Source organism: Pedobacter sp. 05L430, assembly GCF_056397585.1.
In genome coordinates, this window is record NZ_JBFTNT010000002.1 from 1 (window position 1) to 115,343 (window position 115,343).

99 protein-coding genes, 1 tRNA gene and 1 pseudogene (1 of these 101 running past the window's edge) are annotated in these 115,343 nt (G+C 39.0%); 24 read left to right on the forward strand and 77 right to left on the reverse strand.

Annotated features, from left to right (window positions below; genetic code table 11):
• Positions 1–320, reverse strand: a pseudogene (locus AC1DG9_RS00890) (type IX secretion system outer membrane channel protein PorV); the annotation flags it as partial.
• Between the two features lie 212 nt (positions 321–532).
• On the opposite strand from AC1DG9_RS00890, the gene AC1DG9_RS00895 reads away from it, so the two are divergent.
• Positions 533–2,119, forward strand: coding sequence for an SUMF1/EgtB/PvdO family nonheme iron enzyme (locus AC1DG9_RS00895; RefSeq protein ID WP_288883470.1), 1,587 nt, complete (start codon positions 533–535; stop codon positions 2,117–2,119).
• A 55-nt stretch (positions 2,120–2,174) separates the two neighbouring features.
• On the opposite strand, the gene AC1DG9_RS00900 is transcribed toward AC1DG9_RS00895, so the two are convergent.
• From AC1DG9_RS00900 to AC1DG9_RS01045, 30 genes are all read right to left on the reverse strand, one after another.
• Positions 2,175–2,672, reverse strand: coding sequence for an acyl-CoA carboxylase biotin carboxyl carrier protein subunit (locus AC1DG9_RS00900; RefSeq protein ID WP_337716950.1), 498 nt, complete (start codon positions 2,670–2,672; stop codon positions 2,175–2,177).
• Positions 2,673–2,674: 2 nt separating this feature from the next.
• On the reverse strand, positions 2,675–3,331 hold the full coding sequence (locus AC1DG9_RS00905) for a DUF4159 domain-containing protein (RefSeq protein ID WP_337716952.1): 657 nt from the start codon (positions 3,329–3,331) through the stop codon (positions 2,675–2,677).
• Positions 3,328–4,032, reverse strand: coding sequence for a 16S rRNA (uracil(1498)-N(3))-methyltransferase (locus tag AC1DG9_RS00910; RefSeq protein ID WP_337716954.1), 705 nt, complete (start codon positions 4,030–4,032; stop codon positions 3,328–3,330). Before AC1DG9_RS00910 ends, AC1DG9_RS00905 begins: the two co-directional genes overlap by 4 nt.
• Before the next feature lie 11 nt (positions 4,033–4,043).
• Entirely contained in the window at positions 4,044–5,360 is a 1,317-nt protein-coding gene (locus AC1DG9_RS00915) for a hemolysin family protein (RefSeq protein WP_337716956.1), read from the reverse strand.
• On the reverse strand, positions 5,360–5,914 hold the full coding sequence (locus AC1DG9_RS00920; protein WP_048903407.1) for an inorganic diphosphatase: 555 nt from the start codon (positions 5,912–5,914) through the stop codon (positions 5,360–5,362). Before AC1DG9_RS00920 ends, AC1DG9_RS00915 begins: the two co-directional genes overlap by 1 nt.
• Before the next feature lie 8 nt (positions 5,915–5,922).
• Positions 5,923–6,585, reverse strand: a complete 663-nt coding sequence (locus tag AC1DG9_RS00925) for a DedA family protein (RefSeq protein ID WP_172662135.1) — start codon at positions 6,583–6,585, stop codon at positions 5,923–5,925.
• A gap of 45 nt (positions 6,586–6,630) precedes the next feature.
• The gene (locus AC1DG9_RS00930; protein WP_172662136.1) at positions 6,631–8,004 is read right to left on the reverse strand and encodes an NADH-quinone oxidoreductase subunit N; all 1,374 of its coding nucleotides are present in this window, start codon (positions 8,002–8,004) and stop codon (positions 6,631–6,633) included.
• Positions 8,005–8,008: 4 nt separating this feature from the next.
• A complete protein-coding gene (locus AC1DG9_RS00935; RefSeq protein WP_172662137.1) occupies positions 8,009–9,475 on the reverse strand; it encodes a complex I subunit 4 family protein in 1,467 nt (488 codons plus the stop codon).
• A gap of 21 nt (positions 9,476–9,496) precedes the next feature.
• Entirely contained in the window at positions 9,497–11,389 is a 1,893-nt protein-coding gene (gene nuoL, locus AC1DG9_RS00940) for an NADH-quinone oxidoreductase subunit L (RefSeq protein WP_477634241.1), read from the reverse strand.
• A 22-nt stretch (positions 11,390–11,411) separates the two neighbouring features.
• Positions 11,412–11,741, reverse strand: coding sequence for an NADH-quinone oxidoreductase subunit NuoK (nuoK, locus tag AC1DG9_RS00945; protein WP_477634221.1), 330 nt, complete (start codon positions 11,739–11,741; stop codon positions 11,412–11,414).
• Complete coding sequence (locus AC1DG9_RS00950; RefSeq protein ID WP_048903402.1) at positions 11,741–12,238, reverse strand: NADH-quinone oxidoreductase subunit J family protein; 498 nt, start codon at positions 12,236–12,238, stop codon at positions 11,741–11,743. Before AC1DG9_RS00950 ends, nuoK begins: the two co-directional genes overlap by 1 nt.
• Positions 12,239–12,297: 59 nt before the next feature.
• Entirely contained in the window at positions 12,298–12,795 is a 498-nt protein-coding gene (locus AC1DG9_RS00955; RefSeq protein WP_048903401.1) for a NuoI/complex I 23 kDa subunit family protein, read from the reverse strand.
• A 36-nt stretch (positions 12,796–12,831) separates the two neighbouring features.
• On the reverse strand, positions 12,832–13,869 hold the full coding sequence (nuoH, locus tag AC1DG9_RS00960) for an NADH-quinone oxidoreductase subunit NuoH (RefSeq protein ID WP_172662138.1): 1,038 nt from the start codon (positions 13,867–13,869) through the stop codon (positions 12,832–12,834).
• Positions 13,869–14,873 (reverse strand): NADH-quinone oxidoreductase subunit G, encoded by a 1,005-nt coding sequence (locus AC1DG9_RS00965; RefSeq protein ID WP_048903399.1) that lies wholly within the window; start codon positions 14,871–14,873, stop codon positions 13,869–13,871. The genes nuoH and AC1DG9_RS00965 overlap by 1 nt, the downstream gene beginning before the upstream one ends.
• A gap of 5 nt (positions 14,874–14,878) precedes the next feature.
• The gene (nuoF, locus tag AC1DG9_RS00970; RefSeq protein ID WP_172662139.1) at positions 14,879–16,246 is read right to left on the reverse strand and encodes an NADH-quinone oxidoreductase subunit NuoF; all 1,368 of its coding nucleotides are present in this window, start codon (positions 16,244–16,246) and stop codon (positions 14,879–14,881) included.
• Positions 16,246–16,758 carry an NADH-quinone oxidoreductase subunit NuoE family protein gene (locus tag AC1DG9_RS00975; RefSeq protein ID WP_172662140.1) on the reverse strand — a complete coding sequence of 171 codons (513 nt, stop codon included), beginning with the start codon at positions 16,756–16,758 and terminating at the stop codon, positions 16,246–16,248. Before AC1DG9_RS00975 ends, nuoF begins: the two co-directional genes overlap by 1 nt.
• On the reverse strand, positions 16,751–17,959 hold the full coding sequence (locus AC1DG9_RS00980; RefSeq protein ID WP_048903397.1) for an NADH-quinone oxidoreductase subunit D: 1,209 nt from the start codon (positions 17,957–17,959) through the stop codon (positions 16,751–16,753). The genes AC1DG9_RS00975 and AC1DG9_RS00980 overlap by 8 nt, the downstream gene beginning before the upstream one ends.
• A gap of 6 nt (positions 17,960–17,965) precedes the next feature.
• Complete coding sequence (locus tag AC1DG9_RS00985) at positions 17,966–18,469, reverse strand: NADH-quinone oxidoreductase subunit C (protein WP_477634222.1); 504 nt, start codon at positions 18,467–18,469, stop codon at positions 17,966–17,968.
• A complete protein-coding gene (locus tag AC1DG9_RS00990) occupies positions 18,469–19,011 on the reverse strand; it encodes an NADH-quinone oxidoreductase subunit B (RefSeq protein ID WP_172662142.1) in 543 nt (180 codons plus the stop codon). The genes AC1DG9_RS00985 and AC1DG9_RS00990 overlap by 1 nt, the downstream gene beginning before the upstream one ends.
• Positions 19,012–19,118: 107 nt before the next feature.
• Entirely contained in the window at positions 19,119–19,490 is a 372-nt protein-coding gene (locus tag AC1DG9_RS00995; RefSeq protein ID WP_048903394.1) for an NADH-quinone oxidoreductase subunit A, read from the reverse strand.
• 78 nt (positions 19,491–19,568) lie between these two features.
• Positions 19,569–21,305, reverse strand: coding sequence for a tetratricopeptide repeat protein (locus AC1DG9_RS01000; RefSeq protein WP_337716958.1), 1,737 nt, complete (start codon positions 21,303–21,305; stop codon positions 19,569–19,571).
• Between the two features lie 150 nt (positions 21,306–21,455).
• Positions 21,456–22,361, reverse strand: coding sequence for a substrate-binding domain-containing protein (locus tag AC1DG9_RS01005; protein WP_477634223.1), 906 nt, complete (start codon positions 22,359–22,361; stop codon positions 21,456–21,458).
• Between the two features lie 3 nt (positions 22,362–22,364).
• Positions 22,365–22,568, reverse strand: a complete 204-nt coding sequence (locus AC1DG9_RS01010; RefSeq protein WP_235206961.1) for a hypothetical protein — start codon at positions 22,566–22,568, stop codon at positions 22,365–22,367.
• Between the two features lie 27 nt (positions 22,569–22,595).
• Positions 22,596–23,417: an energy transducer TonB gene (locus AC1DG9_RS01015; protein ID WP_048903390.1), complete on the reverse strand. Its 822-nt coding sequence runs from the start codon at positions 23,415–23,417 to the stop codon at positions 22,596–22,598.
• A gap of 28 nt (positions 23,418–23,445) precedes the next feature.
• Complete coding sequence (locus tag AC1DG9_RS01020) at positions 23,446–23,979, reverse strand: ExbD/TolR family protein (protein ID WP_172662146.1); 534 nt, start codon at positions 23,977–23,979, stop codon at positions 23,446–23,448.
• Positions 23,980–23,988: 9 nt separating this feature from the next.
• Positions 23,989–24,606: a biopolymer transporter ExbD gene (locus AC1DG9_RS01025; RefSeq protein ID WP_477634224.1), complete on the reverse strand. Its 618-nt coding sequence runs from the start codon at positions 24,604–24,606 to the stop codon at positions 23,989–23,991.
• Between the two features lie 87 nt (positions 24,607–24,693).
• Entirely contained in the window at positions 24,694–25,536 is an 843-nt protein-coding gene (locus AC1DG9_RS01030) for a MotA/TolQ/ExbB proton channel family protein (RefSeq protein WP_172662148.1), read from the reverse strand.
• A 306-nt stretch (positions 25,537–25,842) separates the two neighbouring features.
• Positions 25,843–27,447 carry a phosphoenolpyruvate carboxykinase (ATP) gene (pckA, locus tag AC1DG9_RS01035; RefSeq protein WP_172662149.1) on the reverse strand — a complete coding sequence of 535 codons (1,605 nt, stop codon included), beginning with the start codon at positions 27,445–27,447 and terminating at the stop codon, positions 25,843–25,845.
• A gap of 134 nt (positions 27,448–27,581) precedes the next feature.
• A complete protein-coding gene (locus AC1DG9_RS01040) occupies positions 27,582–27,935 on the reverse strand; it encodes a translation initiation factor (RefSeq protein ID WP_172662150.1) in 354 nt (117 codons plus the stop codon).
• A complete protein-coding gene (locus tag AC1DG9_RS01045) occupies positions 27,925–28,815 on the reverse strand; it encodes a diacylglycerol/lipid kinase family protein (RefSeq protein ID WP_172662151.1) in 891 nt (296 codons plus the stop codon). Before AC1DG9_RS01045 ends, AC1DG9_RS01040 begins: the two co-directional genes overlap by 11 nt.
• A 233-nt stretch (positions 28,816–29,048) precedes the next feature.
• Here AC1DG9_RS01045 and metK point away from each other — a divergent pair, with 233 nt between their 5' ends.
• The 5 genes from metK to AC1DG9_RS01070 all read left to right on the forward strand — a co-directional run bounded on the left by metK (position 29,049) and on the right by AC1DG9_RS01070 (position 39,227).
• Positions 29,049–30,299 carry a methionine adenosyltransferase gene (gene metK / locus AC1DG9_RS01050; RefSeq protein WP_172662152.1) on the forward strand — a complete coding sequence of 417 codons (1,251 nt, stop codon included), beginning with the start codon at positions 29,049–29,051 and terminating at the stop codon, positions 30,297–30,299.
• Positions 30,300–30,446: 147 nt separating this feature from the next.
• Positions 30,447–30,794 carry a hypothetical protein gene (locus AC1DG9_RS01055; RefSeq protein WP_172662153.1) on the forward strand — a complete coding sequence of 116 codons (348 nt, stop codon included), beginning with the start codon at positions 30,447–30,449 and terminating at the stop codon, positions 30,792–30,794.
• Between the two features lie 184 nt (positions 30,795–30,978).
• Positions 30,979–34,320 (forward strand): VCBS repeat-containing protein, encoded by a 3,342-nt coding sequence (locus AC1DG9_RS01060; RefSeq protein WP_477634225.1) that lies wholly within the window; start codon positions 30,979–30,981, stop codon positions 34,318–34,320.
• Positions 34,321–34,554: 234 nt separating this feature from the next.
• Positions 34,555–37,695, forward strand: a complete 3,141-nt coding sequence (locus AC1DG9_RS01065) for a SusC/RagA family TonB-linked outer membrane protein (RefSeq protein WP_337716964.1) — start codon at positions 34,555–34,557, stop codon at positions 37,693–37,695.
• A gap of 29 nt (positions 37,696–37,724) precedes the next feature.
• Positions 37,725–39,227, forward strand: coding sequence for a RagB/SusD family nutrient uptake outer membrane protein (locus tag AC1DG9_RS01070; protein ID WP_337716966.1), 1,503 nt, complete (start codon positions 37,725–37,727; stop codon positions 39,225–39,227).
• Positions 39,228–39,274: 47 nt separating this feature from the next.
• On the opposite strand, the gene AC1DG9_RS01075 is transcribed toward AC1DG9_RS01070, so the two are convergent.
• The 7 genes from AC1DG9_RS01075 to AC1DG9_RS01105 all read right to left on the reverse strand — a co-directional run bounded on the left by AC1DG9_RS01075 (position 39,275) and on the right by AC1DG9_RS01105 (position 51,604).
• Positions 39,275–40,123 (reverse strand): sugar phosphate isomerase/epimerase family protein, encoded by an 849-nt coding sequence (locus AC1DG9_RS01075; RefSeq protein ID WP_172662157.1) that lies wholly within the window; start codon positions 40,121–40,123, stop codon positions 39,275–39,277.
• A gap of 22 nt (positions 40,124–40,145) precedes the next feature.
• On the reverse strand, positions 40,146–41,264 hold the full coding sequence (locus AC1DG9_RS01080; RefSeq protein ID WP_172662158.1) for a Gfo/Idh/MocA family protein: 1,119 nt from the start codon (positions 41,262–41,264) through the stop codon (positions 40,146–40,148).
• A gap of 48 nt (positions 41,265–41,312) precedes the next feature.
• Positions 41,313–42,053, reverse strand: coding sequence for a ThuA domain-containing protein (locus AC1DG9_RS01085; RefSeq protein ID WP_337716968.1), 741 nt, complete (start codon positions 42,051–42,053; stop codon positions 41,313–41,315).
• 20 nt (positions 42,054–42,073) lie between these two features.
• The gene (locus AC1DG9_RS01090) at positions 42,074–45,631 is read right to left on the reverse strand and encodes a PVC-type heme-binding CxxCH protein (protein ID WP_337716970.1); all 3,558 of its coding nucleotides are present in this window, start codon (positions 45,629–45,631) and stop codon (positions 42,074–42,076) included.
• A 112-nt stretch (positions 45,632–45,743) separates the two neighbouring features.
• Entirely contained in the window at positions 45,744–46,442 is a 699-nt protein-coding gene (locus AC1DG9_RS01095) for a DUF3823 domain-containing protein (RefSeq protein WP_337716972.1), read from the reverse strand.
• 24 nt (positions 46,443–46,466) lie between these two features.
• Entirely contained in the window at positions 46,467–48,398 is a 1,932-nt protein-coding gene (locus AC1DG9_RS01100) for a RagB/SusD family nutrient uptake outer membrane protein (RefSeq protein WP_337716974.1), read from the reverse strand.
• A gap of 20 nt (positions 48,399–48,418) precedes the next feature.
• Positions 48,419–51,604, reverse strand: a complete 3,186-nt coding sequence (locus AC1DG9_RS01105; protein ID WP_337716976.1) for a SusC/RagA family TonB-linked outer membrane protein — start codon at positions 51,602–51,604, stop codon at positions 48,419–48,421.
• A gap of 329 nt (positions 51,605–51,933) precedes the next feature.
• Here AC1DG9_RS01105 and AC1DG9_RS01110 point away from each other — a divergent pair, with 329 nt between their 5' ends.
• Positions 51,934–52,827 (forward strand): AraC family transcriptional regulator, encoded by an 894-nt coding sequence (locus AC1DG9_RS01110; protein WP_172662164.1) that lies wholly within the window; start codon positions 51,934–51,936, stop codon positions 52,825–52,827.
• Between the two features lie 11 nt (positions 52,828–52,838).
• Here the strand turns inward: AC1DG9_RS01110 and AC1DG9_RS01115 are convergent, their stop codons facing one another.
• From AC1DG9_RS01115 to AC1DG9_RS01125, 3 genes are all read right to left on the reverse strand, one after another.
• Entirely contained in the window at positions 52,839–53,363 is a 525-nt protein-coding gene (locus AC1DG9_RS01115) for an ExbD/TolR family protein (RefSeq protein ID WP_337716978.1), read from the reverse strand.
• A gap of 428 nt (positions 53,364–53,791) precedes the next feature.
• A complete protein-coding gene (locus tag AC1DG9_RS01120) occupies positions 53,792–54,919 on the reverse strand; it encodes a FecR family protein (protein WP_477634226.1) in 1,128 nt (375 codons plus the stop codon).
• Positions 54,920–55,002: 83 nt separating this feature from the next.
• Positions 55,003–55,590, reverse strand: coding sequence for an RNA polymerase sigma factor (locus AC1DG9_RS01125; protein ID WP_172662167.1), 588 nt, complete (start codon positions 55,588–55,590; stop codon positions 55,003–55,005).
• Positions 55,591–56,258: 668 nt separating this feature from the next.
• Here AC1DG9_RS01125 and AC1DG9_RS01130 point away from each other — a divergent pair.
• The 3 genes from AC1DG9_RS01130 to AC1DG9_RS01140 are packed head-to-tail and all read left to right on the forward strand — an operon-like array spanning position 56,259 to position 59,880.
• A complete protein-coding gene (locus AC1DG9_RS01130) occupies positions 56,259–57,431 on the forward strand; it encodes a GAF domain-containing sensor histidine kinase (protein ID WP_477634227.1) in 1,173 nt (390 codons plus the stop codon).
• Between the two features lie 38 nt (positions 57,432–57,469).
• On the forward strand, positions 57,470–58,717 hold the full coding sequence (locus tag AC1DG9_RS01135; protein ID WP_477634228.1) for a YaiO family outer membrane beta-barrel protein: 1,248 nt from the start codon (positions 57,470–57,472) through the stop codon (positions 58,715–58,717).
• A gap of 20 nt (positions 58,718–58,737) precedes the next feature.
• Positions 58,738–59,880 (forward strand): hypothetical protein, encoded by a 1,143-nt coding sequence (locus tag AC1DG9_RS01140; RefSeq protein WP_337716983.1) that lies wholly within the window; start codon positions 58,738–58,740, stop codon positions 59,878–59,880.
• On the opposite strand, the gene AC1DG9_RS01145 is transcribed toward AC1DG9_RS01140, so the two are convergent.
• The 8 genes from AC1DG9_RS01145 to AC1DG9_RS01180 all read right to left on the reverse strand — a co-directional run bounded on the left by AC1DG9_RS01145 (position 59,881) and on the right by AC1DG9_RS01180 (position 68,432).
• The gene (locus tag AC1DG9_RS01145; RefSeq protein WP_337716984.1) at positions 59,881–61,902 is read right to left on the reverse strand and encodes an LTA synthase family protein; all 2,022 of its coding nucleotides are present in this window, start codon (positions 61,900–61,902) and stop codon (positions 59,881–59,883) included. It abuts the gene before it with no gap.
• A 3-nt stretch (positions 61,903–61,905) separates the two neighbouring features.
• Complete coding sequence (locus AC1DG9_RS01150) at positions 61,906–63,330, reverse strand: glycosyltransferase family 2 protein (RefSeq protein WP_172662172.1); 1,425 nt, start codon at positions 63,328–63,330, stop codon at positions 61,906–61,908.
• Positions 63,327–64,391 (reverse strand): HEAT repeat domain-containing protein, encoded by a 1,065-nt coding sequence (locus AC1DG9_RS01155; protein WP_337716986.1) that lies wholly within the window; start codon positions 64,389–64,391, stop codon positions 63,327–63,329. The genes AC1DG9_RS01150 and AC1DG9_RS01155 overlap by 4 nt, the downstream gene beginning before the upstream one ends.
• Complete coding sequence (locus tag AC1DG9_RS01160; protein ID WP_172662174.1) at positions 64,388–64,750, reverse strand: response regulator transcription factor; 363 nt, start codon at positions 64,748–64,750, stop codon at positions 64,388–64,390. The genes AC1DG9_RS01155 and AC1DG9_RS01160 overlap by 4 nt, the downstream gene beginning before the upstream one ends.
• Positions 64,751–65,341: 591 nt before the next feature.
• The gene (locus tag AC1DG9_RS01165; protein WP_337716988.1) at positions 65,342–66,151 is read right to left on the reverse strand and encodes a Fic family protein; all 810 of its coding nucleotides are present in this window, start codon (positions 66,149–66,151) and stop codon (positions 65,342–65,344) included.
• Positions 66,152–66,278: 127 nt separating this feature from the next.
• A tRNA-Asp gene (locus tag AC1DG9_RS01170) sits at positions 66,279–66,352 on the reverse strand.
• 119 nt (positions 66,353–66,471) lie between these two features.
• Positions 66,472–67,545: a peptide chain release factor 1 gene (prfA, locus tag AC1DG9_RS01175; RefSeq protein ID WP_337716991.1), complete on the reverse strand. Its 1,074-nt coding sequence runs from the start codon at positions 67,543–67,545 to the stop codon at positions 66,472–66,474.
• Positions 67,546–67,679: 134 nt separating this feature from the next.
• Entirely contained in the window at positions 67,680–68,432 is a 753-nt protein-coding gene (locus AC1DG9_RS01180) for a UDP-2,3-diacylglucosamine diphosphatase (protein WP_477634229.1), read from the reverse strand.
• A gap of 128 nt (positions 68,433–68,560) precedes the next feature.
• Between AC1DG9_RS01180 and AC1DG9_RS01185 the strand changes: the two genes are divergently transcribed.
• Together AC1DG9_RS01185 and AC1DG9_RS01190 are read left to right on the forward strand one after the other, a co-directional pair.
• Positions 68,561–69,571 (forward strand): NAD(P)/FAD-dependent oxidoreductase, encoded by a 1,011-nt coding sequence (locus AC1DG9_RS01185; protein ID WP_172662178.1) that lies wholly within the window; start codon positions 68,561–68,563, stop codon positions 69,569–69,571.
• A gap of 2 nt (positions 69,572–69,573) precedes the next feature.
• Positions 69,574–69,903 carry a 2Fe-2S iron-sulfur cluster-binding protein gene (locus AC1DG9_RS01190; RefSeq protein WP_068889978.1) on the forward strand — a complete coding sequence of 110 codons (330 nt, stop codon included), beginning with the start codon at positions 69,574–69,576 and terminating at the stop codon, positions 69,901–69,903.
• A gap of 9 nt (positions 69,904–69,912) precedes the next feature.
• Here AC1DG9_RS01190 and AC1DG9_RS01195 read toward each other — a convergent pair whose 3' ends face one another.
• The 5 genes from AC1DG9_RS01195 to AC1DG9_RS01215 all read right to left on the reverse strand — a co-directional run bounded on the left by AC1DG9_RS01195 (position 69,913) and on the right by AC1DG9_RS01215 (position 76,963).
• On the reverse strand, positions 69,913–71,616 hold the full coding sequence (locus AC1DG9_RS01195; protein ID WP_172662179.1) for a S41 family peptidase: 1,704 nt from the start codon (positions 71,614–71,616) through the stop codon (positions 69,913–69,915).
• A 61-nt stretch (positions 71,617–71,677) separates the two neighbouring features.
• Positions 71,678–71,893 (reverse strand): hypothetical protein, encoded by a 216-nt coding sequence (locus tag AC1DG9_RS01200; RefSeq protein ID WP_048908302.1) that lies wholly within the window; start codon positions 71,891–71,893, stop codon positions 71,678–71,680.
• Between the two features lie 94 nt (positions 71,894–71,987).
• Positions 71,988–72,437 carry a hypothetical protein gene (locus tag AC1DG9_RS01205; RefSeq protein WP_172662180.1) on the reverse strand — a complete coding sequence of 150 codons (450 nt, stop codon included), beginning with the start codon at positions 72,435–72,437 and terminating at the stop codon, positions 71,988–71,990.
• A gap of 11 nt (positions 72,438–72,448) precedes the next feature.
• On the reverse strand, positions 72,449–73,906 hold the full coding sequence (locus tag AC1DG9_RS01210) for a SusD/RagB family nutrient-binding outer membrane lipoprotein (protein WP_337716995.1): 1,458 nt from the start codon (positions 73,904–73,906) through the stop codon (positions 72,449–72,451).
• A 9-nt stretch (positions 73,907–73,915) separates the two neighbouring features.
• On the reverse strand, positions 73,916–76,963 hold the full coding sequence (locus AC1DG9_RS01215) for a SusC/RagA family TonB-linked outer membrane protein (RefSeq protein WP_477634230.1): 3,048 nt from the start codon (positions 76,961–76,963) through the stop codon (positions 73,916–73,918).
• 245 nt (positions 76,964–77,208) lie between these two features.
• Between AC1DG9_RS01215 and AC1DG9_RS01220 the strand changes: the two genes are divergently transcribed.
• Positions 77,209–77,955, forward strand: a complete 747-nt coding sequence (locus tag AC1DG9_RS01220; protein ID WP_048908297.1) for a DeoR/GlpR family DNA-binding transcription regulator — start codon at positions 77,209–77,211, stop codon at positions 77,953–77,955.
• Here AC1DG9_RS01220 and AC1DG9_RS01225 read toward each other — a convergent pair.
• Entirely contained in the window at positions 77,952–79,151 is a 1,200-nt protein-coding gene (locus tag AC1DG9_RS01225; protein WP_288883350.1) for an anhydro-N-acetylmuramic acid kinase, read from the reverse strand. The genes AC1DG9_RS01220 and AC1DG9_RS01225 overlap by 4 nt on opposite strands.
• 333 nt (positions 79,152–79,484) lie before the next feature.
• On the opposite strand from AC1DG9_RS01225, the gene nagB reads away from it, so the two are divergent.
• The 3 genes from nagB to AC1DG9_RS01240 all read left to right on the forward strand — a co-directional run bounded on the left by nagB (position 79,485) and on the right by AC1DG9_RS01240 (position 85,516).
• Positions 79,485–81,404, forward strand: coding sequence for a glucosamine-6-phosphate deaminase (nagB, locus tag AC1DG9_RS01230; protein WP_172662184.1), 1,920 nt, complete (start codon positions 79,485–79,487; stop codon positions 81,402–81,404).
• Between the two features lie 63 nt (positions 81,405–81,467).
• Positions 81,468–82,625 carry an acyltransferase family protein gene (locus tag AC1DG9_RS01235; protein ID WP_288883351.1) on the forward strand — a complete coding sequence of 386 codons (1,158 nt, stop codon included), beginning with the start codon at positions 81,468–81,470 and terminating at the stop codon, positions 82,623–82,625.
• 23 nt (positions 82,626–82,648) lie between these two features.
• Complete coding sequence (locus AC1DG9_RS01240; protein ID WP_337716998.1) at positions 82,649–85,516, forward strand: M16 family metallopeptidase; 2,868 nt, start codon at positions 82,649–82,651, stop codon at positions 85,514–85,516.
• An 89-nt stretch (positions 85,517–85,605) separates the two neighbouring features.
• On the opposite strand, the gene AC1DG9_RS01245 is transcribed toward AC1DG9_RS01240, so the two are convergent.
• Complete coding sequence (locus AC1DG9_RS01245) at positions 85,606–87,156, reverse strand: glycoside hydrolase family 10-like protein (protein ID WP_337717000.1); 1,551 nt, start codon at positions 87,154–87,156, stop codon at positions 85,606–85,608.
• Positions 87,157–87,343: 187 nt separating this feature from the next.
• On the opposite strand from AC1DG9_RS01245, the gene AC1DG9_RS01250 reads away from it, so the two are divergent.
• Positions 87,344–88,252: a hypothetical protein gene (locus AC1DG9_RS01250; protein WP_477634231.1), complete on the forward strand. Its 909-nt coding sequence runs from the start codon at positions 87,344–87,346 to the stop codon at positions 88,250–88,252.
• Here the strand turns inward: AC1DG9_RS01250 and AC1DG9_RS01255 are convergent.
• The 5 genes from AC1DG9_RS01255 to AC1DG9_RS01275 all read right to left on the reverse strand — a co-directional run bounded on the left by AC1DG9_RS01255 (position 88,244) and on the right by AC1DG9_RS01275 (position 93,878).
• Positions 88,244–91,537, reverse strand: coding sequence for a sensor histidine kinase (locus AC1DG9_RS01255; protein WP_477634232.1), 3,294 nt, complete (start codon positions 91,535–91,537; stop codon positions 88,244–88,246). The genes AC1DG9_RS01250 and AC1DG9_RS01255 overlap by 9 nt on opposite strands.
• An 82-nt stretch (positions 91,538–91,619) precedes the next feature.
• Complete coding sequence (locus AC1DG9_RS01260; RefSeq protein ID WP_477634233.1) at positions 91,620–91,886, reverse strand: hypothetical protein; 267 nt, start codon at positions 91,884–91,886, stop codon at positions 91,620–91,622.
• Positions 91,887–91,924: 38 nt separating this feature from the next.
• Entirely contained in the window at positions 91,925–92,806 is an 882-nt protein-coding gene (fabD, locus tag AC1DG9_RS01265) for an ACP S-malonyltransferase (RefSeq protein WP_288883358.1), read from the reverse strand.
• Between the two features lie 20 nt (positions 92,807–92,826).
• On the reverse strand, positions 92,827–93,456 hold the full coding sequence (gene folE / locus AC1DG9_RS01270; protein WP_172662190.1) for a GTP cyclohydrolase I FolE: 630 nt from the start codon (positions 93,454–93,456) through the stop codon (positions 92,827–92,829).
• 11 nt (positions 93,457–93,467) lie between these two features.
• The gene (locus AC1DG9_RS01275; protein WP_048908287.1) at positions 93,468–93,878 is read right to left on the reverse strand and encodes a 6-pyruvoyl trahydropterin synthase family protein; all 411 of its coding nucleotides are present in this window, start codon (positions 93,876–93,878) and stop codon (positions 93,468–93,470) included.
• An 84-nt stretch (positions 93,879–93,962) separates the two neighbouring features.
• Between AC1DG9_RS01275 and mqnB the strand changes: the two genes are divergently transcribed.
• Both mqnB and AC1DG9_RS01285 read left to right on the forward strand, forming a co-directional pair.
• Positions 93,963–94,595: a futalosine hydrolase gene (gene mqnB, locus AC1DG9_RS01280; protein ID WP_337717003.1), complete on the forward strand. Its 633-nt coding sequence runs from the start codon at positions 93,963–93,965 to the stop codon at positions 94,593–94,595.
• A gap of 34 nt (positions 94,596–94,629) precedes the next feature.
• On the forward strand, positions 94,630–95,475 hold the full coding sequence (locus tag AC1DG9_RS01285) for a menaquinone biosynthesis family protein (protein ID WP_288883362.1): 846 nt from the start codon (positions 94,630–94,632) through the stop codon (positions 95,473–95,475).
• 8 nt (positions 95,476–95,483) lie between these two features.
• Here AC1DG9_RS01285 and AC1DG9_RS01290 read toward each other — a convergent pair whose 3' ends face one another.
• From AC1DG9_RS01290 to AC1DG9_RS01320, 7 genes are all read right to left on the reverse strand, one after another.
• On the reverse strand, positions 95,484–95,864 hold the full coding sequence (locus AC1DG9_RS01290; protein ID WP_048908284.1) for a hypothetical protein: 381 nt from the start codon (positions 95,862–95,864) through the stop codon (positions 95,484–95,486).
• 3 nt (positions 95,865–95,867) lie between these two features.
• Positions 95,868–97,100 (reverse strand): ABC transporter permease, encoded by a 1,233-nt coding sequence (locus AC1DG9_RS01295; RefSeq protein WP_337717005.1) that lies wholly within the window; start codon positions 97,098–97,100, stop codon positions 95,868–95,870.
• A gap of 17 nt (positions 97,101–97,117) precedes the next feature.
• A complete protein-coding gene (locus AC1DG9_RS01300; protein WP_288883364.1) occupies positions 97,118–97,756 on the reverse strand; it encodes an MBL fold metallo-hydrolase in 639 nt (212 codons plus the stop codon).
• A 19-nt stretch (positions 97,757–97,775) separates the two neighbouring features.
• Entirely contained in the window at positions 97,776–98,360 is a 585-nt protein-coding gene (gene gldD, locus AC1DG9_RS01305) for a gliding motility lipoprotein GldD (RefSeq protein ID WP_172662196.1), read from the reverse strand.
• Positions 98,361–99,104 carry a shikimate dehydrogenase family protein gene (locus AC1DG9_RS01310; RefSeq protein WP_172662197.1) on the reverse strand — a complete coding sequence of 248 codons (744 nt, stop codon included), beginning with the start codon at positions 99,102–99,104 and terminating at the stop codon, positions 98,361–98,363.
• A 42-nt stretch (positions 99,105–99,146) separates the two neighbouring features.
• Positions 99,147–99,917: a phosphosulfolactate synthase gene (locus AC1DG9_RS01315; protein WP_048908386.1), complete on the reverse strand. Its 771-nt coding sequence runs from the start codon at positions 99,915–99,917 to the stop codon at positions 99,147–99,149.
• Between the two features lie 69 nt (positions 99,918–99,986).
• Complete coding sequence (locus tag AC1DG9_RS01320; protein WP_172662198.1) at positions 99,987–101,390, reverse strand: tetratricopeptide repeat protein; 1,404 nt, start codon at positions 101,388–101,390, stop codon at positions 99,987–99,989.
• A 287-nt stretch (positions 101,391–101,677) separates the two neighbouring features.
• Here AC1DG9_RS01320 and AC1DG9_RS01325 point away from each other — a divergent pair, with 287 nt between their 5' ends.
• Entirely contained in the window at positions 101,678–102,142 is a 465-nt protein-coding gene (locus AC1DG9_RS01325; protein ID WP_477634234.1) for a hypothetical protein, read from the forward strand.
• 11 nt (positions 102,143–102,153) lie between these two features.
• Positions 102,154–103,695 (forward strand): L-piperidine-6-carboxylate dehydrogenase, encoded by a 1,542-nt coding sequence (amaB, locus tag AC1DG9_RS01330; protein ID WP_288883369.1) that lies wholly within the window; start codon positions 102,154–102,156, stop codon positions 103,693–103,695.
• Positions 103,696–103,763: 68 nt separating this feature from the next.
• On the opposite strand, the gene AC1DG9_RS01335 is transcribed toward amaB, so the two are convergent.
• Positions 103,764–104,366 (reverse strand): GIN domain-containing protein, encoded by a 603-nt coding sequence (locus AC1DG9_RS01335; RefSeq protein WP_477634235.1) that lies wholly within the window; start codon positions 104,364–104,366, stop codon positions 103,764–103,766.
• A 188-nt stretch (positions 104,367–104,554) separates the two neighbouring features.
• Positions 104,555–105,706 (reverse strand): RNA-guided endonuclease TnpB family protein, encoded by a 1,152-nt coding sequence (locus AC1DG9_RS01340; protein WP_337717011.1) that lies wholly within the window; start codon positions 105,704–105,706, stop codon positions 104,555–104,557.
• Positions 105,707–106,246: 540 nt separating this feature from the next.
• Between AC1DG9_RS01340 and AC1DG9_RS01345 the strand changes: the two genes are divergently transcribed.
• Complete coding sequence (locus tag AC1DG9_RS01345) at positions 106,247–109,141, forward strand: DEAD/DEAH box helicase (RefSeq protein ID WP_337717014.1); 2,895 nt, start codon at positions 106,247–106,249, stop codon at positions 109,139–109,141.
• Here AC1DG9_RS01345 and aat read toward each other — a convergent pair.
• Entirely contained in the window at positions 109,138–109,770 is a 633-nt protein-coding gene (aat, locus tag AC1DG9_RS01350; protein WP_337717015.1) for a leucyl/phenylalanyl-tRNA--protein transferase, read from the reverse strand. The two genes, AC1DG9_RS01345 and aat, sit on opposite strands and share 4 nt — an antisense overlap.
• A gap of 69 nt (positions 109,771–109,839) precedes the next feature.
• Here aat and AC1DG9_RS01355 point away from each other — a divergent pair, with 69 nt between their 5' ends.
• The gene (locus AC1DG9_RS01355; RefSeq protein ID WP_172662203.1) at positions 109,840–110,208 is read left to right on the forward strand and encodes a YccF domain-containing protein; all 369 of its coding nucleotides are present in this window, start codon (positions 109,840–109,842) and stop codon (positions 110,206–110,208) included.
• Here AC1DG9_RS01355 and AC1DG9_RS01360 read toward each other — a convergent pair.
• Positions 110,205–111,182: an App1 family protein gene (locus tag AC1DG9_RS01360; RefSeq protein WP_337717018.1), complete on the reverse strand. Its 978-nt coding sequence runs from the start codon at positions 111,180–111,182 to the stop codon at positions 110,205–110,207. The two genes, AC1DG9_RS01355 and AC1DG9_RS01360, sit on opposite strands and share 4 nt — an antisense overlap.
• 54 nt (positions 111,183–111,236) lie before the next feature.
• Between AC1DG9_RS01360 and AC1DG9_RS01365 the strand changes: the two genes are divergently transcribed.
• Positions 111,237–112,112, forward strand: a complete 876-nt coding sequence (locus AC1DG9_RS01365) for a diacylglycerol/lipid kinase family protein (RefSeq protein ID WP_172662205.1) — start codon at positions 111,237–111,239, stop codon at positions 112,110–112,112.
• Here the strand turns inward: AC1DG9_RS01365 and AC1DG9_RS01370 are convergent.
• The 5 genes in view from AC1DG9_RS01370 to trpC are tightly spaced (at most 32 nt apart) and all read right to left on the reverse strand, a layout consistent with a single transcriptional unit that may run on beyond the window.
• Positions 112,109–112,759 carry a TonB family protein gene (locus tag AC1DG9_RS01370; RefSeq protein ID WP_172662206.1) on the reverse strand — a complete coding sequence of 217 codons (651 nt, stop codon included), beginning with the start codon at positions 112,757–112,759 and terminating at the stop codon, positions 112,109–112,111. The genes AC1DG9_RS01365 and AC1DG9_RS01370 overlap by 4 nt on opposite strands.
• 32 nt (positions 112,760–112,791) lie before the next feature.
• On the reverse strand, positions 112,792–113,484 hold the full coding sequence (locus AC1DG9_RS01375) for a peptidoglycan DD-metalloendopeptidase family protein (protein WP_337717020.1): 693 nt from the start codon (positions 113,482–113,484) through the stop codon (positions 112,792–112,794).
• The gene (gene rbfA, locus AC1DG9_RS01380) at positions 113,468–113,845 is read right to left on the reverse strand and encodes a 30S ribosome-binding factor RbfA (RefSeq protein ID WP_048908269.1); all 378 of its coding nucleotides are present in this window, start codon (positions 113,843–113,845) and stop codon (positions 113,468–113,470) included. The genes AC1DG9_RS01375 and rbfA overlap by 17 nt, the downstream gene beginning before the upstream one ends.
• 31 nt (positions 113,846–113,876) lie before the next feature.
• Positions 113,877–115,067, reverse strand: coding sequence for a GTPase HflX (gene hflX / locus AC1DG9_RS01385; RefSeq protein WP_172662208.1), 1,191 nt, complete (start codon positions 115,065–115,067; stop codon positions 113,877–113,879).
• A 22-nt stretch (positions 115,068–115,089) separates the two neighbouring features.
• A protein-coding gene (gene trpC / locus AC1DG9_RS01390; protein WP_337717022.1) for an indole-3-glycerol phosphate synthase TrpC crosses the window boundary here: on the reverse strand, positions 115,090–115,343 show its final stretch. Its footprint extends 538 nt past the window's final position; only the last 254 of its 792 coding nucleotides appear in the window; its start codon lies beyond the right edge, outside the window; the stop codon is at positions 115,090–115,092.

Sequence of the window (115,343 nt, forward strand, 5' to 3'; positions counted from 1 at the left end):
AGATTAATATCAGGAACCAGGCTTTTTAACCAAGGACTATAAGAAGCGGAAAATCCATATGGTTTATCTAAAAAAGCTAGTTTAGAAGGGTTTATACTCATTGAGTTTGCATCCGGAGCAATTGCCACTCCAGCATCTCCCATGCCTCCGATCCGGGCATCAGGAGTAATCAACAAAAAAGGGACCGCTGTAATGATATTATTTGGAACACTTCCATTTGTTTGGGTACCTGGCTGTACTTCTTGGGCAAACAGTCCTGTAGCAACTGTTGCCAGCGAAAAAATGCTTAATGCAGTTTTTACAGTGTACCTTAAATTCATGCGTCCCGTATAATTAATACTATTGCACGCAAGTTAACATAGTGCTGCTAAATTTCAAAGTATTCCCCCGGTTTACAAAGCATTTGAATAATATCCTACCTGAAAACTCTGTTCGGAGATAATTTGTTTCAATTTTATAAAAAAAGTTTTTTTGGAGCGAACACCTTTTTTTGTGTAGTTTTAACCTTTAGAGTAACTATTTGCGCAATCCAATGAAAAAATCATACCTATACTCGCTTGCATATCTCGCACTTGTAGCCTCCCTTGTCTCCTGTAAATCTAAATCAGGAACTTCGGACAAGACAGGATTAGCCTATAATAAAAAGGAATATGGAGGATTTCAGGTCAACAATAAATTCAAAAGAGGACCCGGTCCCGGCCTGGTCGAAATTGAAGGCGGTGTTTTTGTAATGAGTGGTAGCGCAATAAATGTTGCAGGACAAGAACTAAGCGATTACAACCATAAAAGAGAAACTACTGTTTCTTCTTTTTATATGGATGAAACGGAAGTTTCGAACACGAACTGGCTGGAATACCTAAATTGGATAAGAACCAATTATCCAACTGATTACGAATATTATTATAACGAAATACCCGACACCTTGGTTTGGCGAAGACCGTTATCATACAATGAACCTTATGTGGACAATTATTTAAGGCACCCTGCCTACCAGGATTATCCGGTAGTTGGGGTTACCTGGGAACAGGCGTCAAGGTATTGTGACTGGAGAACTGATCGGGTGAACGAATTGCTCCTCAGGGATCAGGGTTATATGACGAGCTTTAAAGACATAAACGGGGATACCAGAAGCGGTGTTGCCGAGGCAAGCGAAAGACCGACAGCACCTTTTAATACGGAAACCTACCTAAGTGGCCAGCATAATGATAAAGGTAAAAAGGCGATGAAAGATCTAAGCCCTACCAGTGCTAAAGCTGCCGATGCCGGCGCGAATGGGAAAGGTGCAACCAGAACGGTAAGACTGGAAGACGGGATTTTAAAACAACCGTATCGCCTGCCAACTGAAGCCGAATGGGAATATGCTGCACTTGGATTAATTGGCAATACGGAGTACGAAAACATTCATGAAAACAAAATTTATCCATGGAATGGGCTGGGGTTAAGCTCTGCAAAGAAAAAAACCCGTGGTTTGATATTAGCCAACTTCAAAAGAACAAAAGGTGACTATATGGGTGTTGGAGGTTCTTTAAATGACAAAGGCGGGCTAACCGTTCCGGTAAGATCTTACACGCCAAATGATTTCGGCTTGTACAATATGGCTGGAAATGTAAATGAATGGGTTGCGGATGTTTATCGCTCCAAAACTTTTGAGGCTGCCGATGCGTTTAACCCTTACAGAGGAAACTTTTATGAGGATAAAAAAATAGCCGATCCCAGTACCGGAAGGATAGAAATAGACAAACACAACCGTCCTGTGATGACTGCAGCTGTATCGGCAAGAAAACAAACATGGGCGGAAAAACAAGCCGCTGCGAGTAAACCTGCAGATTCTGTGAATACTTACGCCGATCAAAGAGGGTACCGTGACAAGGCAAATGACCTGTATGGTGAAATTACACTTATTACGGATAAATCCAGGGTATATAAGGGTGGATCATGGGATGACCAGGCCATGTGGTTAAATCCTGCAACCAGAAGATTCCTTCAACAGGATGAATCAACAGCCGACATTGGCTTCAGGTGTGCAATGACAATGCTTGGTGCCTCTGAAATTAGATCTATGGGAAAACCGCAATTCAAGACTAAACCGCAAAAGGCCTTTAAAGCTGGCAAGAGATAAACATATTTTTATTTTGATATAACAAAAACGGGGGTCATGTGGCCCCCGTTTTTGTTTATTGAAATTGTATCAATATTTCATTTTTCTCTACCTTGTCTGCCTTATTGATGAGGATCTTCTTAATCATTCCCGAAGCTGGAGATTTAATAACATTTTCCATTTTCATGGCCTCCAGCACCAGTAAGCTATCTCCTTTGCTCACCTGTTGCCCCTCAGTAACCAAAACACTCAAAACCAGGCCTGGCATAGGGGCTTTAATTTCACTAACCTTATTGGCCAAAGCACTATCCATGCCCAATTGCTTAAGTAACTGATCATATTGATCTTCCATTGCGATGGTATAGGTAGTTCCATTTACCTTGATGACACTTGTTTTATCAGCTTTACTTTCGGAGACGACCTCTATGTTGTAGGATTTATTATTGTAGATCACGTGAGTATGGTTATTCCCCAAACTTCTTGGATCTAAAGTTACTTCCAAACCATTAACACTCATTGAATTATTGTTTATTTCGACATTGAAATTGTAGTGTTCGTTGACTTTTACCTTCATAACTATTGTGTTAATGCGTATTGAATTAAATTTGCGCCCATTTTAAGCGCGCTGGAGCGCTTATCCTGAGTATCTCCAGGGTAAGTTCCATAATCCTCCCATCCATTCCCCAAATCGCATTCATAAGTGTAATAACAAACGATGCGTCCTTCCCAGATTAATGCAAAACCCTGAGGTCTTTTATTGTCGTGTTCATGGATCTTGGGCAGGCCATTGGGAAACTTAAATTTTTGATTGTATATCTGATGATTGGCTGGTAATTCTGTGAATGTTAATTCAGGGAATACTTTCTTCATTTCTTTACGGATAAACTTATCCAGTCCGTAGTTATCATCAATGTGTAAGAAGCCGCCACCGATTAAGTATTTACGGAGGTTACTGGCTTCAGCACCACTAAAAACGACATTCCCATGTCCTGTAAGGTATACGAATGGGTAATTAAATATTTCTGCACTTCCAACCTCAACAATTTCCTCCTGCGGGGCAAAGTTTGTTTGCAGGTTCTTGTTACAAAAGTCGATAAGGTTGGGAAGTGCGGTTCTATTGGCATACCAATCGCCACCACCATTATATTTTAGTTTTGCTAATTTATAAGTAGGGGAATAAAAGCTTGAGCATATCAAAATTATTCCGGCGAAAAAAAGGGGTTTAAACTTCATCGATTTAAATAATTCACCTCAAAACAGGCCGCTAAAGCAGCGGTTTCTGTTCTCAGCCGTGTATTACCTAAAGTTAAGGGTTTATAGCCATTCTGCAAAGCCAAATCAATTTCCATCGGTGTAAAATCACCTTCTGGTCCGATCAGGATGGTATAATGCTGATGAGGTTCAGCAATTTGACTGATGTACTGCCTGGAAGACTCATCAATGCAATGCGCTATCATCCTATTAGTGGTATTTTCTATTTTTAAGAAATCGGAAAAGTTTATCTGAGGATTAACTATAGGATGATAGGCTTGAAGGGATTGCTTCACAGCAGAAGTAACGACCTTAACCAACCGGTCTTCTTTAACTACACGACGCTCAGAACGATCACAAATTATTGGCGTGATCTCTTCTATCCCTATTTCAGTCGCTTTTTCCAGAAACCATTCTAATCGATCTATGTTTTTAGTTGGTGCAATAGCAATATGCAGCCGATGATTCCGCTTGTTGTAGTTATGGGTTGCTTCCAGAACTTTTAGTTCAACGTTTCTCTTTGTCTGGCCTACAATTGCAGCCTTGTAAAGTCCTCCAACGCCATCAATAAGGTAAACTTCGGCACCAATATTTAATCTTAAAACCTTTATGCAATGCCTGCTTTCATCCTCATTTAAGACATAATCATCAGAAATGATGTCTGGTGTATAAAAAACATGCATTACAAAGTAGATTAATGGTTGTCGACCATATCACTCTTGCTAATCACGAGCTCCAGTTTTATGGTTTCTATATTCTGTTCTGTTTTCTTTAAGATCGTAAATAAATACCCATAACATTCTTCGCTATCACCTACTTCAGGGATCTTTCCAAATGCATGAGACACAAGCCCTCCTACTGTATCAAAATCCTCATCTTCGGGCAGATCATGAGGTAAATGCTCATTTACATCATAAACAGTTGCATAAGCATTAATGATAAATTCTGTATCAGATATTTTTTCAACAGTTGGTTTTTCCTCATCATACTCGTCCTGTATCTCACCAACAATCTCCTCTACGATATCTTCCAGCGTTACCATTCCGGCTGTACCGCCGAATTCGTCAATGACAATAGCAATTTGAATGCGCTTCTGTTGAAGTTCACTTAGCAGGTCATTTATTTTCTTTGTTTCAGGTACAAAATATGGCTTCCTGATAATATCACTTAAAGACCATTCTTTATTACCCGCCAATAATGGGAGAATATCCTTTGCGTGAACAATTCCGATAATCTTATCGATAATGTCATCATAAACAGGCATCCTTGAATATCCTTCGCCAATTATTGTTTCTACAACTTCCTGTTTAGGTGTAGATAATTCAATTCCAGAAATTTTGGTTCTTGGAACCATGATATTTTTAACAACTCGCTCATTAAAATCAAAAACGTTTTTAATCAGTTCGTGTTCATTGGTATCCAGCGCGCCACTTTCTTTACCCTGATCCAATAAATAATACAACTCTTCTGTACTGTGTACTGATTCATGTCCACCTACATTGGAAATACCAAACAGCTTAAGGATTATATTAGCCAGGCCGTTTAAAACCCATATAAAAGGTCTGAATAGCCAATAGAATGCCTGAAGGGGAACAGCAATGAATAATGTTGTAGCCACAGGTCTTTGTATTGCTACCGACTTTGGTGCCAATTCTCCAAATACGATGTGCATTACCGTAATAAATAGAAATGCAATAAACGTAGATATAGAGGTAATGTAAACCTCTGATAAATTAAAGTTAATCAGCGCATCGTGAACAATGTTATGCATCACAGATTCACCGACCCAACCCAAACCAAGAGAGGCAAGCGTAATACCCAGCTGTGTTGCGGCTAAATAGCCATCAAGATGCTGGGTAATGTATTTTGCGATATTTGCAACCCTACTTCCGGATTTCGCTTTAATTTCAATTTGCGAGGCCCTAACCTTTACAATTGCAAATTCTGCTGCAACGAAAAATCCGTTCAGCGCTACTAAGAAGAATGTTAAAAATATCTTGAGACCTTCCATTAAGAATTCTTATTTCTAAACTTTTCGTCATAGAGAGCAATGCTTTCCTGTATGACTTTATGTGCATATCTTACACCCAACAGATGTTCGATAGTTACTTTCTTTTCTTCCAGTGCTTTATAATCCTGGAAGAACTTAACGATTTCTTTCATTGTATGCGGAGGCAGATCAGCCAAATCATTAATGTAATTAACCGACATATCGTTTTTAGCTACCGCAATGATTTTATCATCTTGTTCGCCGTTATCTACCATATGCATTACGCCGATAACTTTCGCCTCGATAATTGACAATGGATAAACATCCACTGAGCATAACACCAAAATATCAAGAGGGTCATTATCATCGCAATAGGTTTGTGGAATAAACCCATAATTAGCGGGGTACATCACTGAAGAGAATAATACTCTATCTAATTTAATCAGATTAGACTCTTTATCAATTTCATATTTCGCTTTTGAACCTTTTGGAATTTCTATAATGGCATTAACAATTTCAGGTAAATTATCGCCTGGAGAAACGCTGTGCCATGGATGATGATCGTAATTATTCATTTTTTATTTTATTGTTCTGTATTTGTTGTTTCTTTATCTGTGTTATTTACCACCTTCTTTTTCACGAACGTGATGATAAGCGGAATGGTCGTAACAATAATAAAGCCTATAATTATGTATAATAAATAATCGGTTATTTCTTTTTCAAATCTTTTACCTAAGAAATAACCAAGCAAAGTTAAGGAAGCTATCCATAATATTGCACCTGCAATGTTATATAATGCAAATCTCTTAAAATCTAGTTTAACTACGCCAGCAAAAATCGGGGCAAAAGTCCTGACGATCGGAACAAATCTTCCCATTATTAAAGCAAAAGCTCCCTGTTTGTTGTAATATTCCTCGGCAGCTTTCAAATAACGCTTTTTAAAGAAGAAAGTGTCCTTCCTATGATAGAGTACAGGGCCCGTCTTTCGACCAAACCAATACCCGGTAAAATTACCTGAAATGGCAGAAAGGCATAAACCCAGGATAAGCACGTAGATATTTACATCCAACTTTCCTGTTGCTACAAACATGCCCGCAAGAAATAAAAGGTAATCGCCTGGTAGGAAGAACCCAAAAAATAAACCAGTTTCAGCAAAAATAACGAACATTACAACATAAAAACCACCTTCTTTAAGTAATTTTTCAGGGTCGATAAAATGCTGTAATGAGGTCCAGAAATCTTGCATAGTTCAATTACTCGTAAAACTACAAATAATTATCTAGAGAAATGGTTATATCAAATTTAAAATTACCGCAGGGTATACCCCTAAAAATAATGTAATTACAACTGAAAAAATCAATACTGCTTTGTATTGAAGCGGTACTTCCAGCTCAATTTCATTACCCTCTTTAAAGTACATGGCCACGATTACTTTAAAATAATAGTAAAAGCCAACCAAGGCATTTAAAATAGCGAATGCAACAAGAAGGATCTGATACTCTCCCATTACATTCAGAAACATTAAATACTTCCCGATAAATCCTGCTGTTAGCGGTATACCGGCCAGCGATAACATCGCTATTGTGAGCACCAAAGCAGTTAGTGGATTGCGTTTAGCCAGTCCGTTAAAGCTGTCAAAATGATCATTACCTGTTTTCTGTTTAACCATAATTAGCACCGCAAACGCAATGATACTGGCAAAAGTATAAGCTGCTGCATAAACCAATACATTATTTGATGAGTTTGCAGACAAGGTTACTAACGAAAACAATAAGTAACCTGCATGAGATATACTCGAATAGGCAAGCATTCTTTTAAAGTTCTTTTGAAATAAGGCAGTAACATTTCCAATAAACAATGTAATACAAACAATTGCAACTAGTGGTGGTAGCCAGAAATCATGAAGCGGAGCAAAAGTATCAGCAAACAGGCGTAAAAAGGCAGCAAAACCTGCAGTTTTCACTACTGTGGACATAAAAGTTGTAATCAAAGTCGGCGCACCCTCATATACGTCCGGTGTCCAAAAGTGAAACGGTGCAGCTCCTACTTTAAAGCTCAATCCTATTAACATCAGAATTACACCCGGATAAAACATCGGGGAGATGGATTTGTAATTGCCCACTAAATACTGATTAATGGTCTCCAAATCGAACGAGCCTGTCGCACCATAAATCAAGGTAATGCCAAATAGTAAGAATCCTGTTGAGAATGCTCCCATTAAAAAGTACTTCAATGAAGCCTCATTAGATGCAAAGTTACTTTTCCGAATACCCGCAAGTATATATAAACAAACAGACATAATCTCAATGCCAATAAACAACATGGACATGTTCTTGTAAGAAACCATGATGATGATACCTGCCAGTGCAAATAATATTAGTGTGAAATATTCAGCAATATTTTCACTATCCGCTGCAAAATAATTTTGTGTAAGTAGAAATACAAACAATGTACCCAGGATGGTTATACCTGAAAAAGCCAATGCAAAATTATCCATCTGCATCATGCCAAAATAGGTCTGATTAGTGTTCCATGAAGTAGCAACAAAAGCCAGTGAAATAAGCAATCCAATAAGAGTAATGGGTAATAATGCTTTTTTAGCCTTAAACAAACCTGCGTAAAGCACTACTAAAGCTGTAACAGTAATTGTTATTATGATATTCATTTGCTTAGTTTACCGATGTTAATTTTTGTGTTACTTGTTCTATTAAATGCTGCACTGATGCTTCAGACAATTGCAGAATTGGTTTTGGATAAACGCCTAATACAATAATTAGTGCGCAAATGATATATAGTACTATCCTTTCCGAACCTTTAACGTCTGTAAAGGTAATTGTTAAATCATTCGTTTTGCCCAGCATAATGTTCTGGTACATCCTGAACATATAAACTGCCCCGAATATAATTGTTAATCCTGCAAAAACAGCTAACCAGATATTGTACTGATACACGCCTATCAGCAACAGGAATTCTCCTATAAAGCCGTTGGTTCCAGGTAATGCAACCGTTCCAAGAACGATGATCAAAGCCGTAATTGCCAATACTGGTGCCTGTTTGGCGATTCCACCCAATTCACTTATTCTATTTGTTTTCAAACGGCTTGAAACAATGTCAAGCACAAAAAACAAACCTACCACATTGATACCGTGACTAAGCATCTGAATCATTGCACCCTGCATGCCCTGTGTATTCAACGCAAAAATACCTGCACTGATTAGGCCAACGTGGGCAATTGAAGAATAAGCCACCAAACGCTTTGCGTCTTTTTGTGTAAATGCGATAATTGATGCATATACGATTCCTATAACAGACAGTATAATTGCAACATGACCCCAATCCTGAACTCCGGAAGGAACTATAGGCAACAACCAGCGGATAACCCCGTAAATACCCATTTTAAGCATGATACCCGCCAATAACATAGTACCGGCAGCAGGAGCTTCGGTATATGTATTTGGCTGCCAGGTATGGAAGGGGAATACAGGCATCTTAATTGCAAAAGCAATAAAGAAAGCCCAAAATATCCAGCCCTGTTGTGTTGCATCCAAATTAAGATTATAGAACGCCTGGATATCAAAATTATGCGCAGGGTTCTGTAAGTACAGGTAAATCAATCCCAGGAGCATAAATAACGAACCCGCTATGGTATAAACAAAGAATTTCATGTTTACCTTAATACGATCTTTTCCGCCCCAAACTGCACAGATAAAGTAAATCGGAATTAATGCTGCTTCCCAGCCAATATAGAACAAGAAAGCATCAAGAGCGGTAAATACGATTAACAATCCGCTTTGCATGAAAAGAATTAAAGCAAAGAATGCATTTGAACTTTTGTAGCTATGCTGGTAACTTGCCAATATGATTAATGGTATTAACACGTTGGTCAATAGTATTGTAATCATACTTATTCCGTCGACACCAGCGTGGAAATTTATCCCAAGATCATGAATCCAGGAGTAGTTTACCACAAATTGGGTGCTGGCATCAGGTGTAAAATTACATACCATCGCCAATGCAAAACCTAAAGAGACAATTGCCGAAACCAATGCCACATGCTTTGCTGCATTTCCGGAAAGAGCGGTAACCAAGGCACCTAGCAATGGTAAGAATATAAGAAGTAGTAAAAGTTGTTCCATTATGTTTTCTTGAACGATCTTTTATAGAGATAAATAAGTATACAATAACAATGAGATGATTCCTACCACCATCATAAAAATATAAAACCCAACATTGCCGGATTGTATTAAACGCAAACCTTTACTGGCTTCGGTAGTTCCCCAGCCTAAGCTGTTCACAATACCATCAACGATCTTATTATCTACGATTTTGTAGAAGAATACTGAAATTGCATCCAAAGGTTTTCTAATTAATGCATCATATATCTCATCAAAATAAAATTTATGGTAAGACAGGTTTGCCAGCACAGAACGTTTAGCTTCATCTGAAGCCGGTATGTGATTTTGTTTGATGTATTTGCCATATGCTATTGCAATAGAGATTAAAACACCAACCACAGAAACTGCCATAAGGATATATTCAGTAGCGTGATCCGGTGATTCCCCGGTATGCTTAATTACCGGAGAAAGCCAATGTGATAACCAATGATTTCCGCCCAAAGCCTCAGGCACACCAATGATACCACCAAGGGCTGACAATACCGCCAACACGATCAAAGGAATTGTCATTGATTTAGGTGATTCATGAATTTTTTCTTCGGCATGATGCGTTCCGCGATATTTACCGTAAAAAGTAAGGAACAACATCCTGAACATATAAAATGCAGTAAGAAACGCGCCAAACACTGCAATTCCCCACATTACTTTATCGTGCAGGTACACATGTGCCAAAATCTCGTCTTTAGAGAAGAATCCAGAAAAAGGAGGAAGCCCTGCTATAGCAATGGTACCAATAAGCATTGTGATAAAAGTTACAGGTAGTTTTTTACGTAAACCGCCCATATGTCTCATATCTTGTTCGTGATGTAAGGCATGAATAACAGATCCTGCACACAAGAATAATAATGCTTTGAAGAATGCGTGAGTAATCACATGGAAGAAAGCTCCATTATATGCGCCAACACCTAAACCTAAAAACATGTATCCCAATTGTGATACAGTAGAATAAGCAAGTACTTTTTTGATATCTGTTTGCGTGAGTGCAATAATTGCCGCTACAATAGCGGTAGCAAGGCCAACGATGGCAATTACGTGTTGAATTAAAGGGGCCAAATCAAAGATCAGGTTAGATCTGGCGATCATATAGATACCGGCAGTAACCATGGTTGCGGCATGTATTAAGGCTGAAACAGGTGTTGGTCCAGCCATCGCATCAGGTAACCAGGTAAAAAGAGGTAGCTKAGCAGATTTACCGCAGGCTCCGATAAATAACAACAATGCGATAAGCGCTATGGTTGTGTTTCCAGGGAGCATATTAGCTGCCTGAGGAAATATTTTAGAAAACTCTACACTTCCGAAAGTAGTGAAGATAAAGAATACACCCAGCAAAAAGCCCAGATCACCGATACGGTTCATCACAAAAGCCTTTTTAGCTGCAGAAGCATAGCTACTATTTGTATACCAAAACCCGATCAGAAGGTAAGAGCATAACCCAACCCCTTCCCATCCAATGAACATTACGATGTAGTTTGATCCCAATACCAGTAAAAGCATAAAAAAGATAAACAGGTTCAGGTAGCTAAAAAACTTACCGAATCCTTCATCGCTATGCATATATCCGATTGAGTAGATATGGATCAGAAACCCTACTCCGGTAACAATAAGTAGCATTATAGCACTTAACGGGTCTACCAGAAAAGATACCGGAATATGTAACGCACCGGCATTTATCCAATCAAAAAGAAAAATTTCATGAGATTTATTTGCGTCTGCACCTAAGGCCAGAAATATACCAACACTGATCGCAAAAGAAACAAAAATAACACTGCTTCCTATAAAACCAATAAGGCTTTTAGATAATGTGTTTCTTCCCAAGCCATTGATTATAAAACCAATCAGAGGAATCAACGGAACCAGCCAAACTAAATCTATTATCATTTTTTATCTATACTTAATATTACCACTTAAGGCKATTCAACACATTAATATCTACTGACTGTGTATTTCTATACACCATCACAATAATACTTAAGCCCACCGCAACCTCTGCAGCAGCTAAAGCCATTATGAAAAACACAAAAACCTGTCCGGATGGATCATTGTTATGCACTGAAAAAGCTGTTAGCAGCAAATTAACTGCATTCAGCATCAATTCAACCGACATAAATATAACTATAGCGTTTCTGCGGGTTAATACTCCAATAACGCCAATGGTGAAAATAATAGCACTTAGCCAGATGTAGTGGTTAAGTGGTACGCCCTGCAATTGTTGAGTCATGTTCTCCACTATACTTTTTCTTTTTTAGTTAACAATACTGCACCAACCATCGCAGAAAGCAATAAGATTGATGAAAGTTCAAAGGGCAACATAAAAGGGCCGAACAATTCCTTGCCCAGATTTTTCAGTAAGCCCAAATTAGGATTTCTTAAAATCACCGGATCAGACACTGCAGTAGCCTTTAGGGATCCAACCAAAGTAACCACAAGACAGCATCCTGCGATCACACCGACAACTTTTACTGCTCCTGATTTTAACGGCTCGTTATCCTTATTGAGGTTCAGTAACATCAGCACAAAAAGGAATAGAACCATAATTGCACCCATGTAAACAATGAAATTTACCACAGCCAAAAACTGTGCGTTTAACAGAATGTAGTGAACCGTAAATGTGAAGAATGTAACAATCAGATAAAGCACACTATGCACCGGGTTTTTTGAAAAAATAACCATCAGTGAAAAGATCACGCTTAATGTTGCTACGAAATAGAATACTGAAGTACCCATTATCTATGTTTAAACTGTTTATATTAAAAGGCCCTTAACAGGCATTGTATACTAAATTACTATTTATTCAATGGTTGCTCTACCAATTTATCCTTCCCGTAAATAAAATCTTTACGAAGATAATCGGCAGGTACGATTGGGCCATCCAGGTAGATTGCTTCTTTTGGACAGGCTTCTTCACATAAACCACAGAAAATGCAGCGCAACATATTAATTTCATATACTGCAGCATACTTCTCTTCCCTATAGAGTTCCTTTTCTTCAGGCTTGCGTTCTGCAGCAATCATAGTGATCGCTTCAGCCGGGCAGGACAGCGCACACAACCCACAAGCAGTACAACGCTCTCTTCCCTGCTCATCTCTTTTCAAAGAATGCATCCCTCTAAAGTTGGTTGAGAATTCTCTTTCAACTTCAGGGTATCTTATGGTAGCCTCTTTTTTAAATAGGTGGCTAATTGTAACAGACAAACCTTTGGCTATTGCAGGCAGATACATTCGTTCTGCAAACGTTAATGGTTTTTGTTCTAATACTTTCTTTTTACTGGTTAATGGTTCCATTAAACCTCCTTATTATTTATCCGCTAGTGCGGGTAGTTAAAACTTTTCAATTATTGCAATCACAATTCCTGTGATAATGATGTTAGCGATAGCCAAAGGAATTAAACCCTTCCAGCCAAGGTGCATCAATTGATCATAGCGGAAACGAGGGATTGTCCAGCGTACCCACATAAAGAAAAATATGAATGCGAATATTTTTATAAAAAATACAAACGTTCCAATCAGAGGACCAATAACCGGTCCTGTATGTAACAATACCCAATCCATACCCGGATAGTTATATCCTCCAAAATAAAGCGTAGCCATAACTGCTGATGACACAAACATATTGATGTATTCAGCAAATAGATAGAAGCCCAGTTTCATTGAAGAATACTCCGTATGATAACCACCAATCAGCTCGGTTTCACACTCCGGCAAATCAAAAGGAGCCCTATTGGTTTCTGCAAAGGCACAAACCATAAAAATGACAAACCCTAAGGGCTGGTAAAGTATATTCCAGTGCCAGCCATGTTGTTGTTCCACAATCTCTTTAAGACTCATTGTTCCTGTAACGAGCAACAAAGCAATAATAGATAAGCCCATAGCGATCTCATAGCTGATATTTTGCGATGCCGCACGAATGGCACTTAGCAATGAGTATTTATTATTTGATGCCCAGCCACCGATCATTACTCCGTAAACACCTAGTGAAACCACACCAAAGATGTATAAAATACCTACATTGATATCCGTTACCTGCAATGGAATAACACGATCTCCGATGGTTATATTGCTGCCCCATGGGATAACTGCTGTTCCAATACAAGCGGTAAGCATGGCCAATCCCGGTCCTACCATAAATAACCACTTACTGGCGTTTGAAGGAATAATCTCTTCCTTCATGAACATTTTAACCCCATCAGCCAATGGCTGAAGTATCCCAAAAGGCCCTGCTCTGTCTGGTCCAAGCCTGTCCTGTAAAAAGGCAGCAACTTTCCGCTCAGCATAAGTAGAGTACATAGCAATCAATAAACTGATACCAAATATGATGGCAACCAGTACAAATTTTTCTATTACAAAAGCTATATCCATTAGAATTTGGTTGTTTTTTCTAGTTCTACTTTATTTGCCTGTTGTAATTGAGGATTGTTTTGAATAACAGGCAAAGGCTTTAAGGTTTCATAATGGTTAGAAGCAATAACGGAAGTATCGCTAATATGAGTGGGATGCTCAATTACCCAATCAGCCGTTTTCTTTTTATCGAAGCGGCAGGTATTGCAGATAAATTCTTCCACCTCACCATAAATATCTTTACGTGCTGTAACCCTTAGCACATCTTCTCCCTTATACCATAAAGTAACTTTACCACTGCATGTAGGACAATCTCTGTGTGCGTCAATTGGCTTGGTAAACCAAACACGATTTTTAAATCTGAATGTTTTATCGGTTAATGCTCCAACAGGGCATACGTCAATCACGTTTCCGGAAAAATCATTATCTACAGCTGTTTGTATATAGGTAGAAATTTCTGAGTGATCACCTCTATTTAAAATACCATGTACACGTTTGTTTGTAATCTGGTCGGCAGTAAATACGCAACGATAGCATAAAATACATCTGTTCATATGTAACTGGATCTTATCTCCAATATCGATACGTTCAAAAGTTCTGCGCTCAAATTCATATCTGGTTTTCTGCAAACCGTGCTCATATCCAAGATTCTGAAGGTCACATTCTCCTGCCTGATCACAAACAGGGCAGTCTAAAGGATGGTTGATCAGTAGCATTTCTACTACACCGCTTCGCGCTTCAATAACTTCCGGAGAAGTGATATTTTGAACCTCCATGCCATCCATAACTGTTGTACGGCATGATGCTACCAACTTTGGCATTGGCCTGGGATCTTTCTCAGACCCCTTGCTAACTTTAACAATACAAGTACGGCATTTTCCTCCGCTACCTTCTAATTTGGAATAATAGCACATTGCAGGAGGCACTATATCACCACCTATTTGCCTTGCAGCATTTAGAATAGTTGTGCCGGGTGCTACTTCTACTGTTATCCCGTCTATGGTTACCTTAACTTTGTCACTCATGATTGTTAATTTCCTGTCGTAACTTCTGCTTTCGCAATAGGCTCAGCATAATTTGCCAAACCATAATTAGTATCTAAACATTTGATTGGCTCTTTAACATGCCATTCAAACTCATCTCTGAAATGTCTGATTGCACTTGCAACCGGCCATGCTGCCGCATCGCCTAAAGGACAGATTGTGTTTCCTTCAATCTTTTTAGAAACATCAACCAATAGGTCAATATCGCTCATTTTACCATGGCCATACTCTATTCTGTGCAGCACTTTTTCCATCCATCCTGTTCCCTCTCTACAAGGAGAGCATTGTCCACAGCTTTCATGATGATAAAAACGAGCGAAGTTCCAGGTGTTTCTAACAATACACTGATCTTCATCAAATGCGATAAAACCGCCAGAACCCATCATTGATCCAGTAGCAAAACCACCTTCTGACAACGATTCATAGCTCATTAATCTTGGTTCGCCATTCGCTAACTTCAGGGTTAGATTTGCGGGTAAGATAGGAACAGATGATCCCCCGGCTACAGTAGCCTTTAATCTTTTACCGTTTGCGATACCTCCGCAATATTCATCAGAATAAATAAACTCTTCTACAGGCAATCCCAGATCTATTTCATATACACCTGGTCTCACTAAGTTACCAGAAGCTGAAATCAGTTTAGTACCTGTACTTCTGCCGATTCCTATTTTGGCATACTCATCACCACCATCGTTAATGATAGGCACAGTCGCCGCAATAGACTCCACATTGTTTACTACAGTTGGACATCCGTAAAGCCCTGCAATTGCAGGAAAAGGAGGTTTAATCCTGGGATTTCCTCTTTTACCTTCTAAAGACTCCAATAATGCGGTTTCTTCTCCACAAATATATGCACCGCCACCTGGTTGAACATATAGTTCCAAATCATAGCCGGTTCCTAAAATATTCTTTCCTAAAAACCCAGCATGCTTTGCTTCTGCAATTGCTTTTTCCAGTATTCTAATCTGGGGCATCATCTCACCTCTTACATAAATGTAAGAGGTATTAGCACCCAGCGCAAAACTTGAAACGATCATTCCCTCAATAAGTGCATGAGGGATATGGGTCATCAGATAACGATCTTTAAAAGTTCCTGGCTCAGACTCGTCTGCATTACAAACTAAATATCTTGCTACGCCTTCAGGTTTCGCCAAAAAACTCCATTTCATTCCCGTAGGGAATCCTGCACCGCCACGTCCACGTAATCCAGACTTCTTAACTTCTTCCACTACTTCATCAGGAGTCAAAGTTTTTAAGGCCTTTTCTACGGCACGATAACCGCCTTTTTGGCGATAAACATCAAATGTATTGATGCCTGGTACGTTTATGTGTTCTAATAATAGTTTACGGGCCATTATTTCTTGCGTAAATCTTGTATCAACTCGTCAACCTTTTGTTCATTAAGGTTTTCGTAAAATGTATATTCCGGACCGATCTGTAATACCGGGCCATATCCACAGGCAGCTAAACACTCTACACCTCTCCAGCTAAACAAGCCATCAGGTGTAACCTCCCCTTCTTTAACGCCTAGATTTTGTTCTATATGGTTCATCAGCTTCTCAGCACCCACTAAACAACAAGGGCCGGTTCTGCATACTTCCAGAACATACTTACCCTGAGGTTTTAAAAAATACATGCTGTAAAACGAAGCTACTTCATATACCTCAATGTTCTGGATATCCAGATAAGCAGCAACTTTATCCATTGCATCCGGGCTTAACCAGCCTAATTCAGCCTGAACCTCATGAAGCATCGGCAATAAAGCAGATTTATGTTTACCCTTCGGGTATCTGCTAATTATCTCATCAAACTTCTCTTTTAAAGCTGATGAAAACTCTACAGGTTGTTGTTGTTCTACTTTAAGCATCTAATTCTCCTGCAATAATGTTCATACTACTCATGTTGATAATGGCATCTGACAGCAGCATGCCTTTACTCATTGGTGCAAACATTTGGTAATTAATAAAACTAGGTCTTCTGAAGTGTAAACGATATGGCGTTCTTCCTCCATCATTGATTAAATAGAAGCCCAACTCACCATTACCACCTTCAACTGAATGATATACTTCAGCTTTAGGAGCATCAATTTCGCCCATCACGATTTTAAAATGATAGATTAAAGCTTCCATGTTATTATAAACTTCTTCCTTAGCAGGCAAATAGAATTCAGGTACATCCGCATGGAAAATACCTGCCGGTTCGTGCTTTAATTTTTCTAAAGCCTGTTCGATTAACCTAACACTTTGCCACATTTCTTCATTCCGAACAAGATAACGGTCATAAATATCACCACTTGTTCCTACCGGAACTTCAAAATCAAAATCTTCATATGACGAATATGGATCACTCACGCGAACGTCATAGTCAACTCCAGCTGAACGCAACAGCGGTCCGGTCCATCCATAATCCAGTGCCTGTTCCGCTGATACCGCTGCAACTTTCGCTGTACGGTCAATAAAAATACGGTTACGGTTAAGCAAGCTTTCAAATTCTCTTAGTGCTACGGGGAACTCTTTCAAAAACTTATTGATTTTGGCAAAGGCAATTTCATTAAAGTCTCTTTCGAAGCCTCCAATACGACCAATATTGGTCGTTAATCTTGCACCACAAATCTCTTCATAGATCTCATAAATATGTTCTCTGAATTGAAATAAATATAAGAATGTGGTTGTTGCGCCTGTATCCTGAGCAATAATGGTATTACAGATAATGTGATCTGAAATACGTGCCAGTTCCATAATAATTACCCTTAAGTAATCCACACGCTTTGGCATTTTAATATTCAATAACTTCTCTACAGTCATGTGCCATCCCATATTATTTATGGGAGAAGAGCAGTAGTTTAACCGATCTGTTAAAGGAGTAATTTGATAGAATGGGCGATGTTCCGCAATTTTTTCAAAAGCACGGTGAATGTACCCAATAGTAGATACACCACTAACGATGCGCTCACCATCCAATTGAATTACATTCTGAAAAACACCATGTGTTGCAGGGTGAGTTGGACCTAAATTTAAGGTTACCAATTCATTCTGTGGGTCGTTATCTGTATATACCGGTTGATTCATTTTTTCTTATCTACCAAAGTATTCGTCTTTTTTATCTACTCTGTTCGGATCTTCCAAAGGATATTGTTTTAACATGGGATGCACACCTAGCTCGTCCATATTCAATATTCTTCTCAAATCCGGATGGCCTTCAAACTTTACTCCAAACAAGTCATAAGTTTCTCTTTCCATCCAATTAGCTRCATTCCATAAGGTTGTAGCGGTTGGGATTTCAGGATGATGCTCATCAATGAAAACCTTAACCCTAATCCTGATTTTGTTCACCATACTGTGTAAATGGTAAACTACAGCAATGCCATGCTTTTTCTCAGGATAATGTACTGCAGTAATATCGGTAAGAAAGTTAAAGCTAGCTAGCGTATTTTGTTTAAGAAATGCCAGAACATTAATAATAACATCCTTTGTGGTTTCAAAAGTAAGCAAGCCATAAGGCTCATTAATTCCAACTATTTTTTCACCGAACTTTTCAGTCAGTTGTTGTATTAATTCCTGATTAGTAACCTCTGCCATTAGTCAATTCCGTATGAAGCCAACATTTCTCTATATTGATCTGAATTTCTTCTTCTTGAAGATTCATTCCTAACCAATTCCTGAATTTTACCAAAACCATCCAATATAGCTTCTGGTCTTGGTGGACATCCTGGCACATATACATCGACCGGAATAATTTCATCTATTCCCTGTAAAACAGAATAAGTATCGAATATACCTCCACTGGATGCACAAGCGCCAACAGCCATCACCCAACGGGGTTCAGCCATCTGCAAATATACCTGTTTAAGAACCGGGCTCATTTTCTTAGCTATGGTTCCCATTACCATTAATAAATCTGCCTGACGGGGAGAAAAGCTTAAACGCTCAGATCCGAATCGGCCAAAGTCATAATGAGATCCCATGGTGGCCATAAACTCAATACCACAGCAAGAAGTGGCAAATGGTAAGGGCCATAATGAATGGGAACGGGCCAGGCCGATAACCTTGTCTAAGGAGGTAGCAAAAAAACCAGATCCTTCTATGCCTGGAGGCGCGTCTACTATATTGATGTTACTCATGATACAAAACGAAAAAGGTTCATTCCTTTAAAGAATGAACCACAAATCTACAATTTTTTAAAAGCAAATGAATTAAGTTGAGGGCATTTAGAAACAATCTAAATAACCTAATTCCAATCCAATGCTTTCTTTTTTATCACATAAATAAAGCCTAATAATAAGGTTCCCATAAAGATGAACATCTCTATCATTCCAGACATTCCAAGTGCTCTAAAATTAACTGCCCAAGGGTACATGAATATCACCTCCACATCAAACAGGACAAACAGTATAGCCACTAGAAAATACTTGATGGAAAATGGCTGACGCGCATTACCGACAACTTTTACACCTGCTTCAAATGTTGCCAGCTTATCAGCTGTTTTTCTTTTTGGACCTAAAAAGTGTGTCGCGATTAAAGTAACCACCACAAATCCTAAGGCAACAACTACTTGAAATATAATTGGTAAAAAATCTACGGGTACGCTTTGAGTTTCCATTTAAATATAAATTATGAGGCAAAAATAAAAGAAAAAGGCGGGATAACAACCCCGCCTTTTTCTTTTATTATAAAATTATTACTTTTTCTTTGGCTTAGCTGCAGCTTTTGGTGCTGGAGCTGTTAATGATTTAATGCCTTCTAATGCAGTGGTATTTGCAGGATCAATAGCTAAACTTTTGTCCCAGAATAATTTTGCTTTTACTTTATCTTCTTTGTATGAAGCAAAACCCGCTATTTGATTATAGGCTTCCACCATATTCTTTTTTACTGCCGGAGTTTGTTTATCAACATGAGCCTCGACAGAATCTAAATACTGTTGGTAGAAAGGTATTTTTAACCCCGTTGGATTTGCTTCATCATCCATGAAGTCATTGATTCTAGCTCTATACAAAATCGCATCATAAGTCGATGGAGCTAACTTCAGCAATTTCGCTAACGAAGAATCTCCTTTCACTAAGATTTGTTTAGATGGATTGGTCTTTGCAGTATAAGCCTTATAATAAGACACATAAGAGGCAATAGCATGGTAAAAATAGTTATACAATGAACCTTTACCTTCTGGGTTCAAACGGTTAACCACATCATATGTTGCAATTGCTTTAGGATAGTTTTTAGCATCATAATATGATTTTGCAAGTTCTGCTAAAGCCTCAACTTTAGTAGAGTCCATATTAACCGCTTTAATCACATTTACTAAACCTAAACTGTCGTTAGCCTTATCTGTAGAATCCTTCATTAAGGCTTTACCAAGGTACATATAGTCATCAGAGATAATACGTGAAGTATCTTTTACCTTCGCAAAAAAGTCTTTCATGTACTGTAAACTCTGAGGATAATTTTTGTTTTCATATGCAGAGTATCCTCTCAACCTTGAAACGATCAAGCTTTTAGGATCGTTGGGATTTACTGAGGCCAGTTCTGAAGTTTCTTGTTCCAGCGTTTTAAAGTCTTTCGCGTAAAACAAGAAAGTTGCATAACGTAATCTTGAATCATATGATTTATCAGTCAAATCAAGATATTTCTTGTAGTTTGTTAATGCCTCAGCCGCCTTAGCATCAAAATTTGCAGGCTCCTGATTTCCCCATTGCATATACAGCTCAGCTAACTCACGATAAGCAGGGCCATAATTTGGATCAGCAGCGATTACATTTTTCAATTCAACTTCCGCATCACTGAATGCTCTTGACTCTTTATACATTCTTCCAATCTGAACGGTAGATCTGTAAAGGGCCGGATTAATACTCAAAGCCCTCATGTAGTTTTGAAGCGCCTCTGAGTTCTTTCTTTGTGCTGCATAGTAATCTCCTAAAGCAACAAATGTTTCTGCCTCTTTATCTTTATCATCAAGCTCTTCCGCTTTTTGCAAGTTAGGTAGTGCTGCAGCAAAATCTGGTTTCTCACCTTCCAAATAAGCCTTTCCTATATACAAATATGGAGTAAAGTCTTTTTTTGAAGAAACTTCAATTGCTTTATCAAAATTTGTTTTAGCTGACGCGGCATTATTTGAAGCAAGATCAGCCTGGCCTAAACCTATATAATTTAAAGGATTTTTTGGATCAGCTGTCACACCTTGAGTAAAGGCAGCTCTAGCAGAATCAATATAATCCCTTCTTAAATAAACATCACCTAAACTAAAGTAATTCTCCCCTTTGCCTTTTTGTGACGACACCAACGCTTTAAGCATTGAAGTCGCTTTTTGGTACTGTTCGGCATCTATCGCCTTCTTTGCATCGGTAATGCTCTGAGCAAAAGAGGCAGAACCCATCACTACTAAACCTAAACCTAAGGTTATTGCTTTCTTTGTCATTTTCATAGTTCCTCTATTTTCAATTAATTGTTATGAAGCCGGCTTTGCAGCTTTCATGGTTCGCTATTTTGTTTTTAGTTTCAAATATTTAAAAGGCATTTCTAAAATCAAACTCATCTTACCCTGCCCATTACTTTCGTTTTCCAAATATAAAATTTACTTTGTATTCTTCAAGTTAAAATCCCGTGACATCATCTTATGCGGACCAAGTCCAGATTTCAGTACGATCAACTGACCTCTCGGGCTTAATAACCAGTTTGCAAAACCTGTGCCTAAACCATCCCGTCCCTCACAATTTATGATGTAAACATTTCTTAAAAACGGATAAATACCACTAATTAGATTTGCCTGATCGGGACGATAGTATGCATTATCCCCCTTTTTCCCCTTAATATTCTTCACCCCCATCGTTTTCACCTTTGCAATATAAGGAGTCATATCGGAATTATTAGCTATTAACCAATTTACACCGACTACTCCTATAAAATTCTTATTTTCAGCAACGTACTTTATAACGTCATTATTGTTMTTCAAAGTATAAACTCCCTTTTTTGGAAGTTCCGTGATTTGAGCCAGCTCCTTGAAATACCGGAGCGTGCTGGAATAGGCATTGTCAAAAACAAGCTGTTTTCCACTGTTTGAAGTTCCTTTTAATATCGCTATCACCTCCTCAACAGTGATATTTGAGTCAAGATCGTCCTTCTGGGTAAGCAATGAAATTCCGTCTATGGCAAACCTGGATGTCTTTGGAACGATGCTTCTGTTTCTGTATATTTTATCTTCCTGGGGTGTTAGCATCCGGGATAATATGATTACTCTAATGCTGTCATTTAAAAAAGCAGGCACTATTTTATTCTCGTTACCGGCAGTGACTGCAAACTCCGCATGCTTATAATCAGATTTAAATACCATGATCTGATCAGCGATAATCGAAGAAAAAGATTCGTCAACAAGAATTTTAACCGATCCTGATGTCCGTGTTTGTTCAACAACCTCAGTCTGCTTTTTATTTTTGCAAGACAGCAGCACCAGAAAAATGAACGCAAAGCTTAGATTCTTCATTCTTTAATTATCTTTTTGATTAATTACCCGGGTAAATCTTATTGCTGCATAAACGATAAGCAACACACCAAGGAGCACTCTGTAAGTCCGTTCGATGGTTACCGGCATGTCTTTCCAAACGATTAATGTAAGGCCCAGAACCAGGTAAAAGGCAAACATAACTAGCCCTAAAATAAACAGAAATCGCTGTTGAGGCGATTTCTGCATAAATGTTTTCAAATTAAACATTGTATTCTATTGTGATAAGGTAAAACTGATTGGGATGTTATATTTCACACGCACCTTTTTACCATTTTGAACTCCTGGGATCCATCTCGGACTTGCTTTTAGCACCCTAACAGCTTCCTCATCTGTACCACCACCAAGTTTTCTATCAACTTTAATATCGGTTAAGCTACCATCCTTTTCAACAACGAACGATAAAAACACTTTACCTTGAATGTTGTTCTCCTGAGCCATAGGAGGATATCTTACCGCTTTTTTCAAATAAGCGTAGAATTTCTCCATACCACCAGGGAAAGATGGCTGCGTTTCAAGACTCACAAAGTCATAAACTTTGGTATCCTCTACTACCGCTGCTTGTTTAGGGCCATCACCTGCCGGACCTGCAATAACGATATCCGCATCAGGGTCGCCGGCAATGGTTTTCTGACCTGGGTCAGCCTTTTTCAAATCTTCAATTTCAACCGGTTCCTCGTCACGTACCAACTCATCCGGTTTTACAATTGGAGGAGGGAACTTAACCTGATCCTGTTTTGGCGGCGGTGGCTCAACCGGTGGCGGTGGAGGTGTTTCCGGGTTTACAGGAGGAGGTGGCTGCACCACTACTTCCGTTTGCTTAACAATTTCCTCTTCTGGAGCTTTTCCTTTGAATAACTCCATAATTTTAGGGGATAAGAACAACAACACAAATGCTGTTGATGCTATTAGCAATGATTTCGTTGTATTCGCAGAACTTCTCTGACGAAGCTCGTAAGCTCCGTAGCTTTTGTTCTTATTGGCAAACACAACATCAAGCCAATCCCTTTTTAATAAATCTATTTTAGAACCAAACATAGCCTAATATTTTTATGTTTATAATTATTTATAATATCCCAGCTTGTTTCATCGCATCTTTCTCACTATCGATAATGTTTACATCATCAATAGCCGGAGCAGTTTTAATTTTAGCGATATTCAACTCGTCCATTATATCAACAAAATTCTTATAAGTAGCTCCTTCTGTTGGTTTCACTACTATCACTATTTGTCGGCCGGTAGTTTTACTTACCTCGTCTTTATTTTTTAATATTGATTTTCTAACCTCAGCAAAGCTTTCAATATTTGGTGGAGTCTTTCCTGCTTCTCCCATGTACCAGGCAACCTTATTGTTTTTACCCAATAGAATTGTCATGGTCTGAGATGCACGAAGCTCGTTTTTCACATCATTGTCCTCTTGATCAGGTTTTGCAATGTCCATTGCAATCGGCTTTGACAACGAGGTGGTTAACATGAAGAAGGTGATCAGCAGGAAGGCTAAATCTACCATGGCAGTTAAATCTACTTTGGTATTTGCTTTCTTACTTCTTACTTTGCCGCCTTTTTTCCCACCCCCGCCGGAGGTATCTAATTCTGCCATAGTATGATTTTATTTAGCATCGCCCTCGGCCGATGTAATTAAACTAAATTTGTTAATTTTTTGCTTCTGAAGAATATCAACAATCTTTTTGATGTTTGGATATTTTTCTTCAGCGTCTCCCTTGATACTTATCCTCATTGAAGTCTGGTGTAACTCTGCAACCGCCTTACGGGATTGCAATAACCATTCAGACAATTCATTGTTTGTTGAATCAGCCGGGATACCCAAGTTGGCCTTAGCAAACTTATCTCTCTCGTCACCGTTCATCATGATAAACTTTTTCAAGCTGCTTACAGGAACTCCGAATGATCCAAGAACACCGAAACGTTCTCTCTCTTCAGGAGTAAACTGAATTTTGTATTGCTCTCCAATTTTATCAAGCGTTGCCATTTTTACGTCCTTTCMTACGATTTCGTAGAACACCTTACCCTGACCAATAGATAAAATCCCCATATCCAAATCTGGAACTTTAATCTTGTAGGTAGAACTTGGAATTGTTACTTCCAAAGGATCCGGCTGGCGCGCTGTTGCTGTTAATATAAAGAAAGTAAGCAGCAGGAAAGACACATCGCACATGGCGGTCATATCTATCGAAGTACTCTTTCTTTGAACCTTTGCTCTTGCCATAATATTTAATAAATAAACTTACTTTTTACTAATGATGTTAATTCTTCCGGTTTTCCATAAAGCCGGTAAAAAAAAATACATTATTTTTTATTTATGTGTACTGGCGTAAGTTTGAATGATGCTGAAACCTGCTTCATCAATTGCATAAGTTAATTTATCAATTTTAGAAGTAAGGATGTTATACATGATAATCGCAAAAGTAGAAGTACCGATACCAGTAGCTGTGTTAATTAGGGCCTCAGAAATACCAGTTGCCAATGCAGCCTGATCCGGAGCACCAGAGTTAGCCAAACCACCGAAGGCCTTGATCATACCTGTTACTGTACCTAATAGTCCTGTTAATGTACCTACTGATACCAAAGTAGCAATTACAGTTAAGTTTTGCTCTAACATTGGCATTTCCAAAGTAGTAGCTTCTTCGATATCTTTCTGGATAGCTAAACACTTTTGATCTGTATCCATGTTTGCTTCAACTTCCATCTCACGATATTTTTTCAATCCTGATTTGATTACGTTAGCAACTGAACCTTGTTGTTTATCACACTCAGTTAAGGCTGCTTCGATGTTGTTTGAATTTAAAAATCCTTGGATTTTTTTAACGAATGAATCCAGGCTAGATTTTCCAGTTGCTTTACCAATTACAATAAGACGCTCGATAGAGAATACAATTACCATAAGAAACATACCCAATAGAACAGGTACGATAACTCCGCCTTTGTAAGCCATACCCATGTAGTTACCTACTTTTGGAAGTGTATCGTGAAGATCTGGATCAGCCCCATCGATGAAATTCCCTCTATCTCCGAAAATAAATTTGTAAACACATATACCAATAATGATACAAATTGGAATAGTAAGAGTTGCGAATAAATTTGAAGCTGTAGAAGAGCCTTCTTTTTTAACTGTTGTTGGTTTTGGTGCGTTTGCCATTTTTTTTTAGTTTTTTAGTTTTTAGTACTTTGTTTTTTAAAATTAGATTAAATATTCCGTAATACACACAACGACTATTACAAACAATTGTTGCCGTAACAAATTTATAACTTTGATTTTAATTCCAAATTAAATAATCGTTAGCTTGCTAATTCGTTTTGTCCCGTCAATTTTACCCGTTTGCACTCCCGTTATATCTAACGTATTACTGTATAATTAAAAAAGATTGTCTCGTTGCGGAGACAATCTTTCGCAATTAAAACTAAAAAAAAACTGAAATGCAAATTTTTAGGCAAAAAAAATGCTTTAAACTGTGTTTTCGGTTATTTTTGGTAGTGAACTAATCATTTCTTCGCTTGCGAAGGCTTCAAATTGCTTGAAATTATTTATGAAGGCCAAAGAAAGTTCATTGGCTTTATGATCATACTTTTGCTTGCTTGCCCAAGTATTTCTTGGATTCAAAATTTCTGATGGAACATTTGGGCAGGTCAAAGGAGTCCGTAACCCAAAAACAGGATCAGTGGTAAATTCAACATCTTCAAGCGCTCCATTCAACGCTGCAGAAATCATCGCACGGGTATATGCTAACTTCATCCGCTTACCTTCTCCGTAAGCTCCTCCGCTCCAGCCAGTATTAACCAGCCATACATTTACATTATTCTTTTCCATCTTTTCTCCAAGGAGTTCTGCATATCTTGTTGGATGAAGTGGCAGAAATGCCTTACCAAAACAAGCAGAGAAGGTTAGCTGGGGCTCAGTAACACCTGCTTCTGTGCCGGCAACTTTCGCGGTGTATCCGGATATAAAATGGAACATCGCTTGTCCGATATTTAATTTGGCAATTGGTGGTAAAACGCCAAAAGCATCAGCTGTAAGAAAGAAAATGTTTTTCGGTTCAGGAGCAATTGAAGGGACTATGGCATGATCAATGTAATTTATCGGATAGGCGACCCTGGTATTCTCCGTTTTATCAATGTTGGAAAAGTCAACAGTTCGGGTGCCCTCAAAGTAATTGGTATTCTCCAACAAGGCACCGAATTTTATGGCATTAAAAATCTGTGGTTCTTTTTCAATAGTCAAATCCACACATTTAGCATAACAGCCCCCTTCAAAATTAAATACAGATTCACTTCCCCAGCCATGTTCATCATCTCCGATCAGTCCACGTTCGGGATCGGCAGAAAGAGTGGTTTTACCTGTTCCTGATAAGCCAAAAAATATGGCTGTATCTCCTTTTTTCCCAACATTTGCTGAACAATGCATTGATAATGTACGTCTCTGCTCTGGAAGAATAAAGTTTAACACTGAAAAAATCCCTTTTTTAATTTCTCCTGTATATCCCGATCCTCCTATAAGGATTATTTTTTTTGAAAAATTAAGGATCGTAAAATTAGGCTGTCTCGTTCCATCTACAGCTGGGTCCGCCAAAAAAGAAGGGCAGGCAATAATGGTCCATTCCGGTCGCTCTTGAATATCTCCGTCTTCCGGTCTTAAGAATAGATTATGAGAAAACAGATTTTGATATGCTGTCTCACTTACTACCCTAATGGTCGTTTTGTAAGCCTCATCTGCACAGGCAAACGAATCTCTTACATAATATTTTTTTTTGCTAAGATGAGCTGTTACTTTTTTATATAACGCATCAAATTTCTCCGGCTCGAATTTGAAATTTATATCACCCCACCAGACCGAATCGCGGGTTAGCTCGTCACAAACGATAAATCTGTCTTTTGGAGAACGGCCCGTAAATTTCCCTGTATCTACTGCCAATGCACCTGTATCAGCCAGTGAACCTTCTCCATTTTTTATGGCCTCCTCAACCAATTGTGCTACGTTAAGCTGATATAAAGCCATATCCGAATCCAGATCCAGATAGCTCAAATCAGGCCTAAGCATAAATGCTTTGCTCATAAGAATAATAAGTTAGTCAGGCAAAGTTATACAGATAAAAAGGTAAAAACACCTTTTTTAAAGAAAATTTTAACTTATTGTTGCTTATACACTTACAATTAAAATATTGAAAATCAATAAATTAAGTCAACGATTTATCCTCCAGATTTCTTTACTTTATAACCCTCCTTTTGCAAGAGTGAAAGCACTTTATCTCTAAAATCTCCCTGGATGATGATCTCGCCATCTTTTGCTCCCCCTCCTACGCCACATTTCGTTTTCAGCATTTTGGCCAAATTTTCCAGTTCTTCATCACTTTCTCTAAATCCTGTGACTAAGGTAACTGCTTTTCCACCTCTGTTCTTTCGATCCAATGTAACTCTTAGGTCCTGTTGGTTTTTAGGTACTGATTCATTGGAACCGTCGCTTTCTTCCTGATAAACAAAGGAAGGGTCTGTGGAATACATTATTCCTCCAAGATCACTTAGCGTTTTCTTTTTAGACTTCATAACTAGGAGTAATTATATTTAACGATAACGGCACAATAGACACTTCTATTTCCTTTCCCATGAAAAAGGGTTCTCCATCAATATGTATTGCATCGTCCTGACTGCGGCTGATCTTTATATTTTTACCTTTTATAATTTCAACAATTTTGGAGCGATCAGTTCTTGCACTTAACATTTCATATGCCAGTAGCGGTAATTTGTACATTGGAAATTCTTTAACCACACAAACATCAAGAAGTCCGTCTACTACCGATGCCTTGGGGGCGATGTGTGCATTGTTGCCATATTGAGAAGAATTGGCTATGCTGATCACAAATGCCTTACGCTCATAATCTACTCCATCTATATTCAGCCGATAGATTTGAGGCTTATAGTTTAACACTTCTGTTAATCCTAATTTGAGGTAGCCCGTTAATCCCCTTGATTTATTTCCGGCAAAAACAGAGCTGATATGTGCATCAAAGCCCATCCCCGCCATATTGAAAAAGGATTTATCATTAAATCTGGCAGTATCGATGAGTTCAACGTTAAGCTTATTAATCACCTTGATTGCAGCAACAGTATTCATGGGTATTTTCAAGAACCTTGCCAGCCCGTTTCCAGAGCCAAAAGGAATAATACCCAGCACTTTATTCTGTTGCATGACCTTAGTTGCAATTTCATTTATGGTACCATCGCCTCCAACGGCCACAATTACATCAAAATTCTTATTTGCAGCTTCCTCAGCTATTTCCGAGGCATGGCCAACATATTCCGTAAAGCTAAAATTCGGGCTAAACTTAGAGCGGTCCAGGTGTGCATCTATCAATGCAGGTATCTTTAACTTATCCTTCCCTCCTGATATGGGATTAATAATAAATAGAATGTTTGATTTCGACAAAACCTTTTGATTAATGATAGTACAAAATAATTGATATTTTTTGACTATTTAAATATATATGCTAATTTTGCAGCATTAAAGTGGACTGATTTGCGATGCTATTTAAGAATAGCGGGATTGCAACCACGTAAAAAAAAGTGCTAACCTTATCATACACTTCATTTTACTGCCTGCTACGCAGGGTCTGATTCCATTTTATATAATTGTTTAAATTAAATTTTTAATTATTTAAAATGTCGTATTTATTTACATCCGAATCAGTTTCTGAAGGTCATCCGGATAAAGTAGCAGATCAAATCTCAGACGCACTTATTGATAATTTTTTGGCATTCGATTCAGAGTCAAAAGTTGCTTGTGAAACTTTGGTTACCACAGGTCAGGTTATTTTAGCTGGCGAGGTAAAATCACAAACTTACCTGGATGTGCAGCAAATTGCTCGTGATGTAATCAGAAAAATTGGTTATACAAAAAGTGAGTACATGTTTGAAGCCAACTCATGTGGCATTCTTTCCGCAATCCACGAACAGTCCCAAGATATAAACCAAGGTGTAGACAGAGCCAGTAAAGAGGAACAAGGCGCCGGTGATCAGGGAATGATGTTTGGCTATGCAACCAACGAAACTGAAAACTACATGCCTTTGGCATTAGATCTTTCACATACACTTTTACAGGAATTAGCGCTCTTAAGAAGAGAAAACAATGAAATTACTTATTTGCGTCCTGATGCTAAATCACAAGTAACGCTGGAATATTCAGACAACAACAAACCAGTTCGTATTGATGCTATTGTAATATCCACCCAGCATGATGATTTTGATGAAGAGGCTACTATGTTAGCCAAAATCAAAAAGGACCTTGTGGACATTCTTATTCCAAGAATTATTGCAAAATACCCGCAATATGCTCATCTGTTTAACGATAAGATAGAGTATCACATCAATCCTACAGGAAAATTTGTTATCGGAGGTCCTCATGGCGATACGGGTTTAACAGGCCGTAAAATCATTGTGGATACCTATGGAGGAAAAGGAGCTCATGGTGGTGGTGCATTCTCAGGAAAAGATCCAAGCAAAGTAGATAGAAGTGCGGCATATGCAACTCGTCATATTGCGAAAAACCTTGTTGCTGCTGGTGTAGCTGAAGAAATTTTAGTTCAGGTAAGTTATGCTATTGGGGTTGCAAAACCAATGGGCATTTATATTAACACTTACGGAACAAGCAAAGTAAATAAAACAGATGGCGAAATTGCCAGGATTGTTGAAGACCTATTTGATATGCGCCCGTACTTTATTGAGCAGCGCTTAAAGCTAAGGAATCCAATTTATAGTGAAACTGCAGCATATGGTCATATGGGTCGTAAACCTGAAACAGTGACCAAAACTTTCAAAAGCCCCGGAGGCGAAGAAAAAACAGTTACAGTTGAATTGTTTACCTGGGAGAAACTGGACTTTGTAGATAAAGTAAAAGCTGCTTTTTCATTATAAGCTTAAGGAATATTTAAAATTCAAAAAGGCTGACCATGAATTATGGTTAGCCTTTTTACATTATAGCACATCGAATAATACCCTTTCAACAAAAAAGAAAACCATTTCTAAAAGCTGTTGTTTTACTTACAAAAAACAAGACCTATTATGGAACATCCAATAGAAATGAATACACTTAGTCAGGTTTTAGAAAAATTAAGACTTAAAGGCCTGGATAACGAAATAAAGATGACAGATCATGGTAAAATGCAAGGAGTGGGCATTAATAAAATTTATAACCCCGAAGACCTTACCATAATTAAAACCTATCGCTTTGAAGGAGATTCTGACCCTGCTGACAACTCCATACTTTATTTGTTAGAAGACAAAGACAAACAGATAGGCTATATTCTTGATGCTTATGGAATGTATAGCTCTCAGGAAAATGCCGGGTTCGATGACTTTCTAAAAAAAATACCTACCGCAGATAGGGATATGCAAGAGTTATTTAGTTAACCAAAATTATATCTACAGCTTGTTTAGCTAAAAAAAACAGATACAAAAAAAGCATTTTTAATCGAATGCTTTTTTTGTATAAGAAGTTGGGGATGGTGCATCTTTAATGCTTTCCGTAAAAAAGATGATACATTGAAATAAAGTTGTTATCTTCAAGAAGAATTAAACCAAACTTCTTAACCAAATGTCTTCTTTAACCTCTAAACTGCACCTGAGCATAGCGCTTCTCAGCCTATTTTCATTTACATCCTGTGTAAATAATGATAAAAAAACGAGCATTGAGGYTGACACAAATAAACTCTTTTCTCTACTTTCCTCAGATCAAACACATATCGATTTCAATAATACAATCATTGAGAACGAGAGAGCAAACATTATATCTTATCAGTACTTCTATAATGGTGGAGGTGTTGCAATCGGCGATTTAAATAATGATGGTCTCGATGACATTTATTTCTCGGGGAACATGACAAAAGCCAAACTATATCTTAATAAAGGGAACATGCAGTTTGAGGATATTACCGATAAAGCCGGCATAACTGAAGTGGGCCTTTCCTGGAAAACAGGAGTTACCATGGCAGATGTTAATGGTGATGGAAGATTAGACATTTATCAGTGTTACTCCGGGGCGTTACCAGCAAAAAACAGATCCAATAGCTTGCTGATCAATCAGGGAATCAACGATCAGGGAATCCCGATATTCAAGAACGAGGCTGCAGCGTATGGACTTGCAGATACCGCATATAGTACCCAGGCCGTTTTTTTTGATTATGACAAAGATAACGATCTTGATATGCTCCTGTTAAACCATAATCCGAAAGTTTTTACTACCCTTGATGAAATATCTGCCCCTCTAATCTTAAAAGAGCCTGCACCAACCATTAGGATTAAACTATATAAAAATGAAAATAAAAAATTCAAGGACGTTTCTGATCAGGCTGGCATATATAATTCCTCTTTTACCTATGGTTTAGGTGCCGGAGTAAGTGACCTGAACAATGATGGTTATCCCGACATTTACATTTCAAATGACTATTCGGCTCCCGATTATTTGTACATGAATAACGGGAATGGCACTTTCACAAATCAAATTCAATCCCAAATCGGTCACACCTCTTTATATTCGATGGGTAATGATATTGCAGACATTAACAATGATGGCCTTTCTGATATTTTTACCTTAGATATGCTTCCGGAAGACAATCGCAGGCAGAAGTTGCTTTTTTCTCCTGACAATTATGAATATTATGATTTACGCCTGCGTCTTGGCTTCCACTACCAGGATATGCGCAATATGCTTCAATTAAATAATGGGAACGGCACATTTAGTGAAATGGGCCAGCTGTCGGGCATTTCAAATACAGATTGGAGTTGGGCACCATTGTTTGCAGATTACGACAATGACGGCTGGAAAGACCTTTTTATATCTAATGGCTATATGAGGGACTATACCAACATGGACTTTCTGAAGTTCAAAGGAGATTTCTTGCGTAGCACCGATCCAAGTCAAATAAAAGCGAGTCTGTTAGATCTGATTCACGCGATGCCGGCATCCAATGTTAACAACTACATTTACAAGAATAATGGAAACCTCTCATTTACCAATAAAGTGATGGAATGGGGATTAAACATTCCTTCGAATAGCAATGGGGCAGCATATGCTGATTTGGATAACGATGGGGATTTGGATCTGGTAGTTAACAACATCAACCTGGCGGCGTTTGTTTATGAAAACAAATCAGACAAAAAAGCGAAAAATCAATTTCTCAAAGTAAAACTGCAAGGATCCGGACAAAATACTCAGGGTATTGGGGCAAAGATATGGATCTATAACAAAAACAAACAACAGTATCTTGAACAAATGCCATCTCGCGGCTATCAATCAAGTGTTTCCCCGATTTTGCATTTTGGCTTAGGGGATGCTAATTCCATTGACTCTCTTCGAATAGTTTGGACAAGTGGAAAACAAGAGGTGATCTCAGGTATAAAAGCAAACCAGCAAATACCCTTGTTAGAAACAAACGCAAAACTAATATATAAAGCTCCGCAGCTTGTTCCTTCTATATTTAAAGAGGTTAAATCGCCTATAGCATTCCAACAGCAAAAAAAATCAACCAACGATTTTAAGCGACAACCATTATTAATAAATCCTATGTCATTTTCCGGGCCGTGTATAGCCAAAGCAGATATAAACGGCGACGGTTTAGAAGATATTTATATCGGCGGAACTCAGGGGCAAACCGCTGTGCTTTTTATTCAAAAAAAGAATGGCGAATTTGTAAAAAAACCTCAGGCAGCTTTTGCTTCCAGCATAAAAAGTGAGGATGCAGATGCAGTTTTTTTTGATGCCAACAAAGATGGTTTTATCGATCTTTATGTATGCAGCGGGGGCTATGACAGTTATACTGCAGCAGACCCATCACTGCAAGACCGGCTATACTTAAATGATGGCAAAGGTAATTTTAGGCAAGCAGTTAATGCGCTACCTAAAATGCTAAGTAGCAAGAGTTGTGTCCGCGTCACAGATTTTAATCAAGATGGTCATCCAGATTTATTTATAGGAGGAAGAGTAGTCCCAGGTCGTTATCCAGAAACACCAGCGAGCTATTTACTGATTAACGATGGGAAGGGAAATTTCAAAGATCAAGTTGAAACCATAGCGCCGCAATTACAAAAAGCAGGAATGATCACAGATGCAGCATGGGTGGATTTGAATGGCGATAAAAAACAGGATTTAATTATTGTAGGAGAGTGGATGCCTGTTACCGTATTAATTAGTAATAATGGAAAATTGATTGATAAAACCACTGATTATTTTGATAAACCCTTTTCAGGATGGTGGAATAAATTACTGGTTGATGATCTAAACAATGATGGCTTGCCGGATATAGTGATTGGAAATACCGGCTTGAATACACAATGCAAGGCAACAGAACAGGAACCCGCAGAAATGTATTACAAAGATTTTGACGACAATGGATCAGTTGACCCTATATTATGCTTTTACATTCAGGGAAAAAGCTACCCCTACGTAACCAGGGATGAAATGCTTGACCAGATGAGCATCATGCGCACCCGTTTTCCGGATTATAAAAGTTATGCTGATGCATCAATGAAAGACATATTCACGAAAGAGGAATTAAACGGTGTATCAAGGCTAAAAGCCAATCATTTAAAAACCACAGCCTTTATTAATAATGGGAAAGGCAAATTCAAAGAATTGGACTTGCCCATCGAGGCTCAATTTTCGCMTGTGTTTACCGTTACCGCCATTGATTACGATAAGGATGGCAATAAAGATTTGTTGTTATGTGGTAACATTAGCCGTGCACGACTCAGATTCGGAAAATACGACGCCAATTATGGCTTGCTTCTTAAAGGCAACGGTAAAGGCGGTTTTACCTACATCTCTCAGCAAAAATCCGGTTTTAATATAAAAGGAGATGTGAGAAGCGTAGTACAAACCAATAACAAACTGATATTCGGCATTAGCCAACAGGGCCTGAAGGCATATACATTAAGGTAATCGGGAAAGGCAATTGCCAGATAAATTACATGGCAAAATAGCTTAATGATTTGCAAAAATAAGTTAACAATCCAACTGAACTTTACTATACTTTCATAGTAATAGCATCATATCTTTTATTAAAATCTATTTCTTTTAAAAATCTGGATGCGTATCAAGCAGCTCAGATCGGAGAAGAAACAGGTACAAAAATAACTTAAAAGGTATCTGCTAGTTAACTAAATCATCCCAAATATGAACCAGTTTTTAACTTTGACACCCAAGGGTGTGGCTTTGCGCCAAAAAATTATTTGCCTGTTAACAGTTCTGTTCCTGGCGACAACGATGCAACTACATGCAAACTATCTAAAAAAAAATCCTGCTTACCTACGCATCCCCCCCATCGATGCAAAAGGAAAAATCCTGGATGAAAAGGGTGTTGGAATTCCCGGAGTCAGCATTAAAGTAAAAAGTACAGGACAAACTACAACAACTGATAATGACGGCAATTTCAGCATAAAGGGTTTAACCGACGAGGCGATTTTGATTGTTTCCTATGTCGGCTATACCACTCAAGAGGTAAAGGTTACTTCCGGAAACATGTCAATTAAGTTAGTGCCACAATTGCAAGGTTTAGATGAGGTTGTTGTTGTAGGGTACGGAACCGCAAAAAAATCGGATCTAACCGGAGCAGTAGGTACAGTAAAAGCAGAAACGCTTCAGGAGCGTCCGGCCTCGTCTCTTAATCAAAGCTTATCGGGTCGCGTGTCAGGCGTAAATGTATCCTCCAATTCCGGCAGACCAGGCGGCCGGGCCAGCATCCGCATTCGGGGCGCAAGTTCATTAAGTGTGTCTAATAATCCTTTATATGTGATTGATGGAGTTATACTCAATGCTGTAGATCTGAAAAACGGGAGTTCCCCGATCGATTACATAAACCCTAGCGATATCGCCTCTATCGAAGTATTAAAAGATGCCTCATCAACAGCAATTTACGGAGCACGTGGAGCCAATGGTGTAATCATGGTTACCACTAAACGTGGATCTTCCAATGGAGGGAATGTAACCTATGAATCAGACTTTAGTTTAGGTGTACTACCTAAAAAACTTGAAGTGCTCAATTCGAAAGAATTTTTAGCAGTAGAGGATTTAGCCTATGCAAACGCCAAAAAATATGATCCCGTAGGGTGGGCAACAGGAACAAAATACACAGACCCTAAGACCAAGCGTAACAATCCAAAATTGTTTGATTCACAAGGCAACCCATTATATGATACAGATTGGCAGGATGAAGCATTCCAAAAAGCGTTTACACAAAATCATCAGCTTGGCTTTGCCGATGGTAATGAAAGAAGCAGCTTTGGCGCTTTTTTAAACTATCGCAATCAGGAGGGGCTCGCACGTGGCTCATGGCAAAAAAGATATGCCGGCCGCTTTGTATTTGATAGCCAGATAAAGAGTTGGCTAAAAGTAGGTGGAACAATGGGTTATACAGATCAAAATGACAAACAAGTTGATCAGCTCGATGGAGGAGGAATAACCATGATGCGCCAGGTATTAGAGGCCTTACCGATTATTCCTGTAAAATATGCCGATGGATCATGGGCAAGCAACAGAGACTATCCGGGAATGGAAGGTGGCGACAGCCCTCTTCGTGTAGCTGCCGATAGGTTATATTTTTTGCGCACCCAAACTTTGCTCGGCAATATGTATGCGGCCATTAATCTGGCTCCCGGATTGGAGTTCAAATCAACAATTGGTACTAACATCATTAATCAGAGAGAGGATTATTTTGCAGCCAAAGGGATGCAATACATTTCTGACAATGGAGACGCCCGGGTAAATAACAACAGGTACAACTCATGGCAATTCGAGAATTACTTAACCTATAACAAGCAATTTGGGAAAATACACTCCATAAGCGCTATGGCAGGTCTATCCTGGCAGCATATTGATCGTTTTGAAAATCAAGCAAACACTCAGGGTTTCGACGACTCGTATTTTCTGTACAATAACCTGGGTGCAGGATCTAGCCCTCAGGCTCCTTCCTCCAATGGCCAGGCTTACGGGCTAAATTCATATTTTGCCCGCATAAATTACAGCCTGAACAACAGGTATTTAATAACTTTTACGGGTCGGGCAGACGGGTCTTCTAAGTTTGGAACCGAAAACCAGTATGCCTTCTTTCCTTCGGCCGCACTTGCCTGGAGAGTAATCGAAGAAGACTTCATGAAGAATATTCCCAGCATTTCAAACCTGAAGATTCGTGCCAGTTACGGCGCTACCGGAAATTCTGAGATTCCGGCATACAGAGCACTTGCAGGCATGGGTAATTATAACGTAATTTTCGATGGAACCCGAAATATTGGCATAGGCACCAACCGCATGGCCAATCCTACCCTACAATGGGAAAAAACGAAACAAATTGATTTCGGGCTTGAGGTCGGCTTATTCTCCAACAGGTTAAATTTCGAACTCGATCTGTATCGCAGAAAGGTTAATGGCATGTTACTAGAAGCCCCTTTACCACTAAGCAGCGGGTATCCCAGCATCTTCTCTAATGTTGGAAGTATGGAAAACAAGGGTATTGAATTTAGTGTAAACTCCACGAACATCAAAACAGACGATTTCTCCTGGAGTACAACCTTCAATATTTCCGTGAACAAGAACAAAGTTCTTGCCCTGGCCAGTGGCGATATATTTTCAGGAAATGGAGTAATTAGAGTAGGCGAACCTGTTGGCTCTTTCTTTGGAAGGGTACACCTGGGAACCTGGGGGACCAATGAAGCTGCAGAAGCAAAGAAATACAATATGCTGCCAGGTGATGTAAAATATAAGGACCTAAACAACGATGGCAGAATAAACGATCTGGACAGGACTATAATAGGAAAAGGTATCCCAGATGGGTTTGGCACGTTCTTAAATACTTTCCAATACAAGGCATGGTCATTAACCGTAGACCTTCAGTATATGTATGGCAATGATGTACTGGATAGAAGCATCCATTCAGCGGAAGACAGACAAGGCATTGCCAACAGTTACAAAACCGTGTTAAATGCCTGGACAGAAACCAATCAAAATACCTCAATTGCCCAAATCAGACCAATTAATGCCTATTATACCACAAACAATGATAGTCATAAAGTAACTGATGGATCATTTATCCGTGGGCGCAATTTATTACTTGCATATTCCTTTCCATCAGCAACAGCTGCTTCATTAAAACTGAATCGCCTAAGGATATATGGTTCCGTTCAGAACTTTTTTGTAGCTACTAAATATAAAGGTTATGATCCGGAAGTTTCCAACTCAGGAGCACCCTTCGATCAGGGCTTAACATTATATGATTACCCAAAGCCAAGGGTATTTATGGTTGGGCTTAATATCGGGCTATAGTTTAATACAAACCTTTTTAAGAAAGAAAAATGAAAACAATAATAAAAAAATATGGATTCCTGGTATTAACGGTTTACACTTTGGGGTTTACCAGCTGTACCAAATTTCTAGATGAATCGGATCCCAGCAATTTTACGGTAGAAAATTATTTTACTAAACCAGAACATGCAAGAAGTTCTGTAAATGCGATCTATGCAAGCATGCGTGATCCGATGAGTAGCGGCTTTGGCGGCGGCCCCTGGACAATGACTGAATTTGCTACCGGGCAGGCTGCTACTGATTTAGGGCAGGCTGTTGACAGCTATTTTGTAAAGGATCTGCAAAATACTGCCGATAACAGCTATGGATTAAATTATTGGCAAAATTACTATAAGGGCATAGGTAATGCCAACCTTTCAATAGCAAAGATACCATCCATCGCAATGGATGCTGCAGAAGCTAAAAAATTACTTGGCGAGGCTCATTTTTTACGCGCCTGGTATTATTTCAATTTAGTTCAGATGTTTGGTAATATTCCGCTGATAACAGAGCCCGTTGATTTGAAATCGGATCAATTGAGACCAAAACAAGCAGCTCCGGATGATGTCTACAAATTGATTGTGGAAGATTTAAAAACAGCAGAAGTTGCAGGCCTGGCATGGGTTGATGTTACAGGAAGAGTAAGCTTAGGAGCAGTAAAATCATTACTGGCCAAAGTATACCTTACCATGGCTGGCTACCCATTACAGAAAGGAGCTGAATATTTCGATTTGGCAGCAAAAAAATCAGAGGAAGTAATCGACTCCAAACAATTTAAGCTGTTCAATACTTACGGAGATTTACACAACCCGGCTAAGAAAAATATTGAAGAGAATATTTTTATGATTCAGTATAAGACACAGATCATTCCGGCAAACTGGCAGGAATTGATTATCCCTTATAATAAAAATATTTCAGCATACTCTGCCGAAACCGGAGGTATTTATGCCACAGCTGACTTTGTAAAATCATATGATCCGGCAGATCTGCGTGCAAAAGAAGGTCAGTTCTTTTTCACCAAGTTTACCAATCAGGACAACAGAAATCTGGTAGTAGATCTGGGAGGATACTTTATTTACAAAATTTTTGATGTAGCGGCACATACAAGCACGGCCAATAGCGATCTTAATTGGTCCCTGCTCAGATATGCCGAGGTGCTATTGATATATGCTGAAGCTGCAAATGAAGTAAATGGCCCAAGTACCAAAATATATGACGAAGTTAATCTGATAAGGACAAGGGCACAATTGCCAAAATTAACTGGCTTATCCAAAGATCAATTACGGGAAGCGATTTGGCGCGAACGCTGGTATGAATTGTGCTTTGAAAATGTGACCTGGTTCGATATGGCACGTCTCCGTAAAGCATTTAATGTGAGCACCAAAGGATTTGATAATTATGTTGGCCATAAATTCTCCTATGGCCCGGTTTTAACCCAAAGAGAACTGCTGTTCCCGATCCCTAGCAGGGAGTTGAGGAACAACACTAATTTGATTCCAACACCAGGGTATTAATTAATGTTAGTTAATGAGGCTATCCAAAAAGGATAGCCTCTATTGAACTAAGAAAATAGCCTTTTATAAAAAGCAAGACCGTCTATCGCAAGATCATCTGAACTATTCGCCAGCGGCCGCCATATAGAGGCCGCTCTTGCAATCTCTTCCGACACCTCACCAAAAGTTTCTATCACAATAGCTTTTTCATAGCCAATTTCAGTCAATGCCTCCTTAATGCCAATCCAATCAAGGTTACCAGTTCCGGGAGTTCCCCTGTCACTTTCATTTGCCTGGATATGACACAATAGATCCTTGCCCAATTTTCTTATCGTATCAGGAATATTCTTTTCTTCAATATTGCAATGGAAAGTGTCTAATTGTATTTTGACATTGGGACTGCCTACCTCACTAACTAAGGAAATAGCCTGATCGGCAGTATTGATCATATCCGTTTCAAACCGATTTAATGGCTCTACCCCCACCACCACCCCATAGTCGGCTGCTACTTCACCAATTTTAACCAGATTTTCAACGCACCAGCTTCTTTCTCTTTTTTTCTGTTCCTCGGTTATAAAACGGGTTTTTCCAACTGCAGAATATACCGGGCCACCAAAAATAGGGCTCCCTAAATGCTCCGCTATTTTAATGCAATCAGTAATATATTTGAGACCTTGCGCCCTTATTCGTGGATCCTCGCTGGAAATATCGCGTTCGGCACCAAATGCACCACTAACAGTAGCCTGTAATCCGGTTTCTTTTATGAGCTCTTTTAATCTAACCCAATCAATTAATTCTTGTTGTTCAACTGCTACTTCTATGATGTCAAATCCCATTCCTTTGATCTTATGAACAAGATCAAAGGAATGAGAAGTAAAGGGTGATTTCCAAAGGAATGTACTTACTCCAAATTTCATAAGGGATAAATTAAAGTTTTAATTAGATTTCGAAATCAGGTATATTGATACGCGTACCACCTTTCATTGCAGACTCATGCGCACAGATGCCTGCACAAGTATAATTGGCTGCCAGTGCAGCATCAACTGCTGAATCTCTACCTTCCATTATAGCAGCAACAAATTCCTGAACCAAATGAGGATGTGAGCCACCATGTCCTGCTCCCTGTAAAAATGAAACATGATTCGGATCATCTATTTTTTCTCTTTTTGTGAAATTCGCAATCTCAGGAATTAGCTGTTCATCGGTATCAGGTACGCTTATCCTGCGCGCATTTTCACCCCCATCAAACACGATGTGTTCTTCATCCTGCAACTGTTCCCATTCGAATGACATTTTCGTACCATATACATCATAACTTTCACGGTATTGGCGTACCACATCAAATAAAGAACGCGTAGCTTCTGCTACTACATCMGAGTTTTTTAACTTAAATGTTGCGGTTTCCACTGCAAACGGAGATCCATATCTGCTGGTCAGATCATCGCTTAGCCTTCCTGAACCATGACATACAACAGATTCAGCTTTAGTGTTATTGATCCTTAACAAAGGAGAGATGGCATGCGTTCCATTAAGCATTGGCGGATAGCCTTTCCAGTACTCGCCCCATCCATCCATACTCATGTCCTGAATATGGGAACCTCTAACAAACTGAATCCGACCCAGATCACCATTTTCTGCCAGTTTCAGCCCATAAAGGAACTCTCTGGTATATAGTGCCGTCTCCATCATCATGTACACTTTGTTAGCCTTTCTTTTAGCTTCAACTATCGCCGTACAATCCTCAACCGTCATCGCCATAGGAATGGTACATGCAGTATGTTTATTGGCGTTGAGTGATGCAAGCGTCATTTTAGCATGCTCAGGAACAGGAGTTACGATATGGATGGCATCAACGTCTTCTCTTAAAGGAACATCCTCATAATTTGTAAAGCAAAGATCCCTATCCAAATTAAATTTAGTGGCAAGCTCATCAATAGTGTCCTGATTGCGGGTACAAATCCCTACGGCTTTAACATCAGGGTGGTTCTGATAGATTGGAATAAACTCTTTACCAAAACCCATCCCTACAATAATTACGGTAATTTTCTTTTGACTCATGTGATTATTTAATTTAGATATTAACAGTTATTAAAAAGTTCAACAATATTATTTATGGCTCACCCACTTAATGGCATTCCGGATAAGCGTATGATAAACAGGTAAATCGTGCGATTCTGCATCATGACCTAATGCGATCCCAACAATCCGGGCTTTCGGATGATTGACAACAAATACAGAAGGATAAATAGCGGTAGATCCTTCCACACTAGAATTCGCTAAAATCTTTATTCCCGGCCCCGCAGCATCCACTTTATAGTAGTAGCGTTCATCTTTCAGGCTAAACTTCTGGTCTACCCCCTTTGTTACAGGATGTTTTGCATCAACAACATTCACTTCAAATGAGCCATATTTATCATGACCTTTTGATCCACCACTTACCAGCTGAAGATTATATTCGGGCCAGTCTTTCCAGTTGTACCACAGTGCAGCATGAGCAAGCACCAGGCCCTTACCAGCGTTAACAAAGGCAAAAATGGCTTTCCTCAGTTCAGGATCTTCCATTGGCTGGTTGTTCGTTAAGAATAGAACATCAATATCGGGCAGTTTAGAAAGAATACTGCTCACATCACTTGTATAGGTCACAGTAGCAAGCCCGTCTTGCGCTAAGGTTTTTGTATCGACTTCTTTATACCATTTGTCGAAATCATGGGAAGCACCCCCACCTACCATCAGCGTACGTATTGCTTTGGTTTTTTTCTGAGCGTTGGCCGGAGAATTTACCCCACAACTACTCAACGATAATACCAGGATAAAAAGCGAAGCCAAAAAAATTACATTCCATTTCATATCAAAAAGTTTATTTTAAATTACTTAACTACTCTCATAATACCATTCATTCCTCTCCAGTGACCAGGAAACGTGCAAAGAAAAGGATAGTCGCCAGTGACATCTGGCACTGTAAAATCAAAAGTTACTACATCCCCCGTGTTCAAAAGTTTAGTGGCATGCAAAACTTCGGGCATAACAGGCACATAATTCTTTTGGGCAGCCTGCGGATCACGAAGCATATCATCTGCAGCTTTCCCTACCTTTTGTAAGGTACCGGGTTTAATAATAAGCATATTATGCTGCATACCATCCGGATTTTCCAATTCAAAAATCAGTTTCTGCCCCGCTTTTACTGTAAAGAGATTTTTATCAAATTGCATCAGGTCCTTTACCACTTTGATTTTAATCAGCACAGGTTTAGAACCATCATTTTTAATTGTAGTTGCGGTCGCTGCCTTTTTACTTCCTGAGGGTTCTGCTTTTTTTAATTCAAGTGATGCATTTCTTGTTTCCCCTTTTAGTGGCAACATTCCATTATAAAATGGTTTCTGGTCCTCACTTTCTTTATCTCCAACAAAGCGCAAGCTGCCCTTAAGTGCATTTTTAAAGAGCCCGGAAGCTTTTGCATCGGCTACTTTTCTGCCATTTATTTCCAGTGTAATCATACCACCTGTCTCCAAACTGGCAATCACATCAAAAGATCTGTTCGGTACTGAATCTTTCGTTACTGCTGTATATGATTTACCGTTTTGGTTAACCACCATATTCAGATTCCCTGATTCAATAAATAAGCAATATCCATTATCCTTATTTCCCTGAGCCATAATGGCACCATTAAATTCACTGTTTCTAGCCTTGGTTACAGTCGCCTTGAAATGAATTTCCTTTCCGGCAACATCAGGCGACAACTGTGTGCTGCTACCCCTATCCAGCACATAAACTTCCTGACTAACCGCATTTACCAGGCGCCAGGTAAGACTTGAGTCACTAACTTTTTTACCACTTTCTTTTGAAACTGACAAAAAACCTTCTCTATTCTTCAAAGCTGCTGCAAACAGTGCTTGCGAGAGCCACTGGTCTTTTTCATTTTCCGCTTCAAAACTGGCTTCATAAATGATCTTCGCAGTTTCTTGTGATTCGGGTAAAGCGGCAAGTGTTAAAATTGCAGCCATTCTTGTATTTAAATTTTGGTCGTTAAGAATACCACTGCTTTGCATTAGATGTATCGTATGGTTGTTTTTAGGTAATACTTCTATTGCAGCTTTTCTTACTCCAGCCACAGGGCTAGATAAGGCCTGCACTACAACTTTCGTAGCTTCAGCGTTTTTACCGTCCAATACGCCCATGCCATTTAATGTCCACAATGCATTAACAGCCGATCCATTAAGCCCAATTTCATCTGCTTTTTGATCGCTTACCAACTTTAACAATGCAGGAATAGCACTCTGATCTTTTTTCTCTACCAGTAAACGTTGAGCCGTTATTCGCCAAAACATATTGTCGCTTTCTAATGCGGCAAGCAATCCGGGTGTATCATTCTTAGATAATGATATTGGAGTATATGGCTTAGCCTTTTTATATATCACACGATATATCCTACCCCGATCAAGATCTCTTAAATTGCTGATCAATGCATTTCCCTGTCCTAGTTTTTGATCTGCTAAAGTAAGTGGCAGAATAAACTCCGTAGGCGATTGTCTGGGAACAAATGTGTTGTGTTGAATAACAAAATTATACCAATCGGCCACCCATACCGCACCATCCGGACCAACTTCTGCCTGCACCGGACCAACCCATTCGTCGGAGCTTGCCAGGAAATTCCATCCATCTTTTTCTTTAAATCCTGCTCCATCCGGCTCAATGATTGCATTATGGATTAATTTCACCGTAGGTTCAGATATAAAGGCAATGCGGTTCCAGTAATTTTTTGGGAAATTTCTGGCAGTATATAAATGGTGACCAGCAGCTGCAGTAAATCCGCCAACCACATCTACTTGTCGCAGGTTAGGGGTCATGGCATGCACATCATAGTGGCCATCAATTTTCTGAACTGCATTTAGATTTAAACCAGGAAGTGTCCTTTTGGTGTAAGAAGCAGGCATAGAATAAAATGCGCTGTGTGTATTGTTAGCGGTAGATATAAAAACATTATTATCTTCCGAGAAGCCCAGCCCCCAGGTATTATTACTTGTTGGCGCCAGGTATTCGAAATCTTTTCCATCCGGCTTAAACCGATAAACACCCTGCCCAAAACGGGTATTAACGCCCTCTATTTGCCCATTGAAACCCGAGAAGCCCACGACCCCCCAAATTTTATTATCAAAACCATATAGCAAGTTTGAAGGACCTGCATGGGTGTCATTTTTACCCCATCCGGTTGATACTATTTCATGAACATCAGCCTTATCATCACCATTGGTGTCTTTCAAAAACACCATGTTCGGTGCTTGCGAAATGATCACTCCATCATTAGCAAAAACAATACTTGTTGGAATATTTAAACTGTCTGCAAAAACGGTAAACTTATCCGCTTTACCATCTCCATCTGTGTCTTCACAAATTTTTATCCGGTCATTTGCCGCACCATCTGTTTCAATAAAAGTATTTGGATAATCTACAGATTCCACTATCCAAAGTCGTCCTTTTTCATCCCATGCCATTGCAATAGGATTGGTGATATCTGGTTCCGCAGCAAAAAGCTTAATGTCAAAATCTACCGGAACCTGTATTAATTTCAAAGATTCTTCCGGAGTTAACCCTTCCTGTATTTTAGGAACGATGTGCCTTGCTGTAAAATCAGCTATTGTATCCGGATAAATGCTCATATTAGGAATTTTTAATCTTGCAATCTGATCTTCTACTTTATCGCCAACAGCCCATAAGACTCCGTTCCTTACCAATTTCAAGAAATTTCCGTTCTTCCAGGTTGCATCATCATGTCCGTAAGCGGTGTAAAAAACCCTTCCTTTTCCCTCATTTCGTACCCAGGTGTATGGCTCTTTTCTTGCCCCTTCGGTACGTTCGGTTAATACAACGATATCAGGATTGAGTTTTTGATGAACATAGGTCTCATCTGTAGTGGTGAATGCAGTAATGTTTTTCATTACCTGATGCGAAGGATTTGCGATCTGAGCAGTAAATGATCCGTTACCATGCGATGCAAACTGACCTCCAATTGCTTTTATATACCATTCAGAATTTTTAAAACAACCTGAAGCCGAATGTAGTGGAATCAGACCTTTACCATTTTCAACAAAATCCTTCAAAGCCTGCTCTTGTGAAACGGATATCGTATCGTGGTTGGCATAGATAATCAACCCGTCATATTTGCTTAGGTTTTCTGTATTCAGATCCTTCAGGTCTGTAGTATAAGTAAGGTTAACACCGCTTTTAAAAAGTTCAATGGCCAGCCAGGGCGCATATTTACCTGAATCGTGATGTGTACTGACGTTCCCCAGGAATAAAATTTCTGCCCTTCGGGGTGCTTCTTTAGCAGAACTTGTTAATCCCTGAGCTGCTCCACTTACTCGTGTTTTGTTGGAGCAGTTTTGGAATAAAAATGCGCTAAACAGCAATAAAAAAAATGTTTTTCTCATGTGTGTTAAGATTATTTAGTTAAAAAATACTGGTTTAGCTAAAATCATCTTTTTAAACTTTGTCAAACCAGCTCCCAATAAGAAAAGGGAGCTGGTTTAACTTAAAAAAATATTAAAAAGTTAATTTCTTTACAGGTGCAAAAATCATATCGTCAACACCCGAAAATTTGACCCCAATGCTGGCAAACACATAATTTTGAGTAGGTACTAATGTTGGCACAGTAACACTTAAACTAACATTATTCAGGTCGGTAATGGCAGACCCGGCTAAGTTGGTTGTAGCAACATTGGTTTGGGAATCCGCAAATCGTGTTTTGCTGATATAAAGCGTTACGCGTTCTATTGTTTTAGCATTTGCATCCTTTACAATTTGTTCTAACTTAAATGTTCCGGTAACACTTCCACTTGAATAAGTAAGCTGAGGTGTCCTTATCATATAGTAAGGCATTACCTCAATATCCATATTGGTGTTTCCTTTTAAAGTTATTGCAATTGAATCGGGCTTGCCACCGGTTTGTTTCCAAACAAAGGGGCCTTGTCCAATCGGAACAACCATTTTGTAAAGCCCATCAAAAAGCAGGTGTGAAAACGCCCCTTCAGGCGTGAATATACTGCCTATGGCACCGGTTTTACCAAAGCCCGATTGATATAACTCGTAGCTCACCTTATTATACTCAAAATTCAGTGGCTCCCCCTGATAAACTATACGTCCGGCTAAAGCAGCTTTAGGCGCATCAAAATTATCCTTCTTACAAGACAGAATAACGGTACTGAGTGCGAAAAACAGTATATAATGAAATTTAATTTTCATAATTATAAGATTTATAAATAATACTTATTGATTAGGTTGTTTAACTAGTTTTGGATTTCTTGTGAGGATATCGGGCTCAATCTCACTATAATAATTACCCAATTGCCAGTTGTCGCTTGCAGTAACAATGTTTGATAAATCCACTTTGTAAATCCACTTACCATTATTTGGTGATCCCGGAGCATAATATTTATATGGCAACAAACTGTAAGGTTGAGTACTGCGTTTTGTCGCTTTAGAAAGATTACTTAAAAGATCTGTTTTATTTAAAGCAACCCCATCAAATACCTGGTGGGCAATTCTAAACCTTTTAAGGTCAAAGAAATATTGTCCTTCAAAAGCAAATTCCACTCTACGCTCATGCACAATCCGATCAAAAGTGATATCGCCACCGGTTAAAGGAACAACCAATCCGGCCCTGGCCCGTACCTGATTCATGTACCCCGCAGCAACCGAAGATTGTCCTAGCTCAAAGGCTGCCTCGGCTGCATTCAATAAGATTTCAGCATAACGATATCTTACCAACCAAACGGCACTTCCTACCCCACGCTGACCCGAGCCAATAGCAGGGTCCTGATATTTCCGGATATAGAAACCGGTTTGAGCAGTATTACCAATTCCGTTAATTGGCCCATCAAAGCCAACAACCTGTTCCGGTACCGTTTTACCAGGTAATACCTTTTGAGCACCGCGCTCACCTCCACTGATTACCGTTCCGTTTGCTAGTTGCACTCCAGCCCAAATGTCAACTGGTCTGGCTTTAAAGCTTGAGCCCGGGATGATTACCGTGCCACCCAAACGGGCATCTCTGCCGGCAAATATGTCCTGTTGATTGGTATAATAAACATAATCACCGTTAGCGTCATTGGTAGCTAAAGGGGCGAATGTATTATCTAACTTTTCAAATGACTGAACCAAATTAAGGGATGGATTTATACGGCCACCTTCTTCTTCTTCAGCACCAAAACGGGGCTGATTTACTTGCGTAAATCCATGTCTTTTGAATTTTAACGCATAATCGTCAACCCATATCACCTCATTATTTTGTGTTTTATCATAAAATATGGCAGCAAAGTTTTCAGAAAGATTTCCGGGTTGCTTTTTGTATAGTGAATAAGCTCCCGCTGAGCCACTGATGATTTCTTCAGCAGCTTTCAAGGCAGTGGTATAATAAGCATTTGCCATACCTGCCGGAATACCTACCTCGCCACCTGAGAGCGAAACGGAAGGAGTTGTTGCGCCGTATTTTGCAATAGAAGCAGCATATAAAGCAGCTCTTGATTCCATAGCCAATGCAGCACCTTTGGTAGCACGGGCTTTAGTATTGCTATTTGCAGGAAGCAACAGTTTTAATTCCTCTGCCTCCTTAATTACAAAGTCATACATTTCCGATTCCTTTGCCCTTGGATATTGCAAAGAAGTAACATCAGTCCCATTAAACTCTAATGAATTGAGAATGATAGGCACGCCTCCATAATACTGGGTTAAGGTGAAATAATAACTTGCCCTTAAAAACCTGGCTTCAGCAATATAAGATGCCTTGGTTGCCGCATCCAGTGCTGTAGCTGTTGCACAGCGCTCCATAAACAAGTTAAGTTCTCGGATATAAGTATAATCCCATGGTGTCCAGAAGTACGTTGGCCTGCCGCCAACATCTGGACCTCTGTATCCCCTAAAGCCCCAGGTACTGTTGCCATGGTAATTGTTATATTGTCCATTTTCAGAATAAAATGATTCATTAAAGTCACCAAAAGTAACCCATTCAGTAAGCCTTGGGTAATCGTACTGACGGTTATAAAGATCTGCCAGGATAGAGAGCACCTGTGTAGGATCACTAAAGGCCAGTTCAGGACTTAATACCTGAGTAGGCTTTATATCCAAATAATCTGAATCGCTTTTGCACCCCAAACTAAAAACGAATAAGGTGGCTATTGCTATTATAAATTTATTTTTCATGTTAGTTCAATTAAAAACTGTTATAAAGTGAGGTTAATGCCCATGTTAACAAATGAATTTTGTGGGTACTGTAAACCATTTGTATCCTGAACTTCCGAGTCAACCTTGTACTTGCTTAGGTTATCAATAGAAAATAGGTTATAGCCATTTACAAACAGGCGTGCCTTTTGGATGTTTATTTTTCCTATTAGTGATTTAGGTAAGGAATAACCAAGCTCCAGTGTTCTGGCACGAATGGCCGTTACATTATGCAACCAAAAAATAGAGTTTTTATTTACCGAACTGGCTGAATTGACGTTAAATCTTAATGCAGGATATTTACCTGGTATCCATTCACTATTTAAATCAAAAGCATCAGCTCTTCTCCATCTGTCCGTTAAAATGGTATTTAATGCACCTGAATTATATGAAAACCCTCTTCTGATTTCGTTTTCCTGATTATAGCTGTACATAGATCCGATTGAAAAATCAGCAGCAAAATCAAATCCCTTCCATGCTACGCTAAAATTAAACCCACCATTGATAATTGGCTGGTTGGTTCCGTCGGCGCTTCTTCCATAACCTAACGGGCGCTCATCATATCCATCAATTTTTCCATCACCATTAAGGTCCTTATAAATCAAGTCGCCCGGTAATAGGGTCTTATTACCCTGTCCGTCAATATTTATCGGATAGTTATTTATTTCTTCCTGTGATTGAAACTGGCCTACTACATCATATGCCCAAAAAAGGTTCTTGTATCTACCCTCGGCAGAATTACGGTACTGATCCCATGAGTTAAAAAATATCGGTTTGTAAGAAGCGGTGAACTTACTACGTGCGTATCCAACATTTCCACCAACGCTAAAAGTAACTGCACCAGCCGATCCATTGTAAGCAAGTGAAATCTCACCCCCGGCCTGCTCGTCTTTATTTATATTTTCGTCGCTTAGGTTAAAGCCAATCTCGCTAGGTAAAACGATATCATATTTGGTGCCTCTAAGTCCTGTTCGCAATCTTTTAAAATAGTCGACACTTCCAATCAATTTATTGTTAAACATGGTAAAATCGGCACCTATGTCCAGGATCTTACTTTTAAACCAGGAAATATTTAAGATGGGCTTACCTTTATCTCTTGAACCTATAATTGGATTTCCATCAAGAATGCCATAGCCATTCTGATTATAATTATAGCCGGCAAGATAATCAGTTGGTAATATCCCGTTATCATCATCTCCAAGTACACCGTAAGAAGCACGGATTTTCAAATCGTTCAGCTTACTGTTTTCACCTAACAGTGATTTCATGAATTTCTCTTCAGTAATTCTCCATCCACCAGATACAGAAGGGAAAAATCCTACTCTTTTATCCGGAGCAAATTTCCATGAAGCGTCCCTCCTGCCTGAAAACTCCAGGTAGTACTTATTCGCATAATTGTAGTTTATCTTTCCAATGTATCCGATACGGGCTTGCTGATCATCGCGATCATTGTAAGTATCCGTAGTGTTAAAATAGATAAGCGGAAGCACATTTGTTGCTGGCACGGCATGAACAAATACTTCTTTGTCCCTTACATCATATCTTTCAGAAATGAGAAGCCCTCCTACTGTATGTTTACCAAACGTATTGTTGTAGTTTAATCCAACCTGATAGTTATTCTTTTCTATCTTCTGAGTCCTACGCTCCCGCCATGGATTGATACTACCTCCGGTTGCTTTATAAGTATCGTCGGTAGGATTATAGGTATACGTTTTGTAAGTATACTCATGACCATCGTGCAGGCGATCTTCGAGTCCGTAAGAATAAGATCCCTGTGCAACAAGTCCCTTTATGTATGGGATTTGATATTGGGCATTAAACCTGGCCGATCCGTAACGTCTTCTATCATTCGAATATCCACCGTATTTCTTATTGTTATAAGCCCAATTGGATTCATTGTGGCCAATATCATTTATATAATCCGGATTGTCATTGGCATACGGACGTTCCCAGGGCCTGTTCCATAAGATGGCAGCTCTTGGTAAATTATAGTCATCACCTCCGGGTATTCCGGGATTATCTCTCACTTCGTTCCATCCATTTATCCCAATCCCAACCTTTAACCTATCTGTAATATTGGCATCCATATTGGCATTGATGTTTTTACGCCCATATGTAAACTCGCGTCCTAATACAGAATATTGGAACATATTTGTACCAGAAAAATAATAGTTTATTCTATCAGAACCACCTGTAGCATTAATAGCCTGCTGATACAACGGCGCATTTTTCTGTACAATAAAGTCTTTCCAGTTAAAACTTTGATAACCCGGAGCGGTGCCTTCCTTGTATTTGGCTAATTCCTCTTTGGTAACGGTAGTTGTCCCTCCGTTGTTCATCTCCGCATCAGCTTTGCCTAAATACCATTCGTATGAATCGTTCACTACATCAGGAAACCTGCTCCAATTCTGAAAGCCGGCATAGGTATCGATATTTATTACATTCTTTTCCCCTCTGCTTCCTCTTTTTGTGGTAACAACCACTACACCATTCGCAGCACGTACACCATAAACAGCTGCAGAAGCATCCTTTAAAACGGTAATGCTTTCTATATCACTTGGCGCAAGATTGTCGAACTGTCGTTTATCCTGCTGGATCCCATCAATTACAAACAATGGATTCCCCATGTTTCTTACCTGAATGGTAGCCCCACCTCCTGGTCTCCCATCAGGCATACGAAAGGTAACGCCCGGTAATTTCCCAGCCAATCCTGTACTTACTTGCGATCCGCCATGTACTTTTTCCAGATCTTTACTGGTAACCGTTGAAATGGCTCCTGTTATTGATTCTCTTTTTTGGGTGCCATATCCCGTTACAACAACTTCGGTTAACTGTTGTTTATCCTCTTCCAATTCTACGTTAATTGTGGTGCCACCCTCCACGATAACTTCTTTTGTAAGAAATCCGATATAGGTGAATACCAATACGCCCCTTCCCGTTGGTAAGGAAACGGTGTACTTGCCCTGTTCATTTGTACTCATACCTGTATTGGCCCCTTTTAACTTAACGCTCACCCCGGTTAGTGGCTTTTGTTGAAAAGTTACGGTACCAGTAATGGTCTTTTGTTGTGCATGCACAGACTCCCGGGACAATAAAACAAGGGTAATCAGTAAAAGAAAAACAGGATAATGTTTTCTTAGCAAAGCTTGCTCAAATAGAACAAATCTCTTGAGTATTAATTTTTTCATCTTATATTAAGTTTGATTAAGTTTAGGTTAAATAACTGAAATCGACATATTTAATGCTCATACTACTATGGCTTATCTCCTTTCTTTAATTAATGACTAATAAAAATTACCGCGCCCATAAATTAACTTATGGCGTCATGTTCTGATTTTCTAGATAGTTGCGGGATTCCGGAATCGCGTCGTTCTATTTTACAATCGTCTATATTTGGTTTTGGTTAATACAAGTTTAAATTTTATTGCGCTGGAATCATTGGCACTTGTTATCTAATAATGACTATATTGTATCCTAAAATTTCCATATAGCCAATATTTAAGATAATTTTAATAAAATGACGCACGTTATTCCCAAATCGCCTATTTCACAATCTAAAGTGTATGTGGTTAAAGAAATTTATGCCCCCTACTTTGATCCTACGTTTCACTCACATCCCGAATTTCAATTAAACTGTGTTCTGGAAGGCGAAGGAAGCCGTTTTGTAGGTAATAACATCACCTCATTTAAGGCTATGGATATGGTACTTATTGGTCCGCACCTTCCCCATGTATGGAGAAATGAAAACAAATATTTCGAAAAGGACAGTACACTATCAACCAGGGTTATTGTGGTATACTTCCATAAAGATTTTTTTGGAGAAGCATTGCGGTTAAAAGATGAAATGGGCCAAATCGACAGGCTATTTCAAAAATCTGAACGGGGACTAGAAATTATTGGGAAAACAAAGGTTGTTGTAAGTAAAATGATGCGTGAGCTGTTAGAATTAGATGGCATGGATGGCGTTATTCAATTGCTTAAAATATTAAATGTACTTGCTAAATCAAACGACTATCATTTTGTTACCCATAATTATTTGATTTCATCTAATACTGAAGCGGAGACTACCAGAATGAACAAGGTATATGGGCACGTAATGAGGAATTTCAAACATACCATTAGTGCGGAGGAGGTTGCCTCCTTAATAAATATGACCCGTACATCCTTTAGCAGATATTTTAAGGCGCGTGTGAATAAATCATTTTCAGATTTTCTTAAAGAGATCCGAATTGAATCTGCCTGCAAATTACTCAAGGAAGGAAAAATGAATATTGATCAGATTGGTTACGAATGCGGCTTTCAAACGCTCTCTAACTTTAATAAACAATTTAAAAAAGTTATAGGAAAACAACCTAATCAATACCGGAATGAATACCAAAAAGTAGCAGCCGAGTCATATCGGTATTTTTAACCTTAGAACGGTTACCTTTCTATAAATCCTTGTTCCTGACTGGCCAGACTATTGTCATCAATCAGATAAGATTTCACATCTGCGATACTCATTTCATCCAGTACGTCTACAAAATTCTTATATGTAGATCCTTCGGTGGGTTTAATAATAACTATCATAAACTTGGCCGGATCATTTTCATGCAACTTTGCTATTTCCTTTTTATTTTGAGCTAAAACACTGCCTATCATTTTAAAACTTACACGATGTGGAGTTGCTTTCTTCGTCTCACCTTTATACCAGACAATGCTATTATCCTTACCCAAAAGAACCGTTAGCGTTCTTGACGCAGGATAAGGCTGATCAGGGATATCGATAATCGGCTTGGCTATATCCATGGCCTGCGACTTAGATAAGGAAGTTGTGAGCATGAAAAAGGTTATTAAAAGAAATGCCAGATCTACCATTGCGGTAAGGTCTACGGAGGGAACTGCTTTTCGGGTTCTGTTTTTTCCTTTTAAGGCGTCGCCATTTTGAGGAATGCTTAAGGTTGCCATAGTTCTGTCTTTTAGTTATGATGTGGATAAACATCAAATTTCATAAGGAAGACAGAAATATTTTTTTGAACTCAGAATCATCAAAATTTTGATTTTTAACTCAAAATTTTAAAATAAACTATTTAAATTAATTTTATAGAAACTATTGTTCTTAGAACAGTAGCATAGTATATTTGATAAAACTAAAAAGATATGTAAAAGCTAAATACTATATTTTTGCCGAATCTTCAAAATATGTGAAGCATTTAGCACTTAAGAATCTCGTCCTAGAAACCTGAGAACTTCCAAACAAACGAGAGAATAAGTGATGTTAAGTAAAAACACGGGATTTATAGACATTCATGAAAGCTTAAAAAACCAAATAACGGCTAATTATACCCTATAACTAAATTGGCTGTAACCATTGTACATCTCGCTGATAGTAGACACTATAACACGATGATTGTTTTTCCTTCTACCCTGAATTTTACATCACCAGTTAACTCCAGGACGTGAAGTATCTGTGAGATTTTTCCATATTTGGATATGGTACCGCCAAAAATCTGTTTGCCGGCTTCTTTATTTTGATAAACAACATCCATGTTGTACCATCTTGATATTTTCTTCATGATATTTTGAAGAGGTTCGTTTCTAAAAGAAAATTCTCCTTCTTTCCAGGCAATAACATCATTGGGGTCCACARCATTCACTTTAATCGCCGTTCCTGAATTCACAGCCTGTTGTCCGGGTTTAAGTGTAATCTGGTTAACCTGAACACTACCTTCAAGCAACGTTGTATTTGTAAACTGGTCATCAGAATAGGCGCTGATATTAAACCGTGTTCCAAGTACTTTTACAGTTTGTGTTTTACTTTGTACTAAAAATGGATGCAATTTATCTTTAGCAACTTCAAAGTAGGCTTCGCCGTTCAGCTCTATTCTACGCTCTTTAAGCCAACGAAAAGAAATCGGATATGTTAGAGATGAAGCGGCGTTTAGCCATACTTTCGTGCCGTCCGGCAACGAGAGCTTATATTGTCCGCCACGTGGCGTTCGAATGGTATTTGAAATTTCAGAATATGAGCTTTTGCCCCCGTTCTGTAACGGGGGCAGCTCATGTCGAGAGGTATAAATAATTTCTCCTTCCTTGGTTTTTGTAATTTGAGTGGTAGATTGTAGGGCCAGCAAACCAATTTTAGCATTTAACAAATTGATCTTTTTACCATCGCTCAAAATGAGTACGGCGGTATTCTTTCCCGGATCAATGTCATTTACATATGTTTTATTCGAAGTATCTTTAGTGAAGAAATAAATAAAAACACCCAGGACGATGATCGATGCTGCTGAAACTGCAACCCCTAATGGCCAGCTTATCATTCTGGCCGTTTCTGGCTTAGTAGCTTTTAGAATAGGTTGCCACATCTGATCATCGATAGTTTCCAGATCAATCTGTGACAAACCAGACTGCTCATCCTCACGGAATTTGTGCAGCCAGTAACGTACTTTTTCAAGTTCCCGATCGGAGCATGTCCCGGCCTGAAATCTCTCCAATAAGTCCTTTACTTGTTCATCGTTCATAATCTACCCTATGCGTTTTTTAAGATAATCATAACAAAGACACCTCAGAATTAGGAATCGGGTACACGAAGGGAAAAAAAATATTATTTCAACATCCCTGTTAAAAAAGCATATATAAAAAGGAACAGTCCAAGTTTTCCCCGAAGTGTTTTCAACGCCCTTTTAATTTGAGTAGCTACCGTATGTTCGGAGATATTTAAGCGATCTGCTATTTCTTTGTTACTTAAATATTCCTGGCGTCTCAATTGAAATATTTCGCGCATTTTTTCCGGCAGGTTGTTGATCTCTTTTTCAATTAATGATTTAAGATCTTTTTCCCTAATGCGATAGTCCGTTTGAGCAGCTGCATTGTCTGTAACTTCTTTGAATGATGAGATGTATTCCTGAGTGATGGCCACATGCCGAAAAACATTAAGTACACGATTTAAAACAGCCTTGTAAAGGTAGCCAGAAAGTGTAGTCTGAATATTTAAATTACTCCTGGAATTCCATAAATGAACATATATCTCCTGGATAATATCTTTGGCACTTTCGCTGTCCTGAAGCTTTTTATACGCATAGATGTAAAGCAGGCTATTGTACCGCTTATAAATCTCGGTAAATGAATGATGGTCCCCTGCCCTCAGGAGATCTACAAGCTCAGCGTCTGAAAGTGTTCTACAATCATTCATTTATAAGGTTTTCTTTCAACAATGATCTTTTAGAGCTCCTTTAATGAAAAAAGAAGCGGCGCTGCCTAAATTAATGGACAGTCGCCGCCTCCTAAATTAACGCTCTCTCCTCAAGATTATAAAAAATATTCTAAACTATCAAGGGTAAAATCACAATAACCTTAGAGTCAGTATTTTTAAAAAACATACAAACCTGGATTCAATTTATTTAAATATAGATGTTGTTGAGAAATGTCGCTTGATCCATTATTTTTGGATTCTTTTGGGCGCACGCGGAATTCTTGGAAAAAACAAAAAAGCCACTCGATTGAGTGGCTTTTACGGGCCGGACGGAACTCACCCAAGCCCAAAACAACCTTTAAATCAATATTTTACAAGCCCCACAATGAAAACTCCCTGAATTACTCACGATTTCAAATTACCATATAACGGCAACCGCTATTCTACTAAAATAGGAAATCAACCTGTTGCCTATAGCCGCAGTGAAAACGAATTGCAAATTAACAGCATTTGAAAGGTTACAGTGCTTTGGTAACATCATATCTCTTCATTGCTGTTTCAAAAATTCTGGCACATTGTTGGTTATACGCATACCGGTATTATATTAAACCTTCGGCAATTGTCAACAAGCTATGCGCCAAAATAATCATCCTATACCTGAAAACGAAATGGCAAGACTCATCCGTCTAGCTGAACTCGATATTGACTACAGCAGTTTATCTGAAAACTTTAAAGATCTCACCCGCCTAGCCGCCAAAATAGCAGGCACAGAAATCTCCCTGATCAATCTAATTGATTCCTATACACAATGGACACTTGCAAACCATGGAATTGAGGTGGATCAGACGACAAGAGAGGAATCTGTCTGCCAGTATACAATCATGAATGACGATCAATTTGAAGTAAAGGATCTTTCCAAAGATGTAAGGTTTAACAAAAACAAATACATAGAGGCCCCTTTATCCTTACGGTATTATTTCGGCGTCCCATTGAAGGATCAACAGGGTCTGAATATTGGTGCACTCTGCGTTCTGGATACAAGACTTAAGACACTTAACCCGGAAAAAATAGAACTGCTGAAGATCATTGCAGCAGAAATAGTCAACAGGCTGAAGGCTTATAAGGCTATGGAAGAATTACGTGATCAGGTTAAACAGGCTGATGAATCCAGGAAAAAAGTTGCCCACGACATCAGGGGGCCTCTTGCGGGCATAATCGGCTTATCGCAGATCATAGCTGAACAAGGCAAAACTGCCCATATTGACCAGGTGATCGATTTTATTAACCTGATCCACACAGGCAGCAAGTCTATCCTGGATCTTGCTGACGAAATTCTCAGCCAGGAGCATGAAACCAAACAGCTCAGTAGCCAGCATTTCGATCTCAGCAGCTTTCGTGATAAGCTGAAACAGCTGTACGACCCTCAGGCCGTCACCAAACAACTACAGTTGCAGGTCAGTGTCAATCAGGACACCCAGTACATCCCCTTTTCCAAAAACAAGCTTCTACAAATTACAGGCAATCTGATCTCCAATGCAATAAAATTTACGCCAAATAAAGGAAGGATCCTGGTAGATCTGGATTTGATTGTCAAATCTGATCAAAATAACCTGAATATTGCAGTTTCGGATACCKGAGTTGGTATAACCGAAGAAGAGATCACCCGGATCCTCAGGGGAGACAGCCATACCACGGCGGGGACAGGCGGGGAAAAGGGATATGGATTCGGTCTTTCATTGGTAAAACACCTAATTGAAAAACTCAACGGGCGATTGGAAATTCACTCTCAGATTGGTCAGGGGACTACTTTTAAAGTGGAACTCCCTTTGAGTAATTTATAATTTATTATCTTTAGGGTATCACCCTAATGTAATGAATCATGCGCTTAAAATTTCATTTGCCCTTAACACTTCTATTTTTTTCTTTCCAATTCCTGCAGGCTCAGGATCAGAATATCGGTTCTGATGAATTGTTTACCAAAGCACGCAGCGCGGCATTTGATCAAAAAGATTATCCCAAGGCAATTTCGCTAAGTAAGCAGGCCCTTGCAAAAAGTCCCGATTATACAGATATCAGGATATTTCTTGGCAGAGTTTATACCTGGAATAAACAACCAGATAGTGCCAGACAGGCCTTTAGTCAGGTTTTAAATAAACAACCAGATAATGCGGATGCGTCACTGGCTTTTGCCAGCCTGGAATTTTGGGAAGGCAATTCTGAAAAGGCACTTGAACATGTAAACTCCGGGTTGAAGCATCATAGCGATGCCAGTGATCTGTTGCTGCTGAAGGCAAAGGTCTTGAATGACCTGAAGAGATGGTCTGAGGCCAATATAGAGATAGAAAAGGTAATCAAGGCCGATCCAAACATGACTGAAGCAAGAACACTTGCGGCCAGGGTAAGGGAGAATTCCTCAAAAAACAAAATCKGGGTCAACTACGACTTTATCTATTTCGATAAACAATTTGATGATCCCTGGCACCTGGTAAGTGTGGACTACAGCCATCAAACCGCCCTGGGCTCGGTCATTGGCCGTATTAATTACGCCAACAGGTTCAAAAACAATGGGGTTCAATTCGAGATTGACGCCTACCCTCGCATTTCCAATACCTTTCAGGCTTACATCAGCGGAGGATATTCCAATAATGTCGGGGTGTTCCCCCAGTACCGGGCAGGTTTTTCATTGTATGCCAATTTGCCTGCAAGTTTTGAAGCAGAAGCCGGATTCAGGTACCTTACCTTTGGTGAATCTACCTGGATCTATACCGCCTCTGTTGGTAAATATTACAAAAGCTTCTGGTTCAATTTCCGGACTTTTCTCACCCCTTCAAATAATGAGGTTTCCCAGTCGTTTGCCTTAACAAGCAGGTATTACTACGGCGGTGCAGATGATTACTTCAGTTTACGGCTGGGTACAGGTCTTTCTCCTGATGATCCGCAAAACAATGTGCTGATTGGCAATGCAAACTATAAGCTAAGGTCAAACAACATCACTCTGGGATACAGACGCGCGTTCAAGTCCCTGAATATTCTAATCGTTAACCTGGGAGTTGACAATCAGGAATATAAATTGAATACCAGAGGAACACAGATTGACCTTGGTCTGGGATACATCAGACGCTTTTAGTGATGTCAAAAAGGAGAAAAATGCTGGCCCTACTGGCAGTTATTGCGGCAATCCCCTTATTGATGTGGCTGCTCTGGCTTTGCACGCCTAAAACAAAAATGGTGGCGGCAATAATCGACAAAACGGTCCTGACCACCCGTGGCCAGGAACACATTTCCTTAACCTGGATCCTGAACCACCAGAAATTCACCAAAACCAGTACCAAGTCTTATCAGATTGCAAAGGACTATTTCGGTTTTTTCCCCCTGGACAAGGAGAACTTCCGCTTAAAAGGCTTGGAACGATTTAATCCTGATCAGCTGAAACAGCTGAGTGAGGATGCGGACATGGTGTATTTTACAGATACCTATGGCATTTACAACAATGAGTGGTATAGCCAAAAGAATAATACCGAGCGCTCCGGCATGATTTACGGAGGAATGAGCAGCCAGGACATTGAACTACTGAGGCTGATGAAAGCCAAAGGCAAACTGATCATTACCGAATTCAATAGCATTGGAAGTCCTACACACCTGGATACCCGCCTGAGGTTCGAAAAGCTGTTTGCCATGCGCTGGACAGGCTGGACCGGACGCTTTTTTGACAACCTTGACAGTACAAAAAACAAGGAACTACCAAGATGGTTAATCCGCAATTACAAAAGAGACAACAACAATCAGTGGCCATTTACAAAAGCAGGAGTTGCCTTTGTAAACGATAAAGATCAGGTAGTCATTCTCCAGGACAGCACTGAATTGGATGATCCCATGCCCCATATTACCAGCAGTCCATACGGGCAGCAGAATTTTGGTCTTCCAAGCAAAATTAAGTATGCGTTCTGGTTTGATGTGATCCAGCCCGATCTTAAGACCAATACCCAGGTTGCCAGCTTTACCCTGGATGTAAATGCGAAAGGCCGTGAGCTGCTGGCAGCCCATCAGCTGCCCAGGGTTTTCCCTGCTGTAATTATGCATAAGCATGAAGATTATCGGTTCTATTACTTCTCTGGTGATTTCTGTGACAATCCCATCACCATGGGTACTTCCTATTTTAAAGGTATCAGTTTGTTTAAATGGATGTTCTATAACACAAGCGATCCGATGGAACGTGCCAGTTTTTTCTGGAACTTTTACCGGCCCATGGTTAGCCAAATACTGAAGGAAGAAAAAAAATTCAAAAAGTAATTAATGCTTAGTTGGGCCGTACTTGTTCAACACCGAATCTGGTAAAATGCCTGCGCGGTTTCCAATGCCAGCATTTCTCCGCTTAAAGTGATCAAAGGCGTTCTTTAGCCGTTTATAAATGGGCTGATCCGCTACCGACTCCTCCTGCAGATCCGGGCCCATCTTGTAAAGTGAGCTTCCGTTGAGGTGGTACTCGCCCATGATGAAGTCGATAATATCTGTCTTGGTCTGGATAAGGGGATACTGATGAACGTTACGGAAGTTTCTTGCAGTATCGAGGCCCTCTCCCATCCAGCTCGCCTGATCTGGCACCTTAAGTTTATAACTGGCCTTAAGGAAGCTCAGCAGGCTTGGGACGATATCAAAATGTGTGGAAACGGATGCAAACTGTGCATTCCGCTTTAATAAGGGTGAATAAATGATCAGCGGGACATGATACCTGTCAATTTTGCTGCTCATGGGGATTTCGGGCATTCTATGATCACCTGTAATCACAAAGATCGTATTTGCAAAATCTTTACGCTTTTTGCACTCCTGAAAAAAGCTTCTGAGTGCGTCGTCAGTATACATAATGGAAGAATACTGCAGCTTGTAATTCCTATAGGTGTCCTTTTTTGGATTCTCAAAACCCAGCTCATCCATACGCTGCTCAAACTTACTAACATATTCAGGCTGATCATTAACCAGAAAAGGATTATGACTGGCGACAGTGAGGATCACATTAAGTTCCGGGGATTTTGATTCGCTATCCGCCCTGGTGGCCAGATAGTATCTGAAAAGCTCCTTGTCATTGTAGCCCCACGTGAAGCCGTTGACAGCGGGGAGTTTCACATATCCCCCGGGGAAGGATTGAATGTCCCTGAGCTCATCAACATGATTCTTCTTTAAGAATAGAGACATATTGTCGAAACCCGCATCACCCCCGTAATAAAATGAAGTAGTATAGCCGTTAAACTTCAGCACGCTATATAATGAGGCATGTGGCGGCATTTTATCTCCAAGTTCCAGAAAACCATTTTTTGAAAACGGCAGCGAGGCCATTAAAGAGGGCAGCACAGCAAAGGTACGCCCACCTTCACTTAAGAAATTCTTCCAATATAGACTTTTACCGGACAGGGAGTCCAAAAAGGGGGTGAAATTACCCAGGTAGGCCCCTTCATTAGTGAATGCCCTACCCAATCCCTCTACCAAAATGATGACAATATTGGGCCTGCTTGGGGATAAATTAAAAAAGGAGCTCAGCACATCCTGATCGGACACTTCGTGCAGGAAAGGGAATTCAGAACCACCGGTATATTTAAATGATGTGCCGACGGTCTTTGTATCCCCATAATCCCCAATATAAGCATCTGCATAAATATCGGATTCCTCGTCCGGAGGATAAAAATGAAGGTAAGAACTTACAAAAAAATAGTCAGTTTTATTGAGCACCAGATTGTTGTCAAAATCAGATTGAAACGGACGGCCACGCATCAGCTGCAAGACACCGGTAACTAAAAAGAACAAGGATAATCCAGGGAAGATCACCGCGGCCCAAAAGGGCAGCTGTATTTTACCAGGCAGGAATTTTAAAGCCACAAGTACCAATGCCACCAGCAGGATAAAACTCACAACCAGCTGAATACCCAGTCCTGAGGAGGCGCCAACGGTCTGTTTGATGTCTGCAATGGAATATCCATACAGATCAGCACCCAGAGGCACCAGAGAGGTATTGAAATATTGAACCAGGCCGATCTGAATGATGATCATCAGGATGATAAAGATTTTGAACAGCACTTTTGACAACTTTAAAGAGCTCTGGGCAAGCAGAACAAAAAAGATATATTCCAGAAAAAGCCCTTTGAACCAGAAAACCACATCTCCCAGCAGCGCCCAGAAAACAAAGGATGCTCCCTTTTGCGGGAACTCATGGGTAAATCCATTTAACAAAATCTCAAAAATGCGTATCAAGAATAAGGCAGCAAGCAAGACCAGGGCCAGCTGTATAAAAACCAATGTTGCTGATTTAAATCGATCGATCATTGTCTAAACTGTTTTTTTTGTAAAACCCTGCCTGGTCATCTCACCCCAGGAATTCTTCTTTCTCAGCAAATCAATATTCCCCTTAATAGCTGACCATACAACAAAAGGATGAAAAATAAATGGCTCTAAAAATGCCGTAATGATTAACATCAGCAGATCTTTGCTGCTTTTATACTGGTTATAGGTCAGTACTTCCATCAAAATGGCAAACACCGAATAAAGAAATCCGAAGCTGAATATAAACAGCAGCAGACCAATAAAAAAAGACCAGTGAATCAAGCCCAGTAATACGAAAATCACAAAACTCAGCAATCCCAGAAATTCCACGATTGGTGCTAAAAACTCAAAAAAGAACCAATAAGGATAACTGATCATCCCCAGTCGTCCGTATTTGGGGTTAAAGAACATCACTTTATGGAGCTGCAGGGTCTCTATGGTTCCTCTTGTCCAGCGGTTTCTCTGCCTGCCAAGAATTTTAAAAGATGCAGGTGCTTCGGTCCAGCAAAGCGGATCAGGAATAAAACTCACCTTATAAGGTACTTTTTGCTCTTCCATATACCTGCGCATCCTTACCACCAGCTCCATATCCTCCCCCACGGTATTGTGATTATATCCGCCGCATTTGATGACGATATCCCTATCGAATGCCCCGAAGGCACCTGAAATCAATAGCAAGCCGTTTAGACGGCTCCAGGCCATCCTGCCCAATAAAAATGCTCTGATGTACTCCAGGGTTTGCACCCTAGGAAGAAACTGTTTGGGCAGATTAACCTTTACCAATCGCCCGTTTTCGACAATACAGCTGTTGGCGATTCGGATTACTCCGCCCGTGGCGATAACCCTGATTTTGCTGTCTTCCAGAAAAGGTTTTGCCAGCTTCAGCAGGGCATCCTGCTCCAGGATACAGTCCACGTCAATACAAACGATATAATCATTTTGGGAGATGTTGACTCCCACATTAAGGGCATCTGCCTTCCCCCCGTTTTGCTTATCTACAATGATCAGCTTCTTGTAAACTGCCTTTCTGCTTTTGTAAACACCCAGCACGTCCTTGGTGGGAATCCTTTTGTTTACAAAAAAATCCGTCTTATAAAGGTCGTAGGCGCTGATCAGCTTCTCTAGAGAATCGTCTTTGCTCCCGTCGTTAATGATAATCACCTCCAAATTGTTGTAATTGATCGACAACAAAGACCTTACGTTTTCAATGATATTTGCACCTTCGTTATAGGCAGGCGCAAGAATACTGATACTTGGGGCCTGTGTCGAACTGGCCAGCACGCGGTAGTCTGTAAAACTGTTTTTACGCAGGTAAGTACGGATTTCGCCGATTGAATAACCGCCAATGAACATGTAGCAGGAAAGCAGCAGGATGGAATAGATCAGCAGTCCGTAGGTAAAAAAATCAAGCACTATTGTTTGCCAGCTCATACTCTAATTTCACTTTTAACCTGAGTAATTATTTCCTTCAACGGGTAGGACTGTGATTGTGGCCAAGCCATCAATAAGTCCATACCGGATTGACTGAGGCTTGCCATTGCTCGGACAACCGAGAGTTTCATTTCAAGATCTTCTGTATTTAAAAGTCCTTGTAATCGGGGTAGATCAGCTTCATCACCGATTTTTTTTACAGCCTTCAAAATGGCCAGCTGGTTATTATATTCTTCCAACGGGACCCTGTCCAATAGTTTTTTTGATGTGTCTTCACTGTAAATTTCCGTCAGGGTGTATATCGCCTGAGTCCTTACACTGGATTCGAGGTGTTCAAGGCAAGCAACAATCTCTTGGTAAAGTTCAAAATGATGGTAGTTACGGGCGAGTTTCAGCGCAAATACAACAACACTGGCATTTTCAGATTTAAGCCATTTGTCAATTCCGGTAAGGTTTACATGAGGGATAACAGACAGCTCCTTTAATAATTTCATCTGTTGCCACTCCGAGAGCTGATAAGTGATCACATCCAGAAACCGAAGCCCTTCAAACCCAAAAAGATTCAGCACGGCCAGCTGAGCTTCTGCCCGGACCAGTTCATTTTTATTGTTGGTGAAGCGGTATATCCTGGCAAGGTGCTCCTTGAGTTCCATGGTGCCAATCTGCTGGATCCCCACAGCCATAAGGTGCCACTTACCTGTTTCAATTAGCTTAATGGCATGGGTATCCAGGTCCAGCTGCAGGTACAGTTTTTTGATATTTTGTCCAGCTTGACCAGACATATTTTTCTTTGCCGCAGTAATCTTTTTGGTCAGCTGGGCCCTAAATCTGCTATTCTCCAGATTCACCCTCAGGCGCGGAGTGACCGGTATCGGCTGGTCAGCGCTACTGCCGCTTTCATTGAAAAAAATTGCCTTTCTGAGCAGTAAATCAATCATACTGTCCCATTTGGCATATTTTTTTCTCCATTTTTTCCGGATCAACAGGTAAGCGGTCATGAAAAAAATCAGAAATACTGCCGCACCGAAAAAGAACAATAAAAGCGCCTGAAAAAATATCATCTCGAATGAACAAGCATAAACCTTTTTATTCGCACAGACAACTCATTGGGGCTGAAAGGTTTGGTAATAAAGTCGTCGGCACCTAGGCGGAATGCTTCAAGAACGATATCCTCCTGTCCCATGGCAGAAAGCATAATAATAGGCGTCTGATCTTTTTCTCTTAGCGCTGCCACCACCTCCAAGCCTGAAAGATAAGGCATCATGATATCCGTAATTACCAGTTCAGGCAGGAACTGATCTATTTTTTCCAAAGCTTCCCTGCCGTCCCTGGCAAGGATGAGCTGATGTCCATCTTTCTTTAAACGGAATTCTAAAGTCCTGAGCATAAGCTCATCGTCTTCAGCAATTAGAATCTTCATATATTAGCAGTTAGGGATGATTAACTAATAATTTTAAAACGCGTTATGCTGACTCTAAGTTAAGTCTTTTAGCAAAAAAAAGGCAAAAATGTTTTGGAAAATGATTGGGAACTCAGTATTGGTCAATAATCTTTTTTATCCTGGCAATTTGGCAGACGTCATTTTAAACTAACCAACATTATCACCTCAATACCAAATATCCGTCTTCCGCCGTTTGTGGCACCCTGTTGATGTAAAACTGTCTTCGAGACTCTTCAAATCTTCTGCTGCCCAAGTTGATGCTTTAAGCAATTTTTTCCTGTAAGCAGATTTCTTACCTTGATTATTTTCCTGAATGGTTACACCTAAACCTTTAAGTATTTTACCAAAGTACTTTTTTTGTCAGGAATATTTATAATTAGCGTTTCCATATAACAAATATACTAAACGTTAGGATGTATATAAAATTTCCCAAGAATTGTCCTCAATACTCATCCATTCCAAATCGATCAATGGATTGAGAAATCTGTCAAAAAACTATGCTGAAGTCAGGATTACATGTTATCCTGAGCAGATAAATGCGAGATATAATAGGGTCTAGTTAGGCTTATGTTATCTCATCTTCCTCCCTTTTTTAGGCGGATTAAAGTTCATGACAAAGTTTTGAGTAAGATTTTTCTTTTGGTCAATTTCCTTCTTCATTCTTTGCATAGAAGTTTCAGCAAAAAAAACAGTTAAAATACCGGTATCTTTATGTTTAGCAGATTGTTTTAAAGCTTCAATATAAGCAGCCTTTTCTTCGGCTCCAATTATTACATGCGGCAGATTGAACTTTGCAAGTATGAAGTTTGAAATCAGACGGCCAGTTCTCCCGTTTCCGTCCGGAAAGGGATGTAGATAAATAAAAAACTGGTGAAACCTAGCGCTAATGTCCAGCGGATGTAATTCGGCCTTTTCCATAGCTAATTCTGTGGAACTGATCAATGATGGCATACGTGCAATACTCACCCTGAAATCTCCAAAAACCGTATCCCCTGCAGCCATTTGCGTGTTGGTATATTCCCCTGGCTCAAGGCCCTTCGCAAATTTAAGGGTATTTTCCGTTAGTATTCTTTGTACCTGTTTGATCAAATTTTCGGTTAAAGGCTGTTTTAGGTCGTTAAATACGAATTCATAGGCTTTAAAATGATCTAGGATTTCATATGCCTCATATAAAGACCTGTTGTTTAACTTTAAATTGAGGCCCTTTTCTTTAAGCTCGCGTGTTTCATCCACGGTAAAGGTATTCCCCTCTACTGCACAGCTGTGCGCAGAAAACAATATTTCGTTATATTCCTTAAAATCTTCGAGATTAAAGCTATCAATAATAACTTTGCTGTATTCTGCTACAAGCGCATCATATTTTTTAATCAAGCTCTCCATTTATTGTTTTGATTAAGGATTCAAAAGATGACTTTTAAAGATACACCAAATCTAAAAATATAGAAAAACACAAAAAAGCCTTCAAACGTATAATTTGAAGGCTTTAGTTTGGCATTGCTACCTTTAGCGGACCGGACGGGRCTCGAACCCGCGACCTCCGSCGTGACAGGSCGGCAYTCTAACCARCTGAACTACCGGTCCGTTTTCCCTATTTTCGTTTCGTTGTTTCGTTTCGGGATTGCAAATATAGCGCCTTTATTTAACTTTGCAACATTTATTTTAAAATAGTTATAACTCCTTAATTCTCTGATAATTATTTTTTAGATCACAGATCCCTCTTTCATTTTCTCTGCATTCTCGGCGAACTGCAACGCATCAATTAGCTCCTGAACACCTCCATCCATCACTCCGTTTAGGTTATAAAGCGTTAAACCGATGCGGTGATCCGTTACCCTTCCCTGCGGATAGTTGTACGTTCTGATCTTCGCTGAGCGGTCACCAGTGGAAACCATAGTCTTACGTCTGGCGGCAATATCACCATTCTTCTTCTGCAATTCAATATCGTATAACTTACTACGAAGCATCTCCATTGCAATAACTCTGTTTCCTAGCTGAGAACGTTCCTGCTGACAAACTACTACAATACCGGAAGGCCTATGCGTTAACTGAACCTTAGTTTCAACCTTATTTACGTTCTGTCCACCCGCACCACCGGATCTGGAGGTTTGCAAATCAATATCTGCCGGATTAATGTAAAGATCTATCTCCTCAGCCTCAGGCAAAACAGCTACGGATGCAGCCGACGTATGAACCCGTCCCTGAGTCTCTGTATCCGGCACACGCTGAACCCTGTGTACTCCAGACTCATACTTTAACTGTCCATAAACATCTTCTCCACTTACTTTCAGGATCACCTCTTTGTATCCACCAGCAGTACCCTCGGTTACATCTACTGTTTCTACTTTCCATCCCTTTTGTTCAAAGAAACGGCTATACATTCTATATAAGTCGCCGGCAAACAAAGCTGCTTCATCACCACCTGTACCACCTCTAATCTCAAACACCGCATTCTTTGCATCCTCAGGATCCACAGGAATAAGCATCAAACGAACTTTCTCTTCTAATTCTTCCTGTTGTACCAGTAACAAGTCAAGCTCTTCTTTAGCCATCTCACGCATCTCAGGATCTTTCTCTGTACTCAAGATCTCTTTATTTGCCTCGATGTTGCTCATTACATTCTTGTAGACTTTATACTCTTCTACAATTTTACCTAAATCTTTATACTCTTTATTTAAAGCTGCAAAACGCTTCATATCCTGCATGGTATCAGGATTACTTAACTGCTCCTCAACATCTTCCCAACGCAGTTTAATTGCTTCTAATTTCTCTAACATATTCTTTTATTTCAGAAACTTTATAATTGTACCGTTAGCAACAAATAACACAACCTGTTTGTTAACAGCATCTTTTATCCAGATAACGATTTTTTATTCGGGCAGCAAAAATACGGCTTTTTCAGTTAACGACACTATAAATTTTTATCAGGAAAATATTTAAGGCTCAGCACATCGCCATCAAAAACCGCATATGAATTATAGGTAATCCATTCGCCCAGGTTCACATACTTAGTTCCGCCACCTAAATCCAAATCTAAAGGCAAGTGTCTATGCCCAAAAACAAAAAAATCATAGTGCTGTTTTACCATTTGCTCTTTAGCATATATGGCCAGCCATTCATTTTCAATGCCTTCAAAAACTTCCACTTTGCTACTGGCTGCCCTGCTGCTTCTAGACCAACCGTTTGCTATTCCCATTCCAATTCTTGGTGGAACCATTGAAAAGAGCCAGCGGCACACCGGATTTCTAAAGATTTTTCTCAGCATCTTATATTTCCTGTCGCCAGGTCCTAATCCGTCACCATGATGTAAAAAGAACGTTTTCCCATTTCTTTCAATTACAAGTTCGTCACTTATAATTTCAATCCCCATTTCCTTTGTGAAATAGTCGTTAACCCACATATCATGGTTGCCCTTAAAAAAATAGATCTTAATCCCTGCGTCTGTCATAGCCGCCAGCTTTCCCTGCAGGCGAATAAACCCTTTAGGTACTACAGTACTATATTCAAACCAGAAATCAAAAACATCTYCCATCAGGAAAAGTTCACTACATGTGGGCTCAATGGCGTTTAACCAACGAAGAATGCGATCTTCCCGCTTACGACTTTCAAAAAAATCCGGAGAGCCTAAATGAAAATCAGAGGCAAAATATATGTTCTTATTCATCAATAAAACAAAGATAAGTAAAATATTAGCTCAGTTTGTTGTCATAAGTTCTACGGAGTATCTAGATTATTTATAAATAGCATCGATATTATAACAAAAGTTTGTAAATTCGCACAAATTTTAAACACATGATTTCTACTGATATAGCCATAATTGGCGCCGGACCCGTAGGTTTATTTGCAATTTTTGAAGCAGGACTATTAAAAATGCGCTGCCATTTAATTGATTATTTACCGCAGGTGGGTGGCCAATTGTCTGAAATATATCCTAAAAAACCTATATACGACATCCCGGGCTACCCAACAGTATTGGCTCAGGAGCTTATAGATAACCTGATGGAGCAGGGAAAACCTTTCCACCCTGGTTTCACTTTAGGCGAGCGTATAGAAGGCTTAGAGAAACGTGGAGAAGGTGATTTTGTACTTACTACAAACATGGGTACTATTATAGAATCTAAAGTTGTGGTAATTGCGGGAGGTTTAGGTTGCTTTGAGCCTCGTAAACCGGCTGTATCTGGTTTAGAACAATTCGAAAACGGAAGAGGTGTTAACTACATGATTCTTGATCCGGAGCAATACCGTGGTCAGAAAATGGTGATTGCAGGTGGTGGTGACTCTGCCCTTGACTGGACCATATTTTTAGCCGACATCGTAGATGAATTAACTTTGGTACACCGCAGCGAAAGCTTCCGTGGCGCACCAGATTCAGTAAACAAAGTAATGGCATTAGCCGAAAGCGGCCGTATAAACCTTGTTTTAAACAGCAATCTAAATTCAGTATCTGGAAACGGAAAACTGGAAACGGTAGAGCTTATTCACAATAAGAGCCTTGAAACTACCGCAGTAGCTGCAGACCATTTAATTCCTTTATTCGGTTTAAGCCCTAAGTTAGGCCCTATTGAGCAATGGAACTTAAACATCAACAAAAGCGCTATAGAAGTTAATACCGACGATTATTCAACAAACATACCAGGCATTTATGCTATTGGTGATATCAATACTTACACTAACAAATTAAAACTGATCCTTTGTGGATTTCACGAAGCTGCTTTGATGAGCCATAGTGCATACCAATACATGAACCCAGGTGTTAAATACACCATGAAATACACCACTGTAAACGGCGTATCAGAATTTTAAGCATGGAAGACAATAACATTACCCTACACGTACAAAACCCTGATGGCAGCTTAACTACTCTTGAAGCCCCAGTAGATATGGGATTAAGCTTAATGGAGTACCTTAAAGCATGCGAATATGATATTCTTGCAACCTGCGGCGGAATGGCCTTATGTGCTACCTGCTGTGTAGATGTACTTGAAGGAGAGGAAAAGCTGAATGAAATGACAGATGACGAGTATGCAATGCTTGATACTTTACCAGATGTACTTCCAAATTCAAGACTTGCCTGCCAGCTTCAGCTAAATCCTGCTATGGATGGTTTAGTTGTTAAACTACATCACGCTGAATAAAAAAGGTCTTTAGTTTTCTGCTGTTGTTATTGCTGCAATCGTTTTGGTGGGGCTGCCTATAGTTTTATATTCACCCTCACCTTTTAATACCGCTAGCATTTTAGTGGAACTACCCAAAAGCGCCTTAGCTGCCTGAAGCTCCTTGTCGTATTGGAATGCCTGAATAACCTTTCCCTTCTCGTAATAATAACGGCTTACGATCTGTGTTTCTAAAACACGTTTTATTTCGGCTTTATAAGTGATAAGATCTGTTTTCTTAGCACCAAGCATCTTATCCTTTAAATCATCCAGATCTACCTTAACAACGCCCAATTTATTCTCTTTTTCTGCCTCATCTCGCAAATCAGACAATAAACGTTCAGTACGTGAAGCATACGAATAATCTTTACCCGCTAATGAGGCTACAAATTGATTGTAATCGTTATCTGTCAATTGAAAGTTACCAGCAGGAGCAATAGTTTTATTTTTCTTTTTATAATCATTAGCATAATCAAAAAACAGATTCTTGCTCATAATTGACATGGTAATAGGGCTTGGTCTGCTCGAGTTCACTACCACATCCGGATATACTCCGTTTCCATCATAAACGCTTCTGCCTGCACTGGTATTAAATTTATGAGATAACGAATCTGCAAACTTCAGTGTTTTCCCGTTTGCATCTTTATGCGCATAATCAAGCGCCTGAATACAGCGACCAGATGGCGTATAGTACTTAGCCACCGTAACCTTAACCAGGCTATTGTAAGGCAAATTAAAGGTTTGTTGTACCAACCCTTTACCAAAGCTTCGCTGGCCAACAATAATTGCTCTGTCGAGATCCTGCAATGATCCTGCAACAATCTCTGAAGCAGAAGCTGAGGAACCACCAACAAGCACTACCAATGGCATCTTCAGCAATAAAGGCTCAGTCATTGTTTTATAAACAATGGTTTTTTGCGGATTCCTACCCTTTTGGGTTACCACCAACACATCTCTGTTTACAAAAAGGTTAACTATTTTAACGGCTTCCTGTAAAATACCTCCACCGTTGTATCTTAAGTCAAGGATCATTCCCTTTGGCTGCTGCTTATTCAGGGCAATTGCGGCGTCCTTTACCTCCTGAGCAGAATTTTCAAGAAACTTATCTAAACGGATGTAGGCAATATTATCTTCCGTCATACCCGAATAAGGCACATTAGGTTGCTTAATCTCATCACGCACCAGCTTCTTAGTGATTACAGAACCGTCTCTTATAATCAACATATCTACTGTAGACCCTTTGGGGCCACGTAACAATTGGCTTATCTGATTACGGTCTTTCCCCTTTACCTCATTGCCATTTATCTTTACCAACTGATCTCCTGGCTTTACATCCTGCTTATCTGCCGGATATCCTTCAACCACTTCATTTACAAACAACTTACCTTCAATAGAAACCGTGCTGGCACCAATACCACCGTATTGCGTACTCACATACTTTAATTTATAATCTTCAATTTCAGATTCCGGGATGTATTCAGTGTAAGGATCAAGATTCTCCAACATCGCATCGATGCTGTTTCGCATAAGGTCAGATGGATTGGTTTCCTCTACATAATTGATGTTAATCTCTTTATATAAAGACGCAAAGATGTCCAGATTTTTAGATACCTGAAACAAGTCCTCTTTAAAAGACCATGTTAAAGAAGCGAAAGCTATAAGCGCAAAAACGGCAGCTAGTTTATATTGTTTCATCGTTCACCAATCTGTTTAATGGTAAACTTACAAATAAAAACACTCCAAAAAAATCCAAAAGTTAAAGTCTGTTCCCGTCAGGATCAGCCAGGGCCTTTTTTATGGTAAATTCAACATATTCTCTGTCTCTTTTAACCAAATCCATAAGCTGCTGTACAAGTTGATCTTCCTGTCCCGGAGCAAAAGAAAGATTCACTTGCGCCAAATCACGATATTTTCTTAAAAATTTAATTTTAACCTTTTGCCAGGTTTCAGGAGTAAGAGTAAAACTTGCCATAAATAAATACTTTAGCGCAAAAGTATGAAAATAAGAGATATCTCTGCAATAAAAAATCCCCGGTCATACAACCGGGGACTAACGAGAGATTACATTATTGGATTTTAAGAGTCAGTGTAGCTTTTTTAGTAAGGGTATTCTTATTAACCACCTCTATTTCCATAACCACAGAAGTGCCTTTTGCCAAATCACCAGGAACCTGATAACCAAGCAATAAAGAGTCTGTCCGACTAACTGAAGAATACGCTTTTTGATAAGGAGTTGTCGAAACAAGTGCCTGAGCATTTGCACCTACAGTTGATCTTAAATTGATTTTATCAATTGGATCATCAGACCAATATCTCAGGTCCAACTGTACATTAGTTCCTGCCGCTACATTGGTAGTTTGCGGAGGCTTAACCGTAAATCCTGCCACAACAGGTACCTTTCCAATAATTGTAATATTATCTTTTAGCCATTGGTCCGGATCATTCTTCTTGCATGCCGAAAACACGATCATGGCAGTAAAAGCAGCTATAAAGAGTTTTGATATTTTATTTTTCATATTCTTCAATATTAATTAAACAACCATAATTTCACAGCCTGATTGGCCACCTGAGGAACATTTGGATTTCTGCCCGGCTCATTATCTGCATATTTTGCACGCTGTACATAGCTTGTGCCCAATAAATTTTTAAATGGCGGAACTAAACCAGGATATATGGTATTACTATATTGATATCTTCTCATATCTGTCCAGGTTTCCATTTGCAGGAATAGCGCAATGTACTTTTGCAACATCACATCAGTAAGCGTTAAATTAGCAGAGCCTTTGCTGATAAGCGGATCATTAACATATTTATTAATATCATCTGTTCCTACCCCCAACTTCTGCATGTTCCCTTTAATTCCGTTTAAATATGCAGTATAGGCTCCCTCTTTGTTGGTAGCAAATAATGCTTCGGCCCTAATAAACTGAACCTCGGCATATGTCAATATAGTCACAGGCGATGTTCTTGCTCCGTAAAAGGTTTTTTCAGTGATATCACTATTTGCCAAACTAGCCCCTTGCTGGGTGCTCAAGGCACCAACCGGTCTGCCGATATAGGTGGCTGCACCAGCATTATCAAACAATTTCGGCAACCTTGGATCAATAAGTGCGTTAAAATACCCCGTTCCATTCATTAAGTTAACCATAAAATAAGAAGGGCGATGCTGTTTTGAGGCAATGGCTGGCTGACCAAGATTGGTATACCAAGGACTAGGCTTATCCTGAGTATATTTCACTTGCAAATCGGCTGCTCCGGTAACATCATCAATGGCCAGTGCAGCATCATCAGCCGCTTTAAGCGCATTAGATGGGTCTTTAGTTGATAAATTGATGTAATATCTGGCTCTTGCACCATAGGCTGCCTTTTTCCAGCTGGCAATTACACCTTTAAAAGCCAGATCAGTAGCGCCAACCTGTAATGCTGTATTTGTTGGCACAGGCTTATTTAAATCGGCTATTGCTCCGTCTAAAAGCTCTTTTAATGATACAGTGTATATATCTTGTTGCTTATCATAAGTCGGGCTAGGAACCGAAGGCCCTTTAAAAGCTTCTTTGTATGGCAAATCGCCCCATAAATCTGTACACTGCATTAAATTTAAAGCAAGTAATAGCTTTCCAATACCCGCATACTGAGGAGCTCCAGATACTTCCGATCTTTGGATAAGATCCTTTAAATTAGGCATTGCATCCCTATAGGCCGATTCCCATATGTTATCAAAACCATACGGATTATACGAATCTATATTTGCCTCGTATGCATTAAATCCGGCAAGGTATTGCGGATAGGCATTACCATATTGACCTGCGTTAAAAAACGAAGTTGCCGTAAATTGAATTGTTGAGGCCAGCAAGCCCGAAATGGTTGCCTGCTCTGGCGTCAGTCTCGATGGATCATCATTAATGTCCAGCTGTTTCTTACATGCTCCAAATATTACAGAAGCAGTAAGTAGTGCGACAAAAACTTTAAAACTTATATTTTTCATAACTGAATCTTAGAAATTAACATTTAAACCAAGAAATATACTTCTGGTAGTTGGCACACCAGTACCCACATATCCAACAGAATTTGAACCTGCTCCATAAGCACTTGCTTCAGGATCAAACCCAATAAAAGGAGTGCTTAACCACAAGTTATTTGCCGTTGCAGAAATTGATGCCGACTTAATAAAACTTTTGTTCAGCCAGCTTTTTGGCAATTCGTACGACAAGGACACATTCTGCAGCCTAATCCATGAAGCATCCTGGAATCCATTATTTTCAGGTGCCAGTTTATAAGGGAAACTGTTCGCATAAAAAAGCTGATCGATAACCACTTGCTTATCATTTGGAGCATATATAGGAGCTTCTGGTGTTCCTATGTTTTTCACTCCTTTAAATATTACCTGTGTATCTCTGATTTGTGTTTCGGCACCTATACCAGTAGAAAATCTTTGTGTTTTAGGAATATCAAATACATCGCCACCTCTTCTAAAGTTGAACATGAACGAGAAGGTTATCCCTTTATATGCTAAAGTACTTCCTAAACCACCTGTCCAGTCCGGATAGGCATTACCAATCAGGTAGTTATTAGATAACGGCTGAGGAATAATCGGATATCCATCAGCACCAATAACCAGCTGTCCGTTATATTCACTATTCTGATCTGTAACACGGGTATATGGCCATCCGTACCAATCGCCCGGTCTTCCGCCTGTTTTTATGATTTGTTTTACCCACGGACTTTCTGGGTTGAACTGGATTTCATTTACTCCCGGAGGCATAGAAAGCACCCTTCCTTTTGTGCGCGACCAATTTGCACTTACATCCCATTTAAAGTCATCACTTTTAACAACGGTTGCAGTTAACAGGAACTCTAAAGATTTATTTCTGATCTTTCCGGCATTGGTTACAAAAATATCATAGCCTGATGCGTAACTAATAGGAACAGGTACAATCTGGTCAATACTGTTCAGAATCGCATAGTTTGCATCTAAAGTTAAGCGACTTTTAAAGAAATGAAATTCACCCCCTACCTCTAGTCCTTTTGTTCTTTCAGGACGTAAAGATTCAGAGCCTATCTTAATATCACGTCTTACACCGCTTACGCCATCAAATGCAGCCAATGTAGAGTAATATTCACCAATCTGATAAGGATCAGCATCTTTACCCACTTCAGCATACGAAAGCCTTAACTTACCGAAGTTAAATATGTCGTTCTCCTGTAAGCCCAAAGTCTCGGTAAATACATACGATAAGCTGGTCGAAGGATAAAAGAATGAGCGGTTACTCTGCGGTAAGGTAGATGACCAGTCATTTCTTCCTGTTACACTTAAGAAAACAGTATTGTCGTAACTCACATTTAAATCACCAAAAATACCGATGATATTCTTTTTACCCGGATAGGTTAAAGTAGTATATACGTTGTAGTTATTAATACTCTCTACATTAGGAACAACCGCCTGAGCGCCATTAAGAGATAAGTTGGTTCTGTTAATATGGGTATATGAATGACCTAATAAGAAATTCACAAACCATTTCTMGCCAAACTGCTTGCTTGCCCTGGCATAGAAATTAGAGTTCACCTCGCTATAGCTAATCCGTTGCTCGGTCATAGACCCCAGCGTACTGATCAGCAATCCTTTTTCATTATAAATCTGTCTGAAATCGGTGTAGTTGTCAATACMGGCTTTGTAGTTAAAGGTTAACCAGTCGTTTGCTTTAAACTCTGCGCCCAAATTTCCTATTACCCTGTTTACATTATCCTTTAAAAAAGCATTTTCAGTAAAATAGAACGGATTTTGAATAGAGGCATTATACGTTTTTTCAGTTCCATCCGGATTTAGGTAGTCTGCAGGGTTAACTGTATTGGTATGACGCATCAAATAAAATATTGTACCCGAGGTGATACCGGTACGAGGATTTTTACCACCGGAATTAATATAATTTGCAGATCCTTCAAATTTGAATTTTTCCGAGGCCTTTAATGTCCCCGAAAGTCTGATGGATGTTTTGCCGTAATCAGAATTCGGCACAACTCCCTTTTGTTCTGAGTTCGAAATTGAAGTAAAATAAGTAGCATTATCATTTCCTCCGCTAAAAGTAAAGGAATTCTGTGTCTGATGCCCTGTTTTAAAGAACACATCGTAAGGGTTATAAACGGGTATACCGCTTTCAATTTTAGGCCCCCAGCTATTTACACTCGGCACATATGCTCCACCGTTACCATTACCATAGGTTGTTTGTATTGGAGGTGTTTTTGTTACGTCGTCGAAACTAACGGAACTTTTAAAATTAAAGCTAGGTTTACCAGACTTACCTGATTTAGTAGTAATGATGATGGCACCGTTGGCAGCCCTTAAACCATACAATACAGAGGCAGCTGGTCCCTTAAGGATGGTCATTGTTTCAATATCCTCTGGGTTTATATCACCGGCACGGTTAGGGTTTTGAAAGTTATCACTGTTGATACCAATTAGATCAGTACTGTTGGAAATAGGAATACCATCTACAACAAACAATGGCTGATTATCGGCCGAAGGATTCAAAGAGTTAATCCCTCTGATCTGAACTCTTGTACCTGAACCTGCAGCCCCACCGGAGCTTGTAATTTGAACACCGGATGCTTTCCCCTTTAACGCATTTAACACGTTAGACTGGTTGGTATTTGTAATATCCGCTGCTTTAATGTCCTGAGTTGCGTACCCTAAGGATCTTTTTTGTTGTTTAATACCAAGGGCGGTAACCACAACCTCACTTAGTGCTTTTGAGTCTGGAACCATGGCAACATCTAGTGTTGTTGTGCTGCCCACTGTTTTTTCTTGCGTAATCATACTCACATAAGAAAAAACCAACACATCATTTTCGTTGGCTTTAATACTGTACCCCCCGTTATTAGCGGTTTGAACAACAGTAGACGTTCCTTTTATTTTTACGGAAACGCCCGGGATGGGAAGCCCATCTTCAGTTGAGGTGACTTTACCTGTAATCGTTTTTTGCTGGGCAAATGTTTGGGAAATTAGCAAAAAACCAACTGTAATAAACAGAAGTAGTTTTTTTTTCATGAACGATAGTTTGGTTAATAAATTTAAGTTCTCGTTTGGCTATTTGCGGGGAAATACGGTTTTTCAAAACACGCAATTACACGCAAAAAATCAAACCTCTAGTAAATATCATAAATGTTTTTCATTTATTTACAAAATAAACAACTATTTCATTCTTGTTACACAAATCAATATTGCACAAACCTGCATAAACCCGCATTAAATTATTAATCGTTTTTTATTACTTTAGTCAAAAAATTAAACAGATGTTGAAAAAAGAAAGACATGATTTTGTAATGAGGCAAATCAATTTACACAATCGCGTTCTTACCTCAGACCTTGTTCAGTTGTTGAATGTTTCTGAGGATACCATCAGGCGCGACCTCCAGGAATTGTCGGACAACAACAAGCTGTTCAAGGTTCATGGTGGCGCATTGTCAAAATCTTACCAATCTTCTTTTGATGATAGTTCTGTGTATGCCAAGGATGCTAAAATCAGTATCGCCAAAAAAGCCATTTCACTTATAAAAGATGGCATGGTTGTTTTAACTGGAGGAGGAACTACCATAATTGAAGTGGCCAAGCTTCTTCCAGAGAATTTACACGCCACTTTTTTTACCATTAGCCCATTTGTAGCTATTGAACTGGCCAAATATGCAAAGATAGAGGTAATTCTTATCGGAGGTCTGTTCTCTAAGAATTCGCAGGTAACTTACGGCGGACATGTGATAAATCAGTTATCAGAAATCAGTGCTGATCTTTGTTTGCTTGGAACAAGCGCGCTTCATCCAACCGATGGCTTAACAGATACCGACTGGGAAATTAATCAGCTTAAAAAAACGATGCTTAACTTTTCAAAAAGAACGGCAGTACTTTGCATCTCCGAAAAGCTAGACATATCATTAAGACTTAAAGTAGCTGCCCTGGAAAATATCGACTATTTAGTTACTGAGCTCCCTGCAGACGATGTAACCTTAAATGCCTACCATCGTAAAAACCTGCAGATTCTTTAAAAAGGTAAACAGATTTTACCCATACAAATTGATGGAACACCTGCCCTATCGCCAAAATTGATGGCAGTGCCCGTTAATGTTTCATTAGCCAATACGGCAAACAGAACAGCTTCTTTAGCATCCGGATTTATTTGCAGGTCTTCTGTGGTATAAAACCTGGCATTGGGCAACCCTTCTTTAAGTTGCTTTACAAGCAAGGGGTTATGCATACCACCCCCACTCATATATATCGATGGTTTTTGGTTGTCGCCAAAGCACTTTTCGATGGCATCAACAATAACCTGGGCGGTAAAACTGCATAGGGTTGTCATTATGTCTTCATTGTTAAGGCTACTCGTTTTTGATCGCTCCTGTGCAGCCTTTAAATACTTCAGATTAAACAATTCCGGCCCTGTTGTTTTGGGAAACTGTGCAGTTAAAAAATCTGACTGCATCAATTCCTTAAGCAATGCAGCGCTTACCACACCCGCTTTAGCTATTGTAGCGTTTTGATCAAAATATAGTCCTTCGTAGTGGTGCTGAACAAATTGGTCCATTAAAGTATTCCCTGGGCCAACATCTGTAGAAAACACTTTTGCCGCATCATTATCACCTGGTAAATACGTAAAATTGGCTATCCCTCCTATATTCAGCATCACCCGATCTTCTCCCTTTTCAGAAAACAGCAGATAATCGCCATATACGGCAAGGGGGGCGCCTTCACCTCCCGCTGCAATATGCTTTTGTCTAAAATCACATATGGTAACGACACCTGTTTTCACCGCAATATGATCCCCATCGCCTATCTGCAAAGTGCCATTTGGATAATCAGACAATTTATGCAAAGAGGCAGGTGCATGAAAAATAGTTTGTCCGTGACTTGCAATTAGATCAACGTCCTCAGGCTTTAATCCCCACGATTCAATAACCTTTAAAATCATCTCGGCATGGATTAATCCTATTTTTTCATTCATTAGGCAAACCATTTGCAGATCGGCATCTTTTCTGGAAAATATAGCTTTCACCTCTGCTTTAAAAGCATTAGAATAAGGAACCGTTTTAAAATTCTTAACCTTAACCTTTGTTGCTGCACCGCTTCCGCTAATATTGCAAAGGGCAATATCCAATCCATCAAGTGAAGTACCCGACATTAATCCGATTATTAATCTTTCCTTTTTCTCAATGGTATGAAAAAGTCTGGCCCAGTTGGTATTCATAGTTAGAATTTTGCATCTGCAAGATATTAAATCCTCACATGATTTACACTTCATTCACAATTTCTTCACAAAAAGGTACCTGTTTGTGGGTTTGCTATGAACAAGCTCCGAACAATCCTCGAAGAAACTCCAAATCAATTAAAAAAAAATTTCAGGCTTGCTATTTTCAAAAACACCGTTTACTCAACATCTCAATCGATTGTGTAAAATACAATCCGTAATACCAACCGGTTAATGACCTGAATTTAGCCTTTTTACCAAATTAAAATTCTTGTTATACCCAATAGAGTCGCTATATTTACTGCTCCGTACAAACTTTAAGAACAAAAATAAATGGCAAGATTAAATCTTCTGGAAGAAACGCGTTTTGAAAAATTACCCGTTTCTGTCTTTGAAAACCCTAAGGCCGCATCACTTAGCGTGGCTAAACGTATCGGGGATCTGATTAAAGAAAAACAAAAGAATAACACTCAGGCTGTTTTAGGTTTAGCTACTGGAGCTACACCTATTGCAGTGTATGCAGAATTAGTAAGAATGCATAAAGAAGAGGGTTTAAGCTTTAAAAACGTGATCACGTTTAACCTGGATGAGTATTATCCGATGCAGCCAGACGCTGCTCAAAGCTATGTTTCTTTTATGAACGAGCATTTGTTTGATCACATCGACATCGACAAAAACAATGTTAACATCCCTGATGGAACATTGAGTCTAGAAGAAATTCCTGCTTTTTGCCTTGCCTATGAAAAAAAGATTGGAGATCTGGGAGGTTTAGACATCCAGATATTGGGTATTGGACGTACCGGTCACATTGGTTTCAATGAGCCGGGTTCTGCGCCAAATTCCGGTACTCGTTTGGTAACTCTTGATGACCTTACAAGACGTGATGCTGCAAGAGATTTTGGTGGTAAATCTTTTGTGCCTACAAAAGCAATTACCATGGGTATTGGTACTATATTCAAAGCCCGCGAAATTATTTTGATGGCATGGAACAGAAAAAAAGCTTCCATCATTAAAAAAGCTGTTGAAGGCGAAATTTCAAGTGACGTTCCTGCTACCTACCTACAGCTTTCTGAGCATGTTGAGTTCATTTTGGATCAGGACGCAGCTTCTTTATTAACCCGTTTTGATACGCCTTGGTTGGTAAAAGATTGCGTTTGGGATGAAAAACTAACCAGAAAAGCAGTAATCTGGCTGGCAAATCATTTAGGTAAACCTGTTCTTAAACTTACCGAGGATGACTACAATAACAATGGCATGGCTCAGTTGGCTATCGACAGAGGCCCTGTTTACAACATCAACATAGACATCTTTAATAAATTACAACACACTATTACCGGATGGCCGGGCGGCAAACCTAATGCTGACGACTCGCAAAGACCGGAAAGAGCTGAACCTGCTAAAAAGCGTTCAATTATTTTCTCTCCGCACCCTGATGATGACGTAATTTCAATGGGTGGTACTTTTATCCGTTTGGTAGATCAGAAACATGATGTACACGTAGCTTACCAAACTTCAGGTAATACTGCAGTATGGGATGATGATGCACTTCGTTTTGTTGAATTTAGCATTGATTTTTCTGAAAAAATGGGTCTTGGTAAAGACGAGTTAAAAGGATTGTACAACAACATGCGCGATTTTATGGAGAAAAAACAACCAAATCAGGTTGATACTCCAGAAATTCAAACGGTAAAAGGCTTGATCAGAAAAGGAGAGGCTATTGCAGGTGCACGTTACTGCGGACTTGAAGATGATCATATTCATTTCATGGCGCTTCCTTTTTACGAAAGCGGAAAAAACAATAAAAACCCTGTTACCGATCTGGATATTCAATTAACAATGGACCTTTTGCAAAAGGTTAAACCAGAGCAAGTATTTGCTGCCGGAGATTTTGAAGATCCACATGGAACTCACATCGTTTGCTTCAATATCATTTTAGAAGCGTTAAAGCGTTTAGCAAAAACTGAAAGCTGGGTTAAAGATTGCTGGTTATGGATGTACCGTGGTGCATGGCAGGAATTTGAAACTCATGAAATTGAAATGGCTGTTCCGCTTAGTCCACAAGAGGTGGAAAGAAAGAAATTCGCTATTTTCAAACACCAGTCGCAAAAAGACAGAGCTGTTTTCCCTGGTGATGATGCCAGAGAATTCTGGAAAAGAGCTGAGGACAGAAACAGAGAAACTGCCCAGGCTTATGACAATTTGGGATTAGCAAACTACGAGGCGATGGAAGCCTTTGTACGCTATAAATTTTAATTATATTTATAATCGCTATTGTGTTTACGCAATAGCGATTATTTTGTAATTAATTCCCCATTCATGACTTCTATTTCAGCCAATACTGATACTCCGGCAAGACTATTATCCCTTGATTTTTTTAGAGGCGCCACGGTAGCGGCTATGATACTTGTAAATAATCCCGGAGATTGGGGTAATATTTACGCTCCTCTTGAACACGCAGAATGGAATGGCTGCACGCCTACAGATCTAATTTTTCCTTTCTTTCTATTTATTGTTGGTGTTTCAATTGCTTACGCGATGGGAAGCAAAAAAACTGATCCTGCAACACATAACAAAACCATTTTAAAAGCACTTAAAAGAGCGTTTATCCTATTTGGCTTAGGATTATTCCTATCCTTATTTCCCAAGGTATTTACTGATCCTATAGGTGCCTTTCAGCATGTACGCATTCCCGGGGTGCTACAGCGGATCGCAGTAGTATTCTTTATTTCGTCCATTATATTTCTTAAAAATTCCGAAAAAAACATCTTCAGGATATTAATTGCCTTGTTAGCTGTTTACTGGGCATTAATGACATTTGTACCTGTTCCCGGCGTTGGATATGCTAATCTTGAAAAAGAAACCAATCTTGGTGCATGGATAGACAGGGGCATACTAACTGAGGCCCATCTATGGAAATCAGCCAAGACCTGGGATCCGGAAGGCATCTTTAGTACCATTCCGGCAATTGCAACAGGCTTATTCGGGATTCTGGTTGGCGTTTACCTAAAACGTAAAGATATTGATGCCGCTTCTAAAATAGCCTGGCTATTTACTACCGGTTGTGCCGCCGTAGTTTTAGGTTTATTATGGGATTTACAATTTCCAATTAATAAATCATTATGGACTAGTTCCTTTGTTTTGTACACTGGCGGGTTAGCAACGGTGATACTTGCCCTTAGTTATTGGATAATAGATGTTCACCAATACAATCGCTTTACCAAACCTTTTGTGGTATACGGCGTAAATGCAATTACAGTATTTTTTTTATCGGGGTTGATACCACGTATATTGGGTATGATCCATGTAAAAAACAGCGCCGGCACCGAAGTAACCTTACAAGCTTGGCTTTACTCAGGTTTCTCTTCCTATTTCTCTCCAATTAATGCATCACTAGCCTGGGCAATTGCCTTCATATTGTTCTGGCTGATAATTCTTTGGGCGATGTATAATAAAAAAATTATTATAAAAGTTTAAATTTAGCCCATTAACTATTTTTCATGAAAAGAACAATCAACACTCTCGTATGTGGGCTTGCCGCGTTTGTGGCATTTAATACTCCCGTACTTGCGCAAAAAAAACCTTCAGCTGTAAAAAAGACGGTATCAGCAGCTGCAAAAAAAAACAATGATACTTTGATCCCCAACGACCCTAATGTTAAAATTGGGAAACTGGCGAATGGTTTAACTTACTACATCAGAAAGAATGTAGAACCTAAAAACAGGGCTGAATTATATTTGGCAACCCGAATAGGTTCGTTAATGGAAGAAGATGATCAGCAAGGATTAGCCCATTTTACGGAACACATGGCCTTTAATGGCACAAAAGATTTCCCTAAAAACGACATCATCAATTACCTTCAAAAAGCAGGTGTCCGTTTTGGTGCCGACTTAAATGCCTACACCGGCTTTGAGCAAACGGTTTATCAATTACCTATCCCAACTGATAGCACCCTGGTATTTAAAACAGGTTTTAAGATCCTGGCTAACTGGGCAGGGAAAGTGGTTATGGAGGGTGAAGAGATTGATAAAGAACGCGGTGTGATAATCGAAGAAGATCGCCAGCGCGGAAAAAATGCTCAGGAACGTATGAGCAAACAGTTACTTCCCCTATTACTAAAGGGCTCGCGTTATGAAAACCGCCTGCCTATTGGAAAGATCGATATTTTAAAATCATTTTCTCACGACAGGATCAGAAGCTTTTACAAGGATTGGTACAGACCAAATTTACAAGCTGTGATAGCTGTTGGTGATTTTGATGTAAATGAAGTTGAGCAGTTAATTAAGGCAAACTTCTCTGACCTAACTAATCCGGCAAATCCTAGACCTCGCTTAAATTATGATTTACCCGACAACAAAGAACCGCTTGTTAAAGTTATTACGGATCCTGAGCAGCCTTATGATGTTGCCATCATCATGTATAAATTACGTGGAAATGCTACAAAAACCACTGCCGATTTTAAAAAGAGAATCATGTATTCTATGGTGAATAGCATGCTGGGTGCAAGATTTGAAGAGATTCTGCAAAAAGAGAACGCTCCTTTTATTTTTGGACAAAGCTCATTCGGACCATATCAAGGTGGCCTGGTTTCGGGTATTAATGCTTTTCAAACTGTAGTTGCAGCTAAGTCGGGCGAGCAGTTGGAAAAAGCTTTTGCTGGAGCACTTGCTGAAAATGAGCGGATGAGCAAATTTGGTTTTGTACAATCTGAATTGGATGTTACCAAGAAAAACATTCTTGCAGGCAACGAAAAACAATACAAGGAAAAGGATAAAACAGCATCATCAAACTTTGTACAGCAGTACCTGAATAATTTCCTTAAAGGAAGCACCATTCCTTCTATTGATTATACTTACGCAGAAACCCAGAAAGCGGTTGCTAATATTACCCTTGAGGAGATAAATGCGCTGGTAAAAACGCTTACACCAAAAGAGAATCAGATTATTGTTGTTCAAGCTCCTGAAAAGGACAAAGCTATTCTGCCAACAGAAGCGCAATTGGTGGCCGCTGTAAAAAATGCTGGTGCCGGGGTTACTGCATATGTCGATAATTCGTTAAACAAGCCTCTGTTGGAGAAAAATCCGGTTGCAGGCAAAATTGTTGGTGAAAAGAAGATTGATGCCGTAGGCGTTACCGAATTAACATTGAGCAACGGAATTAAGGTGCTTTTAAAACCTACTGACTTTAAAAATGACCAGGTCATCTTCAGTTCATTCTCTAAAGGAGGAATGTCTGTAGTTAATGATGAGGATCTTGAATCGGCACAGATGGTAAGTCTGATTGCCCAAAGTGGGGTTGGCGAGTTTAATCCGACACAATTATCAAAACTGCTAGCTGGCAACACTGGCCGTGCTGGTGCTTATGTTGATGACCTCTATCAAGGCTTTAGCGGAAGTTCTTCTCCAAAAGATATTGAAACAGCTTTTCAAATGATTTATGCTTACGCGACCAATCCGAGAAAAGATAGTGAGATATTTAACAAGAACATCTCTGATTATAAAGTAGTACTGAGCAATAAAAATGCAAACCCTAATAGTGTTTTTAGCGATACTGTTCAGGCGGTGTTATCGTCGTACAACAAGCGTGCTATGCCTACTAATCTACAAGATTTGGACAAAGTTTCGCTAGACAAAGCTTTTGACTTTTATAAGGATCGCTTTGCCGATGCCAGTGAACAAACGTTCATTATTGTGGGTGCATTTGACATTAACACCATCAAGCCGTTTATTGAAACCTATATTGCCAGCCTACCTGCTCTGAATAAAAAACAAGATTTTATCGACCGCGGAGTTAGGGCACCGAAAGGAAAGATCAGTAAAACCGTTTATAAAGGTTTGGAAGATAAGGCTGCTGTGGAGTTATACATTCATGGAGATTATACCTTTAATGCAGATAACAATATTCAATTAGATGCGTTAAAAGGCGCTTTAGAAATAAAGATATTAGAACGTTTACGCGAAAAGGAAAGTGGTGTTTATAGTCCGCAGGTTGGCTTAAGTCTTGAAAAGTATCCTGCCGGTCATTATTACTTTAATATTTCATTTAGCTGCGCTCCTGCTAATGTAGAAAAGCTTATTACAGCAGCGCTTGATGAAGTAAATAAGATTAAAGCCAGCGGTGCTTCTGCAGATGATATCACCAAATTCAAATCAGAAGAACAGCGTCAGTTTGAGCTTAATTTACGTAACAACAATTATTGGTTAAGCTACCTTAGCAGCCGTTTAAAAAACGGAGAAAACTTAGATCAGCTATTGGGTGAAAAGCAAAGACTAAACAGTGTTTCTGTTGAAAGTACAAAAACTACTGCTCAGAAATATTTAAATGAGGATAATTACATCCGCTTAGTTTTGTTACCACAACAAAAATAGAGCTGTTATTTAAGCAAGAAGGGGGTGGCTCAAGAGATCTCTCCTATCGTCGAGATGACGACTGCCCCCTTCTTTATTTTAATGTATTACTAGTTTGGTGCCAGGGCTTCTTTAGCCTGTATACCTACCGGCCCGCTAGGTTCACTTTCATTCTTTAACCGATCCAGTGCCGTAACCAGGTAATTATATCTTTTACCACTATCTACATCAGTATCTATAAAGGAGGTAAATTCTTCAAAACTTATTTTAAGAATATTTCTGGCATTTAATATCCCTATTTTCTCGCCTTCTTCAAAACGGTAAATCACATAACCTGATGCAGTTTCTCCGTCTTCTGCAGGAAGAGGTTTTTCCCATTTTAGGTGCACACCATCATTCAAAGCATCTGCAATAAGTTGCCGTGGTTGGTTAGGCATTACATCATCAAGCCATGGCATTTGAGGTGGAAGTGCCGGATATTTATAAAAATCGTTTTTTAAGGAATCTCCAAATGCACGTGCTACGGTAGAGAATGATTTGGAACTAAAGTAAACACTTCCCTGTACCCGATTATTTTTCCTGATGTACCTGATCTGATCAGGCATCTGCTTTGGTAATCGCCACGCGGCCTCCATTCTTTGGTTCACCAGATAGGCAGCTTGTCCTATATAAAGATGTCTGCCATAGGTATTGTTACTCCACCAATCTACTAAGGTAGCAAATGGTGCCACTCTGCGTGTAAAGCTAAAATATATCTGAGGGTTAATGTAATCTACCCAACCTTCTTTAACCCATTTTCTGGAGTCGGCAAAAAGCTCTGCATAATTAGACAATCCGCTGGTTTCAGATCCCAGTGTATCTTCAGACTTGTTTCTCCAGATTCCGAATGGACTAACTCCGAATTTAACATACTTTTTGTAGTAATGAATACTGTCGTTCAATTGTTTAATAAGTACATCAACGTTGTTTCTTCGCCAATCATTTATATCTGTAAAGCCATTGGCATATTTACTAAATGTTGCGGCATCATTTATTCGCTGCCCTTCAACTTTATATGGATAAAAGTAATCGTCGAAATGTATTCCATCCACATCGTATCCTTTTACAACATCCAGGATAACCTGCACAATATATTCTCTAACCTCTGGTATTCCAGGATCAAATTGTTTTTTACCTGCGTAAGTAAAGAAAAGCTCAGGTCTTTTTCTAGTCATATGGCTCTCGTGAACCACTGAATTAGCGCTCATTGTAGCTCTGTAAGGATTAAACCATGCATGGAGTTCCATCCCTCTTGAATGTGCTTCTTTGATTGCAAAAGCTAATGGGTCATAACCCGGGCTCGGAGCAATGCCTTGCCTACCCATCAGCCACTGGCTCCAGGGTTCCCTTGGGCTTGCATAAAATGCATCTGCAGCCGGCCTAACCTGAAGCATTATGGCATTCATACCATTCTCTTTGTGCTTCTCCAGGATGCCTATAAGCTCCTGCTTTTGCTGATCTACACTAAGACCTGGTTTAGAAGGCCAGTCTATATTGGCAACGGTTGCCACCCAAACCCCTCTAAACTCTCTTTTTGGAGCAATTTTTGATGTGTCTTGCGCAAAAAGAGATAATGGTTGTACTATGGTTAATAATAGTGCATAAAAAGTGAGTTTAAACATCCTTTCTAATTTGTGATAGTATAAAATTTAGTTTCATTTGTTGTGTTCAGAATACAGTTCAGTTCCCTAATCCTAGCAAGTAAACGATTTTTTTCAAAGTCTCATACAAATAGAATGTTTTTTTTACCAATTGTTATATTTTTATTTATGTTCGCGCCTCAACCTAATTTAGTTAAGAATTGAAGTAATGTCAGACAAGAGTGATCCAGTAAATAAAGGCGACCGCAATAAAATCTACTTTTTAGTTGTTGTTATTGTTGCCTTATTAGGTACCAACGCCTACCTTTTTATCAAAGATAAAAAGGAAAACGAACGATTTGTTACTGTTAGCACAGAGAAAGATCGTTTAAGACTGGAGGTTGAGAAAATTGAAATTGAACTTGATAAGGTAAATGCCTTGAACCTTACTTTAAGTGAAAAATTAATTAAGGAACAGKAACTTGCCCGTGGAAAGATTGCCGACCTTAAAGCAGCACTCCAGAATGGTGAGCTTACCCAGGAACAGCTCGTTGTGGCTCAAAAAGAAGTACGTGAACTACGGGAATTTGTGAAAATCTATAATGAAGACATCCTTCGTTTAAAAAAAGAAAATTCCCTTCTTAAAAGCGAGAGGGATAGTTTGAAGGCTTCTGTCAATTTTGCCAGTGAGAAGGCCAATGAACTGGAAAAAAGAAACCAGGAACTCAGTGCAAAAGTAAAGACCAGTGCCGCTTTAAAGGCTGCGAATGTGCATATTATAGCTTACAGGGTAAAAAGCAGCGGTAAAAATATTGAGGTAATAAAGGCCAGTTCAGCAAAAAAATTAAGTGTAAAGTTTGACATTGTACCTAATCCGCTTGCCCAAAAAGATTATCACAAAATCTACCTTCGTGTATTTGATCCGGCAGGTAACCTTATTGCAAACGAGAACAACATGTTTGAAGCTGATGGACAAGAGATGCAGTACAGTTCATCCACATCTATCTCCTATAATGACGACAATACCAGTTTTAATATGGATTGGATTAACCCTAATGAATTTATAAAAGGGGAGTATTCGATCATTCTATATGCAGATGGCTATACAATGGGCCGCGCAGAAATTGTTTTAAGATAAAGGGAAACTAAGGTAAAAAGTAGTACCCACCTCACCAAAAGATTTGAACTCCACAGTTCCACCCGCATTCTCTACAGCCTGTTTAACAAAAGCCAATCCTAAGCCAGTCCCTGACGATTTTGTTGTGAAATTAGGCACAAATATTTTATCCTGTAAAGAAGAATCGATACCCTTCCCATTATCCTCAACCTCAATAAATACACGTTCCTGATTATTGGAGATGTTTACCTTTATGATACATACCGTATCAATATCGGCGGCCTCAATTGCATTTTTAAACAAGTTATTAAAAGTACGCAGCACCTGATCTTTATCACCAAGCACAACAACATCCGTATTGGTATTGTTAAGGATGTAGATCTCCGCATCCTGGGTGTTTCTAAAAACGTCTCTGGCCTGCCCAATTATAGGTAACAATTGGAGTTTCTCGAGCTTGGTATCAGGCATTTTAGCAAAATTAGAGAATTCCGACGCGATAGTAGATAGACTGTCGATCTGCTCAATGAATGACTTGCTAAACCTTTCAAATTTATTTTCAAAATTAGGATCTTTTTCCTTCCACGACTTTTCGAGCAGTTGCACTCCAAGTTTTAAAGGTGTGAGTGGGTTCTTAATCTCATGGGCCACTTGTTTTGCCATCTCGCGCCATGCACTTTCCCTTTCTGAGCGGGCAAGTTTAACGGCACTTTCTTCAAGCGCAGCAATCATCTTGTTGTATTCTTTTATGAGCGATCCAATTTCATCGTGACGTGACCAGCCGATGGGCTGATTCTTTTGCCCGAGTTTTGTTTTTTTAATGCTGTCCTGAATAAATGTCAATGGGCTGGTAATTTGATTGGCTAGAAACACTGCAAGTATCCCTATAGCCACAAATACCAGGGCGTATATATTAATCAATGTATTAATGAACACGCCGATCCTGGCTTGATAGTCAGCTTCGTTCGCATAATACGGCATACCAATATAGGCTACCGTTTGATTCTGAGCATTTCTAATAGGCGCGTATGCCGATGAGTAGGTAAAACCACTTATCCTCTCTGAGGGGTTAATATAATCTGACCCTTGTAATTGATTTAAATGAAGAAATGCCTTTGATGCCATTCTTCTACTTATAATACCAAGATCATACATCTTTGGCGTCGACGTAAATATCAATAATCCATTGGTATCAAAAAGATTTAAATAGGCAGCATTTATATCAGCAAACTGGTTGAATTCGTTTACTGCTCTATCTGTGGGAGCAGGGACCCCTGTTGCCAAAATCAGTTTTTCATAAGATTGCTGCACTTTTCTCACCTTCTCCTTGATGAAATCCTGTTGTTGCCTCCGATATTCATTACGTATATAGAAATAGGTGATCCAGCCCACAATGAGTAAGGTTGCCACTACCGACAAAACAATAGAAAATTGAATCCTGGTTTTGTAAAGAATCTTGTTGGCATTAATCATTAACGAACGGTTAATATTAAACCAGCCACTCCAGCTCTCATCAATATTTTTAAGTAGCCAGATTAGCGTGTACAATGTTATGGAAAACAAAATGAACACAAGAAAGAAGAAAGATAACGTAGCGAGCTGTATGATAAACGATACGTCTTCTTTGCTGATTACAATTAATTTTGAAGGCGTAGGATAATAAATCAGGTGTGAATAATTGAGGCTATCTTTAAAAAAGCCCACAGTATTATTGCGTGTGGCAAACCCATCACTCGAAAGCTTATAGGTATAATTACCCGATTGTCCTTCTAATCTGCCATCTTTATAAAGTGCAATAGAGTATTTACTATAATTATCCTCGTTTTTAATGGATCGGTCCATTAAAATTTCGGGCAGCTGACCTTTGTAATTATAAAGCTGGGATTTTAGCTCGATAACCAGTGTTCCCAATATTTGATTCTCTTCGTAGATCGGGATAATTCCAAAATAATTTTGATACCCAAAGGTATCATTCAAACGATAAAAATAATTTGATTCAGGAACTTTTACGGAACCCGCCTTTACCAGATTTTTAAAATAACTAAGCGGTATTGTCTGTATTCCGGTAGCTGATGAATCAAGATGATTATACTCGTATAAGTTGTATTCAAACCTTGGCAGATAGCGCTCTATGTAATCCTTCTCTATGCTCTTCTTAAGTTCTATTGGGCTGTTAAAATTAGGGTCTTTAAAATAACTTAATACGACCTTATTAGCCAAAATCGTTCTTTCCAGATTTTCTATAGCACTAACCACTGTAAAATCATCAGAGGAGACCAGTTTCTGCGCCATGGCGAACCTATTTACATGCTCCTTCTCGTCAATGAACCTTAGGTATTTAACAGAAGATATAAACGCAAGGCAGAAGAACAACAATGCAAAAACTGCTATTGAAAACTTGTTGTTCCTGATATAAAAGTTCCACGAAATAATAAAAATAAATAGCGCATATGCTATGAAAAAGATACTGAACCCCGTACCTAGCTTATAAATAAGACAGGCGAAAAAGGCAGCCAGAAAGAGTATGACTCTTTCCCTATTGGTTACATTTAATTGCAGCGTTTGCTGCATGAAAATATTTGCAACAAGGTAAATATTAAACCAGACAAGGCACAAAACAATAATACTAACCCAGCTTATCCCATCAAGGTTTATAATATTGGTGATGTCAAAATTTATTTTTGAATTAATGATCAGTCCAAGGAATACCTGATCAAATAAAAATGCAAGTGCTCCAAAAATGAGCAGCAGTACAAAGTGAAAGGACAATCCACCCAATTTACTTCGCGTTAGCCACCCTGGCAGCTTATATTTATCATTATAGGTAAAAACAAACAACACCACCCATGTAATCGCTATTACGTTAAGCAAGAAATCTCCAAGAGAAGGAAGGAAAAAGCTTTCAGCATATATCTTGGGGCTAAATATGGGTAAATTAAACTGCCTGTTAAACCATCCATATTCTAAATCTGTTACCCTTATCGTTACAAAGAAAAGCAAGATCAGCACCGTTGCCGGGATTAAATTGCCTCTTTTGGCTAACCAGCCACAAAAAGAATTAAAGAACAAGCAGAAGCTAAATAGGCCCACTATCCAAAGCCAAAGCTCTATTGTACCATAGATACTTCTTGAGTAGGTTGACTTAAGTTTAACTTCGAATATGATTTTGCCATCCAGATTACTGATACCCTGTACTTCAGGATCGACAAAAGTTGCCAGGGAAAGAGAATTGTTATTGGACAAGTAACGTGAAAAATCATTCTCAAGATATTGATTCTGGATGCTGAATTGATTTTTAACTTCTATCAAAAAAACAAGGGTATAACTACCGGTAGTTTTCTTAATAACTTCGAACCAACCATTTGCAAACTGAGAAAAAGACGACCCCTCTTTAATTACCCTTATCGCGATATTTATTAATAAAATTTAATCCATACTGATCATTTAAATGATACTGCTTAGCCTTTTCAACCTGAGCAGGATCATTTAAAAAATCATAAACAAGTCGTTCATTTATGGAGAGATTCTTCTGAAGCTTTCCTGCTTCGTGGGCCAGTAACTCCTTTTTTGTTATTGAATGCTTTAGCGATAATGCTGTAACAATACAGCAAGCGCCTAATATCAATAAAAGAAATCTGATTTTACCCCCGATACTCACACTTAAATGTTATTTTAATAAAGGTATTATTACCAGGTTTAGATTGTAGTTGCAGAACTTGTTGGCATTGCTCTATTAACCTTTTTCACCAGACCTTGTAATACATTTCCCGGGCCAACTTCTACAAATTCAGTTGCTCCATCGGCAATCATCCGCTCTATAGTCTGTGTCCACTTCACGGCACCTGTTAATTGGGTGATTAAATTCGACTTAATTTTTTGAGGGTCTGTATTTGGTGTAGGATCTACATTCTGATAAATAGGACACACCGGAGGCAATATGGTCACATTTTCAATAGCCTCTTTTAATTCTATTCTTGCTGGCTCCATCAATGGAGAGTGAAATGCACCACCTACATTCAACTTTAATGCACGCTTTGCACCTGCTTCAGTTAACTTCTGACAAGCGATATCTACACCTTCAATACTTCCCGAGATAACGATCTGTCCAGGGCAGTTGTAATTTGCAGCTACTACTACCTCATCAATATCATTGCAAATATTTTCAACTACTTCATCTGCTAAACCAAGTATAGCGGCCATAGTTGACGGTTGAAGTTCACATGCTTTTTGCATTGCATTCGCCCGTGCAATAACCAGTTTCAAACCATCCTCAAATGACAATGCCGATGCGGCAACAAGCGCAGAGAATTCGCCTAGCGAGTGTCCGGCAACCATATCTGGTTTAAATCCTTCGCCTAATGTTTTGGCTAAAATAACAGAATGTAAAAATATTGCAGGCTGTGTTACCTTAGTTTCTTTAAGCTCTTCATCCGAACCAGAGAACATAATATCACTGATGCGGAACCCTATAATTTCATTTGCCTTTTCAAATAATGTTTTGGCCTGCTCATTTTCGTATAGTTCTTTTCCCATACCTGAAAATTGGGCACCCTGACCTGGAAATACATATGCTTTCATAAATACGTTGGTTCTTTTTTTTAATGTAAGTTGGCTGTTATTAATCTTAAGAATTCAGCTCTTGTTTTATCTTTTGCAAATTCTCCTGTAAACGCCGATGTGGTGGTAACAGAATTTTGTTTTTGTATTCCCCTCATTGCCATGCATAAGTGCTTGCACTCTATCACAACTGCAACGCCAGTAGGTTTAAGGGTTTCCTGAATACAATCTCTAATCTCATTTGTTAAGCGTTCCTGAACCTGTAATCGTCTGGCAAAAGCATCAACAATACGCGGTATTTTACTTAAACCAACAATATGTCCATTAGGGATGTAAGCAATGTGTGCCTTACCAAAAAACGGAAGCATATGATGTTCGCACATAGAAAAAACCTCTATATCTTTCACCACAACCATTTGGCTATAGTCTTCCTTAAACATAGCTCCACGTAGTATTTCGGCCGGGTTAAGGTCATAACCATGAGTTAAATACTGAAGGGCTTTGGCCACCCGTTCGGGAGTTTTAATTAACCCCTCTCGCTCCGGATTTTCGCCTAACTGACCTAAGATATCTTTATAATGATTAGCTACCGAGGTGATTTTTTCTTCGTTATAACGGTCAATTTTTATGTACCCGTCTTCTGTCTCATCTAAATGATCTGTATGATTCATATCTGTGATTATTAACCGAAATACTCAACAAAATTATTCTCGGTTTCGTAAATTTTTATGCAGTGCAATTGAGCTCCTGATTCGGCAATAAGTGCATACAATTCATCCCATATAGCTATGGCCAAATTCTCCGTTGAGGCAAGTTTCCCTTTCATAAAATCTACGTCAAGATTTAGGTTCTTATGATCGATCTTATCAACTACCTGGGTATTTGTAATGTCCTTTAACCACTTTAAGTCTACCAGAAATCCCGTTTCAGGATTGATCTCTCCTTTAACCGTTACATACAGCTGGTAATTATGTCCATGCCAGTTTGGATTAGCACATTTTCCATAAACTTCCGTATTTTTATCTTCAGTCCAGTCTGGCCTCGAAAGTTTATGCGCTGCGTTGAATGATGCTTTTCTTGTGATATATATCATTATAAAAGGTTATTGTTTGTAATTAACAAACAAATATACGCAGAAAGCTTAAAGTAGAAAGGTTTAACACTAACTTAGATGTTTATGAAGATTCTGCTAGTTGCCGCCACAAGACCAGAAATCGGGTTATTAACCGAGCATTTTAAGCTCCCTGAAAAAGATTTCATGCAAACTCCCGAATTTGACATTCTAATTACGGGTGTAGGKATGACAGCAACAGCATTTGCCTTAGGCCAGCATCTATCAGCTAAATATAACCTTGTGTTAAACCTGGGCATCGCCGGATGCTTTGATCGTTCCATCCCCCTTGGTTCAGTACTAAATATAACTGTAGATGAGTTCGCAGAGCTTGGAGCCGAAAACAAGGAACATTTTATCAGTATTGATGAACTTGGGTTTGGCAAAAGCAGCTATTCTGCATATAACAACCTGCTAAGCGAGTCGGTCACAAAGCTGAAAAAAGTAAAAGGAATAACCGTTAATCGCGTTCATGGAAATGAAGTAAGCATTTCGGCAGTTAAAACCCGTTTAAATCCGGTAACAGAAAGTATGGAGGGAGCTGCCGTATTATATGGATGTGAAAAAGCCGGCATCCCATGCCTGCAGATCCGCAGCATTTCCAATTATGTTGAGCCAAGAAACAAAGCCGCCTGGAATATCGGCATTGCCGTAAAAAACCTAAATGAGTGGACACTTGGATTTTTGACAAATACATAACTATTCAACTTTTCATACTCCTTATCTTTAGGCCATGAAACTAAGTCTTGGCTTTTCTCCGTGTCCAAATGATACATTTATTTTTGATGCCCTCATACACCATAAAATTGATACTGAAGGCTTAGACTTTGAGGTGTTCTTCGACGATGTAGAGACCCTAAACCAAAAAGCTTTCAGAGGTGAGTTAGACATTACCAAGCTAAGTTTTCATGCTTTTGCCCATGTGTATAAGCAATATGCGCTATTGGACGCAGGAAGTGCCCTTGGATTTGGTGTAGGCCCTCTGCTTATCTGTAAAAATGAAAACCTTATTCATAACCCGGAAGAATTAACAGCAAATCTTAAAGTTGGAATTCCCGGAAAGTATACCACAGCAAATTTTCTATTGGGGATCGCCTTTCCCCATTTAGTAGACAAACAGGAAATGATTTTCTCTGAAATTGAGTCCGCTTTAATTAATAACATGATTGATGTTGGCCTCATCATTCATGAGAATCGTTTTACTTATGCTGATAAAGGACTTCATAAGATTGTTGACCTTGGAAGCTACTGGGAGCAATTAACAGGATGTGCTATCCCACTTGGGGGAATTGTAATTAACAGAAATCTTGACAGAGAAATACAGGAAAAAGTAAACAGACTGTTGCGGAAGTCCGTTGAATTTGCTTTTGCTAACCCTAAGTCAGGCATAGATTTCATTAAAGAGCATGCTCAGGAAATGAGTGAAGAGGTGATGTATAAGCACATTGAGTTATACGTAAACAAATACTCCATTGATCTTGGTATTGAAGGAAGGAAAGCAATAGATGTGCTGTTTAAGCTGGCCATTGAAAAGGGATTAATTCAGCCTATTGAACATGATTTATATTTAATCCCTTAATCCCTCAATTAGTTACAAGGCCCGTCAGGTATTTCTTTCGTTATTTTAAGCACCTTGGTTACTACCATTGTAGAATCAAAATCTGCTGAGACAATTAAACTGTCAGATTTGATTAAATGACACTCGACCTCAATATAAACAGGTTCGTACGGTTTCTCGAAATTAAAGTTACTGTAAGCCAGTTCCAGTGTTTTTGCGCTATCTGCTACCCAATACTCCCTACCCTCATCACAATCCGTAAATGACTTTATTTCGGGGCCATAGCTATACAATCCTTTTATTACTCTCGTAGTTCCTGCTGTCTCTTCGGCATCCTTCCTGTTACAGGCCATAATTACTCCTGTAAGCAACACTAATAAAACTACTGAATTCTTATTAAATCGATTCATATGTTAGAGATCTTGATTTAAGTGGTTTATCTTCTTCACGCTTAAGTTAGATGACAAAGCTGATGCCACAAAAGAAAACACACTTACAGTTAAAAACACCAACAGAAAATCCTTCCATTTAAATGCCACCGGATACGCATTGGTGATCACCAAATTATCTTGCGACATTTTAATAAGTCCGAATTTTTGTTGTAATAAACAGAAGAGAAATCCAACTACTAAACCAACAATACAGCCGGTCATCGTAATCATCATTCCTTCAAATAGAAATATTCGTTTAATCAATTTTTTTCCAGCCCCCAAGCTGCTTAATACGGCTATATCTTTCAGTTTATCTATAACCAACATGGTTAAAGAACCGATTATATTAAAGATAGCGATTATTAAAATAAAAGTAAGAATAATATAAACCGCCCACTTTTCGCTACCCAGAATGTTATAAAGCACTTTATTCTGCTGTATTCTGTCCTTCACTTCAAAATGCTTGCCTATATTTTCTTCAATATTCTTTTTAAAAGCATCCGCATTAATTCCTGGCTTTAGGTTGATCTCGATAGAAGTGATTTTTTGAGGTTCTCCCAATAAATTCCGGGCAAATTTCAAAGGAACAATAGCCACATTATCAAAATCCTGCTGAACTTCAAAAACCCCCGATACTGGAATTGATAATACCGTAAAATCATCTGCTGGATTAATGGAACTCGTTTTACCCCCTTTTTTTGGAGAAAATATCTGCAATGGATTAAACGGATCTGTAGTATTTACCATCAGGTAAGTTTGAATTGCAGACCCGATTACGGCATAATCCCCAGTACTATTTTCAAGCAAAAACTTACCTTCAATAGTAATGCTATCCAAACTTTTATTTTTCAGATAATCCAGGCTAACCCCCTTTATTAAACCAACGGACTGCTTATCATTATACCTTAACAAAGCATTTTCTGAAAGTACTTCACTATACGAATAGATACTCTTATTTTGCTTTAATTTATTGAAATAGGCCGTATTTGGGTCAAATGTTTTACCCTGAACAGGCGAAATAACAACCTGCGGAGTAATCGTATTAAACATTTTCAATACAACTTCCTCAAACCCATTAAAAACAGATAAAATAATAATTAACGCCGCACTCCCTACAAAAACACCAACCACAGAAATTGTGGAAATGATGTTTATAGCATTGGTAGATTTTTTCGCAAAAAGGTACCTGCGAGCTATGTAGAAAGGTGTATTCAATTATTTATTAATAAAAGTTACTGTAAAAAAGGATTATGTTGTTTCTCAAAGCCTATCGTTGTAGGTTGCCCATGCCCCGGAAAAACTTCACAATCATCTGGCAATATAAACAAGTTATTTTTGATACTGTTGATCAATTGCATGTGATTACCTCCCGGGAGGTCCGTGCGGCCAATACTTGAATAAAACAGCACATCACCTCCAATAAGAAAATTATCAGCAGCAGCATAAAAACATAAATGTGCCGGTGAGTGCCCTGGTGCAAAAATTAAATCAAGTTCACTGTTACCAAATTTAACCTTTCCCGTTTCGGATAAGAAAACCTCAGGTTCCGGAGAGAGTTCATAACGTAAACCCATTTGAGGCAAATAGCCTGGTATTGCTTGCAGCACATACAACTCGCCTTTATGGAATTGTGGTTTTAACCCCCAATTGTCATAAACGAACTTATTGCCAAATACATGATCATAATGACAATGGGTATTTAGTAAGAGTACTGGCTTTAGGTTATGCTCTTTTATAAATTTAACCAGAATGTTTTGCTCTTCTCCATCATACATTCCAGGATCTATTATTACACACTCACCCGTTTCATCGTATAACACATAAGTGTTTTCCCTTACCGGGTTAAAAGTAAATCTTTGTATACTGATCATTTTAAATTCTTATCTGGCCTTATTTTATCCACTTAAATGTACTAATCATTCTGTCAATATCCTTCTTAATAAAGGAAACGACGGGTTGTATGGAATCGTACTGCGGTCGTTCGTTAAAATATAATGCCCCTCTGAAATAGTGTTTGGTGCTGTCTGTTAAAAAGAATTGAACAGATGAGGCCGTATTTCCTTCTATTGCATAATACACTCCATAAACTTTCTTTCCCGGATAGTTAATCAATTTCTGGTCTATTGAGTTCGCTTTTACTGTATGCTTAAATGCAAAAGTCCTTGCATCTTCAACCAGACCTTCATATTCCTTTTTAGAAGAGATATCATAATATGTTAAATGCAAACGCGCGTTAAATTGATCAAAAGAAAGGTTGTACCAGCACGGTCTGGTGTCCTTACTACTGTCGTTCAGCATTTCTGCATACACCGGATAATCGAACGAGAAAGCACATCCATTATTAAAGGTTTTGTACACTTTTTTTGGCATTTCAATATTAAAATATCCTCTCGGCTTAGGAGAATAGTCGCTCCCTGTGCAAGCATAAAGCAACATCATTAACATAGAAAGAGAAAAAAAAGTGAACTTATTCATCTATTTATTCCAAATATACCAGGACCGCTCAGCCTGAAGATACAGCATTTCTAATCCATTTTTAATACTAGCTCCACTAGCCCTGGATTTTGCAAGAAACGTTGTCTCTTCCGGATTATAAACCAGGTCGTAGGCCAAATGATTCTCTGTTAATGCTTCATAAGGGATATCCGGGCAGGTCTCTGGATTAGGAGACATTCCCAATGGTGTGGTATTTATCAAAATGGTATAATCCTGAAGCAGTGTTGAAGTTACGGCATCATAAAGAATACTATTCGAAGTTGGTGATCTTGTAACTACTATAAAAGGAATGTTTAGTTTATTTAAAACATATTTTACAGCTTTAGCTGCTCCGCCATCTCCAAAAACGAGGGCCTTTTTATGGTGCTCATTTAGCATTGGCTTTAAAGACTCTTCAAAACCATAGGCATCAGTATTGTATCCTGTTAATAATTCCTGTCCGTTCTTGCGCTGAATAGAAATACAATTTACTGCGCCTATTTGATCCGCAGCCTCATCAACCTCATTTAAAAAAGGAAGAACAGCAAGTTTATAAGGAATAGTTACATTTAAGCCTTCCAGCTCAATATTTTTAGAAATAAGCTCAGTTAAAAGCCCAATATGTTCAATCGGAAAAAGCTCATATTCACAATCGGGAATATGTTCATTTAAAAATTTCTCAGTAAAGAATTTTTTTGAAAAGGAATGTGATAACGGAAAACCGATTAACCCAAATTTTCTCATTCTGTAAGTTATAATTAAAGGGTAATATTTATAYTTATAAAATTACAACTTCGCCAAATTCAGGAAATGATCAAACGTATCTCCTCTAAGGCCTAAACGAATGGTTTCTAAAGGTATAACCTCAGCCGGAGCTATATTTCCAAGATTCACATTTGAACCAAGCAGCTTAATAAACCATACCTGTTGTTCCTTTTGAGGAGCTTCCCAAATGATTGTCTCCTCTGGAATCTGAGTAAGAATCTCGTCAACCAAGCCCTCTCTAACCTCACCAGATCCTCTGTAAATACCTACGTTACCACCTTCTCTGGCTTCAGCTATCACTTTCCACGATCCTGCTTCTATTTCGGCCTGCATAAGTTTAATCCATTTATACGGAGCAAATATTTTAGCCGCATCTTTAGACCCTACTTCTGAGATTACTGTAACCTGCTTAGATAATTTTTGAATAAACTCGCATTTCAAATCATGCTCAATAGTGATTGAACCATCAGAAACTTCTACGTATTCCATATCGAACTGCTCCAGCACGCGACAGTAATCATCGAACTGATTTCTGATAATAAAGGCTTCAAACAACGTACCGCCAAAGTAGGTAGGAATACCTGCAGACTTATAAATAGCCAATTTCTCTTTCAGGTTCGGCGTTACAAAAGAAGTAGCCCAGCCTAATTTTACTATATCAGTATGTATTCCGGCAACGTCTATAAAGTCTTCTGTTTGTCTTAAGCTTAGCCCTTTATCCATAACCATCGTAATTCCTTTGTTCCTAGGTTTTACAGGTCGTTCGGGTATATTATTCAATGGGTAATTCATATTGTTCACAAAGGTGAAAAAAAATCGGACAGTTTTCATCAGCATAACTAATAAAAACTGTCCGATCTTTTATTTTAAATAACGATTGATTACTTCTAGTATCGAACCGTTCTCCTGTAATTGGGGCAAATATTCAAATAATATGTAGTGTTTATCTGGATCTGTGGCCAATGCGGTCTCAAGATATAACAAAGCGTCGTTCTTTTCTCCTAAGGCAAACAAGTAAGCTACCATCCTATAATAGAGCTCTGCTGCATCAGGATTGTTTTTTATAGCATCAGCAATGGTTTCAGAGGCTTCAAGCAATTTACCTTGTTCATATAGAACTGTCGAAAAATCCAACCAGGCTTCAACATCCACCGGATTATATTCAAGAACTTTGTAATAAGCTTCAACAGATTGCTCTATCTGACCCAGTTTATAATAAGCATCTGCCATTGCAAACCAGAAGTCGGGATTCTCCTCATCAAGCTCAATTGCTTTTTTGTAAAAATGAAGTGACTCAAAGAAACGTTCTTCAAAATTAAGCGTTACTCCTATCCCAAACCAGGCATCAGCCATCTTGGGATCCATCTTTACAGATTTTTTATAGTAGGATCTCGCTTCGTCCATACGCTCCAACTTCTCGTAACATTCCCCAATTGCACAATAGGTGTCGGCATTGGGTTTTTCGTATTCAAAAGTGTGCTTATAAACCTCTATAGCCTCTGCAAAACGATCAAGTTGAACTAAAGCATTTCCTTTATTATAGTAAGCAGATGCAAAGTTATCCTTAATCAGGATGGCGTAATCATACGCATCAATTGCTTTTTCAAAAAGATCCAATTTGTGATAAGAATTTGCAAGATTGTACCATGCAGCGTAGGAATAAGGGTCATTGTCTATATATTCCTGATAAAACTGAATACTTTCTTCTTGCTTATCTAATATATCATAACAGAAAGCAAGTTCGTATAATCCGTCCTTGTTTTCCATGTTCTGCTCCAAACTCTGCTTTATGTAAACAATAGCACTCTCGTAATCGAGCATGTTTTGATACACATAAGCAATTTGCAGCAAGATCTCGTCTGTAGTTTCAGCAAATTCAAGTGCTTTCTGAAAATTATCCAACGCTTCTGAATAACGCTCAAGGCTATTATAGATATTCCCCCTAAGGATATAGATTTCTGCTTCCGATGCTTCAAGCATTTCTGCTTTCTGCAGTGCTAAAAATGCACGCTCGGTTTGGTCAGTAACAAACAACAGCTGAGCCTGCTTAACCAGGAATACTGCGGCATAAGGATGCTGATTTAACGCATATTCTATTACCTGCAATGCCTTTACGGGGTCGTTCTTTTCAATGTAGTAATCAATAATATTTTCAAAAGCCTGGGCATCAAAAAAGTACTGATCCTGATTACGTATCATCTCTTCGTAACGCTCTACTGAACGTTGCGCATCATCGCTAAAATCAAAATAAAATTCCTCTTCCATGTATCAAATAATTAAAGAACAGATCCCTGTGTTAAAAATACATTATAAGTTTACAACAATTATTAGTAGTACTAACCAAATAATTTTCAACATACACACACCCTTGCCCATAAACAACTGAAATAATAATAGTTAGCCTAAACATCTACCCTCAGAATGTTTTAGCAAGATAGAGAATGAAACAAGGGTTCTGGTCCTAATTCAATACAAAATAACGTAACTTTATTTTAAGACGGGTAATATTCCCGTCACGAAAACATCAACCCTTTATGCAACAGTTCATGAAAATGAAAAAATGTAACTTTCTGATTATTGTTTTTCTTACAACGGTATTTAACACCTCTGCCCAAATCCAGCAACATGAAGAAGACCTTGTTAAAGGCACTATAAACAAATTGTTTGAAGGTATGAGAAATACCGATAGCGCGATGGTAAGTGCTACCTTTRCAAATAATGCAATTATGCAGACCATCCATAAATCCAAAGACGGGGAATTTAAATTAAGTGATGAGAAGGTCGCCGATTTTGTCAAATTTACAGGAACACCACACAAAGAAAAATATGATGAACGAATTGTATTTACAAAAATTTTGATAGATGGGAATCTTGCCAGCGTGTGGACAGATTACAAGTTCTATATTGACAATAAATTTAGCCATTGCGGTGTTAATTCCTTCCAGCTGTTTAAAGATAAAACCACCTGGAAGATCATCTATATTGTTGATACACGGAGAAAAGAGAATTGCCTATAAACTATTTAGTTATGCAGAATAATATCAGCCAGGTTTTAAAAAACCTAAACATACTGGATTTAAATCCGGCCTACAGTACAGGTAATCAATGGGGAGCTTCATCAGATGCCAAAATACTTAACAGCGATTCCCCGGTTAATGGTAATAAGATAGCGAGCGTACAGGTTGCCAGTGCCGAAAATTATGAAACAGTAATAAAAAAAGCAGAAGAGGTTTATTTATTCTGGCGCAGCTTACCGGCCCCAAAGCGTGGTGAGATCGTGCGACAGTTTGGTGATGCGCTTCGTAAAAACAAGGAAGACCTGGGCACCCTGGTTTCTTATGAAATGGGTAAAAGTCTACAGGAAGGATTTGGCGAGGTACAGGAAATGATAGATATCTGCGATTTTGCAGTAGGCTTGTCTCGTCAGCTCTATGGCTTAACAATGCATTCTGAGCGCCCAAGCCATCGTATGTATGAGCAATGGCATCCATTAGGAATTGTCGGTATCATTTCTGCTTTTAACTTCCCCGTAGCTGTTTGGAGCTGGAATGCTGCTCTGGCCTTAGTTTGCGGCAATGTTTGCATCTGGAAGCCATCAGAAAAAACACCTGTCACGGCCATTGCATGTCAGCATATTATTGCTGATGTTTTCAAAGCAAATGACATTCCCGAAGGCGTTTGCAATCTAATTATTGGAGATAAGGAGGTGGGCGAGCTCATGACAAATGACAGTCGTGTTCCCTTAATATCAGCCACAGGCTCTACCCGAATGGGAAAAGCAGTTGCTGTAGCAGTTGGTGCTCGCTTAGGAAAAAGCTTACTGGAGCTAGGGGGCAACAATGCCATTATTATCTCTGAGCACGCAGATTTAGATATGAGTTTAATCGGTGCTGTTTTTGGAGCTGTAGGAACAGCTGGTCAGCGATGTACTTCTACCCGCAGGTTAATAATCCATGAAAGTGTTTACGATGCGTTTACTGCAAAACTGGTAAAGGCTTATGGTCAATTGCGTATTGGCGATCCTCTCGATCAGCAAAATCACGTTGGTCCGTTAATCGACACTGATGCGGTTGCCAGCTACCTTGATTCCATTGAAAAATGCAAAACCGAAGGTGGAAAATTCATAGTAGAAGGAGGCGTTTTAGAAGGGCCGGCTTATACCAGTGGCTGTTATGTAAAACCATGCATTGCAGAAGTAAAAAATGATTACAAAATCGTTCAGCATGAAACCTTTGCTCCAATTCTATACCTGATAAAATACAAAACATTGGACGAAGCTATTGCTTTACAGAATGGCGTACCTCAAGGTTTATCCTCGGCAATAATGACGCTTAATCTTCGGGAAGCAGAACAATTTTTATCTGCTCAGGGCTCCGATTGCGGTATTGCCAATGTTAACATTGGCACCTCAGGTGCTGAGATAGGCGGAGCCTTTGGTGGTGAAAAAGAAACAGGCGGTGGTCGCGAGAGTGGTTCCGATGCATGGAAAGCTTACATGCGCAGACAAACCAATACAATAAACTACTCAAATACGCTTCCTCTGGCTCAGGGAATCAAATTTGATCTTTAAAATATCATTGCATAAAAAAAGCAGCGGGTTACATTCCAGCTGCTTTTTTTATACCGTAGAATTGTTTTTTAATTCTTTTTGTTGGYTGCAACCATTATCTGATTCAATGGAGTTGTTGTTGTTTTTAAAGCTACCAGGTGATCTGTATCTAATTTAGAAATATCGTCTTTTACTAAGTTGTGATCTGCAGTTGTACCGCTTAATTTCAAATCAGCATGATCTTTTATGTAAGTATACATACTTTCAGTATTTGCTTTAACGGTGGCTTTTGCATCATCTTTTAAGAATACCTGAAGATATTTAACATCAAACTTACCATCAGTTTTCACAATAGCCTTATCTGAGGCATCTATACGCTGCAGATCATTTACTGAAACCAAAACAGTTACACGATTAGCTTCTGTTGAATTAATAATTAAAGTATATCCAAGTCTTTTAATAGAGGTTTTATCCGGATTGTAATCTCCATTTATTACTTCTATGTGCTCTCTTTTGCTTTGCACCAAAATAACTTTTACATTTCCACTCACTTTCACCTTATTAAAGGTCATTGGAGCAGCAGATTCAACTGGCTGTTTATCAATTCTGGTGGCGAATGTTGTCATAGCTGTTGAAGTCATAAAGATAGCTGTCAAGGCTGAGGCGAATAATGTTTTTGCTAGAGTTTTCATATTTTTGAGTTTTAGGGTTTTTGTAGGCGTTTTTGTTATTAAGACCCTCATTTGCAGCAAACGTTTCAGCCAATCCAGCTCTTTTATACCATCAGAAGTTAACTCACGACCAACGGTCTGATTCCCTCGACGAACCCATTGTGAACTACACACGGAATAGAGATTTGTGTGCTTCGAACTTCTTAGACCTACGCTTCTTTTACAGAAGTCTGATTTAAGTCTCCATCCGTGTAATGGGAGAGTTCCGCCCCCATAATTCTTAATCCTTGTTCAAGGATATTTTTACTGGCGTTTATGTCCCTGTTTAACGTGTGTCCATTTGGACAGGTCCATGATCTTTCAGAAAGCTTTAGTTTATGGTGAATATATCCACATTGGTTACAAGTTTTGCTTGATGGATAGAAGCGGCCTATTTTTATTATGCGCTTGTTATTCCAATCCGATTTGTATTCCAGTAACCTGACAAAAGTTCCCCAACTTGCATCTGCAATATGCTTTGCCAGTTTATGATTTGCCATCATTCCTTTTACATTTAGGTCTTCAATACATATCGTATCGTACGCATTGGTTATCTGTGTAGATACTTTATGTAGCAGGTCAAGTCTGGTATTGGTAATCTTTTCATGGATTGCCGCAACTTTCAAACGCTGTCTGTTTCTGCTGTTTGATCCTTTTACTTTTCTTGAAAGGTGCTTTTGTGCTGTGGCTAATGCGCTTTCATATTGTTTTAAATGATGATTATTTTTAAATCTAATACCATCCGAAGTAATCGCAAAATCCTTGACGCCGAGATCTATCCCGACATGCTTACTTGTTGGTTGGATGGGTATGTATAGTACTTCACATAGTATAGACACAAAGAATTTACCGGTCGGGGTTTTACTTATCGTGCAATGTTTTACCTCACCTTTAATTTCCCTATGCTCAATTAGCCTTATGCCTTCTTTGAATTTTGGGAAATACACTTTGTGGTCATGTACCACAACAAATTGTGGTACAGCAAAGCTGTTTCTCTTTCGCTTGCTTTTAAATCGTGGGAACCTGGCATGACCCCGAAAAAAGTTTAAAAAAGCAGTATCTAAGTTTCGTAAAGCGGCCTGAAGGGATTGGCTATTCACTTCCTTCAGCCATTGGGTTTCCACTTTCTTTTTTAATTGTGTCATTGAGGCCGCCTGCTGATAATAATTAGAAGACTTTTTTTCTTCCTTGTATTGTTCAATTCTTTCGTTAAGGAAGTGGTTAAATACAAATCGGGCGCATCCCAAATGCTTATTCAGTAGATCTTCCTGCTCTTTTGTAGGCCGTAAAGCAAAGAGATATGTCTTGTATATTGTTTTCACCTATGCAGAAATTAATATTTATGGAAGGGGTTTAGTTAACTGCCAAACACAACCCTAAATTACTAAAAATATTAGCAAAACAAAGCGTCCATTCAAAATAATTAAATTATAATATGAATCTTTTTTTAATCAATCCCCTAAAGAGTAAATGATGCTTTCAAAAATTATTCTACTATTGCCAAAAATCCAATTACACTTCCACAAATCGTTAACCTTTAATTCGAAAATTGAAGCAACAAAACAGTGTTCCCACTTGGGAAAAGCAATAAAAAGGTTTTATCATGGTACGTTTGGAAGATGCATGCTTTTCTGGTCAAATTATGACTTCAGGTATTCGATTGCCAGAACATGATCGAAATGCATCAATATGTCTCCACAATTTAACTATTATCTCTTCCATCCTTAGAAGACCGAAAGGCTGATACATCATTTTATAAAAATTCAGCCATATTATGAGATTCCATTTGAAAAGAACTTCAATTTGACGTATGTTTAAAGATTTTTAAATGCTTATCCTCCGATTATTTTAATCTTTAGTCAATGTTACGCGTAGATAGTACCAAGCCCTGCAAAATTGTATACTCATTGTGTAAACACGCGTATTTCGGATATTTAATCGAACCTCATATGGTTCAGTTAAATCCGCAGGGCGATTTCTCTCTTACTTATCAGCGTCTGTTCTCACATACTGCTAAAGAGTTTGCGAAACGTTTAACAGATAATGATTTTAAGCTTATCAAAATCCTTGATGAAACAGAGCAGGACTTTATCATAAAAAAGTATCATAAGAAAGCGATAAGACCGGGAGAGTTCTTTAGCAAGTTTTTTAACGATAAATTCTATGAAACTGTTCGCCCAAAAATTGAGAAGAAACTATCTGAAGTTCTGGAAGCCCTCAAAGCGGAGGGTTCATTATATTTAATGGATAATGATGGCTGGCCTGCAGAGCGAAAAATAGATATTGCACTGGAGCCTTCTACAGTACTGTTCCATTTTAGACGTAATAATATTGAAACTCGCTATTTCCCTACTATAAAATACCAGGGATTAAGAATCGATTTCATGTTCAAGGATGCTCAGGTTATAAGTAATCAGCCAGCATGGTTATTACTTAACGATATGATCTATTTCTTTGAGCAGGATATTGAAGGGAAAAAACTGCTTCCCTTTTTAAACAAGCGCTACATTACCATACCAAAGACAACCGAGGAAACCTATTTTGAAAAATTTGTTTGCCCTCTTATTGAAAAATACCATGTTTATGCCGAAGGCTTTGATATAAAAACCGAAAAGCATGATCCAACGCCTACGCTAAAAGTTATTTATGTAGAATCGGGAGTTTCTCAGCTTCAGCTCTACTTTAAATACGGGGAATATGCTTTTGCTATGGGCAACGAAAAAAAGGTAACCGTTCGTCTTGCCAAAGATGACGACAACTACATTTTTACCCGTATAAAAAGAGATACTGCATTTGAGAAACAGAAATTTGATACACTGCTAAGTCTTGGCTTAAAGAAAACCAGTGCTCTTTTTCACAACCTCGAAGTTTCGGGCAACCATGATGAAGATCAATCTTATGCCATCATCAATTGGGTAAATGAACACATAGAAGGTTTAAAAAACCTTGGCTTTGAAATAGAGCAACACACCGGAGCAAAGAAATTTCTCTTTGCTGCCAATAAAATAGATTTTGAGATTAAGGAAGATAATGATTGGTTTGACATCAATGCCATAGTATACTTTGGTATCTTTCCGGTACCCTTTCTATCTCTTAAACAACACATACTTCACAAAAAGAGGGAATTTACGCTTCCTGATGGCACCATTGCTATTATTCCGGAAAAGTGGTTTTCTCAGTATGGAAGCCTTTTCAGCTTATCAGAAGGAGGCAAATCGTTACACCTAAAGAAACATCATATAGGGCTCATCAATGAACTGGCAGAGGACAGCATAGCCAATATAACCTTAAGCCGTAAACTTGAAAGATTAAATGATTTCGAGAACATTGCCGACACCCAGATGCCGGTCCATTTTAAAGGCGACCTGCGTAGTTATCAAAAGGCTGGCTACAATTGGTTTAGTTTCCTGCGTGAGTATAATTTCGGCGGGTGTTTAGCAGATGATATGGGTTTGGGTAAAACCATCCAGACACTGGCAATGCTGCAAAAGCTTAAAGAAGAAAATGAGCAAAATTCAACTCATGGCACTTCTTTAATTGTTATGCCAACATCCCTAATTTACAACTGGTTAAATGAAGCCAAAAAGTTTACACCTAAGCTCAAAATACATTCACATACCGGAACTACAAGAGATAAAGATGTAAGTATTTTTGCGAAGTATGATATCGTTATTACAACTTATGGAATTACCCGTGTTGATATAGATATTCTTAAAAATTTCTATTTCAGCTACATCATATTAGATGAAAGCCAGAATATAAAAAACCCTTCGTCAAAATCATTTAAAGCAGTTAAGGCCTTAAAATCTAAATACAGACTAATACTGAGCGGTACTCCTGTCGAAAACTCTGTAAGCGACCTTTGGACTCAGCTTACCTTTTTAAACCCTGGTCTCCTGGGTACGCAATCATTCTTTAACGAAGAATATGTTCAGGCCATCGAGAAAAGGAAGGATGAAGAAAAGGCCCGTAAGCTGCAAGCCATTATAAAGCCCTTTGTTTTACGCCGTACAAAAGAACAGGTTGCGGCCGAGCTGCCTTCCAAAACGGAACAGGTGTTTTATTGCGATATGAGTGAGGATCAGGCCGCATATTATGAAAAAACAAAATCTGCCTATCGTAACGATCTGCTAAGCAGTATGGATGATGGCACTTATGCAAAAAAGCAAGTACAGCTTTTGCAGGGCTTAACAGCATTACGTCAACTGGCAAACCATCCTGTCATGATAGACGACACCTATGCCTCTGATTCAGGTAAATTCGAAAATGTAATCCATACCCTAGATAATGTACTTAAGGGTGGGCATAAGGTTCTTATCTTTTCGCAGTTTGTAAAGCACCTGAATATTTTCAGAGCCTATTTCGAAAAAGAAAGCATCTCCTTTTCTTATCTTGACGGATCAACCAAAAACCGCGGAGAAATTGTCGCCGAATTCCAGAAAAACACTGAATTAAAGGTATTCTTAATTTCTATTAAGGCAGGTGGCGTAGGTTTAAACTTAACCCAGGCAGACTACGTATTTATTCTTGATCCATGGTGGAACCCCGCTGTAGAGCAACAGGCAATAGATCGTACACACAGAATAGGCCAGGAGAAGAAAGTGTTTATCTATAAATTCATTGCAAAAGATACAGTAGAAGAAAAGATACTAGCACTACAAAACCGTAAAAAACGATTAGCCAGTTCTTTGATTACCACAGAAGAAAGTTTCTTCAAATCCTTAAGTAAGGAAGACATCAAAGAGATTCTGAATTAATCTTTCAGGAATTCCTCATATTGCTTGCGCGAAATCATTTCCGCCCCTAAACTCATCAGATGATCATTGGGCAGCTGGCAGTCTATTAGTTTAAACCTATCGGTTTTGCACAGCCATATCAGTGCAGTTTTTGAGGCATTACTTACCAAACTAAACATACTTTCGCCACAAAAAACATCGCCAACTTCCACGCCGTACAACCCTCCTACCAATACATGATCTTTCCATACTTCTACACTTTTAGCATAGCCCTTTTCATGCAAACTAATATAAGCATCCTGCATTTCCTGAGTAATCCACGTGCCCGGCTGATCTTTTCTTCCCACCTTTGCGCAGTTAACTATCACCTCCCGAAATGCTTTGTTAAAGGTTACCACAAATACGTCTGATTTAAGAACTTTAGCCATGCTTTTACTGACCTTCACTTCAGCAGGATATATTACACAACGTTCATGTGGCGAATACCAACAAATCGGATCATCATCACTAAACCACGGAAATATACCATTGTGATAAGCCAAAAGCAATCTTTCAATGCTCAAATCTCCACCTACAGCAAGCAATCCATCGGGATCAGCCAAAGCTGGGTTAGGAAAAACAATCTCATCTTCTGGTAGTCTAAAAACCATTTACAATAATAAAACATTRGGTTTAATGTAACTAATCTTCCTATATTTCATCATAATAAAAAGCGTAACATGAACTTAATAGGCAATATCATCTGGATCATTTTTGGCGGAATATTTATTTTTTTCGAATATATAATCGGTGGTCTTATCCTATGTCTTACTATTGTGGGAATCCCATTCGGAATACAATGCTTCAAGTTTGCCTTTGTTGGCCTTGCTCCTTTTGGTGTTAAAATAACCGACACCTCTTCCAATACTGGCTGCTTATCAACCGTAATGAATATCATCTGGTTAATATTTGGAGGCTTCTGGATTGCACTTACCCATCTTTTCTTTGGCATCTTGTTCTGCATTACTATTATAGGTATTCCATTTGGCCGACAACATTTTAAATTAATGAATCTTGCCTTTTCTCCATTTGGAAAATCGATAAGCTAATCTGCAATCAACCCTATCTTTTTAGAATGCTCAATTGCATCCACACTGTTTTCAAATAAACAGGTACGGATATTTTGTGCCTCTATTCTTTTCAATAATGCCCTGGTTGGCTCTTCCATATCCTTACGGATATTTCTGATGTAAACAGCCGCAATGTTTTTAGGGTATTTCTCTGCAATAGCAGTATATATTTCCGGGTCCTTCTGTGTATTGTCTCCAAAAAAGACAAACTTTTGATTTGGGAAAGCGTCCAGAATTCTCATCACCCTTATCAATTTCCCTTCGTGTCCGGTCTTACCCGTTTTAATAAGATCCCTCCACTGCTTAATCTGATTCAATAGGAAGGCGCCATCAGGCAACTTATTATAGCTAAAAATCTCTACCAGATAATCGTATAAATTCCACTCGCTGCTAGATACATAGAAAAAGGGATTAGGCTGATCTGCCGTGGTATGTGAAATTGCCAGGGCGGTGTAGTGCGTGTATGTACCTTTAAACGTTTTTCGTGTTCTTGGGTTTTTAATAAAGAGCTCTCTAAGTCTTCTTCTGATAGTTGCCGAATGAGACACCATCACCGTATCATCAATATCAGAAATAAAAGCAAACTGAGTAATGTGAGGTACAAACACCTGACCTAGCCCTATTGCCAGTATTTTTCCATCCTTATCTAAAGCCTCAATCTTTACCCCATGCCATCCTGCATCCACGTTTTCATTGGCCGACCACTCAAACTTAAAAAAGCCATCGTATTCAGTTTTGCGGTATACTTCCTGCCCATTAAAAGTGAGTCTTACCTGTACATGAGGGTATGGCTTTAGTACAAATAACTTTAACAAATGGATAATGTTAACGAATAAATTATTACTAAAACCCTGCATCGTTTTGGCCCTAAATTTAAAAACATGACCATATACCACAAGGTTATGTGTGTGTCCGTATCCATGGTATACCTTAACACTTACAGATTTATTCATTAATAATTAAAACAGAGTAATACTAAAGTTGTTTGTGATATTAAAGAAAATGTAATGGGAGAAAAATCCGTCCAATTGAAATTGTTGTTTATCGTGAATCCGGGATCTGGAAATGGTGAGATCAATTTTGCCGATGCAATAAGCGCATATTTTGAATCGCTACCGCATACTGCCGAGATTTATGAGCTGCCATTAAACTGTTCTTTCGAAAAACTTAAGGAAATAATAGCCAGTGCAAATGCAGACCGTGTGATAGCCGTTGGTGGCGATGGAACTGTGAAATTGATTGCCGAGTGTTTGCTCCAAACAGATACACCTATGGGTATTATACCTGCCGGATCTGCAAACGGCATGGCCAAGGAATTAGGCATTCCCACAACCATTAAGGAATCATTAGATATGACAGTGAACGGGCAGCCAAAAAAAATACATGTCATAATGGTAAACGGTGAGTTATGTATTCACCTTGCCGATATTGGTTTTAATGCCTACCTCGTTAAAAAATTTAATGACCTTCCGCAGCGTGGAATGTGGGGATACACTAAAGCCGCCTGGAAAGCACTATGGAGTCATCATAAAATGGAGGTACTGATTAAGGTAAAAGACAAAACTATCCGTTCAGAAGCAGCTATGGTGGTTATAGCAAATGCCACCATGTATGGCACAGGCGTTAAAATTAACCCTGATGGAAAACTGGACGATGATTTTTTTGAAGTAATTCTGGTAAAAGAATATTCCGTGATGGAGATTTTAAAACTACGATTTACCAACCTGGCTTTAAACCCTAAGAATATTGAAGCCTTTCAAATCACCAGTCTCAACATAAAAACAAAACATAAAGCGCATTTTCAGGTCGATGGGGAATATATGGGTAAGGTAAGCAGAATTGAAGCCAACATAATTCCTGCGGCAATTAATGTTATTGTTTAATTGCAGTATTGCGCTATTTGCTCATCTGCCAGATCAAACCCCATGTTCTTCACAAACATAAAATCCTCACATGCACCTTGCCTGTCTTTCTGTTTCAATTTTTTCAGCCCGTCATTTATCCGCATTTTCATATACTCTTCATCATAGCCAAGGCTTGTTTTTAGCGCTACAATCCTTCGCTCCTCGTCAGCAGTAAACTTACCTGTTGCCTTATGCCTGTAAAAATTGAGCACTGCATCTGTCATACCTACATTGGTTTTATAGGTTTCTATAGCCTGTTTTATATCTTTCTGGCTTTTATTCTGGCAATCATCTCCAGACAACTTAAAGTTTATTGGTACCACAACAGATATCGTAGTATCATGATCAGCAGGAACTATCCATTTACCACTGCTTAATCTGATCAACCTTAGGGCCTCGTCATCAAGATCTGTCCCTATGCCTTTTTGAATCTTAGAGAAATAGACTTCTCCTGCTTTATTCAATTTAAAGCTTATGGTAACACTTCCATCAATACAATTTTGTAGTGAATATCGGGGATAAACCTTATTGTTCATCACAAAAGATTCCAGTCCACCTTTTAAAGTTGGCTGGGCTTTAACATTTAGCCCCAACAAAAGAAATAATGCTAAAAGAATCTTTGACATATACCAATTTACGTATTTTAAACCAAAGCCGATTAAAATGTGTACTTTAAAATTACTGCAGGATCGGGGCAATTCTTTAGATAAATATCTCTTTTCGTGTATTGGCATACACCTGGATAATCACCTTTTAAAGCCTGCATATTAAATATCAGCTGAAAGTGCAAATGCGGGGGCCAGTAACCATTTTCTTCTTTTGTACCAAAAGCAGCAAATCGCGTACCGGCAGGAATAAACATTCCCTCTTCCAGCCCTTGTAAAGATTCCACACTCAAATGTCCATACAAGGCATGAATTACCACATCTCCCAAAACATATTTCAGAATAATGGTTCCACCATAGTCACCAAAGTTATTGTTGAATTTAAAGCTATGTACTACTGCATCATGAAAATTGTAAACAGGTGTTCCTGCAGTCCCCCATATATCTACACCTAAATGCAGCCTTCTGGGTTCTTCGCCTGTATCAAAATGAGCACTGCGTGCATAGATAGACCTATGTTCATTATACCCACCGATACCGTACCTGCAATTATTTAAACGAAGTTTATCTTCAACCCAGCTAGTAAAAACGTCGGTATCATCTAAAATATCGTTTGTGAGTTCTTTGTTTGCCGCTGTAAGGTCAAACGGATACAACAAATCCTGAGCAGGATCAAAATCAACTACTTTACCAATTATGATATCACTCCTATTTAAGGCAGCTACAAGATCAATCGGCTTGTTCATCCGTCTCCTTACGGTCTCTGGATATTTTATCGAATAACTTATCCATATGCTCTACGTACTCATTGGTATCGTCTAAGAAGAAGGTAAGGGTAGGGATTACACGAGCCTGGTGGCGAATACGTGCACCCAGTTTATACCTGATCTCACTTGAATGTGAATTCACCTCAGCAACAGACAAGGTGGTATTGTTTGTGTTTAAAAAGCTCAAATAAACCTTTGCTACCGCCAAATCCGGAGAAACGCGAACCTTAGTAATAGTAACCAGTGTATTGGGTAAATATGCAGAGCCTTCGCGCTGAAAGATAGCAGCTAATTCCTCTTGTATCACCCCGGCAAATTTCTGTTGACGTTTACTTTCCATAATTTTTCTCTTTCTTCTTTAACGGCATTAATTAATATAACAGCTTATCATAAGGATAGCGCTCGGTATGCAAAGCAACAACTTTATCGTATAATAATTGTTTAAATTCCTCTAAATTCTCTTTGTGCAGGGCAGATATAAATATAGAAGGGGCATTATGATTTGCCATCCAGCTACGCTTAAAATCATCAAGCGTAAGCACGGCTCTTTCCTCATCTTCATGATCAGGCTCAGGGCTTACGTAAGCGTCCATTTTATTAAATACCATGATGGTCTCTTTATCCCTCGCGCCAAGATCTTTTAAGGTCTCATTCACCACATTGATCTGATCTTCAAAGTTAGCATGCGATACATCCACAACGTGGATCAATACATCTGCTTCACGTACCTCATCCAATGTCGATTTAAAACATTCTACCAAATGGTGAGGTAACTTTCTGATAAACCCTACTGTATCTGATAATAAAAACGGCAAATTCTCAATAACCACCTTTCTTACTGTAGTATCCAATGTGGCAAATAGTTTGTTTTCGGCAAACACTTCCGATTTAGAAAGCATATTCATAATCGTTGATTTCCCTACATTCGTATAGCCAACAAGAGCAACCCTTATCAGTTGTCCACGGTTCTTTCTTTGCGTTTCATTTTGTCTATCAATCTGGCTCAGCCTGCTTTTTAAAAGAGCAATCTTTTCAAGGATCATCCTTCTATCACTCTCAATCTGAGTTTCACCCGGACCTCTCATACCAATACCACCCTTTTGGCGCTCTAAGTGAGTCCATAAGCGGGTAAGTCGGGGTAATAAGTATTGTAATTGTGCCAGTTCAACCTGAGTTTTAGCCTGTGCAGTTTGTGCCCTGCTGGCAAAAATATCAAGGATCAGGTTACTCCGATCTAATATTTTAACCTGTAATTCCCGTTCAATATTTCTTAGTTGTGATGGTGAAAGCTCATCATCAAAAACAACCATATCTATCTCTTCAGACTTTACGTAAGCCTGTATTTCTTCAAGTTTCCCTGTACCTACAAAAGTTCCACGGTCAGGCTTAAGCATCTTCTGTGTAAATTCATGTTCCACCACACCACCTGCCGTATCTACCAGAAAAGCAAGCTCATCCAGGTATTCCCTGGTTTCATCTGGCTTTTCACCAGGCCTGATTACTCCTACAAGTACTGCCCGTTCCGGCTTAAGTGCCGTGTCGTAATATTTCTGTTTTCCCATGTAAAGTACAAAGATACAAAAGTTATACCGAGATCAATTCACTGACAAACTCTCTGATTGCAAGTCCCGGATCCTCAGTTTTCATGAAGTTTTCGCCAATTAAAAAGCCATTAAACCCGGCTTGTTTTAACAATTTAATTGTAGAAGTTTCGCTGATGGCACTTTCAGATATCTTCATAAAATCAGCAGGAATCTGATCTGCAAGATCAAACGAAGTCTGAATGTTTACTGTAAAATCAGCAAGGTTTCTGTTGTTCACGCCTATGGCATCCAGAT

Bases quoted from the DNA above. Each gene is read 5' to 3' on its own strand.
- AC1DG9_RS00895 (WP_288883470.1), top strand. From the start codon at position 533: ATGAAAAAATCATACCTATACTCGCTTGCATATCTCGCACTTGTAGCC.
- AC1DG9_RS00900 (WP_337716950.1), bottom strand. From the start codon at position 2,672: ATGAAGGTAAAAGTCAACGAACACTACAATTTCAATGTCGAAATAAAC.
- AC1DG9_RS00905 (WP_337716952.1), bottom strand. From the start codon at position 3,331: ATGAAGTTTAAACCCCTTTTTTTCGCCGGAATAATTTTGATATGCTCA.
- AC1DG9_RS00910 (WP_337716954.1), bottom strand. From the start codon at position 4,032: ATGCATGTTTTTTATACACCAGACATCATTTCTGATGATTATGTCTTA.
- AC1DG9_RS00915 (WP_337716956.1), bottom strand. From the start codon at position 5,360: ATGGAAGGTCTCAAGATATTTTTAACATTCTTCTTAGTAGCGCTGAAC.
- AC1DG9_RS00920 (WP_048903407.1), bottom strand. From the start codon at position 5,914: ATGAATAATTACGATCATCATCCATGGCACAGCGTTTCTCCAGGCGAT.
- AC1DG9_RS00925 (WP_172662135.1), bottom strand. From the start codon at position 6,585: ATGCAAGATTTCTGGACCTCATTACAGCATTTTATCGACCCTGAAAAA.
- AC1DG9_RS00930 (WP_172662136.1), bottom strand. From the start codon at position 8,004: ATGAATATCATAATAACAATTACTGTTACAGCTTTAGTAGTGCTTTAC.
- AC1DG9_RS00935 (WP_172662137.1), bottom strand. From the start codon at position 9,475: ATGGAACAACTTTTACTACTTCTTATATTCTTACCATTGCTAGGTGCC.
- AC1DG9_RS00950 (WP_048903402.1), bottom strand. From the start codon at position 12,238: ATGGGTACTTCAGTATTCTATTTCGTAGCAACATTAAGCGTGATCTTT.
- AC1DG9_RS00955 (WP_048903401.1), bottom strand. From the start codon at position 12,795: ATGGAACCATTAACCAGTAAAAAGAAAGTATTAGAACAAAAACCATTA.
- nuoH (WP_172662138.1), bottom strand. From the start codon at position 13,869: ATGGATATAGCTTTTGTAATAGAAAAATTTGTACTGGTTGCCATCATA.
- AC1DG9_RS00965 (WP_048903399.1), bottom strand. From the start codon at position 14,873: ATGAGTGACAAAGTTAAGGTAACCATAGACGGGATAACAGTAGAAGTA.
- nuoF (WP_172662139.1), bottom strand. From the start codon at position 16,246: ATGGCCCGTAAACTATTATTAGAACACATAAACGTACCAGGCATCAAT.
- AC1DG9_RS00975 (WP_172662140.1), bottom strand. From the start codon at position 16,758: ATGCTTAAAGTAGAACAACAACAACCTGTAGAGTTTTCATCAGCTTTA.
- AC1DG9_RS00980 (WP_048903397.1), bottom strand. From the start codon at position 17,959: ATGAATCAACCGGTATATACAGATAACGACCCACAGAATGAATTGGTA.
- AC1DG9_RS00990 (WP_172662142.1), bottom strand. From the start codon at position 19,011: ATGAGTAACATCAATATAGTAGACGCGCCTCCAGGCATAGAAGGATCT.
- AC1DG9_RS00995 (WP_048903394.1), bottom strand. From the start codon at position 19,490: ATGGAAACTCAAAGCGTACCCGTAGATTTTTTACCAATTATATTTCAA.
- AC1DG9_RS01000 (WP_337716958.1), bottom strand. From the start codon at position 21,305: ATGAAAATGACAAAGAAAGCAATAACCTTAGGTTTAGGTTTAGTAGTG.
- AC1DG9_RS01010 (WP_235206961.1), bottom strand. From the start codon at position 22,568: ATGCAGAAATCGCCTCAACAGCGATTTCTGTTTATTTTAGGGCTAGTT.
- AC1DG9_RS01015 (WP_048903390.1), bottom strand. From the start codon at position 23,417: ATGTTTGGTTCTAAAATAGATTTATTAAAAAGGGATTGGCTTGATGTT.
- AC1DG9_RS01020 (WP_172662146.1), bottom strand. From the start codon at position 23,979: ATGGCAGAATTAGATACCTCCGGCGGGGGTGGGAAAAAAGGCGGCAAA.
- AC1DG9_RS01030 (WP_172662148.1), bottom strand. From the start codon at position 25,536: ATGGCAAACGCACCAAAACCAACAACAGTTAAAAAAGAAGGCTCTTCT.
- pckA (WP_172662149.1), bottom strand. From the start codon at position 27,447: ATGAGCAAAGCATTTATGCTTAGGCCTGATTTGAGCTATCTGGATCTG.
- AC1DG9_RS01040 (WP_172662150.1), bottom strand. From the start codon at position 27,935: ATGAAGTCTAAAAAGAAAACGCTAAGTGATCTTGGAGGAATAATGTAT.
- metK (WP_172662152.1), top strand. From the start codon at position 29,049: ATGTCGTATTTATTTACATCCGAATCAGTTTCTGAAGGTCATCCGGAT.
- AC1DG9_RS01055 (WP_172662153.1), top strand. From the start codon at position 30,447: ATGGAACATCCAATAGAAATGAATACACTTAGTCAGGTTTTAGAAAAA.
- AC1DG9_RS01065 (WP_337716964.1), top strand. From the start codon at position 34,555: ATGAACCAGTTTTTAACTTTGACACCCAAGGGTGTGGCTTTGCGCCAA.
- AC1DG9_RS01070 (WP_337716966.1), top strand. From the start codon at position 37,725: ATGAAAACAATAATAAAAAAATATGGATTCCTGGTATTAACGGTTTAC.
- AC1DG9_RS01075 (WP_172662157.1), bottom strand. From the start codon at position 40,123: ATGAAATTTGGAGTAAGTACATTCCTTTGGAAATCACCCTTTACTTCT.
- AC1DG9_RS01085 (WP_337716968.1), bottom strand. From the start codon at position 42,053: ATGAAATGGAATGTAATTTTTTTGGCTTCGCTTTTTATCCTGGTATTA.
- AC1DG9_RS01090 (WP_337716970.1), bottom strand. From the start codon at position 45,631: ATGAGAAAAACATTTTTTTTATTGCTGTTTAGCGCATTTTTATTCCAA.
- AC1DG9_RS01095 (WP_337716972.1), bottom strand. From the start codon at position 46,442: ATGAAAATTAAATTTCATTATATACTGTTTTTCGCACTCAGTACCGTT.
- AC1DG9_RS01100 (WP_337716974.1), bottom strand. From the start codon at position 48,398: ATGAAAAATAAATTTATAATAGCAATAGCCACCTTATTCGTTTTTAGT.
- AC1DG9_RS01105 (WP_337716976.1), bottom strand. From the start codon at position 51,604: ATGAAAAAATTAATACTCAAGAGATTTGTTCTATTTGAGCAAGCTTTG.
- AC1DG9_RS01110 (WP_172662164.1), top strand. From the start codon at position 51,934: ATGACGCACGTTATTCCCAAATCGCCTATTTCACAATCTAAAGTGTAT.
- AC1DG9_RS01115 (WP_337716978.1), bottom strand. From the start codon at position 53,363: ATGGCAACCTTAAGCATTCCTCAAAATGGCGACGCCTTAAAAGGAAAA.
- AC1DG9_RS01125 (WP_172662167.1), bottom strand. From the start codon at position 55,590: ATGAATGATTGTAGAACACTTTCAGACGCTGAGCTTGTAGATCTCCTG.
- AC1DG9_RS01140 (WP_337716983.1), top strand. From the start codon at position 58,738: ATGCTGGCCCTACTGGCAGTTATTGCGGCAATCCCCTTATTGATGTGG.
- AC1DG9_RS01145 (WP_337716984.1), bottom strand. From the start codon at position 61,902: ATGATCGATCGATTTAAATCAGCAACATTGGTTTTTATACAGCTGGCC.
- AC1DG9_RS01150 (WP_172662172.1), bottom strand. From the start codon at position 63,330: ATGAGCTGGCAAACAATAGTGCTTGATTTTTTTACCTACGGACTGCTG.
- AC1DG9_RS01155 (WP_337716986.1), bottom strand. From the start codon at position 64,391: ATGATATTTTTTCAGGCGCTTTTATTGTTCTTTTTCGGTGCGGCAGTA.
- AC1DG9_RS01160 (WP_172662174.1), bottom strand. From the start codon at position 64,750: ATGAAGATTCTAATTGCTGAAGACGATGAGCTTATGCTCAGGACTTTA.
- AC1DG9_RS01165 (WP_337716988.1), bottom strand. From the start codon at position 66,151: ATGGAGAGCTTGATTAAAAAATATGATGCGCTTGTAGCAGAATACAGC.
- prfA (WP_337716991.1), bottom strand. From the start codon at position 67,545: ATGTTAGAGAAATTAGAAGCAATTAAACTGCGTTGGGAAGATGTTGAG.
- AC1DG9_RS01185 (WP_172662178.1), top strand. From the start codon at position 68,561: ATGATTTCTACTGATATAGCCATAATTGGCGCCGGACCCGTAGGTTTA.
- AC1DG9_RS01190 (WP_068889978.1), top strand. From the start codon at position 69,574: ATGGAAGACAATAACATTACCCTACACGTACAAAACCCTGATGGCAGC.
- AC1DG9_RS01195 (WP_172662179.1), bottom strand. From the start codon at position 71,616: ATGAAACAATATAAACTAGCTGCCGTTTTTGCGCTTATAGCTTTCGCT.
- AC1DG9_RS01200 (WP_048908302.1), bottom strand. From the start codon at position 71,893: ATGGCAAGTTTTACTCTTACTCCTGAAACCTGGCAAAAGGTTAAAATT.
- AC1DG9_RS01205 (WP_172662180.1), bottom strand. From the start codon at position 72,437: ATGAAAAATAAAATATCAAAACTCTTTATAGCTGCTTTTACTGCCATG.
- AC1DG9_RS01210 (WP_337716995.1), bottom strand. From the start codon at position 73,906: ATGAAAAATATAAGTTTTAAAGTTTTTGTCGCACTACTTACTGCTTCT.
- AC1DG9_RS01220 (WP_048908297.1), top strand. From the start codon at position 77,209: ATGTTGAAAAAAGAAAGACATGATTTTGTAATGAGGCAAATCAATTTA.
- AC1DG9_RS01225 (WP_288883350.1), bottom strand. From the start codon at position 79,151: ATGAATACCAACTGGGCCAGACTTTTTCATACCATTGAGAAAAAGGAA.
- nagB (WP_172662184.1), top strand. From the start codon at position 79,485: ATGGCAAGATTAAATCTTCTGGAAGAAACGCGTTTTGAAAAATTACCC.
- AC1DG9_RS01235 (WP_288883351.1), top strand. From the start codon at position 81,468: ATGACTTCTATTTCAGCCAATACTGATACTCCGGCAAGACTATTATCC.
- AC1DG9_RS01240 (WP_337716998.1), top strand. From the start codon at position 82,649: ATGAAAAGAACAATCAACACTCTCGTATGTGGGCTTGCCGCGTTTGTG.
- AC1DG9_RS01245 (WP_337717000.1), bottom strand. From the start codon at position 87,156: ATGTTTAAACTCACTTTTTATGCACTATTATTAACCATAGTACAACCA.
- fabD (WP_288883358.1), bottom strand. From the start codon at position 92,806: ATGAAAGCATATGTATTTCCAGGTCAGGGTGCCCAATTTTCAGGTATG.
- folE (WP_172662190.1), bottom strand. From the start codon at position 93,456: ATGAATCATACAGATCATTTAGATGAGACAGAAGACGGGTACATAAAA.
- AC1DG9_RS01275 (WP_048908287.1), bottom strand. From the start codon at position 93,878: ATGATATATATCACAAGAAAAGCATCATTCAACGCAGCGCATAAACTT.
- AC1DG9_RS01285 (WP_288883362.1), top strand. From the start codon at position 94,630: ATGAAACTAAGTCTTGGCTTTTCTCCGTGTCCAAATGATACATTTATT.
- AC1DG9_RS01290 (WP_048908284.1), bottom strand. From the start codon at position 95,864: ATGAATCGATTTAATAAGAATTCAGTAGTTTTATTAGTGTTGCTTACA.
- AC1DG9_RS01300 (WP_288883364.1), bottom strand. From the start codon at position 97,756: ATGATCAGTATACAAAGATTTACTTTTAACCCGGTAAGGGAAAACACT.
- gldD (WP_172662196.1), bottom strand. From the start codon at position 98,360: ATGAATAAGTTCACTTTTTTTTCTCTTTCTATGTTAATGATGTTGCTT.
- AC1DG9_RS01310 (WP_172662197.1), bottom strand. From the start codon at position 99,104: ATGAGAAAATTTGGGTTAATCGGTTTTCCGTTATCACATTCCTTTTCA.
- AC1DG9_RS01315 (WP_048908386.1), bottom strand. From the start codon at position 99,917: ATGAATTACCCATTGAATAATATACCCGAACGACCTGTAAAACCTAGG.
- AC1DG9_RS01320 (WP_172662198.1), bottom strand. From the start codon at position 101,390: ATGGAAGAGGAATTTTATTTTGATTTTAGCGATGATGCGCAACGTTCA.
- amaB (WP_288883369.1), top strand. From the start codon at position 102,154: ATGCAGAATAATATCAGCCAGGTTTTAAAAAACCTAAACATACTGGAT.
- AC1DG9_RS01345 (WP_337717014.1), top strand. From the start codon at position 106,247: ATGTTACGCGTAGATAGTACCAAGCCCTGCAAAATTGTATACTCATTG.
- aat (WP_337717015.1), bottom strand. From the start codon at position 109,770: ATGGTTTTTAGACTACCAGAAGATGAGATTGTTTTTCCTAACCCAGCT.
- AC1DG9_RS01355 (WP_172662203.1), top strand. From the start codon at position 109,840: ATGAACTTAATAGGCAATATCATCTGGATCATTTTTGGCGGAATATTT.
- AC1DG9_RS01360 (WP_337717018.1), bottom strand. From the start codon at position 111,182: ATGAATAAATCTGTAAGTGTTAAGGTATACCATGGATACGGACACACA.
- AC1DG9_RS01365 (WP_172662205.1), top strand. From the start codon at position 111,237: ATGGGAGAAAAATCCGTCCAATTGAAATTGTTGTTTATCGTGAATCCG.
- AC1DG9_RS01370 (WP_172662206.1), bottom strand. From the start codon at position 112,759: ATGTCAAAGATTCTTTTAGCATTATTTCTTTTGTTGGGGCTAAATGTT.
- AC1DG9_RS01375 (WP_337717020.1), bottom strand. From the start codon at position 113,484: ATGAACAAGCCGATTGATCTTGTAGCTGCCTTAAATAGGAGTGATATC.
- rbfA (WP_048908269.1), bottom strand. From the start codon at position 113,845: ATGGAAAGTAAACGTCAACAGAAATTTGCCGGGGTGATACAAGAGGAA.
- hflX (WP_172662208.1), bottom strand. From the start codon at position 115,067: ATGGGAAAACAGAAATATTACGACACGGCACTTAAGCCGGAACGGGCA.